At 52.7% G+C, this 115,343-nt stretch carries 112 protein-coding genes, 2 tRNA genes and 1 other annotated feature (1 of these 115 cut by a window edge); of the genes, 28 read left to right on the plus strand and 86 right to left on the minus strand.

Annotation, left to right across the window (positions count from 1 at the left end; all coding sequences use genetic code 11):
* Positions 1-256 precede the first annotated feature (256 nt).
* The 3 genes from ACTHPM_RS14730 to ACTHPM_RS14740 all read right to left on the minus strand — a co-directional run bounded on the left by ACTHPM_RS14730 (position 257) and on the right by ACTHPM_RS14740 (position 939).
* Positions 257-345, minus strand: a tRNA-Ser gene (locus tag ACTHPM_RS14730).
* 7 nt (positions 346-352) lie between these two features.
* Positions 353-428, minus strand: a tRNA-Asn gene (locus tag ACTHPM_RS14735).
* A gap of 31 nt (positions 429-459) precedes the next feature.
* Positions 460-939 (minus strand): SprT family protein, encoded by a 480-nt coding sequence (locus tag ACTHPM_RS14740; protein ID WP_440396234.1) that lies wholly within the window; start codon positions 937-939, stop codon positions 460-462.
* Positions 940-1,105: 166 nt separating this feature from the next.
* Between ACTHPM_RS14740 and ACTHPM_RS14745 the strand changes: the two genes are divergently transcribed.
* A complete protein-coding gene (locus tag ACTHPM_RS14745) occupies positions 1,106-1,456 on the plus strand; it encodes a hydrolase/acyltransferase (RefSeq protein WP_440395615.1) in 351 nt (116 codons plus the stop codon).
* A gap of 112 nt (positions 1,457-1,568) precedes the next feature.
* The gene (cmpA, locus tag ACTHPM_RS14750; protein WP_440395614.1) at positions 1,569-1,697 is read left to right on the plus strand and encodes a cortex morphogenetic protein CmpA; all 129 of its coding nucleotides are present in this window, start codon (positions 1,569-1,571) and stop codon (positions 1,695-1,697) included.
* A gap of 124 nt (positions 1,698-1,821) precedes the next feature.
* On the opposite strand, the gene ACTHPM_RS14755 is transcribed toward cmpA, so the two are convergent.
* The gene (locus ACTHPM_RS14755; protein ID WP_440395613.1) at positions 1,822-2,292 is read right to left on the minus strand and encodes a DinB family protein; all 471 of its coding nucleotides are present in this window, start codon (positions 2,290-2,292) and stop codon (positions 1,822-1,824) included.
* 222 nt (positions 2,293-2,514) lie between these two features.
* Here ACTHPM_RS14755 and ACTHPM_RS14760 point away from each other — a divergent pair, with 222 nt between their 5' ends.
* Positions 2,515-3,084: a CGNR zinc finger domain-containing protein gene (locus ACTHPM_RS14760; protein ID WP_440395612.1), complete on the plus strand. Its 570-nt coding sequence runs from the start codon at positions 2,515-2,517 to the stop codon at positions 3,082-3,084.
* Between the two features lie 94 nt (positions 3,085-3,178).
* Here the strand turns inward: ACTHPM_RS14760 and ACTHPM_RS14765 are convergent, their stop codons facing one another.
* The 6 genes from ACTHPM_RS14765 to ACTHPM_RS14790 all read right to left on the minus strand — a co-directional run bounded on the left by ACTHPM_RS14765 (position 3,179) and on the right by ACTHPM_RS14790 (position 11,550).
* Positions 3,179-5,389 (minus strand): Tex family protein, encoded by a 2,211-nt coding sequence (locus ACTHPM_RS14765; RefSeq protein WP_440395611.1) that lies wholly within the window; start codon positions 5,387-5,389, stop codon positions 3,179-3,181.
* Positions 5,390-5,808: 419 nt separating this feature from the next.
* Positions 5,809-8,001 carry an alpha-galactosidase gene (locus ACTHPM_RS14770; protein WP_440395610.1) on the minus strand — a complete coding sequence of 731 codons (2,193 nt, stop codon included), beginning with the start codon at positions 7,999-8,001 and terminating at the stop codon, positions 5,809-5,811.
* Positions 8,002-8,200: 199 nt separating this feature from the next.
* Positions 8,201-8,551, minus strand: coding sequence for a type II toxin-antitoxin system PemK/MazF family toxin (locus tag ACTHPM_RS14775; protein WP_127606057.1), 351 nt, complete (start codon positions 8,549-8,551; stop codon positions 8,201-8,203).
* A gap of 3 nt (positions 8,552-8,554) precedes the next feature.
* Positions 8,555-8,836, minus strand: coding sequence for a CopG family ribbon-helix-helix protein (locus ACTHPM_RS14780; RefSeq protein WP_127606059.1), 282 nt, complete (start codon positions 8,834-8,836; stop codon positions 8,555-8,557).
* 199 nt (positions 8,837-9,035) lie between these two features.
* Entirely contained in the window at positions 9,036-10,250 is a 1,215-nt protein-coding gene (gene alr / locus ACTHPM_RS14785) for an alanine racemase (protein ID WP_440395609.1), read from the minus strand.
* A 202-nt stretch (positions 10,251-10,452) separates the two neighbouring features.
* Complete coding sequence (locus ACTHPM_RS14790) at positions 10,453-11,550, minus strand: DUF4367 domain-containing protein (protein ID WP_440395608.1); 1,098 nt, start codon at positions 11,548-11,550, stop codon at positions 10,453-10,455.
* Positions 11,551-11,904: 354 nt separating this feature from the next.
* On the opposite strand from ACTHPM_RS14790, the gene ACTHPM_RS14795 reads away from it, so the two are divergent.
* Positions 11,905-12,285, plus strand: a complete 381-nt coding sequence (locus ACTHPM_RS14795) for a hypothetical protein (RefSeq protein WP_440395607.1) — start codon at positions 11,905-11,907, stop codon at positions 12,283-12,285.
* A gap of 51 nt (positions 12,286-12,336) precedes the next feature.
* On the opposite strand, the gene ACTHPM_RS14800 is transcribed toward ACTHPM_RS14795, so the two are convergent.
* The 5 genes from ACTHPM_RS14800 to ACTHPM_RS14820 form a co-directional block, all read right to left on the minus strand.
* The gene (locus ACTHPM_RS14800) at positions 12,337-13,659 is read right to left on the minus strand and encodes an MFS transporter (RefSeq protein ID WP_440395606.1); all 1,323 of its coding nucleotides are present in this window, start codon (positions 13,657-13,659) and stop codon (positions 12,337-12,339) included.
* A gap of 61 nt (positions 13,660-13,720) precedes the next feature.
* Positions 13,721-14,221 carry a helix-turn-helix domain-containing protein gene (locus ACTHPM_RS14805; RefSeq protein ID WP_440395605.1) on the minus strand — a complete coding sequence of 167 codons (501 nt, stop codon included), beginning with the start codon at positions 14,219-14,221 and terminating at the stop codon, positions 13,721-13,723.
* 164 nt (positions 14,222-14,385) lie between these two features.
* Positions 14,386-15,177 carry a polysaccharide deacetylase family protein gene (locus ACTHPM_RS14810; RefSeq protein ID WP_440395604.1) on the minus strand — a complete coding sequence of 264 codons (792 nt, stop codon included), beginning with the start codon at positions 15,175-15,177 and terminating at the stop codon, positions 14,386-14,388.
* Positions 15,174-15,764: a YkoP family protein gene (locus ACTHPM_RS14815; RefSeq protein WP_440396233.1), complete on the minus strand. Its 591-nt coding sequence runs from the start codon at positions 15,762-15,764 to the stop codon at positions 15,174-15,176. The genes ACTHPM_RS14810 and ACTHPM_RS14815 overlap by 4 nt, the downstream gene beginning before the upstream one ends.
* Before the next feature lie 237 nt (positions 15,765-16,001).
* Positions 16,002-17,513 carry a sulfatase family protein gene (locus tag ACTHPM_RS14820; protein WP_440395603.1) on the minus strand — a complete coding sequence of 504 codons (1,512 nt, stop codon included), beginning with the start codon at positions 17,511-17,513 and terminating at the stop codon, positions 16,002-16,004.
* 153 nt (positions 17,514-17,666) lie between these two features.
* On the opposite strand from ACTHPM_RS14820, the gene ACTHPM_RS14825 reads away from it, so the two are divergent.
* Genes ACTHPM_RS14825 through ACTHPM_RS14835 form a run of 3 tightly spaced genes read left to right on the plus strand, consistent with a single transcriptional unit; the run spans position 17,667 to position 20,741 of the window.
* The gene (locus ACTHPM_RS14825; RefSeq protein ID WP_440395602.1) at positions 17,667-18,506 is read left to right on the plus strand and encodes an AraC family transcriptional regulator; all 840 of its coding nucleotides are present in this window, start codon (positions 17,667-17,669) and stop codon (positions 18,504-18,506) included.
* Between the two features lie 32 nt (positions 18,507-18,538).
* A complete protein-coding gene (locus ACTHPM_RS14830) occupies positions 18,539-20,029 on the plus strand; it encodes a sensor histidine kinase (RefSeq protein WP_440395601.1) in 1,491 nt (496 codons plus the stop codon).
* Between the two features lie 13 nt (positions 20,030-20,042).
* Positions 20,043-20,741 carry a response regulator gene (locus tag ACTHPM_RS14835; RefSeq protein WP_440395600.1) on the plus strand — a complete coding sequence of 233 codons (699 nt, stop codon included), beginning with the start codon at positions 20,043-20,045 and terminating at the stop codon, positions 20,739-20,741.
* On the opposite strand, the gene ACTHPM_RS14840 is transcribed toward ACTHPM_RS14835, so the two are convergent.
* Genes ACTHPM_RS14840 through ACTHPM_RS14855 form a run of 4 tightly spaced genes read right to left on the minus strand, consistent with a single transcriptional unit; the run spans position 20,738 to position 24,954 of the window.
* On the minus strand, positions 20,738-21,844 hold the full coding sequence (locus tag ACTHPM_RS14840; RefSeq protein WP_440395599.1) for an aliphatic sulfonate ABC transporter substrate-binding protein: 1,107 nt from the start codon (positions 21,842-21,844) through the stop codon (positions 20,738-20,740). The genes ACTHPM_RS14835 and ACTHPM_RS14840 overlap by 4 nt on opposite strands.
* 23 nt (positions 21,845-21,867) lie before the next feature.
* Complete coding sequence (locus ACTHPM_RS14845) at positions 21,868-22,689, minus strand: ABC transporter ATP-binding protein (RefSeq protein WP_440395598.1); 822 nt, start codon at positions 22,687-22,689, stop codon at positions 21,868-21,870.
* Positions 22,665-23,432, minus strand: coding sequence for an ABC transporter permease (locus ACTHPM_RS14850; RefSeq protein ID WP_440395597.1), 768 nt, complete (start codon positions 23,430-23,432; stop codon positions 22,665-22,667). The genes ACTHPM_RS14845 and ACTHPM_RS14850 overlap by 25 nt, the downstream gene beginning before the upstream one ends.
* 28 nt (positions 23,433-23,460) lie before the next feature.
* On the minus strand, positions 23,461-24,954 hold the full coding sequence (locus ACTHPM_RS14855; RefSeq protein WP_440395596.1) for a sulfatase family protein: 1,494 nt from the start codon (positions 24,952-24,954) through the stop codon (positions 23,461-23,463).
* Positions 24,955-25,143: 189 nt separating this feature from the next.
* Here ACTHPM_RS14855 and ACTHPM_RS14860 point away from each other — a divergent pair, with 189 nt between their 5' ends.
* Entirely contained in the window at positions 25,144-25,776 is a 633-nt protein-coding gene (locus tag ACTHPM_RS14860; RefSeq protein ID WP_440395595.1) for a TetR/AcrR family transcriptional regulator, read from the plus strand.
* Between the two features lie 23 nt (positions 25,777-25,799).
* Positions 25,800-26,312: a DUF4188 domain-containing protein gene (locus tag ACTHPM_RS14865; RefSeq protein ID WP_440395594.1), complete on the plus strand. Its 513-nt coding sequence runs from the start codon at positions 25,800-25,802 to the stop codon at positions 26,310-26,312.
* Between the two features lie 172 nt (positions 26,313-26,484).
* Here the strand turns inward: ACTHPM_RS14865 and ACTHPM_RS14870 are convergent, their stop codons facing one another.
* From ACTHPM_RS14870 to ACTHPM_RS14895, 6 genes are all read right to left on the minus strand, one after another.
* Positions 26,485-27,174, minus strand: a complete 690-nt coding sequence (locus ACTHPM_RS14870) for an ABC transporter permease (RefSeq protein ID WP_440395593.1) — start codon at positions 27,172-27,174, stop codon at positions 26,485-26,487.
* The gene (locus tag ACTHPM_RS14875) at positions 27,167-28,090 is read right to left on the minus strand and encodes an ABC transporter ATP-binding protein (RefSeq protein WP_440395592.1); all 924 of its coding nucleotides are present in this window, start codon (positions 28,088-28,090) and stop codon (positions 27,167-27,169) included. Before ACTHPM_RS14875 ends, ACTHPM_RS14870 begins: the two co-directional genes overlap by 8 nt.
* A 164-nt stretch (positions 28,091-28,254) precedes the next feature.
* A complete protein-coding gene (locus ACTHPM_RS14880; RefSeq protein ID WP_440396232.1) occupies positions 28,255-29,187 on the minus strand; it encodes a sensor histidine kinase in 933 nt (310 codons plus the stop codon).
* A gap of 1 nt (position 29,188) precedes the next feature.
* Positions 29,189-29,887: a response regulator transcription factor gene (locus tag ACTHPM_RS14885; RefSeq protein ID WP_440395591.1), complete on the minus strand. Its 699-nt coding sequence runs from the start codon at positions 29,885-29,887 to the stop codon at positions 29,189-29,191.
* Positions 29,888-30,040: 153 nt separating this feature from the next.
* A complete protein-coding gene (locus ACTHPM_RS14890; protein WP_440395590.1) occupies positions 30,041-30,883 on the minus strand; it encodes a DUF4362 domain-containing protein in 843 nt (280 codons plus the stop codon).
* A gap of 130 nt (positions 30,884-31,013) precedes the next feature.
* Positions 31,014-31,580, minus strand: coding sequence for a GbsR/MarR family transcriptional regulator (locus ACTHPM_RS14895; RefSeq protein ID WP_440395589.1), 567 nt, complete (start codon positions 31,578-31,580; stop codon positions 31,014-31,016).
* A 359-nt stretch (positions 31,581-31,939) separates the two neighbouring features.
* Here ACTHPM_RS14895 and ACTHPM_RS14900 point away from each other — a divergent pair, with 359 nt between their 5' ends.
* From ACTHPM_RS14900 to ACTHPM_RS14910, 3 genes are all read left to right on the plus strand, one after another.
* On the plus strand, positions 31,940-33,157 hold the full coding sequence (locus ACTHPM_RS14900) for a quaternary amine ABC transporter ATP-binding protein (RefSeq protein WP_440395588.1): 1,218 nt from the start codon (positions 31,940-31,942) through the stop codon (positions 33,155-33,157).
* Positions 33,135-34,001: an ABC transporter permease gene (locus ACTHPM_RS14905; RefSeq protein ID WP_440395587.1), complete on the plus strand. Its 867-nt coding sequence runs from the start codon at positions 33,135-33,137 to the stop codon at positions 33,999-34,001. The genes ACTHPM_RS14900 and ACTHPM_RS14905 overlap by 23 nt, the downstream gene beginning before the upstream one ends.
* 85 nt (positions 34,002-34,086) lie before the next feature.
* On the plus strand, positions 34,087-35,004 hold the full coding sequence (locus ACTHPM_RS14910; RefSeq protein ID WP_440395586.1) for a glycine betaine ABC transporter substrate-binding protein: 918 nt from the start codon (positions 34,087-34,089) through the stop codon (positions 35,002-35,004).
* Positions 35,005-35,080: 76 nt separating this feature from the next.
* On the opposite strand, the gene ACTHPM_RS14915 is transcribed toward ACTHPM_RS14910, so the two are convergent.
* From ACTHPM_RS14915 to ACTHPM_RS14930, 4 genes are all read right to left on the minus strand, one after another.
* Positions 35,081-35,845 carry a DUF6081 family protein gene (locus ACTHPM_RS14915; protein ID WP_440395585.1) on the minus strand — a complete coding sequence of 255 codons (765 nt, stop codon included), beginning with the start codon at positions 35,843-35,845 and terminating at the stop codon, positions 35,081-35,083.
* A 54-nt stretch (positions 35,846-35,899) separates the two neighbouring features.
* Positions 35,900-36,811, minus strand: coding sequence for a prenyltransferase (locus tag ACTHPM_RS14920; protein ID WP_440395584.1), 912 nt, complete (start codon positions 36,809-36,811; stop codon positions 35,900-35,902).
* A 388-nt stretch (positions 36,812-37,199) separates the two neighbouring features.
* Positions 37,200-38,057, minus strand: a complete 858-nt coding sequence (ant(6), locus tag ACTHPM_RS14925) for an aminoglycoside 6-adenylyltransferase (RefSeq protein WP_440395583.1) — start codon at positions 38,055-38,057, stop codon at positions 37,200-37,202.
* 176 nt (positions 38,058-38,233) lie between these two features.
* Positions 38,234-40,861: a discoidin domain-containing protein gene (locus tag ACTHPM_RS14930; protein ID WP_440421589.1), complete on the minus strand. Its 2,628-nt coding sequence runs from the start codon at positions 40,859-40,861 to the stop codon at positions 38,234-38,236.
* A gap of 255 nt (positions 40,862-41,116) precedes the next feature.
* Between ACTHPM_RS14930 and ACTHPM_RS14935 the strand changes: the two genes are divergently transcribed.
* Both ACTHPM_RS14935 and ACTHPM_RS14940 read left to right on the plus strand, forming a co-directional pair.
* Positions 41,117-43,345 (plus strand): MMPL family transporter, encoded by a 2,229-nt coding sequence (locus tag ACTHPM_RS14935; RefSeq protein ID WP_440395581.1) that lies wholly within the window; start codon positions 41,117-41,119, stop codon positions 43,343-43,345.
* A 22-nt stretch (positions 43,346-43,367) separates the two neighbouring features.
* On the plus strand, positions 43,368-43,808 hold the full coding sequence (locus ACTHPM_RS14940) for a hypothetical protein (RefSeq protein ID WP_440395580.1): 441 nt from the start codon (positions 43,368-43,370) through the stop codon (positions 43,806-43,808).
* Between the two features lie 81 nt (positions 43,809-43,889).
* Here the strand turns inward: ACTHPM_RS14940 and ACTHPM_RS14945 are convergent, their stop codons facing one another.
* Positions 43,890-44,792, minus strand: coding sequence for a phosphatidylinositol-specific phospholipase C/glycerophosphodiester phosphodiesterase family protein (locus ACTHPM_RS14945; protein ID WP_440395579.1), 903 nt, complete (start codon positions 44,790-44,792; stop codon positions 43,890-43,892).
* A gap of 72 nt (positions 44,793-44,864) precedes the next feature.
* Positions 44,865-45,149, minus strand: coding sequence for a hypothetical protein (locus ACTHPM_RS14950; protein ID WP_440395578.1), 285 nt, complete (start codon positions 45,147-45,149; stop codon positions 44,865-44,867).
* A 137-nt stretch (positions 45,150-45,286) separates the two neighbouring features.
* Between ACTHPM_RS14950 and ACTHPM_RS14955 the strand changes: the two genes are divergently transcribed.
* Positions 45,287-45,754 carry a hypothetical protein gene (locus ACTHPM_RS14955; protein ID WP_440395577.1) on the plus strand — a complete coding sequence of 156 codons (468 nt, stop codon included), beginning with the start codon at positions 45,287-45,289 and terminating at the stop codon, positions 45,752-45,754.
* Between the two features lie 62 nt (positions 45,755-45,816).
* Here the strand turns inward: ACTHPM_RS14955 and ACTHPM_RS14960 are convergent, their stop codons facing one another.
* The 10 genes from ACTHPM_RS14960 to ACTHPM_RS15005 form a co-directional block, all read right to left on the minus strand.
* Positions 45,817-46,245, minus strand: a complete 429-nt coding sequence (locus ACTHPM_RS14960) for a VOC family protein (RefSeq protein ID WP_440395576.1) — start codon at positions 46,243-46,245, stop codon at positions 45,817-45,819.
* A 135-nt stretch (positions 46,246-46,380) separates the two neighbouring features.
* Positions 46,381-47,502: a glycosyltransferase family 61 protein gene (locus tag ACTHPM_RS14965; protein WP_440395575.1), complete on the minus strand. Its 1,122-nt coding sequence runs from the start codon at positions 47,500-47,502 to the stop codon at positions 46,381-46,383.
* A 102-nt stretch (positions 47,503-47,604) separates the two neighbouring features.
* Positions 47,605-48,216, minus strand: a complete 612-nt coding sequence (locus tag ACTHPM_RS14970) for a flavin reductase family protein (RefSeq protein WP_440396231.1) — start codon at positions 48,214-48,216, stop codon at positions 47,605-47,607.
* Entirely contained in the window at positions 48,216-49,160 is a 945-nt protein-coding gene (locus ACTHPM_RS14975) for a ring-cleaving dioxygenase (protein ID WP_440396230.1), read from the minus strand. Before ACTHPM_RS14975 ends, ACTHPM_RS14970 begins: the two co-directional genes overlap by 1 nt.
* Before the next feature lie 221 nt (positions 49,161-49,381).
* Positions 49,382-52,420: a family 10 glycosylhydrolase gene (locus ACTHPM_RS14980; protein WP_440395574.1), complete on the minus strand. Its 3,039-nt coding sequence runs from the start codon at positions 52,418-52,420 to the stop codon at positions 49,382-49,384.
* A 357-nt stretch (positions 52,421-52,777) separates the two neighbouring features.
* Positions 52,778-53,080, minus strand: a complete 303-nt coding sequence (locus tag ACTHPM_RS14985; protein WP_440395573.1) for a hypothetical protein — start codon at positions 53,078-53,080, stop codon at positions 52,778-52,780.
* A 13-nt stretch (positions 53,081-53,093) separates the two neighbouring features.
* Positions 53,094-53,285, minus strand: coding sequence for a WYL domain-containing protein (locus tag ACTHPM_RS14990; protein ID WP_440395572.1), 192 nt, complete (start codon positions 53,283-53,285; stop codon positions 53,094-53,096).
* Positions 53,286-53,480: 195 nt separating this feature from the next.
* Positions 53,481-54,935 carry a PH domain-containing protein gene (locus ACTHPM_RS14995; RefSeq protein ID WP_440421591.1) on the minus strand — a complete coding sequence of 485 codons (1,455 nt, stop codon included), beginning with the start codon at positions 54,933-54,935 and terminating at the stop codon, positions 53,481-53,483.
* 7 nt (positions 54,936-54,942) lie between these two features.
* Positions 54,943-55,440, minus strand: coding sequence for a PH domain-containing protein (locus ACTHPM_RS15000; RefSeq protein ID WP_440395570.1), 498 nt, complete (start codon positions 55,438-55,440; stop codon positions 54,943-54,945).
* Between the two features lie 138 nt (positions 55,441-55,578).
* Positions 55,579-55,761, minus strand: coding sequence for a YwbE family protein (locus ACTHPM_RS15005; protein WP_440395569.1), 183 nt, complete (start codon positions 55,759-55,761; stop codon positions 55,579-55,581).
* A gap of 111 nt (positions 55,762-55,872) precedes the next feature.
* Between ACTHPM_RS15005 and ACTHPM_RS15010 the strand changes: the two genes are divergently transcribed.
* Entirely contained in the window at positions 55,873-56,106 is a 234-nt protein-coding gene (locus ACTHPM_RS15010) for a hypothetical protein (RefSeq protein ID WP_440395568.1), read from the plus strand.
* Positions 56,107-56,200: 94 nt separating this feature from the next.
* On the opposite strand, the gene ACTHPM_RS15015 is transcribed toward ACTHPM_RS15010, so the two are convergent.
* The 5 genes from ACTHPM_RS15015 to ACTHPM_RS15035 form a co-directional block, all read right to left on the minus strand.
* Complete coding sequence (locus tag ACTHPM_RS15015; RefSeq protein WP_440395567.1) at positions 56,201-57,181, minus strand: N-acetyltransferase family protein; 981 nt, start codon at positions 57,179-57,181, stop codon at positions 56,201-56,203.
* Positions 57,182-57,353: 172 nt separating this feature from the next.
* Positions 57,354-57,953, minus strand: a complete 600-nt coding sequence (locus tag ACTHPM_RS15020) for a response regulator (RefSeq protein WP_440395566.1) — start codon at positions 57,951-57,953, stop codon at positions 57,354-57,356.
* On the minus strand, positions 57,950-59,092 hold the full coding sequence (locus ACTHPM_RS15025; protein WP_440395565.1) for a sensor histidine kinase: 1,143 nt from the start codon (positions 59,090-59,092) through the stop codon (positions 57,950-57,952). Before ACTHPM_RS15025 ends, ACTHPM_RS15020 begins: the two co-directional genes overlap by 4 nt.
* Before the next feature lie 63 nt (positions 59,093-59,155).
* Complete coding sequence (locus tag ACTHPM_RS15030) at positions 59,156-60,223, minus strand: fatty acid desaturase (RefSeq protein WP_440395564.1); 1,068 nt, start codon at positions 60,221-60,223, stop codon at positions 59,156-59,158.
* A gap of 128 nt (positions 60,224-60,351) precedes the next feature.
* Positions 60,352-62,193: an ABC transporter ATP-binding protein gene (locus tag ACTHPM_RS15035; RefSeq protein ID WP_440395563.1), complete on the minus strand. Its 1,842-nt coding sequence runs from the start codon at positions 62,191-62,193 to the stop codon at positions 60,352-60,354.
* Between the two features lie 119 nt (positions 62,194-62,312).
* On the opposite strand from ACTHPM_RS15035, the gene ACTHPM_RS15040 reads away from it, so the two are divergent.
* A complete protein-coding gene (locus tag ACTHPM_RS15040; protein ID WP_440395562.1) occupies positions 62,313-62,951 on the plus strand; it encodes a MarR family winged helix-turn-helix transcriptional regulator in 639 nt (212 codons plus the stop codon).
* A gap of 77 nt (positions 62,952-63,028) precedes the next feature.
* Here ACTHPM_RS15040 and ACTHPM_RS15045 read toward each other — a convergent pair whose 3' ends face one another.
* A complete protein-coding gene (locus ACTHPM_RS15045; protein ID WP_440395561.1) occupies positions 63,029-63,613 on the minus strand; it encodes a hypothetical protein in 585 nt (194 codons plus the stop codon).
* A 398-nt stretch (positions 63,614-64,011) separates the two neighbouring features.
* Between ACTHPM_RS15045 and ACTHPM_RS15050 the strand changes: the two genes are divergently transcribed.
* Entirely contained in the window at positions 64,012-64,446 is a 435-nt protein-coding gene (locus ACTHPM_RS15050; protein ID WP_440395560.1) for a hypothetical protein, read from the plus strand.
* 287 nt (positions 64,447-64,733) lie between these two features.
* Here ACTHPM_RS15050 and ACTHPM_RS15055 read toward each other — a convergent pair whose 3' ends face one another.
* From ACTHPM_RS15055 to ACTHPM_RS15090, 8 genes are all read right to left on the minus strand, one after another.
* Positions 64,734-69,551, minus strand: coding sequence for a beta-N-acetylglucosaminidase domain-containing protein (locus ACTHPM_RS15055; RefSeq protein ID WP_440395559.1), 4,818 nt, complete (start codon positions 69,549-69,551; stop codon positions 64,734-64,736).
* 398 nt (positions 69,552-69,949) lie between these two features.
* Positions 69,950-71,578, minus strand: coding sequence for a chaperonin GroEL (groL, locus tag ACTHPM_RS15060; protein WP_440395558.1), 1,629 nt, complete (start codon positions 71,576-71,578; stop codon positions 69,950-69,952).
* A gap of 59 nt (positions 71,579-71,637) precedes the next feature.
* On the minus strand, positions 71,638-71,919 hold the full coding sequence (gene groES, locus ACTHPM_RS15065; protein ID WP_136603737.1) for a co-chaperone GroES: 282 nt from the start codon (positions 71,917-71,919) through the stop codon (positions 71,638-71,640).
* A gap of 419 nt (positions 71,920-72,338) precedes the next feature.
* Entirely contained in the window at positions 72,339-73,112 is a 774-nt protein-coding gene (tatC, locus tag ACTHPM_RS15070) for a twin-arginine translocase subunit TatC (protein WP_440395557.1), read from the minus strand.
* 90 nt (positions 73,113-73,202) lie between these two features.
* Entirely contained in the window at positions 73,203-73,472 is a 270-nt protein-coding gene (tatA, locus tag ACTHPM_RS15075) for a twin-arginine translocase TatA/TatE family subunit (protein ID WP_440396229.1), read from the minus strand.
* A 267-nt stretch (positions 73,473-73,739) separates the two neighbouring features.
* Positions 73,740-74,225, minus strand: a complete 486-nt coding sequence (locus ACTHPM_RS15080) for a MogA/MoaB family molybdenum cofactor biosynthesis protein (RefSeq protein ID WP_440395556.1) — start codon at positions 74,223-74,225, stop codon at positions 73,740-73,742.
* A gap of 42 nt (positions 74,226-74,267) precedes the next feature.
* Positions 74,268-74,741 carry a cyclic pyranopterin monophosphate synthase MoaC gene (gene moaC / locus ACTHPM_RS15085; RefSeq protein WP_440395555.1) on the minus strand — a complete coding sequence of 158 codons (474 nt, stop codon included), beginning with the start codon at positions 74,739-74,741 and terminating at the stop codon, positions 74,268-74,270.
* Complete coding sequence (locus ACTHPM_RS15090) at positions 74,722-75,375, minus strand: 5-formyltetrahydrofolate cyclo-ligase (RefSeq protein WP_440395554.1); 654 nt, start codon at positions 75,373-75,375, stop codon at positions 74,722-74,724. Before ACTHPM_RS15090 ends, moaC begins: the two co-directional genes overlap by 20 nt.
* Positions 75,376-75,788: 413 nt before the next feature.
* Between ACTHPM_RS15090 and ACTHPM_RS15095 the strand changes: the two genes are divergently transcribed.
* Positions 75,789-77,738, plus strand: coding sequence for an ABC-F family ATP-binding cassette domain-containing protein (locus tag ACTHPM_RS15095; protein ID WP_440395553.1), 1,950 nt, complete (start codon positions 75,789-75,791; stop codon positions 77,736-77,738).
* A 456-nt stretch (positions 77,739-78,194) separates the two neighbouring features.
* Here the strand turns inward: ACTHPM_RS15095 and ACTHPM_RS15100 are convergent, their stop codons facing one another.
* The 19 genes from ACTHPM_RS15100 to ACTHPM_RS15190 form a co-directional block, all read right to left on the minus strand.
* The gene (locus tag ACTHPM_RS15100; protein ID WP_440395552.1) at positions 78,195-79,745 is read right to left on the minus strand and encodes a 2-isopropylmalate synthase; all 1,551 of its coding nucleotides are present in this window, start codon (positions 79,743-79,745) and stop codon (positions 78,195-78,197) included.
* 230 nt (positions 79,746-79,975) lie between these two features.
* Positions 79,976-80,252 (minus strand) — a binding site (T-box leader).
* A gap of 419 nt (positions 80,253-80,671) precedes the next feature.
* Positions 80,672-81,718 carry a tRNA (adenosine(37)-N6)-threonylcarbamoyltransferase complex transferase subunit TsaD gene (gene tsaD, locus ACTHPM_RS15105; protein WP_440395550.1) on the minus strand — a complete coding sequence of 349 codons (1,047 nt, stop codon included), beginning with the start codon at positions 81,716-81,718 and terminating at the stop codon, positions 80,672-80,674.
* Positions 81,718-82,236: a ribosomal protein S18-alanine N-acetyltransferase gene (gene rimI / locus ACTHPM_RS15110; protein ID WP_440395549.1), complete on the minus strand. Its 519-nt coding sequence runs from the start codon at positions 82,234-82,236 to the stop codon at positions 81,718-81,720. Before rimI ends, tsaD begins: the two co-directional genes overlap by 1 nt.
* A 20-nt stretch (positions 82,237-82,256) precedes the next feature.
* Positions 82,257-83,027 carry a tRNA (adenosine(37)-N6)-threonylcarbamoyltransferase complex dimerization subunit type 1 TsaB gene (gene tsaB / locus ACTHPM_RS15115; protein WP_440395548.1) on the minus strand — a complete coding sequence of 257 codons (771 nt, stop codon included), beginning with the start codon at positions 83,025-83,027 and terminating at the stop codon, positions 82,257-82,259.
* Positions 83,024-83,518, minus strand: coding sequence for a tRNA (adenosine(37)-N6)-threonylcarbamoyltransferase complex ATPase subunit type 1 TsaE (gene tsaE, locus ACTHPM_RS15120; protein ID WP_440395547.1), 495 nt, complete (start codon positions 83,516-83,518; stop codon positions 83,024-83,026). Before tsaE ends, tsaB begins: the two co-directional genes overlap by 4 nt.
* On the minus strand, positions 83,503-83,721 hold the full coding sequence (locus ACTHPM_RS15125; RefSeq protein WP_440395546.1) for a hypothetical protein: 219 nt from the start codon (positions 83,719-83,721) through the stop codon (positions 83,503-83,505). Before ACTHPM_RS15125 ends, tsaE begins: the two co-directional genes overlap by 16 nt.
* A gap of 49 nt (positions 83,722-83,770) precedes the next feature.
* The gene (locus tag ACTHPM_RS15130) at positions 83,771-83,914 is read right to left on the minus strand and encodes a hypothetical protein (protein WP_440395545.1); all 144 of its coding nucleotides are present in this window, start codon (positions 83,912-83,914) and stop codon (positions 83,771-83,773) included.
* Positions 83,914-84,546 carry a hypothetical protein gene (locus tag ACTHPM_RS15135; RefSeq protein WP_440395544.1) on the minus strand — a complete coding sequence of 211 codons (633 nt, stop codon included), beginning with the start codon at positions 84,544-84,546 and terminating at the stop codon, positions 83,914-83,916. Before ACTHPM_RS15135 ends, ACTHPM_RS15130 begins: the two co-directional genes overlap by 1 nt.
* A 332-nt stretch (positions 84,547-84,878) precedes the next feature.
* Entirely contained in the window at positions 84,879-85,469 is a 591-nt protein-coding gene (gene ssuE / locus ACTHPM_RS15140; protein ID WP_440395543.1) for an NADPH-dependent FMN reductase, read from the minus strand.
* An 80-nt stretch (positions 85,470-85,549) separates the two neighbouring features.
* Positions 85,550-86,887, minus strand: a complete 1,338-nt coding sequence (locus ACTHPM_RS15145; protein ID WP_440395542.1) for an LLM class flavin-dependent oxidoreductase — start codon at positions 86,885-86,887, stop codon at positions 85,550-85,552.
* Between the two features lie 51 nt (positions 86,888-86,938).
* On the minus strand, positions 86,939-87,406 hold the full coding sequence (locus ACTHPM_RS15150; protein ID WP_440395541.1) for a DinB family protein: 468 nt from the start codon (positions 87,404-87,406) through the stop codon (positions 86,939-86,941).
* Complete coding sequence (gene solA, locus ACTHPM_RS15155) at positions 87,403-88,575, minus strand: N-methyl-L-tryptophan oxidase (RefSeq protein ID WP_440395540.1); 1,173 nt, start codon at positions 88,573-88,575, stop codon at positions 87,403-87,405. The genes ACTHPM_RS15150 and solA overlap by 4 nt, the downstream gene beginning before the upstream one ends.
* Positions 88,572-89,762 carry an amidohydrolase gene (locus ACTHPM_RS15160; RefSeq protein ID WP_440395539.1) on the minus strand — a complete coding sequence of 397 codons (1,191 nt, stop codon included), beginning with the start codon at positions 89,760-89,762 and terminating at the stop codon, positions 88,572-88,574. Before ACTHPM_RS15160 ends, solA begins: the two co-directional genes overlap by 4 nt.
* A gap of 121 nt (positions 89,763-89,883) precedes the next feature.
* Positions 89,884-90,900, minus strand: a complete 1,017-nt coding sequence (locus ACTHPM_RS15165; RefSeq protein WP_440395538.1) for an LLM class flavin-dependent oxidoreductase — start codon at positions 90,898-90,900, stop codon at positions 89,884-89,886.
* Positions 90,901-90,911: 11 nt separating this feature from the next.
* Positions 90,912-91,664 (minus strand): amino acid ABC transporter ATP-binding protein, encoded by a 753-nt coding sequence (locus tag ACTHPM_RS15170; protein ID WP_440395537.1) that lies wholly within the window; start codon positions 91,662-91,664, stop codon positions 90,912-90,914.
* Positions 91,661-92,371, minus strand: coding sequence for an amino acid ABC transporter permease (locus ACTHPM_RS15175; protein WP_440395536.1), 711 nt, complete (start codon positions 92,369-92,371; stop codon positions 91,661-91,663). Before ACTHPM_RS15175 ends, ACTHPM_RS15170 begins: the two co-directional genes overlap by 4 nt.
* On the minus strand, positions 92,368-93,153 hold the full coding sequence (locus ACTHPM_RS15180; protein ID WP_440395535.1) for an amino acid ABC transporter permease: 786 nt from the start codon (positions 93,151-93,153) through the stop codon (positions 92,368-92,370). Before ACTHPM_RS15180 ends, ACTHPM_RS15175 begins: the two co-directional genes overlap by 4 nt.
* Before the next feature lie 42 nt (positions 93,154-93,195).
* Complete coding sequence (locus ACTHPM_RS15185; protein WP_440395534.1) at positions 93,196-94,038, minus strand: transporter substrate-binding domain-containing protein; 843 nt, start codon at positions 94,036-94,038, stop codon at positions 93,196-93,198.
* 125 nt (positions 94,039-94,163) lie between these two features.
* Positions 94,164-95,042 (minus strand): LysR family transcriptional regulator, encoded by an 879-nt coding sequence (locus ACTHPM_RS15190; protein ID WP_440395533.1) that lies wholly within the window; start codon positions 95,040-95,042, stop codon positions 94,164-94,166.
* Between the two features lie 240 nt (positions 95,043-95,282).
* On the opposite strand from ACTHPM_RS15190, the gene ACTHPM_RS15195 reads away from it, so the two are divergent.
* The gene (locus ACTHPM_RS15195; protein ID WP_440395532.1) at positions 95,283-95,825 is read left to right on the plus strand and encodes a GNAT family N-acetyltransferase; all 543 of its coding nucleotides are present in this window, start codon (positions 95,283-95,285) and stop codon (positions 95,823-95,825) included.
* A gap of 186 nt (positions 95,826-96,011) precedes the next feature.
* Here the strand turns inward: ACTHPM_RS15195 and ACTHPM_RS15200 are convergent, their stop codons facing one another.
* Positions 96,012-96,797, minus strand: coding sequence for a class I SAM-dependent methyltransferase (locus ACTHPM_RS15200; RefSeq protein WP_440395531.1), 786 nt, complete (start codon positions 96,795-96,797; stop codon positions 96,012-96,014).
* A 371-nt stretch (positions 96,798-97,168) separates the two neighbouring features.
* Here ACTHPM_RS15200 and ACTHPM_RS15205 point away from each other — a divergent pair, with 371 nt between their 5' ends.
* A complete protein-coding gene (locus ACTHPM_RS15205; RefSeq protein ID WP_440395530.1) occupies positions 97,169-97,501 on the plus strand; it encodes a hypothetical protein in 333 nt (110 codons plus the stop codon).
* An 83-nt stretch (positions 97,502-97,584) separates the two neighbouring features.
* Here ACTHPM_RS15205 and ACTHPM_RS15210 read toward each other — a convergent pair whose 3' ends face one another.
* The 3 genes from ACTHPM_RS15210 to ACTHPM_RS15220 all read right to left on the minus strand — a co-directional run bounded on the left by ACTHPM_RS15210 (position 97,585) and on the right by ACTHPM_RS15220 (position 99,078).
* Positions 97,585-98,385 carry a phosphotransferase family protein gene (locus ACTHPM_RS15210; RefSeq protein WP_440395529.1) on the minus strand — a complete coding sequence of 267 codons (801 nt, stop codon included), beginning with the start codon at positions 98,383-98,385 and terminating at the stop codon, positions 97,585-97,587.
* A 153-nt stretch (positions 98,386-98,538) separates the two neighbouring features.
* Positions 98,539-98,721: an H-type small acid-soluble spore protein gene (locus tag ACTHPM_RS15215; protein ID WP_440395528.1), complete on the minus strand. Its 183-nt coding sequence runs from the start codon at positions 98,719-98,721 to the stop codon at positions 98,539-98,541.
* A 51-nt stretch (positions 98,722-98,772) separates the two neighbouring features.
* The gene (locus ACTHPM_RS15220; protein WP_440395527.1) at positions 98,773-99,078 is read right to left on the minus strand and encodes a hypothetical protein; all 306 of its coding nucleotides are present in this window, start codon (positions 99,076-99,078) and stop codon (positions 98,773-98,775) included.
* Positions 99,079-99,261: 183 nt separating this feature from the next.
* Between ACTHPM_RS15220 and ku the strand changes: the two genes are divergently transcribed.
* The 3 genes from ku (at position 99,262) to ligD (ending at position 102,115) form a co-directional block, all read left to right on the plus strand.
* Positions 99,262-100,176: a non-homologous end joining protein Ku gene (gene ku, locus ACTHPM_RS15225; protein WP_440395526.1), complete on the plus strand. Its 915-nt coding sequence runs from the start codon at positions 99,262-99,264 to the stop codon at positions 100,174-100,176.
* Positions 100,177-100,205: 29 nt separating this feature from the next.
* Complete coding sequence (locus ACTHPM_RS15230) at positions 100,206-101,150, plus strand: ATP-dependent DNA ligase (RefSeq protein WP_440395525.1); 945 nt, start codon at positions 100,206-100,208, stop codon at positions 101,148-101,150.
* 74 nt (positions 101,151-101,224) lie between these two features.
* A complete protein-coding gene (gene ligD, locus ACTHPM_RS15235) occupies positions 101,225-102,115 on the plus strand; it encodes a non-homologous end-joining DNA ligase (protein ID WP_440395524.1) in 891 nt (296 codons plus the stop codon).
* 348 nt (positions 102,116-102,463) lie between these two features.
* On the opposite strand, the gene ACTHPM_RS15240 is transcribed toward ligD, so the two are convergent.
* Positions 102,464-103,387 (minus strand): YitT family protein, encoded by a 924-nt coding sequence (locus ACTHPM_RS15240; protein WP_440395523.1) that lies wholly within the window; start codon positions 103,385-103,387, stop codon positions 102,464-102,466.
* Between the two features lie 183 nt (positions 103,388-103,570).
* On the opposite strand from ACTHPM_RS15240, the gene ACTHPM_RS15245 reads away from it, so the two are divergent.
* Positions 103,571-103,894 carry a YnfA family protein gene (locus ACTHPM_RS15245; protein ID WP_440395522.1) on the plus strand — a complete coding sequence of 108 codons (324 nt, stop codon included), beginning with the start codon at positions 103,571-103,573 and terminating at the stop codon, positions 103,892-103,894.
* 17 nt (positions 103,895-103,911) lie between these two features.
* Here ACTHPM_RS15245 and cls read toward each other — a convergent pair whose 3' ends face one another.
* The gene (cls, locus tag ACTHPM_RS15250) at positions 103,912-105,342 is read right to left on the minus strand and encodes a cardiolipin synthase (protein WP_440395521.1); all 1,431 of its coding nucleotides are present in this window, start codon (positions 105,340-105,342) and stop codon (positions 103,912-103,914) included.
* A gap of 185 nt (positions 105,343-105,527) precedes the next feature.
* Between cls and ACTHPM_RS15255 the strand changes: the two genes are divergently transcribed.
* On the plus strand, positions 105,528-106,538 hold the full coding sequence (locus ACTHPM_RS15255) for a peptidoglycan DD-metalloendopeptidase family protein (RefSeq protein ID WP_440395520.1): 1,011 nt from the start codon (positions 105,528-105,530) through the stop codon (positions 106,536-106,538).
* A gap of 9 nt (positions 106,539-106,547) precedes the next feature.
* Positions 106,548-106,970 (plus strand): bactofilin family protein, encoded by a 423-nt coding sequence (locus ACTHPM_RS15260; protein ID WP_440421594.1) that lies wholly within the window; start codon positions 106,548-106,550, stop codon positions 106,968-106,970.
* 122 nt (positions 106,971-107,092) lie between these two features.
* Here ACTHPM_RS15260 and ACTHPM_RS15265 read toward each other — a convergent pair whose 3' ends face one another.
* The 5 genes from ACTHPM_RS15265 to ACTHPM_RS15285 form a co-directional block, all read right to left on the minus strand.
* Positions 107,093-107,875 carry an ABC transporter permease gene (locus ACTHPM_RS15265; RefSeq protein ID WP_440395518.1) on the minus strand — a complete coding sequence of 261 codons (783 nt, stop codon included), beginning with the start codon at positions 107,873-107,875 and terminating at the stop codon, positions 107,093-107,095.
* Positions 107,868-108,782: an ABC transporter ATP-binding protein gene (locus ACTHPM_RS15270; protein WP_440395517.1), complete on the minus strand. Its 915-nt coding sequence runs from the start codon at positions 108,780-108,782 to the stop codon at positions 107,868-107,870. The genes ACTHPM_RS15265 and ACTHPM_RS15270 overlap by 8 nt, the downstream gene beginning before the upstream one ends.
* A gap of 411 nt (positions 108,783-109,193) precedes the next feature.
* Positions 109,194-110,183, minus strand: coding sequence for an LCP family glycopolymer transferase (locus tag ACTHPM_RS15275; protein WP_440395516.1), 990 nt, complete (start codon positions 110,181-110,183; stop codon positions 109,194-109,196).
* Between the two features lie 60 nt (positions 110,184-110,243).
* On the minus strand, positions 110,244-110,903 hold the full coding sequence (locus tag ACTHPM_RS15280) for a sugar transferase (RefSeq protein WP_440395515.1): 660 nt from the start codon (positions 110,901-110,903) through the stop codon (positions 110,244-110,246).
* Positions 110,904-111,176: 273 nt separating this feature from the next.
* Positions 111,177-111,605 (minus strand): hypothetical protein, encoded by a 429-nt coding sequence (locus ACTHPM_RS15285; protein WP_440395514.1) that lies wholly within the window; start codon positions 111,603-111,605, stop codon positions 111,177-111,179.
* 220 nt (positions 111,606-111,825) lie between these two features.
* Between ACTHPM_RS15285 and ACTHPM_RS15290 the strand changes: the two genes are divergently transcribed.
* Entirely contained in the window at positions 111,826-112,194 is a 369-nt protein-coding gene (locus tag ACTHPM_RS15290) for a helix-turn-helix domain-containing protein (protein WP_440395513.1), read from the plus strand.
* Between the two features lie 498 nt (positions 112,195-112,692).
* Here ACTHPM_RS15290 and gltB read toward each other — a convergent pair whose 3' ends face one another.
* Positions 112,693-115,343, minus strand: partial view of a glutamate synthase large subunit gene (gltB, locus tag ACTHPM_RS15295; protein ID WP_440395512.1) — the 3' portion only. The gene runs 1,948 nt beyond the window's last position; 2,651 of the gene's 4,599 nt are visible here — the last part of the coding sequence; the start codon falls outside the window, past its right edge; the stop codon is at positions 112,693-112,695.

Consider the following 115,343-nt stretch of genomic DNA (forward strand, 5'->3'; position numbering starts at 1 on the left):
GCTCCGACGAACCCTCTTTCGAGGGTCCTCATCCCTTTGCACAAAAAAGCTCCCGGCCGCTTTCGCGGTGGGAGCTTCTTCTTGATGTAACTCGAACGGAGAGAGTCGGGGTACCCTCCCTTCGGTCGGGACTGCGATGCTGTTCCTACCGATGCTTATGCTCCGACGAACCCTCTTTCGAGGGTCCTCATCCCTTTGCACAAAAAAGCTCCCGGCCGCTTTCGCGGTGGGAGCTTTTACGTTGTGATTCCTTAAACGGAGAGAGAGGGATTCGAACCCTCGCACCGCTTACGCAGTCTAACCCCTTAGCAGAGGGTCCCCTTATAGCCACTTGGGTATCTCTCCAAAGAAATGGCTCCCCGAACAGGACTCGAACCTGTGACAACTCGATTAACAGTCGAGTGCTCTACCAACTGAGCTATCAGGGAACGTTTACAAATGGTAACAATCAATAATTTATCATGATTCCTGTGGGGAGTCAAGAGTCTGCTGGCGAAGCTTTCCCCTGCATTTTCCGCACCGGAAACGACGTGTATCCACCTTCCGTTTGCGCATATACTTCATCCCGCAATCCTTACATACCAGCACATAACGGTACGGCTGCACCTTTCTGCTGCCGCGGCTCTGCAGCGTGCTGCAAAACCGGCTCCCGCCGACATGCTGCAGCAGCTGCCTGAAATCCTGGTCGCGATGCTTGTACCCTCTTCCGGCCAGATGCAGGTGATAGTGGCAGAGCTCGTGCTTAATGATCTTTTCTACCTCTTCCCTGCCGTTCTCCCTCAGCTGATGAGGATTGATTTCGATATCATGACTTTTCGTGAAATACCGGCCTCCCGTCGAGGAAAGCCTCCCATTAAAGGTTGCCTGATGCCGGAATGGAACGCCGAAGCTATTCAGCGATATGTTCTCAACCCAAGCCTGCAGCTCATCATTGCTCATGTCTGGCATAACCGTTTCCCCTACTTCCTTTCCTCTTTCCTGCTTCCTTACGGCTGAATCCGCTGTAATGCTACTTGAATTTTAACTTCTTACTAAGCTACACTGTCAAGTAAAGGATTATTTGCACCGATATCAAGCAGTAAGTATGGAGGGGGAACCGAACATCATGCCAAATATGCGTTACGTTATTTTGCAGCTCCAAAATCAGCTTCAATACGTGGAAATGCCTGCCGATTATGCCTATCAGCTCAGCGCGCTGAACCTTAGACTCCACAAGGAGGTCAGTAAGCTGACGGCTGCGGGAACACCGGATCTGCCGCTCGCGGTCGCCGAATGCGACGCTCTCGAGCTTCTTCAAGAGGACCACGCAATCATGGGTGGTCTCGATTATATTAACGAATTGGAACGGTCCTTCGCTTCCTTGAACGAGACGAATTATCCTCTGATCTCCCTGCTCACGGAAATCCGGGCCCTGCAGGCGCAGCTGGAGCAGTGGTACGAAGAAGAAGCGGTCTAACCTTCATGAATGCCTTTTTCTTCTCACGCAGCACCATGTAGACCTGCACGCTCCGGGCCTCTTTCCCATATGCTATCCCATACAGACGGTTTAGCTAGAGGAGGAGATACCCTTGCCGCAATGGCTCTGCAATCAACTGACACGCGCCTTTCGCAAAAAGGACAGACGCCAGATCAAGCTGCTGAACGATTGCTGGTTCTTTTACCGGCATTCGGCGGGCGAAGGCTCGGATCATTCATAAGCGAGATGTTCAAGTCCATAGAATAATGTTTGAATAAGTAAAGCCGGACCCGAGGTCCGGCTTCTTTTTGCCTATATGGTCATCCGTCTAATGTTATCGGTCGGTTTCTCGCGAGGCACTTCCCTTATAAAAAACTTCTCTTCGCCGGCCATGAGCCCTGCAGCTTGCTCAAAAGAACGATTTGACCAGTATGGTAGGCGTCATGGGTGATCAGGCTCATGAAGCGCTGCGGCTTCTCGTCCACCTCGTCCTCCGGCAGCTGTTCAAGCTTCTCATGGAGCGATGCGTGCATCTCTGCAAGCCTGTCCTTGACCTCTCTCCATGCCCACTCGCTAGCTTCAGGAATACGGAATGTGTCATCGTTGCCGATCTCTTCCGGCTGGTAAGACGGGTCTGTGAGCCGCCGTAGAAGACGCTCCTTGAAATACAGCAGGTGCTGAACATTTTCCCAAATGCTGTTAGCCGCACCCTTCTCCGGCTTCCATAGCGCCTGCTCGAGCGTAACCTCCTTTAAAACATCAGCAAGCGGCGGATACCAATCCTCTTGATCCATGCTAAAATCCCAATATTGCAGCAAAAGATTCCGGACTTTCATGCCTGTCGCCTCCCATTAGAAATGTAACCACCATAATTGCCCAATGATCGTTACAAACAAATTAACACACCCAATTTCCAAATACAAGAAAATTAATGAGCAATTGTACCTCGTTTTTTTCACCTGCAAGAGATCAAGAGATCCTCCTCCCGAAGGCCGGCAAATCATGGGAAATACGATTCAGGATTTGCTACAATGCTCTTATAGAAAGGATGACCTGCAATGCTATGGGATGATTTTATAAATAGTGATTGGCATGATTGGCGGGGCAGCGGACGCTCCGAGGACCGTCTGGATCAGGAGCAATGGCTCCGCTGGTTCATGGAACAGGACGGAGTGACAGCGGCGGAGCTTCCCGGCGAGCAAGAGGTAAGCGAGCTCAAACAGCTTCGTTCCTTCCTGCATGATCTGGTGCTGCATATCACTTCCGGCAGGGAACTGATGACGAATCAGATCGAGCAGCTCAACGCGTGGATGGGAAAAGCTCCGGTCAATCGCCAGCTCTCTCTGTCCCACGCCCCTGGGATACAGCTTCAATATTCTCCGGCCCACGCCAATTGGACGCAAGTGATGGCCGAAATTTCAGCCTCCTTTGCGTCTGCGATCGTGCATGGCGAGCCATCCAGATTCCGCATTTGCGACAATCCGGACTGCCTGTGGGTATATTATGACGACACGCGCAACCGCTCAAAGCGGTATTGCGATGATAAAATGTGCGGAAATCTGATGAAGGTCCGGCGTTTCCGGGCCAAAAAGAAGCAGTCTGTCTCCTCTCCCAGCGATCCCGAATAAACAGCGCTAGACCATTAAATGCATAGAACCGCACATGCTTGAACAAGCCCCCCTCGATTCGTTTTTTGAAAGGGGCTTGTTTATTTTTGCTTATTTACATCTGCTGATCTTTCGGTTGACGCATCGTCAGGCCGACGCGTCCCTTTTTCAAGTCTACATTCAGGACCCATACCGTCACATTGTCCCCGACGGATACGACGTCCATCGGATGCTTCACATAACCTTCGCTTAGCTGGGATATGTGGACCAGTCCGTCGCTCTTGATGCCGATATCCACGAATGCGCCGAAATCGATTACGTTGCGAACCGTTCCTTGAAGCTCCATGCCTGGCATCAGATCCTCAATCTTGAGGACATCCGTCCGGAAAATAGGCAATGGAAGCTCTTCGCGCGGGTCACGGCCCGGGCGCTGAAGGCTTTCCAGAATGTCGCGCAGCGTCGGCACCCCGACCTCAAGCGCTTCGGCCAGCTGCTCCACGGACTGCTGTGCCAGCAGATCCGACAGCTCCTGCGAGCCCAGCTTGTCCATGCCGATACCGAGTTCCTTGAACAGACGGTCAACGACAGCGTAGGATTCCGGGTGAATCGGCGTGCGGTCCAGCGGATTATCCCCTTCGGAAATACGCATAAAGCCGATGCACTGCTCGTATGTTTTGGCGCCAAGGCGCGGTACGCTTTGCAGCTGCTTGCGGCTGCTGAATTTTCCGTTCGAATCGCGGTATTTCACGATATTTTTGGCAAGGGTCGCGTTTATACCCGCCACATAGGACAGCAGCGAAGGCGATGCCGTATTCACATCTACGCCGACGTGGTTAACAGCCGACTCCACGACCGCCTTGAGGCTCTCATCCAGATGCTTTTGCGAGACGTCATGCTGGTATTGCCCGACGCCAATCGCCTTCGGCTCGATCTTAACCAGCTCCGCCAACGGATCCTGCACCCGGCGGGCAATCGAAACCGCGCTGCGCTCCGCAACGTCCAGCTCGGGGAATTCTTCCTGTGCAAGCTTGGAAGCCGAGTACACACTCGCTCCGGCTTCGTTGACGATCAGGTAGGCAAGATGAAGGTCGCTCATATCGCCAATCACTTCCGCCACGAACTGCTCGGTCTCGCGGGAAGCCGTACCGTTGCCGATAACGATCAGCTGAATGCCGTACTTCGTGATCAGCTCGCGGAACTTCTCGGCCGCTTCTCTTCGTTTGTTGTTCGGCGGCGTCGGATACGTGACGGCCACCTCCAGCAGCTTGCCGGTATCGTCCACGACGGCCAGCTTACAGCCCGTACGGTAAGCGGGGTCAACGCCCAGCACGCATCTTCCTTTGACCGGCGGCTGCAGCAGCAGGCTGCGCAGGTTGCCCGAGAAGATGGAAATGGCCTGATTTTCGCCCTTTTCCGTCAGCTCCGCGCGTATTTCCCGTTCAATGGACGGCGCGATCAGGCGCTTGTACGCATCTTCAATAACGGCGGTTAGCACGGCCTGCACGGTGGAGGTCCCTTTTACCACTTGGCGTGCCATGAAATTGTGAATCGGATCGGAGGTCACTTCGAGACCGACCTTCAGGATGTTTTCACGCTCACCCCGGTTAATGGCCAAAATCCGGTGAGGCGGCATTTTTTTGGCAAGTTCCCTGTAGTTGTAATAGTTCTCGTACACCGATTCCTGCTCCGCATCCTTCGCTTCTGAAGTCAGCATCGCGTGATCCATCGTGTAACGCCGCACCCATGAACGAATCGTCGCGTCATCCGCCATGTTCTCCGCCAAAATGTCCATTGCTCCGGCAATAGCGTCCTCCGTGCTTTCGACGCCCTTTTCGGCATCGATATACCGGGCTGCCTCCTGCTTGAGGTCTCCCTGCTTCGGCTGCTCCATAATCCAGTTTGCGAGCGGCTCTAACCCCTTTTCCTTGGCGACGCTGGCGCGGGTTTTCCGCTTTTGGCGGTAAGGGCGGTACAAATCCTCCACTTCCTGCAGCTTGACCGCTTTCTCGATGGAAGACTTCAGCTCTCCCGTCAGCTTGCCCTGCTCATCGATGATGCGGATGACTTCACGTTTGCGTTCCTCCAGGTTCCGCAGGTAGCCTACACGTTCCTCAATGTCACGCAGCTGATTTTCATCCAGTTCCCCGGTCATTTCCTTGCGGTAACGCGCGATAAAAGGAATCGTGTTGCCTTCATCCAGCAGTTCCACCGTCGTGCGGATCTGCTTCAGCGAAAGCTGCAGTTCCTTCGCCGTTTGCTGTATAATGCGTTCCTGCTCCTTGGCCTTCTGCTCTTCCGAATTCATTTCCATAACCTTTTCTGTCATCTTAAGTCCCTCTTTTCCCCGTATCAGTCGCTTGTTATGCGTGAAAATTGCAAAGTCAGGTATATAACGTTCGATTATTAGCGCAGTCCATTCAATTCATATTCGTCATGTAAAAATCCTATCTCCGCTTTAGGTTTGTCCGAGTTTGCGGAGTTCAAGTTGAAGACCAAGCAAATTTTAGATATTATTCTAAAAAGCGAAGCTCGGTTCTTGTATATTATCACAAACTTTTGCCTACATTTCCAGCGGGCATCTTTGGAAGAGGCAAACAATGATGGCAGAAGCTTCTTCCATGTGCGATTTTACCCTGACGAGGGCCAGGCAAAATCAGCGATCGCGCCAAAAAAAGCCCTGCACCGGAATATCCGGGGCAAGGCTTGTATTTTACTATCGTTTACATGTCTGTTCAAGAAGTTTTCTCACTTCGCTTTCTTGAGCCGGATCAGCTCGCCGTGAAAATCCCCTCTGTCTTCCCCTACAGAAACACCTGCGTACATCAAGGCATCTCCGCTGTATAACCCCTCCTGGCCCAGAATCTCGTAGTCCGCGTCCGGATCCAGCCCCTTCAGCTTCAATCGGCTTAGCGGCGCGTTGGATTCCGACAGTACGCGGAAATAGAACACCACTGCCTCCTCTCCGTCCTCTGCCACGAACATCCATGCGGTCTCGTTTCCTTCAAACGGGCTCAGGAGCCGGTAGTGAAGACCAAACTGCACCAGTCCGCGAATTTCCTTATACAAAGCAACCTGCGCCTTGACCTGCTCCTTCTCCTCGTCGTTAAAGCGAGTCAAGTCGAGTTCATATCCGAAGTTGCCCGACATGGCTACCAGTCCGCGCATATCCAGCGACGTCACGCGCTGAACCTGATGGTTCGGAACCGCAGATACGTGCGAGCCCATGGAGCTAACGGGATAGACAAGGCTTGTGCCATACTGGATTCGGAGGCGGGCAACTGCATCCGTGTTATCGCTCGTCCACGTTTGAGGCATGTAATACAGCATTCCCGGATCGAAGCGTCCTCCGCCTCCGGAGCAGCTTTCGAACAAAATATGCGGAAAGGACGACGTGATCCGCTCCATGACTTCGTATAACCCGAGCATGTAACGGTGCGCCGTTTCCCGCTGCCGCTGCGGCGGCAGCAAGGCTGAGCCGATCTCCGTCATGTTTCGGTTCATGTCCCACTTCACATACGTAATCGGCGCGCTGCCGAGTACGTCGCTGATCATGCGGACGATCTCGTCCCTGACATCCTGCCGCGAATAATCCAGAATCAGCTGCTGCCTGCCTTCGGTGCGGCGGCGGCCGGGAACATGCAGGCACCAGTCCGGATGCTTCCGGTACAGATCGCTGTCCGGCGATACCATCTCGGGTTCAAACCACAACCCGAACTGCATGCCCATGCGATTCACGCGCTGCACAAGGTCGTCCAAGCCGTCAGGCAGCTTGTTCATGTCTACCTTCCAGTCGCCGAGCGAAGAATCGTCACGGTCCCGGTGCCCGAACCAGCCGTCGTCCAGCACGAACAGCTCGATACCGAGCTCCTGCCCCGCCTTCGCGATATGTTCGATTTTGTCTGCGTTAAAGTTGAAATACGTCGCTTCCCAGTTATTCACGAGGACCGGACGCTCCTTGTCGCGGAACTGTCCCCGCGCGAGCCGCTCGCGGTAGAGCTTATGATAAATGCGGGACATCCCGCCAAGCCCTTCCGCCGAATATACCATCACCGTTTCCGGCGTTTGAAAGCTCTGGCCGCTCTCAAGCAGCCAGGTAAAATCAAACGGATTGATGCCGATCGACAGCCGCGTCGTCCGGAATTGATCCACCTCGGCCTGCGCGAGGAAGCTGCCGCTGTATACGAGGCTGAAGCCGTAGACGTCACCGTGATCCTCGTCCGCTCCAGGTGACAATAACGCGGCGAACGGATTTTGCTGATGGCTGCTGGAGCCGCGGCGGCTCTCTACGGCCTGCATGCCATAGGCGAGCGGTCTGCGCACGACCTCCCTTTCCCGGGTCCAGGCTCCGGACAGCTGCAGCCATTCGTAATCCATATGCGGAAAATCGACGCTGGCGCTCAGTGCTCTCAGCAGCTCCACATTGGCGTCGCTATCATTCACGATGCGCATCGAGCGCGTGATAGCGTCATAATCCTCCAGTACACTATAGATCAACTCCACTTGAAGCCCGGCTGCAGAATCCTGCATAGTCAGCACGAGGGTTTCGGCTTCGCTTTCCCGCTCAGCATAAACTGCCGGAAGGCCCGCCAGAGAAGGTTTGCCCTGTTCCGTCCGGTGCGAAACGTACTTGAATTCCGTTATGGTCGTGCCGTCGACTAGCTTTGCCTGCAGCAAGGGCGTGCGGTAATCACTTGTTCCGTAAACCGGCAGCTCCTGTGGAAGCGTATCCAGAGATATGCTGCGATCCTCCGGAATAGGGTTCGGACTGAACGAGCAGCGCTCCTTCGTGACGAACAGCCAGCTGAGATCACTGGCACGCAGCCGTTTGCCATAGTACAAATGAGCTGCATAGCCGGAAGGAAGAATCTGAAATACATAGCTTGTCCCTTTGGTTTGCAGATGAAACAACTGCTGCTGCGAATCGAAATGAATACCCATAGATCCCTCCGTGTGCTCGAGCGGAATGCTTGCTTGGCTTGATCTTGCGGCCTTGTCCGCTCTTTATTTGAATACTCTAAAAGTACATGGAACAAGCACCGGATACAATGGATTTATGTGACCTGTTCGACGCAGTGGTTATTAAGGATATAAAAAAGGCGCGCCCCTTGGGCACGCCTTTCCTTATGGCACGTCATGGTTAAAAGTCGATCAAGCTAAGACTGATCTGCAGGGAATCATCCACCTTTTTCATCGTTTCTTCGTCAAGGTGGGTAATTTTGTCGGTCAGCCTCTGCTTATCAATGGTGCGGATTTGCTCCAGCAATATTACAGAGTCCCTGTCAAAACCATGCGAAGCCGCATCAATTTCCACATGCGTCGGCAGTTTCGCTTTTTGAATCTGGGCCGTAATAGCCGCTACGATCACCGTAGGGCTAAAGCGGTTGCCGATATCATTCTGAATGATCAGCACCGGTCTCACTCCACCTTGTTCAGAACCGACAACGGGTGAAAGATCCGCAAAAAAAACGTCGCCGCGTTTTACGATCAATGTTTACACCCCGCTCACTAAGCGGCCTAGAGTGCTGTCTGCATCTTCCTCCGCATGAAACGCTTCAGACGCCATGGTCAAATTGATTTTGGCCATTTCCATATAACCCCGCTGCATCGATTCCCGGATATAGCGTTTCTTCCGTTCAAGCAAATACAGCTTCATGGCCTGCCTGATGAGTTCACTGCGGTTGGAATTCTCCATAGCAACGATGCCATCCACTTCCTGCAAAAGATGATCCGGCAAGCTGATCATAATTCTCTTGGTATTCTGCATATTAGCCACCTTTTCTTCCACCCCCACAACCTTCACACCCTTGTGCACCAGTATAACTTTATTCAAGGAAATTTATACAAAGGAATATATATGCCGAAGGTATATCAGGTATGCTGCATTTCATTATAAACTACACTCGGCATTTCCGTACAGACCATCTCGTCACAATTGTATATTCGAGATGCATGCAAGTTATTCCTTCTTCCTCTTATAAAAGGTGTCGTCCCGTATAGTCCACAGGATCGAGCAAGGGATTAATCAAGGTATAGGGAGCCCCGTTCCGTATGTAGAAACGCGGGATCCGGCTTGCTATCATGCAGATTACTTCATAGTGAATGGTACCCAGCCAGGAAGCCAGCTCATCTGCCGAAATGCTAGCGCCAGACTGCTGTCCGATGAGTACAACCTCTTCGCCGGCTTGAATTTCTTCCGCTTCTTCAGCAAAAGATTGCAGCGTAACCATACACTGGTCCATGCATATCGTTCCGACGACAGGGACGCGGCGGCCGCGGATCAATACCTCCGCCTTGCCGCTCAGCATCCGGGAATACCCATCCGCATAACCGATCGGGAGCGTGGCAATGATTTCCTCCGTATCCGTCACATACCTGGCGCCATAACTGACGCCCCAATGAGGCGGTAGCGTTTTAACATATGCAACCTTTGTCTTCAGCGTCAATACCGGGGTCAGCGCCACCTTTTGCCGGTTGACTTCATCCGAAGGGTAGAGTCCGTATAAACTGATTCCGATGCGAACCATGTTGAAGGACAGCTCCGGAGTATCAATCGCGGCGGCACTGTTTCCCGTATGTATAATCGGGAGGCTTGTGCCTCTTTCTTTCAGAGCGACCACTACGCTTGTAAAACGCCGGTATTGCTCCAGTGTATAGCTTTTATCCTCTTCATCCGCTTTGGAAAAATGGGTAAACATGCCTTCGACCTCAGCCTGAGGCAATGCCATAGCCTTCTCAATGAACGAAACGGCGGCTTCGCCTGGGAGAAGCCCCAATCTGCCCATCCCGCTGTCGATCTTGATGTGCACCTTCAAAGGGCGATTCAAGCTCTCTTCCGGAAGCGCACGGATGGCTTCAAGCACCTCCGGACTGAACAGCGTCACGGTAACCTGATGCTCCCAAGCTGCCTGTATCCCTTCGGGCGGCGTATATCCAAGCACGAGCACGGGCGTTTGAATGCCCGCCTGGCGAAGCTGAATGGCTTCATCCAGAAAAGCCACGCTTAAATAGTCAGCGCCCGCCTTCTCCAGCTCGCGCGCCACTTCGACGGCACCATGCCCGTAAGCATCCGCTTTGACGCAGGCGAGCAGCCGCATCTCTACCGGAAGCGCACGCCGGAACGCGTCATAATTGGCACGCAAATGATCCAGATTTATTTCCGCTTGTGTAGCTCTATATTGAACTTGCATCTGTGCAGTCACCTTCTCTTACGTTATAACACCACGCTTGCTTGCTCATTAATCGTAATGTTCGAGAAGGCCACTGTCAATGAACCACGGCTGGCCGGATTGAGGCCCGTTTACCGTACCACAGCGTCAGATGGACAAATAGGCGGAGGCCTTCATTGTAGAGGAATCAGCTCTAACAACTCGGGAATCCGCCTACTTCGTATTATTTACCCGTTTGTTCCTGTAAAGACACGGCAATTTTCGTCATTTCGTCAAGAGGCAGGTTGGCGCTTGTAATCCGGAACTCGATGCCGTCTTCGTTCATCCAGGTCAGCGTTCTTTGACCATCCTCAGTCAGGAGGGCCGACGTGAATCCGAGATCCACGACCTGCCCGGATACCAGCGCGGATACCGCCATATCCTGCGAGCGCGATTCCATGATGGTGTATTGATAGGTGCCGTCATAACGGAGGATCGCCGTGTGGTTGGCACTATCCTCCATTTTATTCGTATCTTTGGCCTCCACGCCTTCCGGCATATAGGTCGGCGTGATCATGCCGAAGTCGCCGAGCTCTTTCTGGGCAGCGGCTGTGCTGCCTTCCGCTTGCGGCTCATCTGCGGAAATCGGATTTCCGTTCTCATCCACCTGCATGACCGTCCCCAGGGTCGGATCATCCAGCGCGGTCATGTTGCGCTTCATATCGAAGGAGTCCTTATCGAACTTGGCATCGAACTTAAACTCGGTGAATTTCACTTCGACCATCACATGCGCCTCGCCATCTGATACCTGCACCTGTTTAGGCGCGTAATTGTCCTTGTTCAGCCAAATTTTTTGCCGTACCAGGGATTGGCTGTGATAGTTGGCCGCGACATCAAACACATAGCTGTCCTTATCCGTGGCAAACTGGCGGGTGTTGTCGCTCAGGATTCCTTGCACCAGCGTTTGGTACAGATAAACCTGTCCCTGATTTTCGGGCCAATCGCTTTTAAAGCGGAAGCTCTTGTTCAGGCTTGGCGTAAGCACGAACACGCCGTCGTCGTTCTTGAGTACGATTTGCGTGACATCCTTCTGGGCATTCGTGAGGCTGATCCGGTAATAGGCGGGGTTTTGGTACCAGACTTCAACGTTGTATTCCTGCGGCTTCTCACCCGTATAGAGCGTCATCTTCCCCGTCCCTTTATAGGACCCTTCCTTGCTTTGCAGTGTGTCGGCAACATTATTCAAACCTTTGACTACGGAAGCAGCGTCCTTTTTGCCGCACCCGGCAAATACGACGGTGACGCACAAGATCATGGCGAGAACCCATGACATCCGGCGCATGACATCATCCCCTTTAGCACATGTTTTAACTGATTGATACATGTCTATGAGGGACTTGTTCACATTATGCAGACTAGCCTGACAAGCCGGAGCCGGCTATACAAGCACAGTATCGTGCTTCAAAGCCAACCGTATTCAAAAAAACAGCCGAAACAGCTTTCTTAACAGTCTTATTGTCGACCAGATGTTCTGTAAAGCGGATTCTATAAAGTCAGCGCTTAGGGTGTTACGATTGGATTATCGTCAGGTAAATTCCCTGGTTTGCAGCCGTAACGAATTGCAGCTTCCGGACGTTATTGGTTCAGACAATTATGGATGCCATCTAGAAATTATAAATAGATAGGGGTTGAATTCGTGAAAAGTAAACAAATAAAGTTTTTACTCATAACAACTCTACTCTTGATCACTGCAGCTTGTTCAAAAGATAATAAATCCGAGCCGAATGAGATAACAATGGATTTAAAAAGATCCATTTCTTTAGACGAATATGAAGTTTTTCAATCTCTGTTTTCAAACCATCTTAAGGAAGAAGCTACAAAAGAGTTGTTTGATAAACTTAAGGAGATTAATGATTTTAGAGCGGATTTCAAATCCTATTCTCTGATCACTTTAGGGAATGGACAAATGCTATTAGTCCATCATGTCCCTGAGGATCATTTTAAAATCCAAGACATAATCATTGTATCCAATGATTTAAAACAGTTAATTGATCAAGAAGTAATAAATCAGGAATAACTCGGATCTTCTTCGGTTACTGAGCTAGGCTTGAATGTGTCATTCGCGGAATCAGAAACTAACTTTATTTTGAACTCCCCCATCGGATTCCTTTCGCTTCGCCGGTGCAAACCAGGATTCATCTATTTCATTGGTTGGCGGCAGCTTCCGCGTGACGGGATCCAGCAACCAATACACGCCTACGCCAAGAACTGCCACGCCGGCGCACGCGATAACGGCTGAGCTGCTGACGATCAGGCCCAGAGAGCCGCCGAGCAGGCTCCCAAGCGGCATTGCAATGCTGCTGATGCTTGATGCGGCCGCGAATACGGTGCCCATATTCCGCTGCGGTACCCCTTTCTGGATCACCGTATTGATCAAGACATTGGTGACGCCGCCGGGGAACCAGGCCAATCCGTACACCAGGATGACCAGCCAGGTCCAATGGCCGAAAATGCTCAGGCACCAGGCCGTACCCGACAAACTGAACGCTGCGGCGAAAATAGTTCCGAGTCGGACCCGTTCCAGTTTCATATAAGGTGCGAGCACCGCACCCAGCAGGCTTCCAGAGGCTTGGGCCATCAGCAAAATCCCGTACACGCCCGCGCCTCCAAGGCTGTTCGCAAAGGCAGGCATCACCGTGAAGGTAGCCCCTCCTGCCGCATTGACCACGATAATGCCCAATTGAATGCGGGATAGCGGCGTGGCAAAGATCAGCCTCAGGCCCTCCTTTATATCCATGACATAACTTGTAAAAGAGCTTTGGCGTTTGGATTTAAGGTTCTCTTTCTTCGATGTTGTTGTATCGTTGTTATGAGAACTATGGGATGACTTTATCCGGAGCTGCATAAATAAAATAGCGCCGATAAAAAATCCGAGCGAGTTCCATAAGTAAAGCGAGACCGCGCCGAGCAGAACGATTAGCGCGCCTGATATCGCGTTGCAAGCAACGTCGATGCCTTGATAGGCAATGGAAAACAGGGAGTTGCCCTGCGTCAGCTGATTCTTGTCGAGAATTTTGGGAAGCGCGGACATTTGGGCGGGATAAAACCACATATTCAATGTCGTTAAGATCGGAGTGATCGCCAGCACGAGTCCGACCGTTAGAAAATGAAAGTAGTGTGCGACAGGAATGACCAGCAGGAGCAAGGCCTGAAACAACTGGGTGTAAACCAAAAGTCCACGCAGCGGAATCCTGTCGATCATGGGGCCTGAGAACAACTGAATAATCCGGGGCAGGATCGAGAGAAAACCGGCTATGCCGGTATATAACGTCGAGCCGCCCAAGCTGTAGACCAGCCACATCGCCGCAACGGCATACAGGCTGTCGCCGATATTCGTCAGGATCCGTCCGATAAAGAGCAGCGTGAAATTACGATTCTTAAAAATCTCCATCTCTTCACACGTCCATTCTGATGTGATGGTGATGCTCGTTTGAACAGGAACCGGGGTTCCGTTATGATTTTGACGTTTTCGTTGAAACCAGGTTGATGCCGACGGCATATTCCTGACTGTTCTTCGCTTTGGACCCGGATGAGATCGCTACCCATTTCTCCAGCAGCGCCTTGAATTCGCTTGTCATCTGCTCCCGCTCCTCTGGGGAAAGCTGCAATCTCAAGCTGATTCTCGTACTGGAAGCCGATTTGTAATCATCCGCGAGAACCGGATCGATCAGATGCTTCCCGTGCGTATCAAACCACTTCGCCTTGGCCTTATAGTATTTCTCCACGATGCCGCCGACGGTCCGCGTCTCCACCAAATCGATCAAGCCTCCGTCGTACAGCTTCTGAATATGATAGTGAGTACTGCCCGGCGATTCTCCCAGCTCCACGGCCACCTGCTTGGAGGTTTTGGCATTATCTGCCAAAGCCCCGATAATCTTGATGCGCTGGGCGCTGCCCAGAAGTTTAGCCTGTTCCACCGAAATTTCAATCGATTGGCTTGGTTCGTTTCCCACTCGAAATCTCCCCCTATTCTTTGAGTCATCCCGTTCTATAATCATTGTTCATTCTATTTTTATTAATCGATCTAATAATTTAGATCGATGAACTGGCCTTATCATAACCCGTATTTTACCAATTGTAAATAGGCAAAATAAAAAGGTACAACCTGAATCATTCATCAGATTGTACCTTGGTACGTCGCATTAGCTTCCTGATCCTGTTCATATGGGCATGGACTTTTCCTCAAGCTTCGCGGTTGCCTTCTTCTGTACAGCAGATCGTCCACCCTCATGCATTCATAGCCTTGCAGACGCGCATCATCCAGAATTCCTTCGAGGTTTTCTAGCATCAGCTCCGGCGCATCCCGCTCCGCTCCCATGGTATCGCCGCTGTCATGCAGCAGGATAATAGCTCCGGGCTCCAGCTGGTTCAGTATGCGTTCCTTTAGGGGCTCCAAACCTGGGTCCTTTACCCAATCATGGCCCATAACCGACCACAGCACAATGCGGAAATTCTTCCGAAGCAAGAACAGGTCACCGAGGTTCAGCATGCCCCACGGCGGCCGGTAGAAGACCGGGCGCTCGTTCGTAATCCGCTCGATGATATCCGCAGTCCGGTTCACATGCCGGCTCCGGATACGCCGGGGGCTCATCAGCCAGTTGGGAAGATGCTTATAGTTATGAATGCCGATCAGATGACCCTCTTCATGCATCCGCTTAATGATTTCGGGATGCCTTTCCGCCTTGCTGCCCAGAACAAAGAAGGTCGCTTTAATTCCTTTGCGCTTCAACAGGTCCAGCAGACGTGGCGTATACACCGGGTCGGGACCGTCGTCGAACGTAAACGCGACCTTCCGCCCGGTTCGGCCGCGCAGCGTCACGCCGATTCCGCCGATCCGCGTGATAGCCAAGGGAATGAGCATGTAGACGAGAACGAACAGCAGCAGCAGCTTGTTGATGAGCAGGATCATGCCGTATTTTCCTTATCGGAATACCGCTCCATCAAGGACTCCCGTGTCATCAAGAGCATCCTCGGAACCAGCTTAGCCGTATTTTGCTTCGTGCGCTCCCGGCCGACCGGATGCAGAACTCTCATCAGCAGCCGCAGGTAATACGTGGAGAACACCCGAAATCCTTTGGATTCCAGCGGATGCAGCTCAAAGCCGAGCCCATGGATGATTCCCCGGTGGAGAAGCGTGATGCCTGTCAGTGCCTTGACTTCCATCAGCTGAGCCTCCGTTTGAAGAGCCAGACTGATCTGTTTCATGGAACGCCGCAGCATGCGGGCGGTCATGAGCGCAGCCCGGTCGGGACCAATCTCCTTGGAGAGCTTAAGCACCTGACGGTTATCCAGATGCAGCTCCCCGATCCAGTCGCCATCGTGGATCGAATGTCCGTCTTGACACTCCAGGCTTTTTCCATGATGGCGCCGGAGCACCAGTTTACAAATGCCGTATTTCCGGACCGAGGCGCTCCGCAGTTTCGTAATCTGGTCAAATACGGACTCCCAGGCCATCCATACCGACTGTGCACTTGCTTTTGAAACGGAAGATATCATATTCAATGTTGGTCACATCTTTCTATTCGAATTTGGTCTTCAGCAGAAGACCTATGCTTAACAGGACTTCTGTCTATTAGTTAGACGCTCGAGAACCGCTCTTCCATGCCAACATTGTAAGAAATGAACCTATCGTTTCCCTTTCTTCTTTCTTACGAATTTCTTAATTCCCTTTTCCGCACGAAAATGCCGCCCTCCCGAAATCGGAAGGCGGCATTTTAACTGTGATTTAGTCGGTTATGCATGGGAGACGCGCGGCATGGGCATGGACTCTTTCCCGAGCTCTGCCCAAATGTATTTCATCAGCAGCTCCATTTTCAAAGATTGGTAGGCCTCATCGTTCCATAAGTTATGAATTTCCTGCGGGTCTTCTTCCAGATCAAAGAGCTCGCCGTAAGTCTGGTTGTAATAGACCGTTATTTTGTATCGCTGGCCGACGTAGGTTTTCTGATGGATGGTGGTAGGTTCATGACGGAATTCGCATATCGCGTGATCGCGGACGGCCTTTTCCGGATCGAGCCAGACGGCGGACTGATCCATCCCCGTCATGGCATGCGGCACAGCCCCGCCCGCGAAATGCAAAAAGGTCGGCGCCAAATCGACGAGGGACTGGATCGATCCACTCACCGCGCCCGCAGGAGTATGCCCCGGATATCTCACGATAAAAGGAAGCCGCAGCAAATCCTCGTAATGGAATCCACCCTTATGCATCATGCCGTGCTGTCCGAATAAATGACCGTGGTCCGTTGTGAACACGACGATCGTATGGTCTGCGATGCCAAGCGCATCCAGCTTGTTCAGGATGCTGCCGATGGCGTCATCCATATAGCTGACCATGCCGTAGTAGGTTGCCACTGCCTTCCGGTGCTCCTCTTCCGTCATTCCGAGATGGGTATGATAGCCATGAATGCCGTAACCGGTCTCCTTATAGGACGAAAAATCGGGAGCAGCCTCTTGCGTCATCTGAAAATGCGGCGGATTATGCTCATGCTCGCCCGGCACGGCCCGCGGCAACGTCAGCTGCTCCGGGTCGTACATGCTTGCCCATGGCTCGGGAACCAGGTAAGGCGGATGCGGATCCGGGAAGCTGGCCCACAGCATGAACGGCTCATCCTTGCCGCTGTATTCCTCCATCAGTTCATTGGAACGCTCGGCAATCCATGTGTTGTAATGGAACTTCTCGGGAATCGGCCAGGAAAATGGTACAGATTCATCCATCGTGCCGGTCGGAGCGGAGTAATAGTCGCGCCAATTCGCACAGCCCTTCTCTTCCATCCACAGCGCGTAATGCTGGCCGACCAAATATTCATTGGTATGGTTGCGCAGCAGTTCGATATGTTCAAAGCCATAAAAGGGGCCGTTAAATTCCCGCCAAAACGCGAAGTCGTGAAGTTTATCCCGCCCCTCCAGCGATGTATAGGGCTCCTGCGTAAATACAGGCTGAAAATGCGCTTTACCCACCAGCGCCGTCCGGTAGCCTTCCTTCTGGAGCAATTCCCCCACCGTCGTTTCTTCTTCAGGAAGCTTGGTGCCAAGGGTCCATGCCCCATGCTGGCTCGGGTACTTGCCGGTAATGATGGAGGAGCGCGATGGCGTACAGGTCGGGTTCGGACAGTAAGCTCTGCTGAACGTCGTACCTTCCCTCACCATCCGGTCCAGATGCGGCGTCGATATTTCCGGATTGAAAGCACCGATTGTATTCCAATGCTGTTGGTCGCTTGTAATCAGCAAAATGTTGGGCTTGGCCATCTCATGATCATCCTTTGCTAAGTTCTTTTATCCTAATCTTAGCGGCCATAAGGTTCCAACCACAATGACAGCCAGTCGCAAAACCTTAACATTTTGTCAGTATTTATGATACAATTCAGGGAAATTCATGTACAATGAAAGGGGATACAATCCTTGCTGGAACGGGCCTCGGAGTATTACCACGTTACCCAATTCAATCCGGATGAGTTTGAGAAATGCGGAGGAATTTGGCCTCTCCATGCGGGCATGAACGAGGCAAAGCCGGATTATCACGCCGGCCCGCGCATGGTTGCCTATTACAGTTTGCATTTTGTAAAGTCAGGAGCCATAAAGCTGCATGATGGGCATCAGACGGCCGTTCTCCAAAAAGGCGATGCATTCTGCCTGTTTCCCGAACGCACCTACACCTACCGCATCCATCCGTGTCCGGACAAGCTGCGCATGGGCTGGATCGCTTTTCAAGGCAAGCAGGCTGAGTTCATTCTCGGTTCCATCCCGCTTTGCGCCTCCCTGCCTTTTGCCCGCCAAAAAGTGACGAGGGAGTTCCTGCTCACCTTCGAGCAGCTGCTGCATTCCGGACCCGGCAATTCCGCTGCTGACAGGCTAAACCGCTCCATCCTGCTACACCGGCTTCTCAGCCAGCTGCTGCCCGCGGAGCCGGAGAAGGGCATCCCGACCAAACCGGACCAATGGATCGAGGACAGCAAGAATTTCATGGATACCCACTATACCGAAGATATTACCGTTCAGGATGCTGCGGCATACGTGGGGGTGCACCGCTCCTATTTTTCCAAAATGTTCACGGAACGCGTCGGCTCGACGCCAACCCTCTACTTGAAGAGACTCAAAATGGATAAAGCACTGCTCATGCTAAGACAGGGACATTCCGTGCTTGAGACAGCACTCAGCCTGGGGTATTCGGATACCCCGTCGTTCTCACGGGCGTTTCACCGCTACTTCGGAACCGCACCGACCCGCTACTACAAACCCTAGCTTGAATAAACCCCTCCAAAGGAGCGCTGCAGATGACCATTCTACTGATCCTCCTGATGTCGGCCATGATCATCATGTTTATCGCCAAGGCCCGTAACCCGTCCGTCTACTGGATGCTGATCATCCTGCTCGGCTGGTTTCTCAGCATGTCCGGGCTCGTGCTGTTCATTGCCAAATACGGCGGATTCTATTACCGCGTCAATATCGTTCTTTTCTTCAATGATACGATCCGCAACATGCTGCTTCATTCTCCGATCAGCATCGACGGCGTCAGCCGGATGATCACGATCGGCAGATCGCTGTTTATCTTCGGTTTTATCGGCCTTTCCCTATCGCTCTTCTACAACAACCAAATGAAGCACCGCATTCTCGTGCTGGCGTTACATGCCGTTTTACCTCTGATCAACATTATTTTTTACGATCCCGTGATCTATAAGCCGATGCTGAGCCTGCTCAGTCCGAAAAGCACATATGTCATCAGCTTCATCACGCGCGGCTGGCTTGTCGTTTCGGCACTCTATGCGACTTCGCTCATCCTTTACTACTATTCCCATATCACGATTCCGTGGCTGAAGAAGCAGATCAAGCATATTCTCTACGGCGTCTTTGCGCTCGTGCTGTTTTATTTTTATCTCGGGTTTATGGGGCCGATGCAGGTCACGGACGTGCGTACCTACTATGTGCTGTACTCGGACTTCTCCAACTTCAATCCGCCGCTGACCTTGTTCGAATGGTATCTCGGCATCGGCATTACGGGCGTACTATCCGGCATCAGCCTCTTCTCGATCTGGCGCTATACCGATATTGAGAAGAAAATGGGCGAGGAAACGCTGCTGCTGGAGCGCAAGCTGAAAACGGCGGATATGGGCATCAAGGTGTTCACGCATGGCATCAAAAACCAGCTGTTGATCATCCAGGTGCTTCTGAATCAGGCGAAGCAGAATGCGCCGTCCCCGCAAGGGAGCGGAAAAGAGCCCCTGGATAGGGCCGAGACGGTCGTACACGAGACGCTTGAGCGATTGGATCAGCTGTACCGTTCCATCAAAACCACCCATCTGCTGCTGCGTTCCGTACCCGTGCACGAGCTGATGGACGACGTGCTGAGCCGGTTCGATCCCGGATCAAGACCGCTTGAGGTCCATATCCGGTTCGAGAATGAAGGAATCACCGTGCTTGCTGACAAGGCCCATTTGTCCGAGGCGATTTACAATATTCTGACCAATGCGGCAGAGGCCATACCACAGGAAAAGCACGGCACGATTGAGATCCATTCGTATCCGGAGGGCAATTTCAACATTATCAGCGTAACGGACAACGGCTGCGGCATGGAAAAGGAGCAGGTGAAGGCGATCTTCGACCCGTTTGTCACAAGCAAAAATACGACGCGCAACTGGGGCGTCGGTCTATCCTACGCCAAGCAGATCGTGCATGGCCATGACGGAAGAATCCACGTCGAGAGCAAGCCGGGCTTCGGAAGCACCTTCCAGATTGTCCTGCCGATCTATCGAAAACAAACCGCCTGAGGAGGAATGAACGATGAAAAACACTCCCATCCGTGTCCTGGTTGCTGAGGATCTGGACGTACTTCGCGAGCATTTCTGCTCCGTCCTGAGCAAGCATGAGGATATCTCCATCGTCGGCCAGGCCGCAAGCGGCAAAATGGCGCTGCAGCTGATGCGCTCCATCCTCGCGGATGTCGTGCTGATGGACATCGAAATGGACGTCCGGCATGACGGGATCATTCATGCACAGCGAATTTTGGAGGAATTCCCGCAGACCCGGATCGTCTTCCTGACGGTTCATGAGGACGACGAGACCATCTTCAGCGCCTTCGAGACTGGAGCGGTCGATTACGTCCTCAAGACGCGGCCGGATCAGGAAATCGTCCAACGCGTACGCAGTGCATACGAGGGCGTGTCACACATGCATCCGGAAATTACGAACAAGATCAAAAGCGAATTCACCCGCATCCGCAAAAATCAGGAGAACCTGTTTCAGGCGACCCTGATCCTGTCCCAATTAACGCCAAGCGAGCTGGAGATCATTCAACTGCTGTATGATGACTATAAGATTTCCGAAATCGCCAGGCAGCGTCAGGTCGAGATTTCAACCATCAAATCGCAGATCAACGTCATCCTGAAAAAATTCAACAAAAAACGGAGCAAGGAGGTGATCTCCCTGCTCCGCGAGCTGAATATCATTCACTTGATCCACCAGGTGCGCGGCGAACCTTAATTTCCGCCGGCAGCTTCCTGCGCTTTCACGAATGGTTCCGTGGCGATGAATTTGTCGCCCGGCACGACTTCTGCCATCTTGCCGTTCGCCACGAACATTTTCTCCAAATTCTCGAACCATTTCACCGTAGTGCCGTCCTTCATGTAGCCTGCAATTTTGGCGGAATCGATCCATTCCATCGTTTCAAACTGTTCCTTCAGCGAATCCTCCGGAACTTGCGTATATTTGGAGGTCAGGGTAATCGTCTCGTCCACGTTTTTGATTTTGTAGTCGTTGGCTTTGACCCATGCTTCCAGGAACTGCTGCACAACCTCCGGCTTCTCCTCCAGGAACTTCGGATTCACGACCCAGCTTGCCGGGAAAACGTAGTCGGGATAGAACGTCCGGTTGTCACCCAGCTTCACGATGTTGTCCTTGCCCAGCTGTTTCTCGATTTCCTTCGTGTACGGCGACCAGATCGCCACCGCGTCCACCTTGTTCGCGACGAAAGCGGAAACCGCACCGGCCACGTCAATATTGACGATATTGACGTCGGAAGGCTTGAGGCCGCCCTTTTCGAGTCCCAGGTTCAAGATCATCTCGCCGGAGGTGCCTTTAGGGACGCCGACGGTTTTGCCTTTCAGATCCTTCCATTCCTGTATGCCGGACTTTTTGGTCGCATATACCATGTCGCCGAAGCCCAGGCTCGCCAGTGCGATAATTTTCCCTTGGCCTTGGGCTGCCAGGAAGGTCGCTCCCGGTCCGATATAGGCGATATCCAGGTCCCCGGAAGCCATCGCCTGGAATTCAGGCGGGCCGCTCAGGAATTTAACGGCATTAACGTTCAAACCTGCGTCTTTAAAGAAGCCTTTCTCCTCCGCGACCACGATCGGCGCCGCGCCGTTCAGATCGGGAATATAGCCGACGTTGATCTTTACGGGCGATTTCGGAGCCTCAGCCTGCGTTTCTTTCGGCTCCTCCTGTTTGGTCGTTGGGGCAGCGGGTTCCTCTGCCGTCGTTTTGCTGCCGGAGCCTGCGCCGCAGGCGCTTACCATCAGCGTTAAACACATCAGTACGGATAACAGAAGCGAAGCACGAAAGCCCTTCTTGGCATTAGTTTTCATATTCTTCCCCCTTATATTTTTCCTTATTTTTGTACTTCCAGATACTCCTTGTACACCTTCGCCCAAATTTCGTTCTTGATCTCGATGAATTTCGGATCCATCTTGGTCGTTTGATCCCGCGGATACGGAATATCCACGTCGATAATTTCTTTGATTCGTCCCGGCCTTGCGCTCATAATCACGACGCGCTGCCCGAGAATGACCGCCTCCTCAACGTCATGGGTAATGAAGAAGCAGGTTTTCTTCTCCGTCTGCCATGTCTTGAGCAGATCCTCCTGCAGCTGGGCCCGCGTCTGGGCGTCCAGCGCCCCGAAAGGCTCATCCATCAGCAGCACCTCCGGCTGGACCGCATAGGCCCGCGCAATCGCGACCCGCTGCTTCATCCCCCCGGACAGCTCCTTCGGATAGGCATGGGCGAAGTCCTTCAGGTTTACGTACTCCAGGTACTGCTCCGCCTTTTCGCGCCGTTCGGCTTTGCTGTAACCCCGCAGCTTGAGGCCGAATTCGATGTTTTTGAGGACCGTTTTCCATGGGAACAACGCATACTGCTGAAACACAACGCCCCTGTCCTTTCCCGGTCCCGTCACGATTTGCCCGTCCACCTCCACTTTGCCCGAGGTCGCCTGCTCCAGACCGGCAATGATGTTCAGGAGGGTTGTCTTGCCGCAGCCGCTCGGACCGACCACGCTGATGAATTCGTTCGGCATGATGTCGAGATTCGCATCATTCAGCGCAATGACCTCGCCGCTTCGAACCGGATACGTTTTGCGCAAATTCTCGATTTTGATCTTGGGCTGCTCCAGTTTGGGCTGTGCCGGTGTTAAGATTGTCGCAGTTCCTGCCATCCTGTCAGTCTCCTTTCGAGATAAAGTACGCCTTTGTCCATGGCAAGGCCGATCACGCCGATGACGAATATCCCCATAATGACCAGATCCATCCGGAAGTACAGACTGGCTTCCATGACCATGTTGCCGAGTCCCTTGTTCGCTCCCGTCATCTCAGCTGCGACCAAGGTGGTCCAGGCGCTGGCCAGACCCAGGCGCACGCCGACCAGGATGTAAGGAAACGAAGCCGGTACAACCACTTCGAAGAAGATGTGGCGGTCGCTCGCACCCAGTACCCTCGCCGCCTTGATCAGCGTCGGATCGACATTGCGCACCCCTTGGAAGATGGAAATGACCATCACCAGAAACGTCGCGATGAAAATGACGGCAATCTTGGCCGACTCCCCGATGCCTTGCGAAACGATGACCAGTGGTATCAGCGCAATCGGCGGAATGGTCCGGAAAAACTGAATCCAAGGCTCAATGATCGCCCGGATGTTTTTATACCAGCCCATCACGAAGGCAACGGGAATGGCGACCACGAGTCCAAGCGCGAAGCCGCCAAGCACTCGTAGCATGCTGGCCGATATGTTCGTCCAGAGATTGCCTGCTTTGGCTTCGGCCCACAACGTTTTGGCGATACGGATCGGATCTGTGATGATGGCGCCGACGCTCGGTATTTTGGATAAAGCATACCATATCAATATCCCGCAAATGACCGAGATTGGCGTAATGAGTTTTGCAGATACGCGACTTGCATTCATGCTGTTACCCTCCTTTTTCCTGCTGCGTTTAGAATTCATATGCGGGTGTCATTCCCTCATCTGCGTGCCGGCCGAGAAGCTTCGCGGCTGCCTCGTCATGTCCTTTGCTGCGCAGCCGGTTCACCCAATCCTCTTCCGTTAAATATTTATAAGGCCCCGTCTCAATCACCTTTTGCATCGGATCTGCCTTATAACCCGGTTTGTTCATCTGCTCCTGCAGCCATTTCGCGATCCGGTGCTCCATCAGGCTCACGATTTCCGGGTGCTCCCCGGCCACGTTCCGCGTCTGATGGGGATCCTGCAACATATCGTACAGAATCACTTCTTCGAAATCGTAGAGCCCGGTGTGATAAGTCCTTAAAAAGAACCAACGGTCATCCCGGACCGAGCGCTGGCATGTATACAGGGCATGCTCCATAACCAGGTAATCCCGGCCTTCCACCGGCTCGCCCTTCAGCGCCTGCATATACGACTTTCCGTCCCATCCGCTTGGAACCGGCAGCCCGGCCATTTCCGTAATGGTCGCGATGGCATCCACGTTATAGAGGAATCCGTCATAAGTTCCGCCCGCCTTCGCAATGCCTGGAGCCTTGATGATCAGCGGAATGTGATGCACCGCCTCCGTCGCGCATGGATGCTCCACATAGATGCCCTGTTCGCCCATCGATTCCGCATGGTCCGCGCTGACGACGAAGCAGACCTCGTCTTCGATGCCGAGTTCCCGGAGCGTATCAAGCAGCTCCCCCACGAATGAATCCATGTACGACACCGCTCCGTCATAACCGTCGATCAAATGCTTGAAGTCGGCTCGGCTGCGAATCGCCCCTGGCATCGTTTCCGGATAGCGGTCGCCCCAATGCAGGAACGGCGCTGAACGCGGGAAGGTGTCCTGCTGCTGCGCGGCAATCTGTGCCTCATCCGGGAACGCCTGAACAGGAGAATCCTTCCACTGCTCCATGTACGATTTCGGATACGTGTAAAAACTGTGCGGGTCCCAGTACTGAATGTGCAGGAAGTAGTTATCCTCCTTGCCATGGGCCTTAAGCCAAGGGATAACGGCAGCGTTCACCTCGTCGGCATTCTCATTCCCTTCCTTGAGCGTATGGGTATGTACCTCATTCCACCCGGCAAAATACCACCAGGCGTGATGGCGGTCACCGAACGTCGAGAACGTGACCGTCTTGATGCCTGCCTTGCGCAGGTAACGCGTAAAGAAAGGAATGCGTTCGCTGTGCCCGTCCCCTTCAGGATACTGAAATTCGCAGCCGGGTCCCCAATGGGTCAGGGCGCCGTGATTGACGCCGAAGCGCCCGGACATAAAGCTTGCACGCGACGGAACGCACGGGGAAGATACGGTATAGCAGCTGTCGAACCGCATCCCTTCCGCCGCGATCCGGTCGAGATTCGGGGTTGTCTGACGGTGATACCCGTAGCAGCTCATATGATCCGGCCGCAGGGAATCGATGTCCAGGTAGATCATTCTCATGCTCATCAAATCCTTTGCTTCTAGTTTGTTTGACATGCTGTGTCAGCTTCTGTATCCGCTTTCATGAATTAAGTATAATTTTGAATTCTTGAATGCATAAGGTTGAACTTTTTTACAACTTTTTGAGGCGTTTGCCGCAGCTTCAGGTTCATTTACTTTATCTTGACAAAATAAATTAACTTAGGTTAATTTATTAACATAAGTTAACGAATGGAGCCGTAAACAATGAACATCAATGAAATTCCACTAAGAGAATTGAAAAAAGCCAAAACGAAAATCGCCTTGTACGAAGCCGGCCTCTCCTTCACCGCGGGCCGGATGTTCAAAGACGTACTGCTGGACGATATCTGCCGGACAGCCGGCATCTCCCGCGTAACCTTTTTTAAATTTTTCGGCAAGAAGGAGGATCTGCTCGTCTACTACATGCGGGTATGGCTGACCCGGCGCATCATCGAGATTGGGGAACAGGACTTGCGCGGCTTCGATGCGATGCGGCTTATTCTGCGGCAAATTGCTGATGACACGCGCACGAATGAAGGCGTCATGCCGAGTCTCATCGCCTTTTTGTCCGAGATGAACATGCACTGCGACATGCCGGTGCTGAGCGAAGCCGAGGTCATACTCTTGTTCCCCGATCATGAGGAGGCGGGGGCTCAGAGCCCCAACATGTTCGCCTTATTCACCCGATGTATGGAGGAAGCGCAGGAAGATGGCCGGTTAAAGGTCGGAATTACGGTCGACGCCGCCGTTCCGTTCCTGTTCAGTACGTTTTACGGCGGATTCCTCACCTCCCGCCTGTACGGATCCAAGGACGTCATGGCCTTTTACGAAACCCATCTGAAGCTGATTGAACAATGACTCTATTAAAAGGAGCTGTTTTTATGGAAAAGGTGGTACCCGGCCGTTATACGGCGCATACGGAGGACTCGTTTGTGGTATTCGTTATCGGAATGCGGATCAACCGCTTCTGGGCGGTCCACCGCTGGCTTCCTGTCTTCCTGTCCATGCCCGGCATGATCCGGGAGCTGTACATGAACCGCGAGCTGGGATTCAAAGACGGCCATATGCACTTCTCATTGCGGAGGACCTGCATTATTCAGTACTGGGATTCCTTCGAGCAGCTGGAGCACTACGCGCGGAAAGGCCAGAAGCACCTCAAAGCCTGGAGGGATTTCAACCGTAAAATCGGAACCGACGGGACGGTCGGCATCTTTCATGAAACCTACATCATTCCGAAAGGCAATTATGAGTCCGTGTACAATAACATGCCGGTATTCGGTCTCGCCAAAGCCACGAGCCATGTTCCGGCAACGGGACGCCGTGAAACGGCAAGCCGCAGGCTGGGGCGAGGCGGCGAGCCGGCTGTGCCGACGCCTCCGAATCCGGCGCAGTGAGTGTGTAAGAAATCCGGTGCTGTAAGCGAGTAAGAATCCGGCAATGGTCACATTCCCCTGCCGGATTCCTTTTGCATTCTGCGCGGGCAACGCTATAGCGGGCAAGACGACGCTGCGCCAAAAAAGCACCTTCTCCGGCATTCATGCCATGAAAGGTGCTTTTTGAATGGAATCAGACAATATCGGTTTTATCGATATTGCGTAATGATAGATAAGCAATCGCAAAACCGATCACACCAAAAATTAAAGGGATTATTACATTCGAGCTGAGCGAGAATCCCGGGCTGTTGGCGCTGAGCAGTACTATGATGATGACAGAGGATACAATGGTTGCCGACACCGACTTTTTGCGCATCCCGAAATATAAGGGGATTAAGCTGATCCCTGCCGCGGACAGCGTCTGGATGAAGAGCTGAATGCTCGTATGCAGAAGAACGGACCCGTCCGGCTTACCCGGAAGGAAGTGGAAATTGCTGTTTATGGCCAGAAATGCCAGGACGACAACAAACGTTCCGACGAACATCGTGATGAAAGTCAAGGAAAGAATCAGCAGCAATTTCGCCATAATCAGCTTTTTGCGCTCGACCGGGTACGTAAACATGACGCTTACGGTTTTGTTCCTATATTCATCGATGATGAATCTGCTGAGCAGCACCGAGGCAAACACAGTGAATACCGCCCGGACGATAAGCCCGGCCATCGATAAGGCCTCCGCATAGCTGGCAAATGCAATTTTACCTTCATCCTCAGCATAAGGCATAAGCCACATGAAGAAAGAGACGATGATGATCGCAATGATGGCTCCCCGGACGTACCATCCGAGCTTCTGTTTCTTGATCTCCAGTTGAATCAGCTTAAGCATGCTTCTCACCTCCGCCAATCTGCTGCAGGAAGAATTCCTCGAGCGACGTGTGCTTGTGGTTGAGCGCTTCAATCTCAACATCATTGAGCACCAGGGCTTTTGTCAACTCCTGCTGGGTCCAGCGCGACTCATAGATGCGGAGCACGGAATCGCCAATGATTTTGAAATTGCTGACGCCAAGCTCGTTTTCAAGGACAAAAGCAGCCTTTTTGCAGTGCCGCGTCACGATTTCGATATAATCGGTATGTTCGCTGCGCATATCATTCAACGACACCTCGCGGATGAATCTTCCTCCCTGCAGGATGCCGATCGTATCCGCCACCTGCTCGATCTCGCTCAGCAGATGGCTCGACACGAGCAGGGTCATCCGGTATTCCTTGCTCAGCATGCGCATCAGACTGCGGAATTCCTTAATGCCTACGGGGTCGAGGCCGTTAATCGGTTCATCCAGGATCAGCAGCTCGGGCCGCGTCATGATCGCGCGGGCCATGCCGAGCCGCTGCTTCATCCCGAGCGAAAACTCGCCAACCGCCTTGTTGTCGATGGAGGTCAGCTGCACCAGTTCCAGCGCCTCCCGTATCGCATGCTTATTGTAAAAACCCATATATTCGCCGTGCAGCTCCAGATTTTCCTTGGCGGTCATTTTCTCGTAAAAGATCGGATACTCGATGATGCTGCCGATGCGTTTGAACATTTCCACCGACCCGGGCATCAGCTTTTCCCCGAACATCTCAATTTCGCCGCTGGTCGGCTTAATCAGGTTCAGCATCATTTTCATCAAGGTCGTTTTGCCGGCGCCGTTCGGGCCCAGCAGTCCATAGATCTGCCCCTGCTCGATATTCAGGCTGACGTCCGAAACAACCTCTTTGCCTTTATATACTTTGCTAACGTGGCGGGTACTGACGATATAGCTCATACGTTCCCTTGCTCCTCTCGTTCTTGCTTAAACCCAGTATATCCGCCGACCATTTCGCATTTCTTGCGCAATTCTTACGAATTTCTTAAGAGATGGGAGCGATGAACAAGCGCGATTTCACATGCATCGCTCCTTCCTAGGTAACCGAAAGCTGCAGCCTGATGTCAGGACAGCCGCTTCAGCGCAATCGTGAACACGGTGAGCTCATGCGGCCTGCTCTCCACCCGGATCTCCCCGTCCATCAGCTCGACCAGCCGTTTCGTGATCGTCAAGCCGAGGCCGCTTCCCTGAAAGCTCTTGTTCCTCGAATCCTCCAGCGTATACATCCGTTCGAAAATAAGCGCCTGCTCCTGTTCATTGATGCCTTTGCCCTTGTCCCAAATGTCGATCCAAATCCATTCTTGGGCTTCACGCAGCCTCATGCCGATCACCCCGCCCCCTGCTCCGTAGCGGATGGCATTGCTCAGCACGTTGTTCAGGACCCTGTCGATAGCCTCTTCGTTGCCCCAGGCATACAGCGGCACATCCGGGATATCAATATCCGCGGTCAATCCTTCCGATTCAATCAAATCATAATAGGCCAGCATGTTTTTCCGGCAAATTTCGTTCATCGGTATGCGGGTAAGCGGCAGCTCTTTATCCCCCGATTCCAGCTTCGCGAGGTCGAAGAACCGGTTGATCAGCTCGACAATTTCGACGGCTTTGGCATGCACCCTGCCCATGAGGCGCTCCCTTTCGGCTTTTGGCAAATCCGGCTGCCGGTTCATCGTTTCGATGGTTCCAAGCACCACGGTCAGCGGCGTCTTCAAATCATGCGAGATATTCGCCAGCATCTTGCGCATCGCGAGCTCCGTGCGCGTGAAGCCCGTTTCGGACTGCCGGTTTTGCTCCAGCAGGCGGTTGATGACGATCAGCAGCCTGCGGTACTCCGCATCCTCCGTAAACAGCAGCAGCTGCTCCTGCGAGGAAGAGTCTATGATCGCATGCAGCTTGTTGATGATATAGCTCAGCTGCTTCGTCCTTTTGCGGCGGGTGACCCACTGCAGAACGTTCAGCAGCGCCAGCAGGACGATGATCGCGAGCAGGACGAACAGCACGTCAAAATTCCCCCAATCGGTAGCCAATACCCCACAACGTCTTGATGTACTGCGGCTCGGACGGATTATCCTCGATCTTCTCGCGCAGCCGGCTCATATGCACGTTAATGACGTTTTCGTCGCCGTAATACGCGTCGTTCCAGACCGAGTTAAAAATATGCTGCTTCGTGAACACCTTCTTCGGGTTCGTCATGAACAGCTGCAAAATTTGCAGCTCTTTGGCCGTCAGCTTGATTTCCTCGCCGTTCTTCGTTACAGACAGATGGTCCAGATCAAGCTCCAGCTCATGTACCTTGGCGATCCGGCTCTGCTGTGCGGGCTGCGATCCCACATAGGCCGTGGCGCGGCGAATGGCTGCCTTCACCCTCGCCGTCAGCTCAATCATCGAAAATGGCTTCGTGATATAATCGTCTGCCCCGAAGCCAAGTCCCAGCGCCTTGTCCACTTCACCGTCCTTCGCCGATACGATCAGCACCGGTACATGGCTCTTCTTCCGGATTTCCTTCAAGAAGTCCATGCCGCCAAGCTTCGGCAGCATCAGATCCAGCAGCACCAAATCGTATTCACGCTGCCCGAAGCGCTCCAGCGCTTCCTCGCCATCCTTCGCATGCACGACGTCAAAGCCTTCCATCGTCAAGTAGCTCTCTATCATTTCGCCGATCGCGTGGTCATCTTCCACCAGCAGTATGCTTGAAGCCATGCCAATCCCCGCCTATCCTGTTAGGTTATATAGCTCTACTATACCGGAAAGGTCCCTCCTTCGCCTATGAATAGACGAAAAATAAGAGCCCCCGAAGGCGCTCTCCCTGAGTATTTCAAACGGCTGCCGCTGCTGTTCCACCATTGTTTTTGGCTATAACCGATCCATCGAGCCGCTCTCGACGATTGCGATCACCTTCTCCACGACAGCCGTCATCTGCCGGCCATCCGCTCCCGTATCGCATGAGCTCCACTGAAAATGGCGCTCCCCGCCATTAATGAGTACCTTCAGGTCATAACGCTCCCCTTCCTGCTGCTTGCATACGGAAGAAAGCTTCTTTTCATTCAGGTATGCGGCAAGCACAAGCTCACGATATATGTTCTGACGGTCCTTTTCCGGTATGCCAAAATCGCTGACATGCATCATCCGGTCATTCCCGAGGTCTCTCTGCAGCTTATGATCTACCGTGTTGATTTCATTCGTCAGACCCGGCCCGTATTTGAGCACAAATTCAAAACGGTCCTGCTGGCTCACATCAAAAGGAACATGAATCAGCTCCATATTCTCCGAATGCCCTTCACAGCCCGTTAGCGCATACCGGATTTGCGTATCCGTTTCCTCGCGTATCAACGAATCGCATGAATACGTCCTGACTTCCCCTTTACCAAATTTGTCCTCCGTCGTGTCCACGCTCAGCTTGACCTTTCCGTTTGCGCGCGTCAAATCATAATAAATCGGATCGCCCTCGATCGTGTAACGAATTAGCCGCTGCGTCCCCTGAGGGTTATCCACGAAGGCGTCCAGCAGCTCGATATGGTCCACCATGCCGTGCTTATCGACCACATCCGCGCTTATACCGGGTTGAGCCGTTTCCATGGATTCTTCCATTGTCTGTGGCGTTTCCGGCTGTGCTTCATGAATCGCCGTTTCCTGCCCTGCGGAACATCCGGTAAGTAGGATCAACAGCAGCACGATCATCCATCCTGCAGATTTCATTCGAGTTCCCCCTTGCTTCTCGTCTCTTCTTCTTGACGTGCACCGAATCGCAAAGGTTTCAGTTGCAAGACCGCTTCCATCCTTGGATAGAAAAAGACCGGAATGCGGTATTTCGCATTCCGGTCTAACGTTAGATTTCGGCCGGCGGTTCCTTTGGCACCAGTTTGTAAATGTCGCCATTCTCAAAGGTGTCGATCAGCCGGTCGAGCCACTCATAATACGCATAGGCATCCCGAAGTTTAGCCTTGTCCTTCCGGAGCAGGTCCACCATGTCGGGATCTTCCGCATGTTCTTTTTCCAATTTATCGATCTCTTCCATGGATTTGCGTAAAACCATAATGTTCGTTTCCACGGATTTGCGCCATTTGATGTCAAAAAAGTCCGTGAAGGTCTGGTACCAGTCATACTCCACCTCGTACAAATCCTTGCGCGAGCCCTTTTCCCATACCTTGTTAACCATTTTCAGATCCAGCAGCGTGCGTACGCCCGTGCTCATGCTGGTCTTGCTCATCTTCATTTCGCTGCCCATCTCATCAAGTGTCATCGGCTTGTCTGCAAAATACAGCAGGCCATAGAGATGCCCCGTGGATAAGGAGATGCCGTATAAGTCCATGTTTCGCCCAATCGTTTCTATGACGCGCTTGCGCATTTTTTGGAGCGCAGCGTTCTGTTCTTCTTTACCCGGGTCCAAGCCCATGCTTGCAACCTCCTTATGTTCAGCCATTCTCTCGCAGGTCTTCCGCAACCCAAGTTCTTGTCTGGGAAGAATTCTGAGGCAACAACCTTCTTGGTCTATTGTAGAAAAACCACTTTTAAAAGTAAAGAAGCCGCAGAAGCAGGAATGTGGAGCATCATGCAGCAATCCAGAGAATTACTTTGTACAGTTTTTACTGTACGTTCTTTACATACTGTTAAAACGTTTGATACGATATTATTAGTTTGTTACACTGTTACACGTTGCTTATACGCCGGTTCATGATTCAACCAGAGTACGAAAGAACATAAGGGGTATGTCGGTAAGATTCATATTGAAAGGCTTTTAAGGGGGGATTGATCTTGTCCATCTTACAGCTTCAAAAGGTAAGCAAATTGTTCGGGCCTCATGCGGAAGAATGCGTGAAGCTGCTCGATCAAGGTTGGACCAAAGAAAAAGTAGCAAAGGAAAAATCCGTTACGGTCGGTGTGAACCGTGTCAGCCTCTCCATTGAGGAAGGCGAAATATTCGTCATCATGGGGCTGTCAGGCAGCGGCAAATCAACGCTTGTGCGGATGCTGAACCGGCTGATCGAGCCTACGTCCGGAGAAATCCTCGTTCATGGCAAGGATCTGATGAAAATGAATAAAGAGCAGCTGCGCACCGTGCGCCGCCAGACCATCAGCATGGTCTTCCAGAAATTCGCGCTGTTTCCGCACCGTACCGTGCTCGAAAACGTGGAATACGGCCTCGAAATACAGAAAAAAGAAAAGCGGATGCGCAAGGAGAAAGCAAAGCAATCGCTGGAGCTGGTCGGACTGAAGGGCTGGGAAGATAAACGCCCGGATGAGCTGAGCGGCGGAATGCAGCAGCGCGTCGGCCTCGCCCGGGCGCTGGCAAACGATCCCGAAATCCTGCTCATGGACGAAGCATTCAGCGCGCTGGATCCCCTGATCCGGCGGGATATGCAGGATGAGCTGCTCGATCTGCAGGAGAAGATGAAGAAAACAATCATCTTCATCACGCATGATCTGGACGAGGCGCTTCGGATCGGCGACCGCATCGCTTTAATGAAAGACGGCGCCGTTGTCCAGGTCGGAACGCCGGAGGAAATCCTGACGCAGCCGGCCAACGCTTACGTGGAGCGCTTCGTTGAAGACGTCGACCTGTCCAAGGTGCTGACCGCTTCCCACGTCATGCGCCGTCCCGAGACGATCATGGCCGACCGCGGTCCGCGCGTGGCGCTCGAGCTCATGCGTGAGCGCGCCATCTCCAATCTGTTCGTCGTAGACCGTACCAAGCGCCTGCTCGGCGTCATTACGGCCGAGGATGCCTCCGCTGCCATGCGCAGCGGCCAATCGCTTGGCGATATCCTCATTACGGACGGTCCGCGGGTGCATCCAGAGGTCGTCATCAATGAGCTGTTCGAAATGACCAGCCTGGCCAAAGTGCCGCTGGCTGTCGTGGATGACCAGAACCGTCTGCTCGGTGTCATCGTCCGCGGAGCCGTGCTAGGCGCTCTGGCGGGGGAGAACAACACGAAGGAGGTGATTCCGGATGCCGAAAATACCGCTGGATGAATGGGTTGAAACGCTCGTCGGCTGGATGGAAGATCATCTGACCTTATTGTTTGACTGGATCGGCGCGGCCATCGAAGGTATCGTCAAAGGCTTTACCTGGATCTTCATGCTGCCTCATCCGTTCGTATTTGTCGTCATTCTCGGCGTTCTGGCTTTCCTAGTCGGGCGCTGGTCATTGACCCTGTTCTCGGTCATCGGCTTCCTGGTCATTTACAACCTGGGCTACTGGTCCCAAACGATGGATACGCTCAGCCTTGTCATTACCTCAGCCTTGATTTCGGTCGTGCTTGGCATTCCGCTGGGCATCTGGTGCGCATACAGCAAGGGCGCTTCACGGATCATCACGCCGCTGCTTGACTTCATGCAGACGATGCCGGCGTTCGTCTACCTGCTGCCTGCCGTCACCTTCTTTAGTCTCGGCGTCGTGCCGGGCGTCATTGCGTCCGTGATTTTTGCAATTCCGCCGACAATCCGCCTGACCTTGCTGGGCATTCAGCAGGTATCCGGCGAGCTGACGGAAGCGGCGGATGCTTTCGGCTCCACATCAGGACAGAAGCTCTTTAAGGTTCAGCTGCCACTGGCGCTGCCTACCCTGATGGCCGGTGTGAACCAGACGATCATGCTCTCGCTGTCCATGGTCGTTATCGCATCGATGATCGGCGCGCAGGGCATCGGCGCGGAAGTATATCGCGCGGTGACCCAGCTCCAAATCGGCAAGGGTTTCGAGGCCGGACTGGTTGTAGTCATTCTGGCCATTGTACTTGACCGGTTTACGCAAGCATTCTTCAAATCCAATAAGAAAACCGCGAACCGACGCACTTCCAGGAAGACGGACCGCGAATAGCTCAAGTTTTTCGTACGTTATCGGGAGCCCAGGTCTTTGAAGCTTTATTCTTTCTTATATCTTTGAAAAAAAAGGGGTAGATCAAATGAAAAAGCAAGCGAAATGGATGTCGTTACTCGGACTCGCAGGTGTATTAATGCTCTCAGCCTGCAACTCAAGCAGCAGCGCGAGCGATGACCAAGCGCAGAACGGAAGCGGCAGCGCCGAATCCTTCGGCAAACAGGTAAAGCATGAAATCATCGGGATTGATCCCGGTGCCGGCATCATGAAAGCAACGAATAAAGCCATCGAGGAATACGGCCTTTCCGACTGGAAGCTGATCGAGGGCTCCGGCGCGGCCATGACGGCTACGCTGGCCAAAGACATCAAGAACAAGAAGCCGATCATCATCACGGGCTGGACGCCCCACTGGATGTTCTCCAAATATGACCTGAAGTATCTCGAAGATCCGAAGAAGGTATACGGCGAAGCGGAGGAAATCCACACCGTCGCCCGCAAAGGCCTGAAGAAAGCGGAGCCGACGGCTTATGAATTCCTGGACCGTTTCGAATGGTCCTCCGACGAAATGGGTGAGATCATGACTGCGATCGAGGAAGGCGCCAAGCCTGAAGAAGCGGCCAAGAAATGGGCCGACGAGCATGAGGACCGTGTGAACGAATGGATCAAGGATCTGAAGCCTGTCGACGGCAAAACGCTGAAACTCAGCTATGTGGCATGGGATTCGGAGATCGCCAGCACGAACCTGCTTCAGTATGTCCTGCAGGATAAGCTGGGCTACAAAGTAACCGCCCTGCAGGTCGAAGCCGGCCCGATGTGGACAGGCGTTGCGAACGGCGACGTCGATGCCACGGCTGCAGCATGGCTGCCGCTGACGCATGCGGACTACATGGACAAATTCAAGGACAAGGTCGACGATCTCGGCGCGAACATGACCGGCGTGAAGACCGGACTGGTCGTTCCTTCGTATGTGGACATCAAGTCGATCGAGGATTTGAAGAAGTAAACATAAACTTCGCCTGAAACAAAAAAGAACTCCGGGAACCATAAGGTCCTGGAGTTCTTTGTTTATTTCTAGATGACTACTCCTCGTTCTTTGCAGTCTTCTTGCCTTCCGCGCGATCATTGATCGTCACCGTTACCGGCGAATATTCGGCAGTCACGGTTTGTCCATGGACCGACACGCTGCCTTCCGGAGAGATATCCTTCTCGGTCATGATGCCGAGCGCGATCGTAAACTCGTTGAATTTGATCGGAATGTTTCTTTCGCGGCGGATTTCCACACCGTTCAGGTAGAATACCGCTTCGTCGTTACCGCGGTCATACGTAATTTTGTACGTATTGAACTCCCGCGCCTTAAAATTAGTATCTTCCTTGAAAATGCAGAAGTAACGCGTTTTGTCGGACGGAGGCACCTCCACTCCCGGGAAAGGAAGCACGGCGTACACGCTTGCGTACTTGTCGTTGCCCGCAAAGAAGTCGAGGGCCGCGCCGGTCGTAAAGTCCAGCAGGTTCAGCGATACATAGCCGTCGTACAGATCGTTCGGAGCGGTATTCTCGCTGCGGGCACGAATTTGAAGCTCGAAGCTGACCTCGCCCGACTCGGGTACCTTGATCGTTTCCACGGAATAGTACATATGCTTAGCGTTATCCAGAATTTGAATCTGATGATTCTCGCGGCTCAGCGGAGCGCGTACATACAGGATGCCGTTACGCACGATGACGACCGCGTTCGGTTCGCGGTATTCCCAGAAAGAACCGTCGGGAAGCGGAAATCCGCCTACCTTCCAAACTTCGCCTTCCGATAGAATCGTATGAAAATCACCGATGACTTTTTGTTGTTCCATGTTGCTTCGACTTCCTTTCTGTAATGGATCAGTACCTGTCCAGATGATATGTTATCAGATGAGTCCTTGAATGAATAAGCACACCATCATGATCAAGCCGCTCAGCTGCGCTGATTTGACGGAAGCGCCCATAAGCGGTAGATAAGCATGAGACGTGTTTTGCGGCTTCAGTTTGCCATATACCTGATACAGCGGCAGCATGGCCGGAAGTGCGATCAGACCATATACCGGAAGCGCTCCGGCGATTACGCTGGCGATCAGCGTCAATGCGGCAAGCAGCAGCAGAAAGCGTGAGAAATGAAGCGCTCTGCGTTCGCCCCACACGACGACCAGCGTGCGTTTGCCCGCCTGGCGGTCCGCCTGCCAATGCAGGAAGTGATGGTTGAACAAAATCAATGTCGTCAGAAGTCCGATCGGCAGGGAAAGCAGCAGCGCTCTTAGGTCGAGGTGCGAGGTCTGGACGTAATAAGCTCCCATTACCGGCAGCACCCCGAAGGACAGCAGGATGGCAATTTCGCTGTACCCTTTCCCCCGGTAACCGAACTTCAGCGGAGGAGCCACATAGAAGTATGCGATCAATCCGCCCAGTGCCCCGAACACAAATGCCCAGATGCCGGAGAAAATCGCCAGCACGATGCCGCAAACGGCAGCGAGAGCGAACAATCCCCAGGTGACGGCCGCAAATTTGCGGATGCTCCAGATCTGGTTGGTGAGAAATCCGGAGTTGGTGGATACCGCATCGACGGTTTCTTTGGCTGCCGTATCTGTTCCGCTCTTGTAGTCCCACAGATCGTTGATCATGTTGGAGAACAAATGGGCGGCAGCAGCCCCCACGAGCGTGACCAGAAACAGCCAGACGTTGAACACTCCGTTCCACACAAAAGCCCCGAGTGCGCCGAGCGCCACCGGAATGAGCATGACGGGCACCACACCGAACCGGGATGCCTTTCTGAATTGTTTGAGCATGTCTACACAATGCCCCTTTCTTGTTTAAAATACCCGTGCATGCCGGGAATATCACATTCGCACGGAATATGAATGAGAACAGCCAACGAAACAAATGATAAATTTCACAAACCTTCCCATTTGACATATAAATGGAACCAAAGAAGGAGAAAGCTTCTCCTGTGATCACCGAAATCGCAGAGAAGCATCTATTGAACTTCATTCAATTTATATGGAAGCAACATGAAGCGCAGCTGCATTATCAATAGGAAGAAAGTTGTGTTTCGTACTCTTCAAGGATAGCATACTTTAGCGGATTTTGTCATGAAGTTGTAGAATTTACATCGGTAAAGAATGTAAAAATGCATGGTGCTCCCCTTCTTCTTTCCCGGGAGTCACTGCCCTCGCCTCAGGGATTTAAAGAACGATATATATTTTCCGTATACCCTGTAATGGCCTCATCATAGTCCGGATACGCATAGTTCATGCTGTTCGCCACAGATTTCGCGTATTTTCGGAACAACGCTTGGCAGCCAAACAACGATTTCCACATATTCGGGTAGCTATTTTCCGAGTAAGAAGAAAGCAATAAATCCCAATCCTCTTCGGGAAGGTAGCGGTCAATAAATTTATAGTTTTTGCCCACGCTGAAGTCATAACCTCGCTCGGATCCGATGTGCCAGGACATCATTCTCAGGAGGTTCGGGCGGGCGATTTCGTTCAAATGGTCGATGGCGAACAGAATTTCCCGTCTTGCCAAGCCTTTTACGACATACGTCGAGACCATCCAAAATTCATTGCAGCAGTCATCAAATTTCCTGGGAGTCGGCTTGTGGATCCAATACTGCTTATCCTCCGCCACCACTTCTTGGGGAACACGGCCATCCTTATCAACCAGCAGTTCAACCAGTCCGTCGCCGTCTGCAAAATAAGCTTCCGTCTCCTCGACGGGAATAAGCGTCAGATCCAGTTTGTGACCGTCGGCAAACAGAATGATATATGAGAACCAATTCCCAAGCTCCGGTGGAAACAGCTCCATGTCCTCCGGCTTCTGCATCATGAGACGGTTCCCGAAACCATCGAGCCATGCGTCATCCGCCTTGAAGGAATCCATCTCCGTGACAAAATACGAAACATCGAAGTCCTGAAACGCATCCCGCGTAACACTGCTATTCGTGCGGGACCCTTCCAGCGTAACCATGCGGATTCGCTCGTTGTGCACGGCAAAATCCGTAAACTGCTTCATCATCTCTTCATCGCTTCTCACCTTGAGCCTCTGCCTCCATCCCATTTGATTTGCAGTCATTTTGCTTCCAAAAGGTTCTTCAATACGATTGTACAGAACCGAACGTAAGAAAGCTATGAACGCCGCCGCTTGGCGGCATTCATAGCTTCGGTTTCACCCGCGCTGGTTGGATTCAGCCGGATATATGGTTCATATTATTAACGCTTGATATTGTCCAGCGCCTTCTTGCCCAGCCGCTCCAGCAGCTGCTGTTTGTACAAGCTCTCCACTTTCACATGTTTGCCAAGACTTTCCCAGTATCCGTCACTGCGCGGACGCGGGTCATAATCGCTTGGCACGAGACCCGGAACCTTTGGCCCGACATGGCCAATGGCATAGTTTTGCGCGGTTGGCGGCTGCTGCGAAGTCAGCTCATCCTCGGTGTTCCAGGAGACGTAGTTCGCTCCGGCCCAGCCGTGGCCGCTGCCCAGCCAGCCGCGGTCGCGGATGGAGATCGGCGCGTCGATGTTATCGAACAGGCCGCCAACGGACCAGCGGTGATGAGGCTCGCTCGTATTGAAGTTCTTGACGGCTTTGCCGTCCAGGAAGACGTTCGGGCCCTGCACGCGGCTGTCGACGACGAAGGCATGCCTAGCCGTCTCGGTGTAAATCCGCTGCGCCAGGTTCAGCTGGCCCATTTGGTGAATGACGTAGCGGCGGCCGCCGGTAATGATGCTCACCATATCATACATGCTGCTGTCCTGCACCGTAATCCACTTCGAGTTACGGCTCATTTGCACCAGCGAATACGATAGATGGTATCCCGTTACTCCGCGCACCCAGCCATTTTTCACGCTGTTGAACACGACGAACCGCTCGGCATGCTTCTCGTCCGCATAATACGGATCGGTCTGGCCATTGTCCATGGTCGTGTCCATAATGCTTGGATCGAATTCGGAATCCGCGCGCATATTTTCCACGCCGACTTTCTCGATCCGGGCACTGTCGGTGTATTTGAAGATTTGGCCGCCTCCCCATTTGCGCTCGATGGCATTCGAAATCGGCGCGTCCACGGTAATCGTATTACCGTTTACGGCGGTGATGACGCGGTCGAAATCCAGGTTAAACGGTGACCACTGGGTTACCGTGCCGCCCGGGCGGTTGTACATGTAATCCATGCCGATTTCATGAATCCAGTTTTTGTCGCCGATCCGGCGTACGACAATCGTATCTCCGACCTGATAGCCGCTCGCGTCATCCACATGGAATGTGCGGGAACCGGAAGGCACGTACAGATCGGTGACCGTCTTCATGGTGCTGTTGTCGATGCTGAGACCGGTGTTCTGCCCGATTTCGATCAGGTTGCGCGGGTTCGCTCCCGTGCCATAGATGAGGGTGCCTTTTTCATCCTGCCCCTCGCCCCGCAGCACGATACCGCTGGCATTGATTTTTATGGTGCCCCCTACCTCGTATTTCCCTTTTTTCAGCAGCACCGCGCCGCGGAAGCCGTCTTTGCCGACAGGGAGCTTCGAAACCTCATCAATAGCCGCCTGGATGCGTGCAGTGTCGTCGCCGTCCCCCGGTTTGACGGTTGCTTTGACTTTAACATCCGGAATTTTCACACCGCCGCCCATGTAGCCGACGTTCGAGAAATCCAGAATCTGATTGCCTCTGAAGTCGCTGATGTAGACCATGTTTCCGTTCTTGCCCAGGAAAGCGATTTGGCTCTGATCCTTAGGGATTTTATTATGGTCCCATGCGGTAAAATAGAACGAATCGTAGACCGGCTGTTTCCCATCCTGTTCCATGGTGAGGCGGATTTCATAGCGGCCTTCCTTTTCAGCTTTGCCTGTAGGGGTCCACTGCTTCGACTCGCCCTTGCTCACAGCCACAGGATCGAGCTTGGCAATGGCCTTTCCACCGAAAATCAGCTCGCCGCTGAGCGTGCCATTCACGTTGGACACAGTGGACACGGTAGGATATGTATCCTTGGGCTCCAGCATGGCCGGCTGCCCGATTTCCGCCTTCATATGCGGGTGGGTCAGCGCGGAATTCATGACATAGCTTTCATCCAGGAACGCATCCGGATCGTCAACCACGATCCAGAAATCAGCCGTCTTCAGCTCCTGGGACGACTGTACCACGCCGTGCACAAGCGCCGCCCCGACCTGGTTCGCTTTAAACGCTCCCGACGGATCGATGCTCACATCCTGTGTCGTTGCAATGAACGTTTTCGCGTAGGAGGTAAGGTCCACTTCCTGCCCGGAATCCAGCTCTCCCTTCAGCACCAGCGTTCCCGTCCCGCCCTTGTTCAGCCGGACCTCGGCGTTGTTCGGGTATTCCTTCCCGCTTGCATCCGCAAAATAAATGCGCTTCAGTCCGGCAGGAGCCGGCGTTTCCGTACTGTTGTACACACCGAGCTCCGACAGCTGGACGTTCAAATCCTTGCTCAGATTCAAATTCAGTTTGATATATCTTGCCGAAGTACTGTCAAACATCGCTGCCTCCGTTGCCGTAAGATCTTTATTTTTGTTGAAAACCTGATTCCAACTGCTGCCGTCTTCCGAATACAGGATTTGATAATCCTTCAGGTTATCCGCGCGATTGAGATGAATCATGACTTTGTTGAAGGTTTCCTGCGCTCCCAGATCCACCGAGATCCAGACGTTCATGTCGTCCTGCCGGTCGATCGCCAGCGGCTGCCATACCGTTGCCGCATCGCCATCCACGGCGTTGCCTGCTTTCCCGGAGCTTGCTGCTGCTGTCTTGCCGAGCGCCAAGTTGGCGCTTGAAGCATCGCTGGCCGCCGACGCTTTGCCGCTTCCGCCTGATAATACAGGAAACATCAGCAGAAGTGCCATCAATCCGAGGCCCAGCCTTTTCATCGAACCTGTCAATAAAATCCCACCTCTCCAAAATTGAAATCGCTTACATTTTAACGTGCGCCGCAGCGCAATGAACATGTCGTTTTTAGTGATGGGACTGTGTTTTGTTAAGAAAATGCGCCTCCCCCGTCCCCCCATTTGTAATCTGTTGTTCATTCTCCGTTCATACAACTTCACTACAATGGCCTTGAACCTAAAAACAGGAGGCTTCAGGCCATGTTGAAACAGTTTGCGAAAACATTCACTCAATTCGTCAGCAGCCGTAAAGGTGCTTGGACCATACTGATCGGCTGGATTGTCATCATACTTGTACTTAGTCTGGCTGCCCCGGGTTCCAAACCCTATGCCGTCAACAGCGGCGAAGGCAGCGTGCATAACGACACGCCTTCCGCGGTTGCGCAGCAAATCATGGATGAGCAGTTCCCTTCCAAGGATGGACTCACCGCCCTGCTCGTCTTCCATGACCCCAATACAATCTCGGAAGCAGACCGAAATGCCGTTACCGAAGTCAGCAAGTGGCTCTCGTCCAAGGAGAAGCCGCCGTATGTATCGGCTTCGCTCCCCTTTCATCAGCTGCCGAGAAACGTGCAGGACCAGATGTTCTCCGAGGATCAAACCACGCTGCTCCTGAACGTCAGTCTGCAAAAGGATCTCGAATCCGATCAAACGTACGATACGCTGCAGCAAATCCGCGACCATGTGAACAACATGCAAAACGGCAGCCTGCAGATTGAAATTACCGGCCCGGCCGGCATCGCTTCGGACACGACCACGCTGTTCAAAAATGCCGACTTTGTGCTGATGCTGGCTACCGTCGTGCTGATTCTCATCATTCTGATCGTGATTTACCGTTCGCCGCTGCTGGCCATCATGCCCTTACTCATCTCCGGCATGGTTTATCTGGTCGTTGACCGGATTCTCGGACTCGGCGGGAAGCTCGGCTGGTTCGTGGTCGAAAAGCAGTCCTTGTCGATCATGATGATCCTGCTCTTTGCGGTGCTGACCGACTACTGCCTGTTCGTCATCGCCCGCTTCCGCGAGGAGCTGCGCCGGGCCGAATCCAAGCATGATGCGATGCAGCAGGCGCTTACGCATGTCGCCGAGCCGATCCTGTTCAGCGGCGGCACCGTGCTGATGGCGATGGTGATTCTGTTCACGGCGATCTTTAAGCCTTATAACCATTTCGCACCCGTCTTTTCCATTGCTCTGGTCGTCATTCTCATCGGCGGGGTCACGCTCATCCCGGCCCTCTTTACCCTTGTTGGCCGCAAAGCGTTCTGGCCTTTCGTTCCGAAGGCAGGCACCGAAGCCGCACAGGCCAAGAAGGAAAGCATATGGAACCGTATCGGCTCCTTCGTCACCCGGAAGCCGGCCTTCACCGCAGGCGTTCTGCTGGTCCTGCTGCTGGCCTCATCCGCCAACCTGTTCGGCATGAAATATTCCTTCAACATCATGAAGTCGTTCCCGGCTGATATTTCATCCAGACAGGGCTTCGATATTCTGGAGGAACGTTTCCCGCCGGGACAGCTGGCTCCGGTTAGCGTCGTGCTGCAATCCGGGCACAAGCTGGACGTAAATGCGGATTTCATCAAGAAGTTGACGTTGCTTGGCGAAAATCTGAAATCCGAAGGCCGAATCAGCGCCGTATCGCCACAGCTAACACCGCAGCAGGTAAGCAGCGGCCAGCTTCCGGACAAGATGCTGTCCGGCTCCGGGAAGGCCATCAAGCTTCAGCTCACGCTGGAGGACAATCCGTATGATCCTGCGGCTCTGGATAAACTCGCCCAGCTTCGCAAGGACAGCGGCAGACTGCTGAAGGAAAGCGGATTTGCACCGGAGCAGGTTTCCCTGCACTTTGCCGGACAAACGGCTGAGCAGCTCGACGTTCGGATCATGAACCAGCGGGACACGACCGTACTATTCACGCTGATTACGCTGTCCATTGCCGTGATGCTGGCCTTCCAGGCCCGCTCCGTCAAGATGGCCGCCACCATGATTATGACCATGCTCCTGTCCTATGCAGGCACCATGGGACTTGGCTGGCTCATCTTTCACGGGTTCCTGGGTTACGATTCCGTCAGCTACCGCCTGCCGGTATACACCTTTGTCTTCCTGATCGCGCTTGGCGTGGATTACAACATTATGCTCGTATCCCGCATCCGGGAGGAAGCCCAAAAATATGAGTGGAAGCAAGCCGTTCAACGGGGCGTCTCGCTGACGGGCGGCGTCATCTCTTCCGCTGGCATCATTCTCGCAGCCACCTTCTGCGTACTCATTACGCAGCCGCTGCAGGAACTGTTCCTGTTCGGCATTCTGATGGCGATGGGGATTCTGATCGATACCTTCCTGGTACGCGGCATGCTGCTGCCCGCCATATTGGCGCTCATCGGTGGCAGTAAGCGAAATGCCGTTCACCAAAACAATCTTCCGGTGCGTCCGGAATAAACGACATGAAGGAGGAAATACCATGTTTGGATTTATGCTATTTCTGCATTTGGGAGGCTTGCTCGCCTGGGTGGGGGGATTGATCGTCGTTATTGCGATGATCGGCCTGCTCCGCACACAGCTCGGCGCATCCGCCGACTCCAACCTGCTCGCACGCAAAAGCCTCAGCATCTTCAGCTATCTGGCCCATCCGGGTGCCGTGCTTGTGCTCGGCAGCGGCGTGTATCTGATCCTGAAAATGGGCTCCGGTACCAAGCCGCTCTGGCTGGACATTATGGAAAAGGGCGGCGGCACGATCGCACTCTTGTCCTTGATCGTTACCGGCATCCTCGGCAGCAAGGTAAAGAAAAAGCTGAAACATGCCGGAGGTCAGCCCGTGAAAGTCACGGGATACCTGACGACGATGACCGCTCTGATGGTGCTTATTCTCGGCGTCGTGCTTGTGGTGAGCTTGAAAATATAATCGAAACGCCAAAAGCCGCTTCCCAGCTTGCATGCTGGGAAGCGGCTTTTTCTTATTCACCTATCCGGCCCGAGGCTTTCCCTAAGCCTTATTCCCCGACTTGGACGCTGACGCTTTGGCCGTCTTGGCCGCGGTCTCCTGCGCTTTTTTCGCGTAATAGACCTTGAGGTCTTCCGGGGTGACGAAATCGGTGTAAAACCCATGCACGCCTCTTGCCTTATACTTGGCCATGACGTCCGGATCGTTGATCGTATGGACGAAGGCGAGCTTATTGCTTTTTTTCAAGCTGCTGACGAAGCTGACATTGGCTCTCCATTCGGGCATCGTGACGGCGGTAATTTTTTTATGATTTTTTACGAACTGGAGCACCTTTTGGTTAGAATCGTAGGTCTGATACAACGTATAAATATAGGATTCAAAAGGGAACACCTTCTCGATCATCCCATACATGCTTTCGTTATAAATTTGCGGAATAATGCGCTCCAGCATATAGGGGTCCTCGTTCGCAAGCTCCACGATTTCCCTGAACTGCGCCGTTACCGTCGCCTGATCCGTGCTTTTCGTATCGGTAACGAAGTATACGTCCGGGTACTCATGCATCAAGTCTATAATCTCGCTGAATTCCAGCGCATTATATTTATCGAACATCTTCATTTCTTTCATATCGGCCAGCGGCAGCGGTCCCCCGGTGAAATTCGGGGTCAAAGCTTGTCCCAGCGACTGAAAGGCGTATGCAGACCAGTCGTGGCGACCGACGAGATACCCGTCTGACGTAAACTGCAGATCGACTTCAAAGATGCGCTGCCCCTTTTCGTAGTTGGCTTCAAAGGCTTCATAAGAATTGGTATACGCCTTTTGATCGATTCCCCCGAGCGCATGGGCGACCAGATTGTAGTCCGTCCATTTGGCGGCAAAAGCGGGAGTGCCCAATGACAGCAGGCAAATCACCAGCAGCGGCGGCAGTGCAGTAATCAGTTTTTTCATTCCAACCTCCTGTTGTTTTCGTAAACATGGTTTCGGTTTTGCGGTAGCACTCAAGCATGAATGATGTCGAAACTACTTGCTCACCTTCTCGATGCTGATCGTCGTCGTTTTATCGGGTACATAGACATCGTTATCCGGGTAAGGACTGCTCAAAGCCGCCTTGATATGATCGCCTTTCCGGTAATACTCCACATTCTTCGTCCGTACTTCAAACCCGTCGATATAAAGGATTTTCCGCTCGTGATCAATGCGTTTAATCTCACCTTCGACCTCAAAACGCGTTCCCTGATCAGCACAGCCAGATATGATCTGTTGGAGCACCAGCAGCATTACAAGAAGCTTCGTCATCTTGGCCATTGTAGAGAGCCCCCAGCATTCGACTTCCTCTAATCTTACCCTATATATGGAAAAAAGTTGCGCTTATTTGCGCATTTTCTACACACCGGATATGATCAAGCTTATGAGTCCATATGGAAAAGTTAGGAGGATGAAGCGTGGAGCTATGGAAGGATAACCTGCTCCGAAATGAGCAGCTTCTCGACCAGATCTGGGAAATGAGCGCCGAATATATCGAAAATCCGAAACATAAGGACCTGTTCCTGCAGACCTTCATCCGGGTTTGCGCCGTGAAGGGGGATGACGCGTTCTTCGATGACTTGGAGGTGTTCGACAGCGATCCGCCGGAGTTCATTTCGATGACGCTCTCTGCCGCCGGTACGCCGGAAATTGCCGTGGAAATGGGCTACGGCCTTGCCGTCTGGAGCGGAGGAACCCAGCTGGGTAAAGTGACGGCTGCGGCCCGGGGCATTTTCACCTGCGTGCTGACGGAACGGGTCTCCGGTCAAAACCTGCTGTTAACGGAGGATGCTGATCTTTCCCGCATCAGCTATGATATCAGCTGCCTTGAGCTGAAGGAAATGTACAATTCCGAGGAATATTACGATGATTATACGGCCATTTAAGGAAAGGCTTCGGCACAAGAAAAGGACCGGCTGCACCGGTCCTTCTGTATGTTCGGCTCCGACTATCCTGCTGCCCCTTCGCCGCTCAGCTGCCACGTGATGCCGAACCGGTCGCGAACCATGCCGAAGGATGGACTCCAGAACGTTTCCTGCAGCTCCATTTGGACTTGTCCGCCATCGGAAAGAGCAAGAAAAATCGACTTCAGACGTTCCAGATCCGTCGTCATCAAGGCAATGCTGAGTTGATCACCCAGTTGAAACGGGTTGCCCGGGAAGGTATCCGAGAACAGCAGCAATTGGCCATCAAATTCCAGTGCGGCATGCAGCACGCGGTTCTTCGCTTCCTCAGGCAGCGGACGGCCGCCATCCCCCGGCATATCGCCAAACCGCTGAACCCCTAAATTAGTTGCTCCAAGCACCTTCTCGTAAAATGCCACCGCCTCGGCGCAGTTTCCGTCGAGTACAATATACGGCGCGATTTTCAAACTCATGTCGGTATCCTCCCTTTTCATCTTGAGTACAAGCTTTTCGTTTTCATTATAGCCTGCAACGCTGTTGAAGATAAGGCAGACAGCGAAGTCGCAAGAAAATTCATTTCCATTGCCGGCGAACAGCGGGAGGTCCCGCTATCCGACTCCGGCCAACTGAAGCGTCTTTCGTAGCGTACCGATATCGATTCGAATATCCTCCAGCCCGGCAAAACCAGCGCCCTCCACTGACGCCTCCCGGCCATACATCATGTAGTAATCCAGCTGATTATGATTGCTGATCATCCAGTACACGGGCATGACATGACCGGGATGGAACATTTCGATCACCTTTGTTCCGGGGTGACAAAAGGCCAGATTGGTCAGACCCGCTCCATGCGCCCCTACGATGACCCGAGCGGAAGCAAACAGGCCGATTTGCTCGGCGGTGCTCATATCTTCAAGCAGAAGAGAATGGAAGCCGAGCTCCCTTAAAAACTCGATGATTTCCGGTTCATTAATAACGCGCCGGACCGATGCCCTTTGGCGGCATACATAAATCCGTTCATGCGGCGGACCATTTGTTTCCTGATTCGGCAGGAACAGCTTGCGCAGCATGCCTGTAGCCCACTGCGGATAATGGGAGGACATGATCAAAGAAGGCACGACCAGGCGCTCAGATTGCAGATACAAGCCGGGATGCGTACGGACGAGCTTATCCTCGGCCACGCCGAGCATCGCCAGCGTCTCCCCGACGAACGCCCGGTACGGATTGGCATTCACGACCACTTGGTCGTAAGCGATGCCGCTTTCGATCAGCATGCCCCACCTGGCTATGACGTCGTACATCCAATGAAAATAATTGTAGCCGCCGCAGTATGCGAGCGCAGCCGTCGTTCCGCCGATCTTCTGGAGGCCGGGAAGATTCCGCTGCCGGAAAATCGGATGCCGCTCCGTTGCCAGCATGGCATTCAGGACTTCGTCGTATTCCGGGGATACGTCGCCCAGCAGCTTGCCGTCCGGCGTCAACACGGCTCCGGATTGGCCCCATATCCTTCCCTCCGGAATGCTTGCCACAAAGCCGTCTTCCGGCTTCATGCGGTAGGCGGTCAAATAAGGATGGATCCATGGCTCTACACTGCGAGGTGCATGAAAATCCGCTTCACCCCCAAAATCAAAAAGCTGGAAGGCAACCCGGGAGTCTTCTCGGCGCTGAACATCACGTATCCAATCCTTTGTATATTCAAAATAACCGCAAGGCATCGTCTCTGATGGGTCCATAACGGTATGCTCACCTTTTTCCTGAGTCTACGCGCGATGCAGGCGCTACGGTATTGTATGTGGCATGCCTTTGTCCGAGCACCCAAGCCGGTGAAAAAGGGCTTATTGCGGCCGGTCCAGGGAGAACGTCTCGCCAAGCTTGGCATAGCTGTTCCCCGCCAAACGGCTGACAGGCTGCAGAACATCGGCGAGCACGCGTCCATGGTCTAGCACGGCCTCTTCCACATGAAATCGCACGACGCGTCCGATGAGCAAATCCGTCCCTGGCAGCTCCTCCGATCCGCCGAGCGGAATGGAGCGTTCCAGTATACATTCTAAACGTATTTTGGCTTCGGCAATGCCTGGTACGCGAACCGCTTCGCTTGGGACCTGCGTCAGACCGGCAAGCTCCACTTCGCTTTGATCCGGCGGCAGGCTGGCTGCAGTCAGGTTCAGTTTACCGATCGAAGACTCGTCTCCGATATGCACGACGAAGGCACCCTCCCGCATTGCATTCCTTGCCGTATCCTTCGAAATCCCCTGCTTACGCTGCACGGAAACCGAGATCATGGGCGGGTCTGCGGTCACAAGATTGAAATAGCTGAATGGCGCCGCATTCACCTTTCCGTTCTCGGTAAGCGTGCTTACCCAGGCGACGGGCCTGGGGATGATGCTCCCGGTAAGCAGCTTGTAATTGTCGCGTTCACTTTGCTTCTGTGGATCGATTGAAATCATCATTTGGCAGTCCCCTCCAATTCGCGAACCTCAAACGGCGTCAGCTTCGCTTCGATCTCCGTCCGCCGCTCCTCATACCATGCAGGCAGCATTAGCTTCTCGCCTAGCTGGTCCGGATCCTCGTCCCGCGCGAATCCCGGAGGGTCCGTCGCGATTTCGAACTGGATGCCGCCCGTCTCCCGGAAGTACAGCGCGTTAAAATATTGGCGGTCCACGATCGGCGTCACCTGCAAGCCGTGCCCCTGCACATGCTCTCTCCACTGCTCATGCTGGAGATCGTCTGCGGCGCGCCATGCGATATGGTGAACGGTCCCTGCTCCACCCGTACCGCGCTCCATCGGGGTGACATTGACATCGATGATATTTCCCAGATCGCCGAACGATTTGAAACGTACATACGCCCCTTCCTGTCCGACTCTATCAAGACCCATCACCTGCTGAAGCAGTTGAGCTGTCTGTTCTGGAGCCATACTGTACAGAATTGCCCCGCCAAAGCCTTTAATGGCCTTGTCCGTAGGAATCCCCCCAAAAGACCAGGAGCTCAGCTTGCCTTCCTCGCGCTCCACGATTTCGAGCTGAAGCCCGTCTTCATCGCGGAAGGCCAGATACTCCTCGGAGAATCGGGTTGTTTTCTCATAAGAAACGTGATAATCCGCCAACCGTTGTTCCCAGAAAGAGAGCGTTCCGGTTGGAACGGCAAACGTCGTGACGCCCACCTGTCCGCCTCCCACGCGTCCTTGCCGGGATCTAGGCCAAGGGAAGAACGTGATAATCGTACCGGGACTCCCCTCACCATTTCCCAAATACAGATGGTACACCTCCGGCGCATCAAAGTTAACGGTTTGTTTGACGAGGCGCAATCCGAGAATGCCTGCGTAGAAATCGACCGTTTGCTGCGGATCTCTGACAAAAGCGGTAATGTGGTGAATGCCTGCGGTTTTCATGTTCATGTTCGTTCAGCTCCTAAGGAATCATTTTATCTTAAAATAAAGGTATATAAGTCATAGCGATCCAGACTTATAGCTTACATATTTCTGCGATTTGTTTATCTTAATATTAAGATATTATATTTGGAGTCAATTGTCAACATCCTTTTTCGTTTCCATATTAAACGGGTCCTTGGCTTCAATGAATATGAAGCCAAGGACTCGTTCCATGGCTGCGCTTACTTCTCCTTATGCTCCCGGACCCGCCGGTGGTCATCGGCGCGGCCTGTCAGGGCATTGCTGACCCCGCTTTCCTGATGCAGCCTGCTCAGCGCCGTCACGGCATAAGTATATTCCTTGTTCGGCTCAGGGCTGACCAGCTTGTATACCTGCTCCTTCGTTTCGGTTCTTCTGACCGTAGCCACGAGCTGGAAGGAGTCGTCCGGATTGATTGCCGTTTTGCCCTTCACGCGGTAAATCGCGTAGTAGGCAGGTTTGGCGGCGTTTTCCGTATCTTTCCACGTAATTTCCATGGTGGATTTGCCGTCACCCTTCAGTCCTGTCAGCTTCGGCGCAGCCGGGGTCATATCCGGCAGCCAAGGCATGACGGGAACCAAGGCCTGATTGGAATACATCGAGGCAACGGCATCCCTGACCCCAAGGGGATTGGCCAGAAAATCCTTGCTGCTGAACAGGATGTTGCCGGACACATCCTCCCCATGATCATTGTTGAACCTCAGCTGTGCCGGCAGCTGGTCGGGATTCGTCCAATTGTCTTGACCCACACGGTAAGGGGCCATTCCGATGTAGAGCTGCACGTTATGCTTGCCGGATTGATCGTTTTCCCCGTTGATCTCTTTCGTCCACCAATCGATCAGCTTTTCATAGGCTGCTGCCGAGTATCCGAAATGCCAGTAGATCTGCGGCGCCAAGTAATCGACCCAGCCCTGCTTCATCCAGGTTCTCGTATCGGCGTACAGGCCGTCATAATTCTGCTGGCCGTTCGTTTCGGATCCCGTCGGGTCGGTGCCCTTGTTGCGCCAAATGCCGAACGGGCTGATGCCGAATTTCACGTAAGGCTTGATTCTCTTAATCTCCGTATTCAGGCCTTTCACGATCGTATTGACGTTGTCCCGTCGCCAGTCGCCCAGCTCCAAGGTTCCCCCGCCGTTTTTATAGGCGTCATACTCTTTGGCATCGTTAAACGCTTCATTCCCCGGATACGGATAGAAGTAATCATCCATATGAATGCCGTCGACGTCATAGTTCCGAACGATTTCCTTCACGCCGCCGATAATGTAATCCTGGGCTTCGGGGATGGCCGGGTTAAAGTACAATTTGCCGCCGTTCTTGACCACCCAGTCCGGATGAAGCCGTGCCGGGTGATTCGCCGCAAGCAGCTCCGGGTTATCATGCATGCTGATGCGGTACGGGTTGATCCAGGCGTGGAATTCGAGATTCCGTTTATGCGCTTCGTCGACCATGAATTTCAATGGATCGTAGCCGTCGCTCGGCGCCTTCCCCTGTTCCCCCGTCAGCCAATGGGACCATGGAAAATACTCCGATGGAAAGAAAGAATCGCTCGTCGGCCTGACCTGCACGAAAACCGCATTGATGCCTGTTTGCTTCAGATCATCCAGCAGCTCCACGAAATCCTGACGCTGCTGCTTGGGATCAAATACGTTTTTCGTTGGCCAATCGATGTTCTCCACTGTGGAGATCCAGGCGCCCCGAAGCTCGCGTTTCGGATGCGCTGCCGGATTCGTCACCACGAGGAGCTGCTGCGCTTTTTTGCCGGATGCCTCCGCCGTAATCATCGTCGTTCCTGGCGCTACGGCCGTTATGGCTCCCGTAACCGGGTCAATGACAGCGGCTTGGCTGTTCGTACTGCCGAACGTAATGCCCGTCGTGATTTCCTTTTTGCCTTCGACTTTGTAATCCCCGATCACTTTAGCCGCAGGCGTGTCCTCGCCCACGATGGCGGAGAACACGTTCGAGATTTCAATGCTCTTCAATTCTCCGGCCTTTACCTGCACCGTATAGCCTGCTTCATGGCCTTCATATTTGGCTGTCACAGCTGTCTCTCCTACCTGCAGGGCTCTGATCTGCCGCCCCGTTATTTCGGCAACGCCGTTGCCGTCCGGAACTTCGAATGAAGCTTCCGTCGTGATCTCCACTGGCTCGCCGCTTCCATAAAAAGCAAATGCCTTCAGATCGGCCGTCTCGGTCAATACCAAAGAGGTCGGCCCCTCGATCAGAATCCGTTCCGGCACGGCCGGGCTTGGCGTTACCGTCAGCCGGTACACGGTCGAATACTTATTCTGATACGTCGCGGTCAGCAGCGATTCCCCGGCGGCAAGAGCCGTAACGGTCCCCTCTGCGTCCACGGTCGCCACGGACTCGTTGCTGCTCGAAAAGGCAATGCTTTCGTTCTCGGCAGACTGCGGGGAAGCATCCCCCTTGCGGGTCACAAGCACGCTTGCCTGCACGGACTCACCGATGCCCAGCGGTTTAACCCCGGACCATTCCACAGCGAAGACGTCGGTGTCCTCATAGAGCATGCTTACCTGGTCTACGTAGAGGGAACCCGACGTCTTGGTTCCGGTCTCGACCAGATAAATATAATTGAATTTCATAGGATACGAGACCGCCGGTATGTTGGCTGTCACATAGCGCCAGCCGTTCAGCACCTCGCTGCTCCCGGTAAAATCGAGCGTGTACAGTGCTCCTTTACCATCCTGAATTTGTCCGCGGATCCAGTGCTTTTGATCCTCGCCAAAGACCCAGAATCCGATTTTCTTCGGGGTGCCCGGCATTTCACGGCCGTCTTTTCCGTCGGGTGCCTTAAAGCGTATGTAAGCCGCCGAGGTGCCGTCGTTATTCGTAAAATCATAATTCAGCCTGCCGGCCTTCAGGCCATACTTAACCGGACCGGGACGCTCCGATGGCACAAGTACAGCCGCGTTCGCCTTCACCGAGGTCACCCTGAGATCGGATATGTCTTCGAAATCTTCAAAGACTTTCGTCCATGCGCTGTCCGCAGCAGCCTGCTGGTCCGGTGCGGTCACAGGGCCGGCCGCTTCCGTGCTGCCCACCGCTTCCTCACTTTCTTCGTTCACAGGCACAGCTTCTTCTGTGGGGCTCACCGGCGCTTCGCCTGGTTCCGTCCCCTCCGATTCGCTGTCGCTATAAGCCGAATCCGTTCCGGCGGGATCACCTGTCCCCTCCGTTCTCCCTGGTTCGGTTACCGCTGCGCCTTCCTGCTGAGGGATCCCCACTTGCTCTCCACTAACTTCCTCCTCTGCGGCCATCCCGTTAACATTGCTCGGGACGCAGTATATGAATGCGCTTACAATTAAACTTATGATGAGCATTACCCGAAGAGGCCTGACAAACCATGATGCCTGGTTGATCATACATGCACTTCCTTTCCCATTCGTTAAGTTGTCCTTGCCGGTTTCAAGCGCGTTGAAATATGACGAAGTCCAAACCACCCACTTTCTTGAAAATATGTTTTAATTATATAATGCATATTAAAATTTTACTACAAAGAATTAAATCATTTTTCTGCCATTATCAGACCTATTTCGAGTTTTTGAAAGGCCGCATGCTTATGCGGCCTGGTTCCATTGGCCTTAGTATTGGGTCCAGTAATCGGTATTCCCTTCCCTGATGACCGGCTGGCTCCGCTTCTTCTGCTCTATTGCCTGCGCCGGCTCTTTCCGCTCCCACTTCTCAATGATCACGATGCTCTGCATATCGGCTTTGTTCTGCCATTCGATGTACTGCAGCCGTTCCAGCTCGCGCAGCGATTGCAGGATGACCTCCTTGCGTTTCCCCGTTTTGATCTCCAGTTCGTGAATCGTCGGCAGCCTGCGCCGTCCGCTCAAATAATTGAAAAGAATGCGAAGAATTTTCCGTTCGATATCCGCCAGCATCGGCTGTCACTCCTTACGCAATTTTGGCGGGCTGCCATGCCAGAATGCGGTCCAGGCGAAAGGTCCGCGGCGCTCCCGTTTGCAAACATGTGGCGCGCACAAGCCCGCTGCGGATTCCTTTGACCTCAATCTTGCGCTGTGTGATCTTACCTTCACGGTCCAGATATACGATTTCAACACGTTGACCAATGTATTTTTCCGGCATGACAGCCCCTCCAATCAGAACTCTTGTTCTTATATTTTAACCGAACATTTGTTCTTTAATCAATGGTAACTTGCTTCCAAAAAAATAAAAAGGCCCTGCAACCGTTATTAAACGGAAGCAGGCCTTTTATCGAGGGGATCAACTGCTGGTGCCAAGCGCATCCTATTCGAAACAGAATGTTGAAAATTCTCTTTCTTACGTAGGTTTCTTGCTTTGGGTCCATACCATTGCTTTGGACGCCTCATTCGCCGGCACATGTCTCAATGACACCTTCATCGCATCTTTTCCCGATGCCATGGCCGCCTTGAAGGAAGCAAGCCCTCTTCTCCTTTGCAGTACAGTTTGCGTCGTCCGGGACCACTGGATCCGATTCCTGTGCATAATCACCATTCTCCGCGACAATGTACCGTAACGGATGCTCATTTGATCCTCTTCGATCCACCAGCCCACATGCTTGAATTCCATCCATCCAAGGATGAAAGCGAGGATGGGTATAAGCAGTCCCAGTCCACCATAAGGCCTCGGTACCCACAGAACGATGGGAACACAGACCAGCAGGCCGACGAAGAACGGAAGGACGACGTAATGCCGCCAAGACTTCTTATCCAAATGCCGGTACGAGTCTGTCAGCCGGTACTCCGTATACATTCTTAAAAAAACGGGCACTTCCTTCGCTTTCAGGATCGGCATCAGCACGGACGTTTTCCTGCTCTCTTCCTTCTCGCCTCCCCGGATCACGACAGCCTGAATAGATACGAGTCCGAGGAGACGCTGAAGCGGCCGCTGGACGATCAGAATGCTTTGAATGCGTTTCTGTCGGATCGTCGTTTTTTTCTTCTCGAGAAGGCCGCGTTCGATGCACAATTCGTCTTCCTCCCGGCGCAGCGTGAACCGATAATCGCCCACCAGCGTTATCGACAAGGAGATGATCCAGGATACGGCGGCCAGCAGGAGCAAACTGTATAGGATCCAGTACGGACCGAGCCAGAGCGGGAGCTTCGCGAACAAGGCTTCGGCGTCCCGCCTCGATCCGTCCCAAATCTTCATCAGCCCGGAAAATAGCAGCACGAACGTAATGCCAAACTTCGGCGACAGCGTGCTATGCAGCATCAGATCCCTCAAGGGGATGCCGATCTGCTCGCTTAAATCCACAGCCGTTATCCGGGCCTCCTCGGACGGCACCTGCCCGGCTGCATCTGCACCCGGAGATGGCTTTTGCAGAAGCACCCCGCGAATGCGCTCCTCTTCCTCTTGCGAGATGCAGCTCAGCACCATGCCCGACTTTTCGCCCCCCGCTGCCTCCAGCGTGAGCGTGATCGTGTGGAACAAACGGTCGTAGACGCGGACCGTGGAGTCTACTGATTGCACGCGTTCCGGCGTGATCCAGCGTTCCTTCTTGACCCAGATGCCGCTTTTGACATAGATGGAGCCGGGGTTCACCTGATATACGAAGCTTTTCCAGCGAAGCCAGCCCACGGATAAAATGACCAGCAACAGCAAAAGAACCGCGGCGGCGATAAACCAGGGCGATTGGCTGCTTTTGCTTTTAAATAGTACGAATAAGAGCGGAATCACCCAGGTGTAGGATAGGGATTCTTTAAGGGATGAAACGGCAAAATACAGCATGGAGACCGGATGCAGACGGTTCATGGCTGCCTCAGACATCCTCATCACCGATCCTTGCCAGCTCGGCTATTTTTCGGCGTACGGCCTCGGCCGTTTCCTCGGTCAATGCCGGAATTTCGTGACTCCCCGCGGCCGTCGAAAAGGTGACCGTAAACAAGCCGTACCGCCTCAAAATAGGTCCTTGCTTGGCATCCACATGCTGAATGCGCACCATCGGAATCAGCGTCCTTTTTCTGCGGATCACACCATGCCAAAGCTCTACCTCATACTCGTTGATGCTGTATTTCCATGTCGAATATTTAAGCCTCGGCAGCCATATCAATTCAAACGGAATGGAAACGAGGGTCCACAGCATCGCGGCCCCCACGAACCAAAAATACCATTCGTAGCGCAGGGTCAACCACCACAACACGATGACGATAACCGTATAAATGCCGAGTGTAACCCATCCCTCGGTTCTTCGGGCGGCCATGACCTTCATGTCGATATTCGTAAAAATTGTCCTGTCCCCTGAATTCCATTCAGCCACATCCATCACTCCGGATCCATTATCATTTGCGGGCGACTCGTTCATACATTCCGCCAAAACGCCGCTTCTCCCCTGCTCATCTAAAAAAAAGACTATCTAACGATAGTCTTCGGATGTTAAGAAACTTCCGCGTTTGTTCTATAAAATCGCCTGCACCCGCCCCACAGTGCCGTCGGTCAGCCTCACTTTAATGCCTCGGGTATGGTTCGGCGAATTGGTCAGCAGCTTTTGGACGATGCCCTGCGTGCGCTTGCCCGTGCGTTGGTCTTCTTTCTTGACGACCTCTACGGTCATTCCCGGCTTGATATTTGCCCGGATCATATGCGGTTCCATGCGGATCACTACCCTTTCTGATTCCTTATATCATATCATAAATGCAAATGCTTTTCCGTTCGGGTACAATAAGGACAAAACGGATTTGGAGGCTGCATCATGAACATGGAAGAAGAACCAAAGCAACAAGCCATACCGGCCGAAGATGAACAGGGCAATTTCAAGCTGCTCGACGTCGAGCGCATCCTGTCGATCTCGTCCGAAATCGAGGGCGACGAGGACAGCGCCGCGATTTTCCATTATGAGGACGGCAAAACGTATAAATACGTGCATAGCGAGAAAGCCATGAAGCAGTTCGGCGAATGGATTCAAAAAGGTGAAAACGGGATGTAATCGACAAACAAAAAAAGCTGCCTTGTGGCAGCTTTTGTCGTGTAAGAGAACGGTCTTACAAGTCTGAGACTGCGACTGAGGCTGAGGAAGTGTATCAAAGCGTACGAACCATTTTGTAATTCCCCGGCACCGCGATGAATCCAAGCAGGTCGCGGTTGATGCGAAGCATCGGAGCGTTCATCGAATCGTTATGCGTTCTCAGGGAGGCTGCCCCGGCGGCACGTGCTGTCCGTATGCCCATAAGCTTCAGCGCCAGACCAAGCCTCCGTCCCCGGTATTCCGGCAGAACGCCGGTATATTGGTGGTACATCGCATCGTTTTGCTCATTCTGCTGCAGCGTCACTACCCCCACATAACGTTCGTCGTCTTTGGCGATATGTACGTATTCCGGCCGCACGCCCGGTATTTCCAGGTTCCATTTTCTCCACTCTTCGAACCAGGGAAAATCCTCATTGAACCCCGGGATATCCTGGTGGGTTATGCGGTACAGCTCATGAAGCTTTCGTTCGCTCTCCTCGCCGGGCTCATCCGCCAGTGTCACGAACTGAATGCCGGACTGCTCGGCCGTGCCGATGCACGGAAATAAGGCTTCACTGGCAAAGGAAGAAAGATCCAGCACGGATTCGAAGGTATGCCGCTCCCGGATGTAACTGCGCCGCTGCGCAAACCCTAATGAAGCTTCATCATCCTCCTTCATAAAGCAGACCATGCTGGAGGCCTTGACCTGCCGAGCCCATAGGCTTGCTTCTTCGTACAAGGCCCTGCCGGCTCCGCGGCCGCGTTCCTCCGGATGAACGATCAGGGTGAGATGCAGATTCCCGGGCTCACTCCATGGGGCGCGCCAAATGATCGTATATCCGATGACCTCCCCCTGCTCATTCTCCGCCACCCACTTGGGGCGGTCCCAGCCCATCAGCTGGCCGTCGTCGTTATAATGCAGCTGGCCCGGCGGAATGCTCTCCTCTTCGGCCTGCAGCTGCCGGGCCGTCGTAGGCACCGACCAGATCAGATTGAGCAGCGAGGCGGCTGCAGGGTAATCTTCGCTGCGTAACGGGCGAATCGTAAAATTAGACAAGGGTTGTTCCCCTCCATCATTTAAAAGTAACCTTCTGCATCATTATCTCATTCCTGCTCTACCCTTTCAGTGTAAATTTTAGTTATACCAAAATAATCTTTCGCTTCCTCGGCAGCAAAAAACCGTCAAGTACATGAAGCATCGTACCTGACGGTTTATTCTAGTTTCACGGTCATTTAAACCAGCCCTTCTCTTTAAACCGCGTAATGGCTTCCACCCGGTTCGTGACCTGGAGTTTATCGAGAATGACGGAAATATAGTTTCTCACGGTTCCTTGCGTGATATACAATTGACTCGCGATTTCCTTCGTGTTTCTCCCGTCCGCGATCAGCCCGATGACGTCCTTCTCCCGCTGGGTCAGCGGATTCTCCTCTCCAGAAGCCTCATCTACCAGCTCCGAGGCGTAGATTCGCTTCCCTGCCATGATACTCCGTATGGACTCTGCCAATTCCTCGCTGGGGCTGTCTTTCAGCAGATATCCGTTCGCTCCGGCTTTAATGGCCCGTTCAAAATATCCGAACCGCGCAAAAGTCGTCAGGATCATCACTTTGCAGCCGCTGCCCTTCAGCTCCTCGGCGGCTTCAAGCCCGCTTTTCCCCGGCATCTCGATATCCATGATGCAAATATCCGGCTTCAATTCGTGTACCAGCCTCACGGCATCCTCTCCATTGCTTGCCTGGCCCACGACCTGCATATCTTCTTCCAGATTGACCAGCGAAGCAAGCGCGCCAAGCACCATCCGCTGATCTTCGGCAATAACGATTCGAATCACAGTACCACCTCCTTATTCGGATGTTTCACGATGTTCGGCACTTTTACGGTAATTCTCGTTCCTGCCTCCTGATCCCGCGCCACCTCCAAACAGCCGTTCACGAATTCCAGCCGTTCTTTCATGCCGCGCAGCCCACTGCCTTTGGCCGATAGGCACTCACCGCTCATACCAATTCCATTGTCCATAATGTGAATCGTCAGCTCCGTTGTTGACGAATCGATGATGATCGAGCAGACCGTAGCATTGCTATGCTTAACCACATTCGTTACCGCTTCCTTTAAACACATGCTGAGCACATTTTCGACCAGAAGCGATGTGTTGTTCAGGATCGGATCTCCTGTCAGCATGAATTCAATCTCGGCTGCCTTAAGGATCTGCTTGATGCGGAACATCTCATCCTCCAGGCGCGTGCCGCGCATTTTGGTCACCATTTCCCGCACCTCGTTCAGGGCGTTTCGGGCCGTTTGACGCACATCATTGATCTCGGCCTCCGCCTGTGCCGGGTCCGTTCTCATTAATCTGCCGGCCAAATCGCTCTTCAGCCCGATAAGGGAAAGCTTCTGTCCCAGCGTATCGTGCAGATCCCGGGCGATTCTCTGACGTTCCTCCAGCTTCACCAGCTCGGAAATCCGTTTGTTGGCGTCCTCCAGCTGTATCTCAAGTTTTCCCCGCTTGTTCCGGTAGTATGTGGTAACGGGCAGCAGGATCACGGCAACAAGACTGATCAGCACAAACGGGATTTGCGTAATCATAACGGGATCCTTCGTTACATAACCATAGTTAATCGTCGCCATCGTCGTGACCAGATGAAGGATATACAGGACCACGAATCCGACCCGATGGTGGAGGTTGCCGATAAAGAAGGCGACGAAGAGCGCGAAATATACATAACCGAAAAGCAGCGTCATCGCGATCGAAATCAGCATCTGGATGGATGTCCAAAAGTATACCAGCCAGCCCCTTGAAACAAAGGACAGCACATAACATCCAAAAAAGGCCAGTATCATCAAAACGCCGAATACCACATGAACCATCGACGAAGACCGGAAAATGAAATAGAACGGGAGAATATAGAAGACGACCCAGACATAAGGGCTAAGTCCTGTGCTCCTGTGGAAAATTTGATACCATTTCTGCAAGGCGGTTCCTCCATGGCATGCGCGATAGTTACGTTTATTGTATCATACTGAGGTAACGGGAGGTTATTCCCCCTGTATGCTTGCCCTCGGGCTGGGAACGGGTTTCGTCTCACGTTTGGCTTTTGGCATGGAACTGTTGAACTTTTTAAATTGCTTGAAGCTAATAAAAGTCTTATTCTGCTCATCCCACAGACGGAATCGCAGAGAAGCCAAGCTGGTAAGCAGCGTAATCGTCGTGGCCTTCTGCAGCGGCGGCGTCGAATTATGGGCCTTCTCCAGGTTGTAATTGGGAACCTTCGGGCTCAGATGATGCACATGGTGGAAGCCGATGTTTCCCGTTAACCATTGCAGCAATTTGGGCAGCTTATAGTACGAGCTTCCTTCCACCGCCGCCTTCACGTAGCTCCACTCGTCTTCATGTTCGAAATAAGAATCCTCAAACTGATGCTGAACATAGAACAACCATATGCCGAGCATGCCGGATACGAAAATGACGGGAAGCTGAATCATCACGAATGCCTGCCATCCAACGGCCCAGCAGAGCAATGCATACAGGATCGCAATCAAAGCATTCATGACATATGTGTTCAGCCGCTCCTTCCGCTTCGCTCCTTTGCGGTTAAAACGGTAGGACAGAACAAACACGAAAATCGGTCCAAGACCAAGCATGACCACCGGATGGCGATAAAAGCGGTAAGCGACGCGGCAAATCCAAGAAGCGGCGGCATATTCATCCACCGTCATCACCCACATATCGCCGATCCCCCGCTTATCCAGGTTGCTGCTGGTGGCATGATGAATGGCATGCGAGTTTTTCCACTGCTGGTACGGAACCAGCGTGAGAACACCCGTTATGGTGCCGAGAATTTCGTTCGCCCGCCGGTTCTGAAAGAACGAATAATGACAACAGTCATGGAATATGATGAACGTCCGGATCACGAACCCCGATGCGATGATCAGAATGGGAAGGGTGATCCAATACGATACGGACAAGCTTAAATAGGCGAAGTACCAGAGCAATAACACGGGCCCGATCGTCGATACGATCTGCCAGATGCTCGACTTCGCATTGCTATTTTCAAAGGGAGCCATCTCTTTTCTTAAATTCCTAACTTTCGATTCGGTCGTCATATGTCTTCCTCCCTGAGTGGATGCATGAAGGCCGCCACGGCGTACCCATGATCGTCTTCTATCCTCAGTATAGGTAACAACCTTCGGACCCGGTAGTCATGAACATCAGGTAGGGAGTATGACAAATGTCATATAGTCGAGTGCAAATCGGTGCTGAATCGTTCAAACTGCTTGCTGTGCAGATCCGTATACACCCCGTTGTTCAGCAAAAGTTCCTCATGGTTTCCTTCTTCAATAATAGCCCCATCCTTCACCACAAGAATCTTATCGGCAGCCATGATCGTGGAGAGACGGTGGGCGATCACGATGCTGGTTTTGTCCTGCAGAAGGAGATGCATCGCTTTTTGAATGTAATATTCCGATGCCGTGTCCAGCGATGACGTAGCTTCATCCATAATAATGATGGACGGGTTCTTCAAGAGAACTCTCGCAATGGATATTCTCTGCTTCTCGCCTCCCGACAATTTGATCCCCCGGTTCCCGACGACCGCGTCGTAACCATCCGGAAGCTCCATGATGAAGTCATGAATATATGCTGCTTGGCAGGCTTGAATCATCTCTTCCTCGCTTGCTTCGCTGCAGGCGTACAGCAAATTCTCCCGGATCGTCCCGTTGAACAGGTAGCTGTCCTGGGTGACGAGACCGATCTGCGACCGCAAAGATTCCAGCGTCATGTCGCGGATATCCGTTCCGCCGATCCGGATGCTTCCGGCATCGATCTCGTAAAGCCGCGGAATCAGATTGGTGATGGTCGTTTTCCCGGCTCCGCTTGGACCGACGAGGGCCGTCATCGTACCCGGCGCCGCGGTGAACGAAATGTTCTGCAGCGCCTGTTTATCCTTCTGATAAGCAAAACAGACGTCTTCAAAAACGATATCCTGCTTGGTCAAATCCACTGCACGGGCATCAGGATGATTAACAATGCCGGGCTTCATATCAAAATAATCAAAAATCCGTTCAAAGAGCGCCACCGACCGTTTAATCTCCACGTACAGATTCGTCATCTGGCCGAAAGGACCGTAAATCCGGCCCAGCAGCGCCACGAAGCTGATAATCGCTCCGACCGTGATTTCCCCCTGAATAAACAGATACCCTCCGTAGAGATAAATCAGCATCGGTCCCAGGCTCGTAAACGTAGTCAGAATCATCATGAACCAGCGTCCGGCCATGGATTCGCGGATCTGGAGCCGCGTCGACTCCCGGTTAACGGTTCTGAAGCTGTCATACTCCTTCTCTTCACGCGTAAACAGCTTCATCAATAGATAACCGCTGATGCTCAGCGTTTCCTGAATGATATGGTTTTGTTCGGACATTTTTTCCTGCGTCTGCTTGGCCAGCTTCCATCGCACGTTGCCCATTTTTCTGGTCGGTATAATAAACAACGGCACGATCAATATACCAATGATGGCAAGCTTCCAGTTCATGATGAACAGCGTAGCGACCGTGGTGGACAGCACGAACAGATTGCTGGCAAAATTAATCACCGTGCTGTTGAAAACACCTTGAATGCCCGAAATATCGCTCGTCATCCGGGTAATCACTTCACCCTGCTTCACGGCGGAGAAAAATCCCAGCGGCATCCGCTGCAAATGGGCGTACATCTGATTTTTCATATCGTACACGATGCTCTGGGAGATAAATGAATTTAAATAGCTCTGCAACACGCCGAGCAGCCCAGCTGCGACCGTGGTTCCGAGCGAAATCAGTACTAGCTCCACCAGAAGCCTCATATTCTTGTCCGGAAGCGCGTGATCGACGATCCGCTGGATCAGAATGGGCGGCAGGAGCCCCAATATAGACGAAACCAACAATATCGATAGTACCAGCATCGTCTGCTTCCAATACGGTTTGAAATAGTTGAAAATGCGCAGAAGCATGGCCTTCGAAATATTGGGCTTCTGCTGGCTGTCATCGAATTTCATCCGGCCAAAGCCCGCACCCGGCATGCCTCCCCCATACATTTTAGACATGGCTCATCCCCCTATGATTATAAAATATTGATCTCCTATTGACTCGATAATAAGGTACCTGTATGATTATGTCAAGGTACCTGATTTTCAGGTGCCTGCATAACAAGGAGGAACGAGCCATGAACGAAAACAACGCAAGCTTAATGGAACAAATATTCCAGTTTATGATGATGCTGCGCAGATATCAGTTTCATGTCCGCGGGGATCAGGAGCATTTCGGAGATCCCCACCGGGGACAAGGACGGGTGCTCGCGCTTCTGAAAATAAAACCCGAAATTACGCAGAAGGAGCTGACGTACCTGCTCAATATGCGGAATCAATCTCTAGGCGAGCTCCTCGCCAAACTGGAGCGGAATGGCTTAATCACGAGAGCCCCGTCAGAGGACGACCGCAGGGTCATGAACGTGAAGCTGACCGAAGCCGGAGCGGAAGCCGCCAACCAGCTCGAACAGCGGCAGCAGGATGAGAACAAGCTTTTCGATTGCCTGAACGAAGATGAGCAAGCCAAGCTCAGCGAATACCTGAATCGCTTAATCGGTCAGATGGAACAGCAGCTCGGGAATGGAGCCTCCTCTGAGCATGGCCGCGGGGATTTCTGGGGCGGACACGGACATCATCGGCCGCACGGCAAAGGGCCTCACGGCTTCCGGTTTCACCGAACGAAGGGCTTTCCGGCTTTTGGATGGGGACCAGACAGAGCTCCGGGTGACGAACGCTTCGGTGGTCCGCGCTCCGGGAAGGATCATGGGCACAATTAAGGTTTTAAGGCTCTCTGAGAATGTAAAAAGGCCTCTCAGTCGAACGTCTGAGAGGCTTCTTCAATAATATATAGCGATTACTCCATGAAAATGGCAAACAAACAATCGAGTAACAGGATACGTTGAAGCTTTCCATTTTCATCAAACGTGGAGGAAATCGTATAAAAACTTTCCGCATCTTTGGCTTTTATTGTGTTGTACCCATTTAAAAATGTGTTCGTGTTCGTATCATATACATAGTCCAAATTCATTTCAGACGGACTTGGGACATACTTCTCACCATAAGCTTTGACGACTTCTTGTTTCAGCATTCCGATTTCAACATCGTGGGTTGTTGTATATTTCTCCTTGGATTCTTCATCCAAAAATATGGCCGCGACGCTGTCGTTTCTATAAAAAACGGAAACTCCGGATTCGTATTTATACTTCCCCATATCCGACTTTTCGCCGGTACCCAATATCTTCTCAGACTCTTCCCGACTCATTCCGTAAACGATTCTTTTGCCGCTATCCATTTGAATAATGCCTAAATCTTCTTTGGAGATGCTTTCCGCTTTCTTACCACTGCTGCACCCTGCCAATATGATGAAAATTACGATCGTAATAAGTATTGATTTTTTCATGGAAGCCCCCTGGCTTTCAATTTTTCCTAAGTTTACCATGTGGCCGAAAGCACGCCAACACCCCTCCTCTTCTGGAAGCGGAGCCTGTATGGGATAACCAGGACACACCTCTATCAGGATATTTATGGTTAAACAACCAATTCTCGTGATATATTCTATTTGGAGGTGTATCCGTGAGTGGTAAAAAGCTAGTGATTCTAATCGTGCTTATTTGTATATTGGGACTCTTAGGCATCTATGGTCTAATATATTCAATCGTATGGTTTGCATTTAACTCATAGAAATCGCCCCTTTTAAAATCCTGTATCATTTTGTGGGATGGATCGGCCACACTTAGTTGGACAATAAAAATAAGGGCTTGTAGAATTAACATTGCGTTCTTCGTTCTACATATGGTTCTCTCCGCATAAAATGGCTTCAGAAAGGAGGGTTATCCATTGCCAAACAGATTAATAGATAGTCAGATTTCCATGAATTCTTCGGTGACAGATTCCATTTCGATACCTGTGACAAGTACACCAACTCTCTTCGCTACGTTAGGGCTTAACGCAACTACTGCAGGACCAAACTTGGAGGTGCAGTTCACTGTTACTTCTATGGTCTCTCTAATCGTATCACCCGAAAGTACCCCGGTTACTATAACAGTACATCGTGTTGTTGATGGTGTTCCTACAACAATCTACAGTGCAACGACAAGCTTGCCCTTCCAACCTGCTATTGCCAATACAGTTATCACATTAAATGGATCAGACTCCCACCCGCCTGCTGGTTTCCTTATATATCAAGCATTCATCAGTACCGCGGCTGAAATAGATATACTTCCGACTCGGATCGGCCCGGAAAGCATGATTGCCGCAGCCTACTCCGATTAATGAGTCAGGGATACAGAAGATTTAGATACTGAGCATACTAGAAATTCAAGGTGCTAGATAGAGTTGCCTGTTTGCGATTGGATTTCCTCCTACATGCAAAACAATATTTTTTTGATTAGGAAACGCCAAGAAGCGAGGGGCTGAACTGATCGAGGAAATCCCCATGCACTCTAACTAAAAACAAAGGGACATCCGAAAAACCGGAAGTCCCTTTGTTTTGTACTTGCTCCAATGAGGTCCTCAAATTTGCTCCAGGACCTCCTTCAATCATCGGCAGATCGTCCTAATCACATTTGGATTCCCCCTACTTTCCGGGTGCCTGTTACGACGAATTCCTCCAATCCAATCGCATGACCTGCCGCAGCCACATTCATTTGGGTGAAATATAACCTCATGTAACGTTTACCCGCAATGGGCTTATTGAAAGTCATTTCATCCGTAGGATTCGCGGCACCCCCATGTGGTTTGCTAATGGTGTGAATGGTCTCCCAGTTCGCATCACTTTCCTTGCTGTCCGATAACTGCACGACATACTCTGTCCCATAAACAAGATTGTAATATTTTGCAGAAACAGAGCTGATTTGATATACATCATCGCCCAAGTCTACAACAATCCAAGCCGGATTTTGTGCTTGAGTTTCAGGCTGATTCTTCCTTGCTTTCATCAGATTACTGCTCCAACGTGTATTCGTCCCATCTACTGCGTTAGAGCCCGGGAAATCCTTCGTCTCTGTACCCGATACATACGTTGCATGCTGCAAGGCAAGGTTTTGCGGCTCAGAAGCGGTAACAAAAGTCTTCTTGCCATTGACCTGGACTTCTTTGATGCTGATACCCGTAGCGGCTGTTGCATTAATATTCATTTCTGTATAGTAGATGCGTACATATCTGCCTTCCCCATTTGAACTCACGGGTATCGTGTGCCGTTCATTTTGAACTTCATTAGGCTCCTTCGTTACGTCTGCAACCTTCATCCACGTACTCTTGTCATCCGAAACTTGTATTTCATATTTAGTACCACTGGCTTTAGCATGATAATAGATGTCTACGCTTTCTATAGTATTGTTACCTTCCCCTAAATCAATCACAACCCAGTTCGCTCCGGATATTTGATTGGCGGGATTGAGATCATTTTTCTCTTTCATCTTATTGGCACTCCAACGGGTATTGATATTGCCATCCACCATGTTCTCACCTGGCCAAGAACCCGTGATCTCTAAACCTGAGACTTCTACAGGCTGCTTCAGAGCAAGATTTCCTTCTTTGGTTTCCCCCATTGCAGCTTTAACGGTTACTTTGGCAGTAAGCGCTATCTGAGCCGGATTGATAATATCGGAAGGAAGCACCAACTCCCCGATCGCTGTATACTCTCCTTGAGTTAAAGAATCGTAATTAGCAGCCGTCCAGTTTACAGGCAACTGGGCTGTCTTCTGATTGCTAAGTGTCACAGTCACCTGTTCCGGCAGCCCTACCCGTTCCCAAGGGGTGCCATTATTCACAGTTACATCTTGAATTGACGGTACGCTTAAGATACTCGGATGAACGATTTCCGGTTCTGTTGTAGTAGAAAAGAAAATCTCTGCAATGGCAGGTCGCGTATTCCTAACCCATTCCAAACGCAGCTTTTGTACACCTTGTAAAGCGCTGGTATCGAATACGGTAGCACTTTGATCAAGTATCCCAAGTTGGGTCCAGCTGCCGTCCAGGGACTGCGCTTTCACAACCGCTCCAGAAATGCTCGTCGGATCTTGTAACATGTTAATGCGTTTTACGTTTACAGAATCCGAGAGAATATATTCAAAATATCCGTCTTCCGTATCGATAAGGCCAGGAGTAAACATAGTAGATAAATTTCCATCTACCATAGTCTTAAATTGCCCTTTCGGATTACCGGAAAAAGCACTAATCTCGTCTGCTGCTTCTACCGTATTGTTTACTTTCAATTCATGCAGCTTTAAGAAATAGCCACTATTTTTGGAAATAGCTAATTTAATGTATCGGGCACTCATTCCATTGCCATTCCCCTCAACATAGCGATACGGAGGGTCTAAACGACTGTTACCTCCACCATCCGTGACCGTGGCAATTGTCGTCCAGTCCGTTTTATTTGCTGATATAGACAGACTACCATTATAAACTTGCGGATTCCCATCAGAGGTTAGAAGGGTTACATCATATACTTTAGTTAATGCACCAAGGTCTACAAGGATATATTGTCCGATTGCTTGAGCCTCATTTGTCCAGGCAAATGTGTCTTCCTTTCCATCAAAAAGATTGTCCCAACTGCCTTCCTTTAAAGCATTCTTTAAGTTGGTTTCAATAACCTTGGGATTCATCGTTACATTGACCAAGGAAACCGATAAACGGGTAAAATCAAAGGTTACGGGCTGACCGCCGCTATTATATACCCTTACATAGCGCAGGGCTGTGTTCTCGGATAACGCAGCATCTTTCCACACGGCTTTATTCAAGGAATATTCCAGTTTCAACCCATTGGGTAATACTGGATTTACGGAAATTGCTTTAGCTCCCGCTATCTCTGGCAGACGAATTCCCACATATCCTTTAGCAGGCAGGGTCATTTGAGGTGATGCCGCAGTAAGCGTATAATCTGTACCGTCTGCTGTAACCGCGCTGCCTCGTAATCCATCTACATTCGTATATACACCAAATGGGGAAACGCTTTCATTAATCTTGAATTCACGGACGAAGGTCCAGTAATCCGGTTTGCCCGCAGTCCCAGTCTCAACAAGTCGAACCCGAACATACCGAGCCTTAATGCTAAGTTCCTTCATTTCGATGCTTCGTGAATCCACAAGTGGTATTAATGTATTCCAATTTGCACCGTCAGCGGAGTATTCCAGTGTTGCCTTGTGGAAATAATCGTGGTCTGTATCATTCTTTCCCTGGGAAACCAAGATACTATTGACGGTTATAGCCCTTCCAAGATCTACTCCGAAATAATCATCTTTTTGCTGCACTGTCTGGAAACTGGCATACGTGCTTAAGTTGTCATCAAACATTTTGGCGGTATTACCAGAGTTGCTTACTTGTGCCCCACCGATTACCCCATAAAAAGAAGGGATGAACTCCGTGCTATCAGGATTTAGCAGGGGAGTCAGCTTATTGGTTACAACGGGAATCAACCCTGCAGCAAAAGGCTGCAGCCTTTTCGTACCTGCTTTAGCACGTGTCTCATTCGGAAAGGTCGTATAACTATCCCAAGTTGAAAGAGCTCTGCTGGCAGCCGATAATCTTTGCCAAGCATTGTCCACTTCGTTCTGTTCCAGTGCTATAACGGCTCGGAGGGCTTCCTTGGCAGCAGTCGCAACATCCTTTAAGGATCTGAGCCACGGGTCCAGCTCCTCAACCAGGACCTGGTTGGTGCAATTCGCCCGAAAATCTTCCACAGCGAATAGGATGTGATCAAATTCCCTTAATAACCCCAAGGCTTGTTCATCCTGCGCAATCGGCTTACCGGAAGCTGCATTGGCTAACACTTTCTCTAAGCTGTCTTTGATATATTCACTCTCCGGAAAACCTGCTACCCGAGTAGAATTAGGAGCGTTAGCCACATTTCTTCCTATCGTTAAATAAGACTCATAGACCTCTGGTTGAAGGTATTTAAAGCTGTCTTCCCAAAGCGTTACGGCATACTCGCTATAGTTTTGGTTATTCCAAAACAAACTGGCCAGCTGAAATAGACCTACTTTATTCGTTTCCGTAAATTGAGACGGATTAGATACCGCGCCACCAAGTCCAACGACGCCATTGCGAACATAGTGGCTAATCTCTCCCAGGTAAATGCCTGATTTGGCATGCTCATTGACCGGGTAGTTAATCCAAAACATAGGTTTCAGGCCTGTTCGATTTATAAGATAATCAATGCTGCTCTGGGTAATCGGACTATTCACATCCTGCCCCGTCCAGTAAATCATAATCCGTTTATCCAATTTGCTTAAAGCCGCAAGTTCATTTCCATTCCCTGACCAGCTGACGTTATATCCCTTTGGGCAATAAACAATAGGTTCTAAACCTGCTCTTTTATCCACATAATCTGTCATGAGGCGATTCAGCAGCGCGACAACATCTTCGTTACTGCCAGATCCAAAGTCATCATTTAGAACATCAATACGCCGAACGCCGGCATTATAGAGTTGATCAAACTTTTTCGTTAATAAATGATAACGTTCCTCGTACTGGGCTGGATTTGTCGCGATCGTTATTCCTTTAAAAAAGGACTCTAAATGTACCGACCAAACAAATTTAACCTTTGTTTCTTTCCCTATTTCTACAAGCTCCTTGATCTGGTTTATTTGAACCTCAGGGTATAACTCTGCCCATTTGGATCTATGGTACTCATCCTTTTTTGCGGCATAGACAAAACTATTCATTTTTACATCCCGGGAGCTGCGCATTAAGCTGGCACGCCCTTCATGTTCCCAAGCGCCATAAAAGCCTTCTACAATGCCACGGTACTTCATTTCAGCCCAATCTTCGATATGAACGGGCAGAAAATACTGTCCTGCGAATGAGGAAAACATCATCTGCAGCGTGGCAATACCATAGAAGGCGCTATCGGTGTCTTTTCCTAAAATCGTAATCACGCCTTGCCGGGCATCTAACATATAGGAGTCCGTTTTATTAAACAAACCAGAAGTATTATTCATTGGCACAGTACTCTTCGCATGACGATCAACCGTGCCGCCTGATCCTGATATTCCAACTAAAATATTTGTTTTATTAGGGTCAACCTGGTTACTTTCCGTATAAGTGAGGTGATACTTACCCAGAATCTCTTTCAGGAAGTCTTTGGTATACGTATCAATACCATTGGCTCCGCCTTCAAAGACCAGATTCACTCCACTGCCGACAGTAAAACGCTCCCCCCCTGGATATACAATCGAATGTGGCACAGGATAAATTTCATACTTGTTTTGATCGTCAGAAAAACCTTGTTTTAACGTTGTCGGAATACGAGGATCTGTTGGCGGCACAAATGCATTTACCGGCGTAATGTTTGCAAATAAAGACGTTACACATAACATTACACTTAATACCGCCAAATTTATTATCCTGTTCTTGGAATGAATCTTTTTCCCCACATAAATACCTCCTTTTATTATTGTTGCATGTCGATTTTGATTCCTCATCAAAGCAGACTCTCTATCTGGCAACTCCCAGATGAAAGCGCTTTAAAATCTACGCAAAAAAATAACCTCACATTCACAGATCATCGATCACCCCTTCATCATAAGTTTAAAAACGAGTCCCTTGATCTCTTTATGGTAGGTAAACGAATCATAACATAGGTCAAATTTGGAGAATAGGTTGAAAATTCATACAACCTTTTCTGCTATCCTTGTCTCCATTTTATAAGTTCAAAACAAAAAGACGCCTTAGAGATTTGATCTCTAAGGCGTCTTACTTTCTCTTGAAGGATAGGGTCAAATGATGTCATTAGAAGAGGAAACCCTTGCTGCGCAAGGGCTATACCCTCTTATTACATCATGCCGCCCATTCCACCCATGCCGCCCATGTCAGGCATTGCTGCCTTTTCCGGTTCTGGCTTGTCGGCGATAACGGCTTCGGTCGTCAGGAACATAGCCGCTACGGAAGCTGCGTTTTGCAGGGCAGAACGCGTTACTTTCGCAGGGTCAACGATTCCGGCTTCGAACATGTTTACCCACTCGTCAGTCGCAGCGTTGTAGCCTACGCCAACTTCTTCTTTTTTCAGACGTTCCACGATGACGGAACCTTCTTGGCCAGCGTTTGCTGCGATTGTACGGATTGGCTCTTCCAGAGCGCGGAGAACGATGTTCACGCCTGTTTTTTCGTCGCCAGTCACGTCTACAGCAGCAACAGCTTTATATACGTTCACGAGGGCCGTACCGCCACCGGACACGATACCTTCTTCAACCGCAGCACGGGTTGCGTTCAGGGCGTCTTCGATGCGCAGTTTGCGCTCTTTCAGTTCGGTTTCAGTAGCAGCGCCGACTTTGATAACCGCTACGCCGCCGGACAGTTTAGCCAGACGCTCTTGCAGTTTTTCTTTGTCGAACTCGGAAGTGGTTTCTTCCAGCTGCGCACGGATTTGGTTCACGCGAGCCGTGATGTCGGATTTGTCGCCGCTTCCGTCCACGATCGTCGTGTTTTCTTTCGTTACGCGCACTTGACGTGCATTACCCAGCTGCTCGATCGAAGCGCTCTTCAGGTCGAGACCGAGCTTCTCGGTGATCACTTGGCCGCCAGTCAGGGCAGCGATATCCTGCAGCATAGCTTCACGACGGTCGCCAAAGCCAGGAGCTTTCACGGCAACAGCGTTGAAGGTTCCGCGCAGTTTGTTCACAACCAGCATCGCTTGAGCTTCGCCTTCGATGTCTTCAGCGATGATCACAAGCGGTCTGCCTTGCTGCACGATTTTTTCGAGCAATGGCAGGATTTCTTGGGTTGTGGAGATTTTTTTGTCGGTGATCAGGATGTATGGATTGTCGAGAACGGCTTCCATTTTGTCCGTATCGGTGATCATGTAAGGAGATACATAACCGCGGTCGAACTGCATGCCTTCCACGACTTCCAGCTCCGTATTGAATCCGCGGGATTCTTCAACGGTAATGACGCCGTCTTTACCCACTTTTTCCATGGCTTCCGCGATCAATTGGCCAACTTCGTCGTCAGCAGCGGAGATGGCAGCAACTTGAGCGATTTTTTGGTTTTCATTCACTGGAATGGCGATGTTTTTCAGTTCAGTTACAGCTGCTTTAACCGCTTTGTCGATCCCTTTGCGGATGACCATCGGGTTAGCGCCAGCTGTTACGTTCTTCAGGCCTTCGCGGATCATGGCTTGAGCCAGAACCGTTGCCGTCGTAGTACCGTCACCGGCTACATCGTTCGTTTTGGTTGCTACTTCTTTCACAAGCTGAGCGCCCATGTTTTCAAAAGCGTCTTCCAGTTCGATTTCTTTTGCGATCGTCACACCGTCATTGGTAATGAGCGGGCTGCCGAATTTTTTCTCGAGAACGACGTTACGGCCTTTAGGTCCGAGCGTCACTTTTACAGCGTTAGCCAAAGCGTCTACACCACGCAGCATGGAGCGGCGTGCGTCTTCACTGAAACGGATATCTTTTGCCATGTTGATAAAAACCTCCCATAAAATAGTGTTGGTATTCCCTATGTTCCTATGTTCAGGCCTTAGCCTACGATTGCGTGAATGTCGCTTTCTTTCATAATCAGATATTCTTTACCTTCATACTTGATTTCTGTTCCGGCATATTTGGAGAACAGAACACGGTCGCCTTCTTTGACTTCCAAAGGAACGCGAACTCCGTCTTTAACGGCTCCGCCGCCTACAGCGATAATTTTGCCTTCTTGCGGCTTCTCTTTCGCGGAGTCCGGCAGGACAATCCCGAATGAAGTCGTTTCCTCTTGTTCGATCGGTTCTACCAATACGCGGTCACCTAAAGGTTTGATCATGAAAAATAGCCTCCTTGTTAATATGTTGTGTTCCTGTAACGGCGATGTTGTCGTTATGTATTAGCACTCGACAACCTCTAGTGCTAACAACCACTTTTATGATACTCAACTTGCGCACAGATTTCAAGTCCTCTTCATGCTTTTTTCAAAGAAAACCGCAGTTTTGTTTCCTGGAACCTTCGAGCTTGTCCTTTCCAGGGAAAGGAAGCTTTGCGATAAGCATACTCCATCATTCTATCCACCGATTTTCAAAATATGCCGGGTGAAGCGGATAAAATTTACTAGCCGATCCCCCGTTCGAGCCGCCTGCTCCCCCTTGCCGGAAGCCTTGATTCCAACCCTAAATGCCCCTGTCCCCAATCAAAAAAAGCCCTCTTCCCACTGGAGGGAAGAACGCTCTTTAAGATATTTCTATGCGGTTATTCCATGTTCGCCGGGAACTTGTAACGCTCTTCGGCCGCCTCATCCGCAGCCAGCTGCTTCCGGTACACCACCGAGGACAGGTACACGCTGAACTCATACAGCAGGAGCAGTGGAATCGTCACCAGAAAATCCGATATGAAATCCGGCGGGGTGATAACCACCGCGATGAACACAAGGGCAAAATACGATAGCTTCCGCATTTTGCGCAATCTCAGCGGATTCAATATTCTCAGTTTGGTCAGGAACATAACGATTAGCGGCAGCTCGAACAGCAGCGCGATCGGCACGACCAGGGTGAACATGAAATTGAAGTATTGGGAAATGCCGTACGTTTCCGTCAGTCCCATATTTCTCGTAATCGTCGTCGTGAAGCCCAGTGCCATCGGGAATACCACGTAATAGCCAAACGCGATGCCGACCAGGAACAACAGGAACACGTAAGGCACATAACGGAGCGCCGCTTTGCGCTCGATATCGCGGAGTCCCGGACTTACGAACGCCCATACCTGATATGCCGTAAAGGGAATCGTCAACACCAGCGCCACGACCATGGCGATTTTCATATACATGCCGATGCCGTCCCAGAATGCGAACGCATGAAGCTTGAAGTCCTTCGCCGAGTCCACGCTGATCAGATACTGGTATATGGGATTCGCGCAGACCAGCCCGATGATCAGGCCCAGCAGCAGAACGATCAGAATGAAAATGATGCGCTTACGCAATTCACCCAGGTGGTCGACAATCGACATTTCTTCCTGTTTATCAGACATGCTGTCACCATCCTATCTCTTCTGCCTGCGGACAAAACAAAATCCCTCCCCGCACGGAAGGGATTTCAAGGTCTTCCTGTCGGAACGGAATTATTCCGGAAGACGTTTATTGTCAGCAGTGCTTGACGAAGCTGCCGGAGCAGCGGCTTGTACTTCACTTGGAGCGGCAGCCAGCGGCTTAGCCGTGTCATTCTTGCGGGAAGGCTGGTCGTCTTCACCAATAATTTCACGGGCTCCGTCTTTAAATTCGCGGAAAGTACGTCCTACCGCACGTCCGAGCTCTGGAAGCTTATTCGGTCCGAACAACAATAGGGCCAAAATCACAAGCAAAATAATTCCCGGTACGCCAATACCGTTCAGCATATCGAATTCTCCTCTCTGTACTTTACTCTTTAACCAAAGCGCATTCTGGACCTTGGATTAATAGAGGAAAGAGAATCATAAGTTGTTGTTAAGAAGACTTTACGGACTCATCTACATAAAAAGAACTAAAGTTTATGTACCATCTCTTCCTTTAGTTCAAATTATTTTGGACAAAGTTTTGCCACAAAGACATCATACCATAACTCAAATCACAACAATATCAAATAAGTGTGACAATTTTGGAAATAAGGCGGAATTTTTTGGTTATTGGCGGAATTGCCCCGTGACCATCAGCAGCGCTTCGGGCAGTTGATCCATAATGGCTGCCAAATTCTCGTGCACGCCTTTAGGTGTCCCCGGCAAATTCACGATCAGGGTCCGTCCCCGGATGCCCACAATGCCCCGGAACAGCATCGCTCCCCGGTTCTTCTGCATGACTGTCGCTCTCATCGCCTCGGCCATGCCGGGCACCTCCCGCTCGATCACCCGCCTTGTCGCTTCCGGCGTGACATCGCGGATGGCCAGCTCCGTCCCGCCCGTGGTCAGCACCAGATCCGCCTGAAAATAATCCGTGAGTTCAATGAGCGATGCGATAATATCATCCTGTTCGTCGGGAACGATCCGGTATTCCACAATCTCCCCGCCGAGTTCCTCCTCCACCAGCTCGCGGATGACCTGGGCGCTTGTATCTTCACGCTCACCTCTTGCGCCTTTATCGCTTGCCGTCAAGATCGCTGTTTTCCACACCATGAGATCACCCCTCCTCCTACGCATCCTTTTTTGAAATACAGTTTAAGACTTCCGCTGATAATCGCCGCTTTTCCCGCCGGTTTTGGACTTCAGCATTGTCGGTCCGATGATCATGTCCTTTTGCAGCGCTTTGCACATATCGTAAACGGTCAATGCAGCCGCGGATACGGCCGTCAACGCCTCCATTTCCACTCCGGTCTTGCCGGTCGTCTTTACGGTTCCTTCTATATATAGCTCATCATTTCCGTTATCCGCAAAATGGATATCGATTCCCGTCAGCGGCAGCGGATGACACATCGGAATCCAGTCGGACGTTTTTTTGGCCGCCATCACCCCGGCTACCGAAGCTACCGCGAGCACATCACCCTTGCCAATTTTGCCTTCCTTAATTCGGGCCAGCGTCTCCGGGGCCATCTTGACCATCGTTTGCGCCACCGCCGTCCGCGAAGTGACCTCCTTGTCCGAAACGTCCACCATCTTCGCTCTGCCCTGTTCATTAAAATGCGTCAGTTCCATCTTCGGCCTCCTCGTTCATTCGGTATACATCCTGCTCCGTAATCAGAACCTGAAGCCGTGCATCCGTTGTTTCCATGGGCACCTGTTTGACCACTTGAACGCCAAAGCCAATGCCTGCCCATACAGGAGGCTTAATGCCATGCTTGGAGACCCGGGCCACAAGTCGTTCATGCAGACGATCATAGTAACCGCCCCCATATCCCAGCCTGCCCCCTGCCAGGTCGAAAGCAAGGCCCGGCACAAAAACGGCCTCAGGCACATCGCTTTCAGACGCTGCAGGAGAGATCGACGGATCGGGTTCCCGAATGCCGTAAGCTCCGTTGCTCAGCTCGTCCCAGCGGTTAAGGCGATGAAGCGTCATTGAACCGTCTTCTTGCCTGCACCGGGGCGCGTATACCTCAATGCCAGCCTGCCAAGCCGCTTCAATCAGCGGAGTCGTGTCCAGTTCACTGCGAAAGGAAACATACACCAGCATGCTGCGCAAATTCTGCTCGGCAAGCCAAGCTGCCGCATGAGCGCATGCCATCCGGGACAGTCTCACGCGCTGCTCATCAGGCAACTCGCCGCGTATTCGCGACATTCGTTGACGCAGCACTGCCTTGCTTTCCTGTATTATGGCATTTGGGCCGTTCATCGCTTCAAACAGCTGCCTTCCTTCATAAAGTCTTTTTTTATTATGCTGCAACTTACATTTTTTTCATTATGAAGCCATATACAGACTCTTCACACCGTTTGAAGGTCTATATGGCATTGGTTCAGCCGCTACATGCTACGGTCGTTCACCGCAAGTCATTTTGCTCTTAGTTTACCACTGTTGCTCCCTTTTCGCCAAGATTGATCGGAAGTCCTGCTCCTCAAGTCGCGAATTCCTTAACTTTCATGTAAACTGTGATTAATAAAAGCATATGTTGATCCAATTTCATCATGGATTTTTAGGCTGTATTGAAATGAAATCTATTTTTACATTTATTCATTAATATAGGGATGGACGCGCCCAGGGTGTTGTAGCCTGCTCGCCCACCCGCGTAGACGGAGGTTATACAGTTCATGCTGCTTCAAGCAAGTGGAATTCGAAAATTATACGGAATAGAGCCCATACTCGAGGGAATCAACCTGCAGATTCAGGAAAGGGAACGCGTAGGACTGGTCGGCGTCAACGGGGCCGGCAAATCCACCCTCCTTCAGATTCTGGCGGGGGAAATCTCGTATGACGGCGGACAGATTTACAAATCCAAGGAAACGACGGTTGGCTACCTCGCCCAGAACAGCGGTCTGCAGTCCAGCCGCACCATTTGGGAAGAAATGATGGACGTCTTTTCTCCTCTAATCGAAACGGAAAAAGAACTGCGCATGCTCGAACAGCAAATTGCGGATCCGACCGAAATGGACAACGAGAAAAAATATCAGGAGCTGCTCGACCGCTATGCCGTACGCTCCGACTGGTTCAAGGACCATGGCGGCTACGAGATGGATACACGCATTCGCAGCGTGCTGCACGGCATGGGCTTCGGCGGCTTCGCGCCGGATACATCGATCTCGACGCTGAGCGGCGGTCAGAAGACGCGGCTGGCGCTGGCGCGCATCCTGCTGCAGGCTCCCGATCTGCTCATGCTTGACGAACCGACCAACCACCTCGATATCGCGACTTTAACGTGGTTGGAGGATTATTTGCGTTCCTATTCCGGCGCCCTGCTCGTCGTATCTCATGACCGCTACTTCCTGGACCGGCTCGTCACGACAATCGTGGAAATCGAACGTCACCAGTCGAAGCGCTACACCGGCAACTACAGCCGCTATATCGATCTCAAAGAAGCCGAATACGAATCGGCCATGAAACAATACGAGAAGCAGCAGGACGAAATCGCCCGGATGGAGGATTTCATTCAGAAGAACATCGTGAGAGCCTCCACGACCAAACGGGCCCAAAGCCGCCGCAAGGCGCTGGATAAACTGGACCGTCTGGACAAGCCGATGGGCGATTTAAAAAAAGCCAGCTTCTCCTTCGGCGTCGAGTACATGTCCGGCAAGGACGTGCTTCAGGTCAGGGAGCTTGCCGTATCCTTCACCCCGCCGCAAACGCTGTTTTCGAATGTTTCGTTCGATCTTCACCGCGGGGAGACCGTCGCGCTCATCGGTCCAAACGGTATCGGCAAATCCACACTCCTCAAATGCCTGCTGGGAACCCATCGCCAGCAATCCGGAGCGATCCAATGGGGGACCAAAGTCAAGCTCGGCTACTATGATCAGGAGCAGACCAACCTCAATCCGGCCAATACCGTGCTGGAGGAGCTGTGGAGCGAGTATCCGCATATGGAGGAAGCAAGGATCCGTACCGTACTCGGCAACTTCCTGTTCAGCGGCGAAGACGTCCTGAAGAAAATCGCGGCGCTGAGCGGGGGCGAAAAGGCGCGCGTCGCGCTCGCCAAGCTCATGCTGCTGGAAGCCAACATGCTGATTCTCGACGAACCAACCAACCATTTGGACTTGTACAGCAAAGAGGTGCTCGAATCGGCGTTAATCGATTATGAAGGAACACTTCTATTCATATCCCATGACCGTTACTTCCTGAATAAAATGGCCGAGCGAATCGTCGAGCTCCATCCGCAGGGCGTGGAACATTTCCTGGGGAATTATGACGATTATACGGCCAAAAAGCAGGAACTTGAGGAATTGTCCAAAGAAGCACTCGAAGCTGCCGGGGAGAAGGCGTCGAAGCAGGATACCGCGACCGAAGCCGCAGACAAAACCAGCGTCAATTCGTTTGAAGCCGACAAGCAGGCCAAACGCGAGGAACGAAACCGCCAGCGCCGCATCGCGGCTCTGGAGGAGCAAATCCAGCAGCTGGAATCGGATATCGCCGAACTGGATGGCGAAATGGCCAAACCCGAGGTATACCAGGATTATATGGCTCTGCAAAAGCATCAGCAGGATCAGGAGGCCAAGAAACAACAGCTCGAAGAGGTCTTTACCGAGTGGGAGGCCCTTGCCGGCGAATAATGGTGCTTCCCGCCTGCTTTTTAAGTCCATTGAGAACAGGAATTTGAATTTTGTCAAATTCACAAAAATAATTTATTTTGGATCACCGATGGTTTGTACACAGGCTTATCCACATAAACCGTGCATAACCCAGTCCAAAAAATGGCCCTTGCGGCCATTTTTTTATGATTAAATTAAGATTTCATCACACCATCCACTTTTATCCACGAAACTATCCACATTATCCACAGAAACGCCATTGTGAAAATGAAAACAATATCCCCGTTTTCAAAACCCTTATAAACCAACGGTTTCCGCTTTAAACACTCATTTGTACACAAATTTTCTCGGATATGTGGATAACCTTGTCCACAACTTGACAAAAATATTGTCGAATGCTGCAAAAAAAGCCCGTGACTTGAGTTCAAGTGACGGGCATGCCGAGGCTGCCGTTGTAACGGCAGCCAGCTCTTGTATTCAGTTTACCTGCAGTTCCTGCGCTTCATCTTCTGCCGATAAAATCGCGCTGTTGCAGGCTGCTACATATGCAAGCCCCGCAGCCATGACAATATCATGGTGGACGGCGGTTCCCCTGTAGGTTCTCCCCTTGCGTTCGACGCTGACCGCCGCCTCCGCGTGAGCATCCTCGCCGCCGCTTAAAGAGTGAAGCTCCAGATCGCCGAACGTAATCTCGGCGTCAATCCCCTGGCTGATGGCCGCGATCACGGCCTCAAGCGGTCCATTGCCCATGCTCGAATGGGACGTTTCCCGGTTCTCGTGAAGATGACGCAGCGTAACGGCGGCGACCCGGTTCGAGGCGCTGCCGGCGACAACCTGCACATCTCCCAGTTCGTATACCTGGGCCGGTTTGCCGAGCGACTTGCTGACCATTTGCAGCAGTTGATTGTCGCTGACCACTTTCATATGATCGGCGGCTTCTTTGAATATGTTGTAGAATTCATTCAGCTCATCGCCTTGAATCTCGATGCCGTAGCGGGCCAAACGGTCACGAAGCGCATGGCGCCCGGAATGTTTGCCGAGAATGATCATGCTTCGCGGGATGCCCATGTTCTCCGGATTCATGATCTCGTATGTGCTGCGGTCTTTCAGCAGTCCATCCTGATGAATGCCGGATTCGTGCTGGAAGGCGTTGCGTCCGACGATCGGCTTGTTGTATGCCATCGGAAAATGCATCGCGCCGCTGATCATACGCGAGGTCTCATACAGCTTATCGATTCGGATCCCCGTCGAATATCCGAGAGAGTCGCCTCTTGTTTCAAGCGCCATCACCAGTTCCTCCAGCGCTGCATTTCCCGTTCTTTCGCCGATTCCGTTCACCGTTACCTCGACCTGGGAAGCCCCGTTCTGGATAGCGGCCAGGCTGTTTGCTACGGCCAGGCCCAAATCATTGTGGCAGTGGGCGCTGTACTGAACGGACTTGCCGCCCCTGGCTTCTTCACGGACGCGGCGGAACATCTCGCCATATTCCTGAGGCAGCGCGTATCCGACCGTATCCGGCAGGTTGATGATGGAGGCTCCCTCTTCAATCGCGACCTCCACCATTTCGATCAAATCCTCGATCCGGGTACGTGTCGCATCCATGGCCGTGAACTCGACCACATCCGAGAATTGTCTGGCATAAGCAGTCATCTCCCGGGCCAATGCCACCGCTTCCTTCCTCGTCTTTCGCATCTGATGCTGCAGATGAATGTCCGAGGAGGATATGAACAGATGGATCCGGCGCCTTGCGGCATCCTGGGTCGCTTTGACGGCTGCCTCGATGTCGCCCTTCACGGCGCGGGCAAAGCCGCAGATTTCCACCTGCTGAAACCGCCGGGAAATTTCCTGCACGGCGGCAAACTCGCCCGGGCTTGAAATCGGAAATCCCGGCTCGATGACGTCCACGCCCAGCTCAATCAATTGGGCGGCCAACGCGATTTTCTGCTCGGGCTTGATGCTCGCGCCAGGAGCCTGCTCCCCGTCACGGAGCGTCGTATCAAAAATGTGGATTCTCTTCTTATTGGTCATGGGTTGATCCTCCTTAAACACTATATATATTGGTTTACCTTAGCATCATGCTTGGAAGTCAGACAAAATAAAGGGTCATGTACGATGGTAATGCTCCATCAAAGCTGATTTCCTTCAGAAAACCGCACGTCGACTTACGGTTTCCAGTACTCCCGCCCACTGCTGCCGGCAGCAAGGCTGTATGCCGAGTTTACGGGCATACAAACCAAAAAGCCCGCCATCTCTTGTATTCAAGAGACGACGGGCTTTACACCCTCCGCGGTACCACTCTTCTTGGCATGTTCAGCTCCCTCCGCGAAACTGAAAATGCCCTCCTCGTGCTCCACGCCGCTTACGCGTTCGTGAAGCGCCCTGTAACGGGGGCAAGCCGTCATGCGGTGTACGTACTTCAGGTTCCACCGCTCCGCTTCCGGGCGAGATTCAAAGGATTCCGCCGCTGCGTCGCACCACCCCGCAGCTCTCTGCCGTGCCGGAATTCCGTTTACTGCTCCCGTTCATCGCGTTTTTCGTTTATGCATGTTACATTTTATATCCAGATACAAAAAAGCCTGCCATCTCTTATATTCAAGAGACGACAGGCTGTTCACCTTCGCGGTACCACTCTTGTTGCTCCTCTTCTTCCAAAACCCCGGAATCCGAGAAACCCCTCAATAGCCGTTTACGGTGGCTGACCGTAGCAGTATACTCACCGGTGTGCACGTACCGGCCCGGACTCGGCATCCGGCATTTCCACTGCTCCGCTTCCAGGCGAGCTGCAGGTTCCTTCGGCTGCGTTGCACCATCCCGCAGCTCTCTACTATCCCGGACGCCTACTGTTCCTGTTCATTGCGTTTCACATATCCATTTGTAATTTGAACTGATTATAAAGTTTGATCCAAATGCTGTCAATAGACATTAACAAAAATGCTTCCCGAATCCAACCTTTTTTATTCCTGCACAGACCATTCCTCAAGGGAGAACTGCGGCAGTGCCTTCATGTCCAGCTGCGTGAACCGTTGTTCCTTCCATTTCAAATACGCAGCAGCACCGATCATGGCCGCATTATCCGTACAATACTCGAATGGAGGGATGATCAGCTCTATTCCCTGCTCCCGGCACTGACGCTCCAGCTCCCTGCGCAGACCGCGGTTGGCGGCTACGCCGCCGCACAGCAGCAGCTGCTTCGCGTCATATGCGCGGACGGCCCGAATCGCCTTGGTCACAAGCACTTCTACGACCGATTCCTGGAAGCCTCGTGCAATGGCGCCTTCATTGGGCGCTTCTCCGCGCATCTTGCGCTGGTTGACGACATTAAGTACCGCCGATTTCAAACCGCTGAAGCTGAAATCGTAAGACTCCGGTTCCAGCCATGCGCGCGGAAGATCCACGGCTTCCTCCGCTTCCAAGGCGAGGCGGTCCACATGCGGGCCGCCCGGGTAAGGAAAGCCGATCGCCCGCGCGACCTTGTCGTATGCCTCGCCCACGGCATCGTCGCGCGTACGGCCAATGACCTCGAAGCTGCCTTCGGACTTCATGTATACGAGCTCGGTGTGCCCACCGGAGACGACAAGGGCCATGCATGGATATTCAAGCTCGGCTACCAAACGGTTCGCATAAATATGCCCCGCGATATGGTGGGTGCCGATCAGCGGCTTATTCAGTGCCATGGCCAGGCTCGTAGCGGCAACCACTCCGACCAGCAGGGCTCCGACCAGACCCGGTCCTTGCGTGACGGCTACGGCCGTAATGTCGCTTAAGCCGATGCCTGCCTTATTCACCGCTTCTTCCAGCATCAGCGTAATGTGCTCGACATGCTTGCGCGAGGCTACCTCCGGCACCACGCCGCCAAAGGCTTTATGGGTTTCAATCTGGCTCGCGATCAGGTTGCTGAGCACCTCCTTGCCGTCCTTTACGACGGCAACGGAAGTCTCGTCGCAGCTTGTTTCCACGGCCAGGATATAACAGGGTTCATGTTCCTTCTGCAATTGATTCATCAGTATGCTTCGCTTCCTTCCTCACCGCCATACGCGACTTCTCGCTCCGGCAGATCCGCCCACATGATCATGGCATCCTCCTGGTTATCCGAATAGTAACCTTTACGGAGCCCGGCGGGCTTAAATCCCAATTTGCGGTACAAATTTTGCGCTACTTCATTCGACACTCTCACCTCTAGCGTCATCCGCTGCATGCCCGACTGCGCAGCGGTTTTCATCAGCTCGCGCAGGAGGCGTTCTCCCCACTTGCGTCCCCGGTATGCTTGCAGGACGGCAATATTCGTCACATGAGCTTCATCGATAACCGTCCACATGCCCGCGTAACCGACAGGCTGCCCCAAATACTGCATGATCATATACCTCGCAAAGTGATTCTGGGTAAGCTCGTTGCGGAATGCGTCTTCCGTCCACGGAAGTGTAAAGGCTTCATGCTCGATTACCATGACATCCGGGATGTCTTCCAGCGCCATTTGCCGGAAGGTCAGGCCTTCATTATTAGGGTATATCTCCTGCTCCATGACTCTATGACAGACTCCCTTCACGGCTTCCGCAGAAGCTTCTCGGCCTCTGCCAGCTGCGTATAATTCGGCACCAGGCGGTGCGCGTCATCTTCTTCTCCCCTCATCAGGCGATCCGATCCAAGCCGGCCTACCGGCTCCCCCGCCATATCGCCCGATATCGTATGAAGGCGGCTGCCAAGCAGCGGACGCAGGCGTTCAACCACCTCATCGTGATTGCCGTTATCGCCTACGAACCAAACATGAACCGGCTGCCGCTCCTCAGGCGTTTCCTGCAGCAGCCGGTTCAGCTCATCCACCCATGCGTCCATCAAGCGGATGGCATCCTCTTTGGCGCGAACAGGCATGCTTTTCCCATTGGCCTGGAATAATGCCGTATACGCCTGACCCCGTCTGGCGTCAATCATGGGAATGACCCAATTCTTTCCCTCGCAGGAGTCCATAGCGCTCAGCAAGCCGCTCCATCCAAAAGCATGAAGGCTTGAAATCCCGACAACGGGGATGCGCCAGGCCCAAGCCAGCGTCTTGGCTGCCGTAACGGCAATCCGCGTCCCCGTATAGGAGCCGGGACCGATACCTACGGCAATGCCGTCGACTTCGCTTGATGCCAGCCCGGCTTCGGCAAGTCCCTTTTGAATGAGCGGAAGCAGGTGAACCGAGTGATTGCGCTCCCCCGCGGCTTGAATCGTGTGGAGCACCGTATCATTCTCCATGACGGCCAGCGCCAGACATGCGGTGGACGTATCCAACGCCAAAAACCGCTTAAGCGGCTGTGATTGTGGTTGATTCATTCTGTAAAGACTCCATTCTGTATCAGACTTCTGCACCATTCTTCATAAGGTTCTCCGCGGCCCTGCACGGTGATTCTCCGCTCGGTCTCGCCGGTAGTCTCAATGTACAGATGCAAATGAGGCTTCGGCAGCAGCTCCTCCACGATTTGCGACCATTCCACGAGGCTGACCCCGCCGCCGTAAAAATATTCGTCGAGCCCGAGATCCTCCGCCTCTTCCAGCGACACCCGGTACACATCCATATGATAAAAAGGCAAGCGCCCCTCATATTCTTTAATAATGGTAAACGTAGGGCTGTTTACGATCCCTTTCACGCCAAGGTGCTTGGCAAATGACTGCGAAAATGCCGTTTTCCCTGCCCCCAGATCGCCATCCAGACCGATGACCGTTCCGGGCACGGCCGCATTCGCAAGCCAGGCCGCCAGGACTTCGGTATCCTTCGGACTACGGGAGATATACACAAACGGTTCCCCGTTCAGATTTTGTTCCAATCCCTTGACCCACCTTCGATATCAATTCCATGCCATAACTTGTCCTTAATTATATCGGTCTGCTCCCGGTCCCGCAAGGATGGAGCCAGGGATTTCCTCTTTCTACAGACAGGTGCTTTTTTTCGCTCAAGAGCCGGGGAAGAGCGCTCTTCCCTTGTTTCAGCATCCACAAATATGGCTAGCATGTTATCCGCCTTGGACATTCTGGGATCCCCTCATGACATTCAGCACCGTATTTCTTCCTTCAGGCGTTCAAAAATAAAATGCGGCCGGTTCCAGCCCCTCCTGCTCCTGCAGCAGCGCAAAATACAAGCTGCGCAGGAAATGCTCTTCGTTTGGACCTGCATCGGCTTGCAATCGCAAAAGTTCCTGCTTCACTTTCATTTCAGCGCTCATTACAGTCCCTCCTCTCGCATCCTCATCTTCGCGTGAACAGGCTTTCCGTCCCACTGCTGGGTGCTCAGCACCTGACCTCCTGCGGACAGCGCCTCCAAGGTAAATTCCTCCCCAAGCGATTCATCCACATACAGGTACCATATCCTCATCCCCGTTCCGGTACGAACCATCTCCGCGGGCATGGAGCTTGCCGTCTTGGTGCTCGTGACCTTTACCATAGTTATTTCCGGATTCACGACAGCACCGAAGAACATCGGAAAAGGACTGCCTTCCTCCGCGGGGATCCGCTGCACCGACCATTCGGCATCCAGCTTCTCCTGCGCTTTCATCCCGTCGGCGGTTTCCATCAGCGTGTGTCCGCCGCCCGTGACCCATTTCCACCCCGCCAACGTTTTGGTCACGTAATCGACGGATATGACGGGCTTCGGGTCGCTCTTGCGTATATAACGCAGGTAAAAGACGACCTTACCCTGATCCGTCTCTTGTTCCCGCACGACCTCGATCGGCTCGTCCAGGTTTCTCGCCTGCTCGATCGCCTGAACTGGCGTCCGGTATGTGCCATCGACGAAAAAAATGTACAAAATCGCGAGGCACAGAGCGGCGAATATGATGGTTGCGATAATCCTTTTCATCCCCAACATCCTATCACAAGAAGAATAATATCCTTTATTTACTAGATATTGTAACGGAATAAGTTCTGGAGTCATAGGTGCGGATATGGTATTTTCCACGGCAAAAAGCCCCCGCGCTCAGCATTGCAACATCTATGCAGACATCGCGATAGCCGATATGGAGGCCTTCGGTTTTCAATTTTTATCATTCCATGTATGCATTTCTGACCAGTCAGAACACGGTGATCAGGATCTGACCGTCATTCGGGCCGAAGTTTATCGCAAGCGGCCGATAAGCTATTTCCCCCTGCCCAGGCGGATGGGGGAATATTCGGATCAGATTCATGCTGCCTTCATACCGCCTCCGCCGCCTGCACAGTTGCTTGTTCCACAAGGGATTCTTTCAGGATTTCCCGTTTGGACAGCTCCGTTGAAAGCTCGGATAGGGCGCCGTCCAATCGTTCCGTCAGCGGTTCGGAGAGCTCGAATCCCCCGCTGTCCAGCCGGCTCACCCAATGATCCACCGCGAAAACGCCGCCCAATATATGCGTCCCGCCAAGCGCGGCTACGACCGGCTTCAGCGCATAATCCACGGAAAGGAGATGGGCGATGCTGCCTCCGATAAATAGCGGAAACACGATTTTGTCCCTCAGCCCTTTTTGCGGAATCAGATCCAGGATCGTTTTCAGCGCTCCCGAATAGGCTGCCTTGAAGACCGGGCTCGCGATAATGATCGCATCCGCCTGCTCCACGGCTTCAAGCGCCCCGATAATGGCCGGGCTGCCGAAGTCCGCGGAGAGCAGCTCCGCTGCCGGAAGGTCCGCGGCCGAGATGACCTGAGTGTGATGTCCCGCCTGTGCAAGACGATCTTCTGCATACCCGGTCAACCCGAACAATCTGGAGCCGCGTTTCGGGCTACCTGCAATAAGCGTTATCCGTGACATGCTAAATCCTCCCCTCATCTAATGGAAGCATTGAAATAATGAAAGCAATGAAAAATTTTCGCCAGCCATTCCGGATGCAATTAATGCTGCGCCGTTCCTGCCTTGGCTCTGGCGTACCGGTTCTCCGGCACCGGTATGCCGAGGTTGCCGCGAAGCGTATCGCTCTCGTACTCCGTCCTGAAAATCCCGCGTGCCTGCAAAATCGGCACCACGTGGTCCACAAAGTCCTCCAGTCCGCGCGGAACGGCGGCCGTAATCATGAAGCCGTCGGCTGCACCCGCTTCGAACCATTCCTGCACACGGTCCGCGACCTGCTCGGCGGTCCCGATGAAGTTCCCGCGCGGCGTCGCCGATTGAATCGCCACTTGTCTCAGCGTCAAGCCCTTCTCCCTTGCATCCTTCTTGATCTTGTCCGTACCGCTCTGAAAGCTGTTTTTGCCCAGATCCCCAAGCTCCGGAAACGGTTCATCCAACGGATATTGCGAAAAGTCATGGTGCTCGAAGAATCGTCCGAGATAATGAAGCGCATTTTCGACTGTAACGAGGCTGGCAACCTCCTGATATTTGCGCTCCGCCTCTTCCTCGGTGTCCCCGATAATCGGTCCGATGCCGGGGAAAATCAGCACATCGTCCGGATTCCGGCCGAACGAGGCTGCCCGGGCTTTCACGTCCTGTGCAAAACGCAGCGCCTCTTCGAGATTCTCGGCACCCGCGAAGATGGCATCCGCTTCCTTCGAGGCATAGTTTCTGCCGACCTCCGATGCTCCGGCCTGAAAAATTACCGGCCCTCCCTGTTTCGAGCGGGCAATGTTCAGCGGACCTTTTACGGAGAAAAACTCCCCTTCGTGGTTCAGCTCATGCATTTTCTCACGGTCAAAAAACACTCCCGCCTCCTTGTCGCGGACAAAAGCGTCATCTTCCCAGGAATCCCACAGACCGCGCGCCACCTCCAGGTATTCCGCCGCGATCCGGTAGCGTTTGTCATGCTCGGGATGTTCCTTTTTGCCGTAATTCAGTGCAGAGCCTTCGAGTGGGGAAGTCACCACGTTCCAACCCGCACGACCGCCGCTGATGACATCGAGAGAGCCAAACTGGCGCGACACCGTAAACGGTTCGCTGTAGGACGTGGATAAAGTGCCGACGAGCCCGATATGGGTACTGACGGCGGCCAGCGCACTCAGGATGGTGAGCGGCTCGAAGCGGTTCAGAAAGTGGGGGATCGATTTGTCGTTAATGTACAATCCGTCCGCGATGAAGATCAGGTCAAGCTTGCCCTCCTCCGCCTTTTGGACCCAGCTCTTATAGAGCCCGAAATTAACGCTCGCCCCCGGATCCATCTCCGGATGCCTCCACAGGGAAGTACCCCCGCCGACGCCATGCAATAAAGCCCCGAGCTTTAACTGTCTTTGCTTTGCCATGTTTTCGTCCTCCTTATCGCAAATGGTCCTTCCTTAAATCCATTTTCGTTTTTACCCCGAAGCGGCGGCCTGCTTTACCCGTTCGATCTGTCTTAGATGCCCCTGAACATGGCGGGTGAAACCGTCAATAATCGCCTTCACGCTGACTTCTTCGCCCTTAAAGTTAACCCCCGTCTTCTCCAGCTCTTCCTCGCTTAAACGCAAGATGAGCAGGCTGTTGTATTCCAAAATGGCATGAAAAGCATTCAGAACGTCGGACAGCCGGCCGCGGTTGGCATGCTGTCCGTCAACCCAGGCATCCTGATTGAAAGCCGGAAGCCGTGCCGCGGTTCCGGCGAGAATATCCCGAATCCGAAACGAGATCACGAAGCTGTGATCGACCAGATGCGAAACCACCTCCAGCACGCTCCACCCCCCGCCGGGCGGCTTCTGTTTCACCTGCTCCTCGCTCAGTCCCTGAACCGCAATCAGCAGCTGCCCATGCGTATTCAAAAAAGCTTCCAAATCGACCTTGCTCATTGAATCCCCTCCTCCTGCAAAGTTGGATGCGGGCTGCCCGGGTGTGCAAACCGCGTAAGAGCGAACGGACGGAGATCATGCTGCGGCTCTTCGTCCATGAGCAGCCGCGAGCAAATTTCGCCGACGGCGCTCGAAAATTTGAATCCGTGTCCCGAAAAGCCGCCTGCCGCAATGACGTGCGGATAGTGGGGATGCCGGTCGATAATGAAATCCTCGTCCGGCGTCAGCTCGTATTTGCAAACGGCCCCTCGCATCAGCCGGCTGGCGGCACCAGGCATATACCTGCCAAGGATACCGCGCAGGTCTTCCTCATCTTCGGCAAGGCTGCCGAAAGGAAGAACGGGCTCCCCCGGCCTCCATTCGAGTCCGGTATCATGGCGCCCGATCTTCAGGCCGGCCCCGCCAATGTCCGGAAAGCCATAATATCCGCCTTCCGCCGTATTCAGCGTAAATCCCGGGAAGCTTCCAGCCTGAAAGTCGGCAGCGCTGGTTTCGAACCATCCGACCGTCTTGCGGACCGCCCGCACCGGCAGCGAGATCAAAGGAGCAAGGGTTCCGAACCACGCCCCCGCGCTCAACAGCAATTTCGCCCCATGGTACTTGGCATGCCGGGTATGGACAACGACGCTTCCCCGGCGGGCCGTGATGCCGCAAACGGCCGTGTGCGTCAGCAGCTCGGCTCCGTGAGCCAGCGCCAGCTTTTTATAGGCATCGATGCAAGCCTCGCTCCGCAGGTAACCTGCGGCAGGCTCATACATCGCTTCAAAGTGATCGGGAAGACGCAGCCCCCTCCATCGCCTGCCGATCTCGGCCGCATCCAGTTTTTCCGTATGAATGCCCTGTCTGGCGGCCTCGTTCATTCGAGTCTGAAAGGAATAAAGGCTTGGGTCCGTTATATTCAAGACGCCGGACTGCACGAGCAGCTGCGTTTCAAGCTCTTCCTCCAGTTCGTTCCACAGCTCGTGGGCACGGATCGCCATGCCCGTATAGACCGGGTCGCCGCTGTAAGCATGACGAATGAGCCGCGGCTCCCCATGATGGCTGCCTTCCCGGTGCGGCGGGTCAAATGCGTCGATCAGCAGCGTGCGCATGCCGCGTCTGGCCAGATAATAACCGGCGCTCATGCCCATGGAGCCCGCTCCGACAATGATGGCGTCGTAGCTCTTCATCGATGTGATGACTGCTCACCTCCACCGGTCTGAAGCTGCTTCAATGCCAGTACCGCCAGCTCGGTGAAGAAACGGATGCTGACCGGAATCGCCGCCTCATCGAGCGTAAAAGCCGGGTGATGCCACTCCTGCGCACCTGCCGTGCCCATGAATACGAACAGGCCGGGAATTTCCCGCTGGTATACGGCGAAATCCTCTCCAGCCGGCGAAGGGACAGGCATCACCGCTTGGAGACCGGCTGCGGCTGCCGCCTCAAGCCCAAGCAATGCAAGGCTCTCATCGTTGTTCACGGGCGGCGGTCCTTCGATCCAGCGTACGCCGCCGCTGGTGCCCAGTGCCGACGTCACACCTTCGACCACTTGGCTGAAACGCTCCAGTACCTGTAGCCGTACCTGCTCGTCAAAGGTCCGGATTGTTCCTTCCAGCACCGCCTTATCGGGAATGACGTTCCAGGCCGTGCCGCTGTGGAGCTGGGTGACGCTGATGACCGCGCTCTGCAGGGCGCTGACGTTCCGGCTCACGATCGACTGAAGCGCGGTAATGACATGGGCGGCGGTGACGATCGGATCAAGCCCTGCTTCCGGAACAGCGGCGTGGGAGCCCTTGCCGCCGATCTCCACGGTAAAGCCATCGGCGGCGGCCATCAGCGGGCCGCCTTTGATGCCGATCGTTCCTACCGGCAGGTCCGGCTTGTTATGCATGCCGAATATCGCCTGCACGCCTGCCAGCGCACCGCTGTCGACAACCTGCTTGGCGCCCTTGGCCTTCTCTTCGGCAGGCTGGAAAATCAGTCTCACCGTTCCCGGTAGCTCGCCTTCCCGCTCCTTCAAGGCATAAGCCGTCCCCAGCAGGGAAGCGGTATGGAAATCATGTCCGCAGGCATGCATTCTGCCAGGGATTGCGGATGCGAAGGGCAGTCCGGTCTCTTCCTGGACCGGCAGCGCGTCAATATCCGCCCGCAGCGCGATCACGGGGCCGGGAAGGCGGCCTCCGACCTCGGCAATGACGCCCGTACGAAGGGGATAATCAAGGATCCTTATCCCCGCCTCTCCCAGCCATCTGCGGATGGCTTTCGTCGTTTCGAACTCCTCGCCGGACAGCTCCGGATATTGATGCAGATACCGGCGGATTTGAATGAATTTATCAAATTCGGTATCGGATATGGACTCCAGTGGATAGCCAGTCATCTCATCATCCTCCTCTTCTTATTCGCCGCTTGCAGCCCATATAACGACTGCTGCGGTAACCGGTAAGCCAGTATAAGACTTGCTGTGACTTACATCTTACGCAAAAGCCGGCTATCATACGCTATACTTCAGCAACCGCACTGTTCAGCGCCTCGCTTAACAGCTCGAAGGAGCGCAGCCGTTGTTCGAACGGAGCGATATTGCTCGTCACGATAAACTCTTCCACACCGGAGGCCTGATGCAGCGCCTCAAGCTTCGCTCGGACGGATTCCTTGGTTCCTTTGGTAATAAACGGCTCCTGCTCCTCGACCGAGTACGCTTCGCCTGCCTGCCTGCCGAATTCCTCCGCCTGCTCGCGGGTGCCGAGTGTCAGCGTTTTCCCGCTCTCCAAGTGAATCTTCACCAGCTTCTGCGCCCCGACGAGTGCCGCAGCCTCCTCTTCGGTATCCGCGACGGCAGTGGCAAGAGCGATGATCGCCTTCGGCGCCGTTCCCTTCTCCGTGTTAAAAGCTTCACGATAGCTGCGGATCGCTTCCAGAGCCACGCTCTCATCCCCGTTGATGAATAGGGAGAATACATACGGCAGGCCCAGGCTCGCGGCAATTTCCGCACTGCCGACGCTGGCCCCCAGCACGTAAATTTCTGGCGGCTGCTCTGTGACCGGAGCTGCCTTGAGTCCCGTCAGCGGATGATCGTCAGCAAGACGGTTATGGATGTAGCCGTCCAGCTCGACGATTTTGTCCGTCAGCGAAGCCGGGTCCGCAGCTCCGCGCTGCAGCGCTTGCGTACTGCGGGGCAGGCCGCCGGGTGCGCGTCCAATGCCGAGGTCGACGCGTCCCGGGGCCAATGCGGCGAGCACGTTGAAGTTCTCAGCCACCTTGTAGGGGCTGTAATGCTGCAGCATCACGCCCCCTGAGCCGATGCGGATCGTATCGGTCTTGGCGAGCAGGTACGAGATCAGCACCTCGGGGGAGGACCCTGCCAGCTGCTCCGAATCATGGTGCTCCGATACCCAGAAGCGCCGGTATCCGAGACGCTCCGCCGCTTGCGCCAGCTGAACCGTATACGCGAGCGCCTCTGCGGCGGTTCCCCCCGGATAAATCGGACTCTGGTCAAGAATGCTTAATGTTATCGACATGCCTATGCCTCCTAAATGCTATAGTTCAGTTCCGGTGTAATCCGCTTGAGGAACTGCCTGGTCCTCTCTTCCCGCGGGTGGTGGAACAGCTCTGCGGGCGTCCCCTCTTCCACGATGACGCCGCCGTCCATGAATACCACGTGATTCGCCACATCCCTTGCAAACCCCATTTCATGCGTGACGACGATCATCGTAATGCCTTCTTTCGCGATGTTCCGGATAACCTCCAGCACCTCGCCGACCAGCTCCGGATCCAGGGCCGAGGTCGGTTCGTCGAACAAGATGACCTCCGGCTCCAGGGCGAGCGCCCGGGCGATGCCCACGCGCTGCTGCTGCCCCCCGGAGAGCTCGCTTGGATAAGCGTCCAGCTTGCCGCCGAGCCCGACCTTGTCGAGCAGCGCGGCGCTCCGCTTCTTCGCTTCCTCCTTCGGCAGCTTTTTCACAACGACGAGGCCTTCCATCACGTTCTCGAGCGCGGTCTTATGCCTGAACAAATTGTACTGCTGGAATACCATCGCCGATTTCTGCCGGAGCTGGTGAATGTCTTTTTTGCCGGCATGCCTGCAGTTCAAGCGGTATTCGCCGATGGCGATCTCGCCGCCGCTTGGCTTCTCCAAATAATTCACGCAGCGCAGAAGCGTCGTTTTGCCCGAGCCGCTCGGACCCAGGATGACGACCACTTCGCCCTTTTGCACGGTCAGATCGATTCCTTTCAGCACTTGGTTTCGGCCGAAGGACTTGCTGATATTATTCAGTTGGATCATGCGACTCCCCCCCGATTGTACACGTTGATTCGTTTCTCGATCCCTGCGGTGATCCGCTCGATCAGAAGCGTGAGTCCCCAGAAAATAACGGCAGCCGCCAAATAAGCCTCAAAGAACTTCCAGTTGGTCGACGCCACGATCTGCGCCTTCGCGTTAATATCCACGACGGATACGGTAAAAGCGAGCGTCGATCCGTGGAGCATGCCGATAACCGAGTTGGACAGGTTCGGCAGGCTGACCGCCAGGGCCTGGGGAAAAACGATCCGTCTCAAGGCTTGGGGCGTCGTCATGCCCACCGAACAAGCCGCCTCCAGCTGGCCCCGGTTCACCGCAAGCAGCCCGGAGCGGATCACTTCCGCCATATAGGCGCCTGCCGTGATCGAGAACGAAATGAACGCGAATCCGATCATCGGAATGGAAGAAGACTTAAAGCCCCAGCCCAGCTGCGCGGACAAAGCGTCCAGCAGCATCGGAAGGCCGAAATAAATGAGCAGCAGATGGGTAAGCATCGGCGTGCCGCGGATAAAGGTTACATAGCCCGTCGCGAGCTGCCCCAATACGGGCACCTTATAGATTCGAAGCAGGGCAGCAATTAGCCCGATCAAGAAGCCGGCGGTAACGGAAACCGCCGTAATGGCCAATGTCGTCGGAATTGCCGACAGCAGCCGGATCAAAGCCGTCCAGATGAAAACGGGATCGATTTTCATAACTCTGCCCCTCCTTTGCCGGAATCGATGCCGGCGACTAGTCTCCGGAATCCGCGTTTTCGCTGCAGACGGAACCGCCGTTCCCCCGTGCGGACCGGCTGCTCATGCCTCAATAGCCGGCGCTCCGCGAGCAATAGCAGCTTTTCAAGCGTAAAGCTGACGACGAGGTAGATCAGCGCGAGCGAAATATACGCTTCGACGAAATGCTGCGTGAGTGCTCCAAGCGTCTCCGCTTTGCCCGTCATCTCCATCACGCCCAGCGTGAACGCGAGCGACGTGTCCTTCAGCAGGGCGATCACGAGGTTGGAGAACACCGGCACCGCGATGGCCAGCGCCTGCGGCAGCACGATCCGCGAGAATGCCTGGTGTCCCTTCATGCCCATGGCGTACGCCGCCTCCACCTGTCCCCGGTCCACGGCCGTTACCGACGCGCGGATCGTCTCGGACATAAAGGCACCGGTATGGAGGCCGTAGGTCAGAATGACGAACATGAGCACCGGGGCCCTGGAAATATCGATATGCGCCAGCTTGAGCATCTCCGGCAGGCCGTAGTAGAAAAGAAACAGCTGGATCAATATCGGCGTCCCCCGGAAAAAAGAGACGTATATCCTGGCCAGTGTATTCAGCACCGGTATCCGGTATAAACGGGGAAGGGCAACGAGAAATCCCATGATGATCCCTACCAGGAGCGAACCTGCCACAATCGTCAGGGTGATCCCCAGCGTCGACAGCAGTTTAGGAAAATAACTGAAGATATACGTGTAATCAAACGGTGCGCCCATGAGTTTTCTCCTCCCTACCCAGGAATCAGGCCTGCTGCCGGCTTATTTAGCGGAATCGGCTGTAAAGTCGGATCCCAGCCACTCCTTGCTGAGCTCGCCCAGCGTGCCGTCCGCCTTCAGTTCCTTAATGGCGCCGTCGATGTCGTCCGCCAGTTTCTGCCCTTCGGGATCGTTCTTGCGGAAGACGAACAAAATGTCCGCTTCGGACAAATCCTCCCCGGTCGTTTTGAGCTTGCCCTGCGGGTCGATCAGCGGGAGCGAGAAATCGGCTCCGACGGTTGCCTCGACGCGCCCGCTCGTGATCTGGCTTACCGAGTCCTTGGCCGCTCCGCTTTGATAGACAATGTGGATCGCATTGTTGTTTGCCTTGTTATAGTTCTCGAGGATCTGCGCTTCGGCGCTCGTGGCGCTGGACAGCACCTTTTTGCCTTTCAGGTCGTCCAGCGATTGGATGGAATCATTGTCCTTCGCCACGATGATCTTGTTTCTCCAATGCGCGTATGGCTCTTTGTTAAACAGATATTTTTGCTCCCGCTCCGGATTCTTTTCCATTTCGTGAGCCACGAAATCTATTTTCTTCGTTTCCAGGCTGAGCAGGAGATTCGTAAATTCCTGGGTCTGCAGCTCGAACTCATACTGTGGGAGACGCTTGTCGATTTCCCGGACCAGTTCCACGTCAAAGCCGGTCAGCTTGCCGTTCTCGTCGATGAAGCAGATTTTCGGGAAAGCCGTTCCCGTGCCCACGACGATTTTTTTCACATTACCGGATGCCGCATTGGCAGTCCCCGCCTTGGCCTCGCCTGCTCCCTTCCCGCTATCCGAACCGCATCCTGCAAGTACCCCCGTGAGCAGCAGCAGTGCGGCTAATGTCCATGATTTACGCATGATCTCATCCCCTTTTTTCTAAAATTAATAATTCCTATAAGTTTAGTATGAATTTGTTGAGACTAACTTTACCGCGATTTGGATCGCGCGTCTAATAGAGTTTTTCTATTCATCAATCCAAATCCTTAATTCGGAGCGTCGACGCGCCATTCCAGCATCGCTTCCGCGATGTCCGCATGCTCGCCGTTCAAGGTGATCAAATGGGTTTGCAGAGCGATGCCCGCGGTTTCGGTAATATCGACCGGGATAAGCAGGCCCGCCTCCACCTCCTGCTGCGCGCAGAGTCCGGGGAGAAAGCAAATACCCGCACGGCCCAGCACAAGCTTCTTCGCGGTTTCCGCGTTATCGACCTGATAGTTGATGTTCGGAGGCTGCTCCAGGCTCTCGAATACCCGATGGATTCGCATCCAGTCCAGAGAGCCGCATTCGAAAAAGACCAGCTTCTCGTGCCGCAAGTCCCGGATCGATGCTCTGCCTGCAGAGGCGAGCGGATGTCCTTGATACACATACAAGCGGATCGGGTCTTCATAAAAAGAATAGGACTGGAAGGCGGGATTCATCAGCTTCCGCACGAATGCCAGATCCAGCTCCCCGGATGACAGCCTGGAGGCGAGTTCGTCCGTTGGTGCCGTCGTCACTTTAACCTTAAGCTCCGTAAAACGTTCATTCAAGCGCATGAGCAGACGAGGCATCACATAATTGGACACCGATACCGTGCAGCCGATCCGCAGTTCGCCCGGCGCCGTCCGTTTGGAATGAAGCAGATGCTTGCCTTTTTGATAGGTCTGGAGGATTTGCTGCGCGTAGGGAAGGAACTGCCTGCCTTTGTCCGTCAGGTGAATCTGCTTGCCAAAACGGTCAAAAAGCCTGCAATCCAGCTCCCGTTCCAGCGACTGAATGCGGGCGGTAACCGTCGGCTGCGTCAGAAACAGGACATCCGCAGCCTTGTTAAAGCTCCCATAGTGATTGATGTACACAAAGGCTTCGATGTTCTCGATATTCAATTCCGTGCACCTCCATTTACATACTATTCTCATTGAAATAGATGGTTTAATTTGTTTTTTCCAATTTATACAGTTGGAATTTTAATGTCAATCATTATTTGTCAGCTTGGGCTCGATCCTTTATAATTGAAATTCTCAATAAGGATATTGATGTTTGTTAATTCATATATGTTTACTAGGTTTAAGGCGTTATACTGAATAAACAAATTTCATCCAAACCTATACAAGGGAGTGAACGCGATGAACGCAGCACAAGAAATCACAATCCGCGACGCCGAGGAATTCGAGCAGGAAGCCATTGCGCATGTCATGCTGGAAGCCTATCAGCAGTATGCGTCGGATATGCCGGAGCCACGCTGGGTGGAATACAGGAATTCGATCCGTCATTCCGTCTACGGCAATGGTCCGTATGCCCGGATTGTGGCCGAAATGAACGGAGAAATTGTCGGCAGCGTCCAGCTGTATCTTACCTCCGAAACCGCTTATGGCAACCCTCACATCAGCATCGATTCGCCGATTATCCGCCTGCTTGCCGTGTCGCCCTCCGCCCGCGGAAAGGGCATTGCCACGCTCCTGATCCGGGAAGCCGCGCGCAGATCGGTCCAGCTCGGAGCCACGGCACTGCATTTGCATACATCCGACATGATGGCCTCGGCCGTACAGCTTTACGAACGTCTCGGATTCCAGCGCGCCATGGATACGGATACCCATAACGGCGAAACCCATGTGAAAGGGTACTGGCTCGATTTAAGGACCACCCCCCTTCTTGAGCGCGTCGTATAACACAAATTCCGCTGATGGATATTCCAGAAATAAAAGAACATGTGCTGTCATATTACTCGACATAACTCGTTAGGCGCCTCTATTCCGGCATTGCTATCCGGATGCGTTTTTCTGAAATTCTAGCTTTAAGCGGACTAAAAAAGGAGGTGCCGGCTCTTCAGCCGGCACCTCCTTGACTTGATTCTTTTATTTTTCAGCCACAATGGTAAACGTTTTGGGAATGCCCTTGTCGAAAACCTCTGACGAAAGATTGGGCAGTTCCTCCAGCGTCTTGATGATCAGACCCGAGTCTGCCACGGAGGTGACGATTTCTCCTAGCGTCCATTTTCGCAAATAGACCGTATTCGAAGCGCTGCTCTCCGCGCCTTCCAGGTATTTCTGGAAAGAGATGTCACTCGGCTCCAGGGAGGTGCTGAAATAATCCCCCGTCACTTTATGCTTACGGATCTTGGCCGTCGTCCCCTTCGAGGTGATCAGCTTCGTGGAAACCGGATGAAAGTCCTGGACGACCAGTCTCCCTCCGGGCTTCAGCAGCCTTGCCGCACAATCAAAAAGGGGCTTCAAATCCTTGAAATAATGCAAAATGCCGTTTTCCATGAAGACTGTATCGTATGAATACCGGAACTCTTCCTCCGGCAGCTGCAGAACATCGGACAGCACATATCTCATTTCGACGCCCGCCGCACGGGCCAACGCCTCCGCATACTGCCGGTTTTCTTCCGAAAAATCAACCACGGTTACCTTCGCTCCAAGCAAGGCCAATGCTACACCCTTCATGCCGTTGGAGCCCATCAGGTTCATGATGCTTGTGTCCTCAACCTTCCCGCCAAAATGCCTGTATAAATGCTTGACGTTTCGAACCGGATCTTGCTTTAAACGTTCAGCAGCCTGTTCCGGCGTTCCGAAACGGTTCTCCCAGGCCTGGTATGCCCCGCCGTTCCATGCTTCTTTATTATGCTCGCTCGCTTCCATGTTTCCCCCGTTGGTATTAGAATGTAAGATTAATTCACGGTAAATACCAATGGTTTCGCCTCCTCCATCGTCCATCGGACTGCATATTTACCATCACTGCATTGGTGGATCACCCGGGGTTCAACCTTAAGCGTTTAGATTTGCCTCAGTTCTAAGCAACCGGTGTTCCTATATTTTATATCTCTTGCAAAAACAACAAAAAGTATTGTACCGCAACAATGCCTTCGCGTAAAAGATATTTTTAAAAGGCCTTGAAGCCGAGGCCCGCTCGCCGTATGTTGTGTAGAATTCAGCCTTTTTACCAGCCTAAGAAAAAGGTATAATGAACAATGATCCACATGATGACAAATCATTTACTTTCGAGGTGAAACATGGGTAAACGGGTTGTACTCACGGGCATGCTCCTGTTGGGAGTTATGGGAGTCATGTTGCTCATTCTGGGAGGCTGTAACTCGATGTCCGACCAGGACAAGGAAAGGGTCCGTGTTACGGAGGATGTCGGCACCCGGTACTTCGCCGATAAATACGGCATTAAAGTCGAATTCACGTATTATAAAGTCACTCCAAAAGGTCTCGCGCATACCGTTGGTCATACGGGACATATCCAGGGAAAAGAAGACCAGGAAGTTTTCATTCTCGTGAACTACGACAATTTGGCTGTCGAAGCTGCGACCGTTCCCGAAGGTGTACAGGCGATCAAATAAACCACATGTTGACAGGCCGACCGGCGACATCCGGGACCGGCCTTTTTGCTTCGCTCGGTATGTCATGAAGCATGTGAAGCATGTTAACCCAGCTGATGCCGGATGAGTTCCAGCAGCTTCTCCTTCTCCGCTGCCGGTATCCATTCCACCAGGCGCGCGGCAGCGACCGGAACCATCCACCTTTCAATTTCGCTAATGGTCATGCCCGAAAGCTTCATGTATTCCTGCAAATAACCTGTCGTCAGCTGCTCTCGTGTTCGGTTAAACAGCTCCTGAATATCCGGAGGGAGCTCTTCCGGCAGCGTTCCGCTCCTTAGCAGCAGGAGCGTACGCGCTACATCGGCCGCCGGGCTCCCGGCCGTTGCCGTCATCCAGTCGATGATCCACTCCTTCGTCCCGATCATGATATTGTCAGGATGATAGTCCCCGTGACATATCGAATGCCCTTCCTCCAGTTGATCCAGCTGCATGCTGATTTGGCGCTTCTCCTTCTCCGTCAACTGCGACGTCTCCGCGATCTTCCCGGCCAGGACGGATTTCTGCCGCTGCAGTCCGTCCAGGCGGTGCTCATGCATCGCCACATGCAGCCGGGCCATACGCCGCGCTTCCGCATCCACGATCCATGGATTGCGTGAAATGGCAGCCAGCATGGTCATGCCGTCCACTTGCTCGTAAACGATGCCGGCACGCCCGTTTCTCTCCAGCATTTCATACGGCTGTGGCACGCTGAGTCCGGAACGGTGAGTCTCCTGGCTGTTCCGGTATTCATCCTCTACAATGCCGAAAGGAATGCCCTCGCGGAACAGCTTAAGCACCCGCCGCGGCCCAAAGGCCAAAAGCTCGGCCGTCCGTCCGGCCCCGATAACTTCTTCATTCTTTCCCATGCTCTCTCTCCTCCGCCCATGAAGACCTCTGACTTACTCTGCATTCATCGTAAACGATAATGAGGCAGTGTTCTATCCTGTTTTTCATGCTTTGTAACGAAAGTTAAAAAAGCCCGCAGCCTTTGGCAGGCTGCGGGCTTGGTCAAATATTCATCAGCCTTCTTGCAGGCGTTCCACATTCACCGTTTGGGTATTGGTCGGGCGCGAACCCACCTGCACCGTTGCCATCCCGTTGGCCTCATCGACGTTTTCGATCCAGACCGGCTGGCCCTCCAGCTTTACGTCCACATTGCGGCTCTTATCCTGATAAATCTCTTGCGCGCGTTTTACGTCCATGCTCATTGAATCTCCTTTTTTATTTATGATAGATTGCAGATTGCTGCCGGGTTACTCGGGGTCCGTTTTGCCTTGAGGCTCCGCCTCGGGAACCATGGCATCCGTCGTGCTGTCACCGATATATCCGTTATCGGCCGTGATCTCGCCACCGCCCAATCCTTCGTTCACCATCCGGTCGATATCGAACATATGGCTTTCATGGGTTACCGCCTGATCCGGCGAGGTCATGCTTTCCCAGTCCACGTCATTGCCGTTAATAAAGCTTGCTTCTTCCATATGCCGCGATACGTTCTCATACCGTTCCAAGGCCAACGCATTAAAATCCTTCTCCTGCTTTTCCCCTTGATCTTTACGCATTACTCAACCTCCTAAACCCGCAGATATGGACTGCCCTGCCATCAGTATGCCCTTTTCGAAAAAAAAGCATGTAAAACAGGCGCATTCCCCCTCATTTCTTCCATTTCAATGTCATAGATTGGGCCAAAAATAGCCATACTAAAAGGAATGAGCAATATGAAAATGCAAAGGAGCGGATAATACATGCATACGGTATGGAAGGGCGCGATCAGCTTCGGACTGGTTCACGTGCCTGTCAAAATGTTTTCGGCGACGGAAGACAAGGATATCTCGATGCGATATGTGCATAAAGAGTGCGGCAGCCCTCTCGCTTATGTCCGCAAATGCCCGGTCTGCGAAAAAGAGGTGGAGTGGGAGGAAATTTCCAAGGGCTACGAATATGAGAAGGGCAAGTTCGTCCTTTTTGAAAAGGAGGAGCTGGAGCAGATCACCGAGCAGGCGAACAAAAGCATCGCCATTTTGGATTTCGTGGATTTATCGGAGATCGATCCGATTTATTTTCAAAAAACGTACTATCTCGCTCCGGACCAGGCGGGCGGAAACGCTTATCAGCTGTTGAAGGAAGCCATGCACCAGAGCGGTAAAATCGGCATCGCCAAAATTTCCATCCGCTCCAAGAGCAGTCTGGCGGCCATCCGCGTGCTGGAGAACTGTCTCGCCATCGAGACCATGTTCTATCCCGATGAAATCCGTCCCGTGGCACAGGTACCCAATCTGCCGGAGAATATTACCGTTAACGAAAAAGAGCTCGGCATGGCCCAAATGCTGATCGAACAGCTGTCCACGCCCTTTGATCCGGAAAAATATACGGACGATTACCGTGAACGCCTGCTCGATCTGATCCAGCACAAGGTGACGGGCGAGGAAATCAAAGTCGCGCCTGCAGCGCCGCAAACCAACGTTATCGATCTCATGGCTGCCCTGCAGGCCAGCATCGAAGCATCGAAGCCGACGCTGGCGACCGATCCCGGCAAGCCCAAGAAGACGGCCAAGACGAAAGCCAAGACCTCGGCCGGGGAAGACAAGCAGGCTGCCGGTGCCGAAGGTCCCAAGCCAAAGCGGCGCAAAACAACCAAGAAGAACGAGACGGTCTCCTAACCCTAACCCGTTCCTGAGGAGAGAATGCCATGAAGCTTAATCCCGTAAAGCCCTTCGAGCCGATCATGACGGAACTCCTGCCCTCCGGGGACAAATGGATCGCCCAGATCAAATGGGACGGCGTGCGCATGCTCGCGTATCATGATGGCACCGATACAGAGCTGGTCAACCGCAAAGGCAACAACCGTACGCACCAATATCCGGAACTCTGGAATACGGCCGATTACTGCACGGCGGATTCGTTCATTCTGGACGGGGAAATCATTGCTTTGGTGGATGGCGTCCCTTCTTTTCATCAGGTCATGCGAAGGGACAGCCTCCGCCAGGAGCGGCAGATCCGGGCACGCGTCTCGCAGGTGCCGATCGTTTATATGGTCTTTGATATTTTGTATTGCAACGGCGAATGGGTGACCGGGAAGCCGCTCCAAGAGCGGCAGGCGCTGTTAGGTCAGGTACTGATCCCGAATCCGCATGTCCAGCCCGTGCCGAGCTACACGGATATCCCTCTGCTCTATGAAGTATCGAAGCAGCATCAGCTGGAGGGGATCGTGGTCAAAGATCTCAGCAGCGTGTACGCCTTGGGCGGAAAGGACAAGCGCTGGCAGAAACGGAAGAACATCCAGGACGTGAACGCCGTCGTCGGCGGCGTTACTTACCGAGACGGAACCGTCAACGCCCTTCTGCTTGGCTTGTACGACGAACAGGGCCGCCTTATCTATATCGGGCATGCGGGAACCGGTAAGCTGGGCGTTGCCGACTGGCGCAGAATCACGAAGGAAGCGGCTGAATTGATGCAGAAGGATAAGCCCTTCGCCAATCAGACGGAACGGCAAAAAGGGGCGTTATGGATCCGCCCCGAGTGGGTGGTGAAGGTTAATTTCCTGGAGTGGACGCCTGGCGGAACCCTGCGCCAGCCGAGCATCCAGGCTTTTGTGGACATGGACCCGCAGGAATGCACCTTTTCCCGGGGATAAGAGTGCATGATTGATGATCCCTCAAGAACAATCCATTGGAGTTTATACCTCCACCTTATTCGAGGAGGCACATTATGCCAAGAACCGTCAAAGGCACCATTACCATCGAAGGCCAAGATATTCCGATCACAAATCCCGACAAACCGCTGTGGCCGGACATGGGCGTAACCAAAGCGATGTACTTGCAAAAGCTGGCCGCGCTCGCACCCTATCTGCTGCGATACTGCCAAAACCGGCTGCTCACGACGATCCGGTATCCGCACGGCGTGCCGGGCGAGTTTTTCTATCAGAAAAACGCCCCGGAGCCGCTGCCTCCCTATGTGAAGACGGCCGAGCAGGAAGGGATCCATTATGTGGTGCTGAACGGCCTCCCGGAGCTGCTGTGGCTCGGCAATCTCGCCGCGCTGGAGTTCCACCCTTCCCTTCATTACGCAGGCAGCACGCTTCCGTGCGAGTGGATGATCGATTTGGACCCTTCGCTGGAAGAGGAGCCGCGGATCATGGAGGCTGCTTCGATCGTCGGCAAGGTGCTGCAATCCCTTGGGCTTACCTCCGTGCCCAAAACATCGGGAGCGACCGGCGTCCAGATCATCGTTCCAATAAACGAAGGCATAACATTCGATGAGCTGCGGGTGATCGGGCATTTCGTCGGCCGATTCGTGACGGAGAAGCACCCGGAGCTGTTCACGCTCGAGCGTCTGAAGAAGAACCGCGGCGACAAAATCTATTTCGACTACCTTCAGCACTACCAGGGAAAAACCCTCGCGGCTCCTTACACGCCCCGGGCCCGGCCCGGCGCTACCGTGTCGACCCCGCTGTACTGGGAAGAGGTCGAGCGCAACGTATCGCCGCTGGACTATCACCTTCTGAACATCGAGGAGCGGCTCAAGAAGACCGGCGATCTGATCGCCGCCGTGCCGCCGCAGCCGGTGGAGCAGGTTATCCGCCATTTGAACGCCAAATAACCCCATAACGCTAACGCTTACGCCTATAGCTTTAATGCATAGTCCCTACAACTTCGCAGGGACCTAAAACACTTTTAAACATCAAAAAGCCCGGAAGATATTTCATCTTCCGGGCTTTTGTTGCTACACCCCCCTGCTCAATAAGGTGTTAGCCTTTGATTGACGCTTACGGAGCGGAGGAGCGGAATCGTTCTGAAGAAGCGCAGCGGTCGCCTTTGTCCCCGGATTTCTACAGTTGTGATATCTTCATTCAAGAAATCCGGGGACAACAGCGATCGGAGGAACGATCCGCACCGTAGCGGTCTCACAAGCGTCGGTCAGCAGCTAACCTTTAGATGAGCACCCCATCTAATGGATATCCTTCTTCTTAAATCTCCCGCCCTTAACGTCATGGATATTACCAACCGCGAGAAAAGCATCCGGGTCCCAGTCCCCGACAATGGACTTCAGTTTGGCTTCTTCCAGACGGGTGATGACAACGAAAATGACCTTCTTGCTGTCCCCGGAGTATGCGCCCTCGCCTTCGAGGTATGTGACGCCCCGTCCCAGACGCGAGGTCAGCGCATCGCCAATTTCCTTATATTTGTCGCTGATGATCCATACGGATTTGGATTGGTCGATGCCTTCGTTAGTGATATCAATCACTTTAAAAGCGATGAAATAAGCGATGAGCGAGTACATGGCATTGTTCCAGCCGAATACGAAGCCTGCGCTCGTGAGGATGAACACGTTGATGAACATGATGATTTCGCCAACGGAGAACGGCGTCTTCTTATTGATCAGAATAGCTACGATCTCGCTTCCGTCCGTCGAGCCCCCTGCACGGATGACAAGGCCTACGCCCGCGCCGAGAATAACACCGCCGAATATGGCAGCAAGCAGCGGATCGAAAGTAATGGGTTTGACGGGCTCAAGCAGCGCCGTGCCGACAGACATGACAAGAACGGCTGCAAGCGTCGAGAACGCAAAGGTTTTGCCAATTTGTTTATAACCGAGAAACAGAAAAGGAATATTGAGTAATGTGAGAAATATACCAAGCGGCAAATGAAAGAGGTGGGCAAGCATAATGGAGATACCGGTGATTCCGCCGTCAATGATGTTGTTGTTCACCAGAAAAATTTCCAGCGCGACGGCAACCATGCCTGCTCCGATCAACATGACAATGATACGCGATAAAACTCTGAGCTTGGAAGTCGGTGCGTTTAGCGGCTTTTGTTCGCCATGCGGCAGTTTAGCCCTGTCCGCTGTGTGGGCATTAGAAGATCCAGCCATCGAATTCCCCCGATTCTTATCAATTTGGTGTGAATATGAACACGAAAGCTCCATCCGAGGGGATGATCTTTTGGAAGCATTTCACGTCAAACGATCCCTCGAATGCGTTTTTCCGTGATTATTCTTCTTATATATTATATCATAGTTTTGCCTGAGTATTAACGCGATGGGAGATTTTCTATCATGAGATCATTATTTTTATTTATTGCTGCCGGTTTGGCAGAGATCGCCGGAGGATATTTGGTATGGCTGTGGATAAAAGAATCACGACCCTGGTGGTATGGTCTGATTGGTGCCCTGGTACTTGTTCTGTACGGCATTATCCCTACGCTTCAGCATTACCCTTCCTTCGGCCGCGTCTACGCCGCATACGGCGGAATATTCATCGTGCTTGCCCTGCTGTGGGGCTGGGGAATCGACAAGAATACTCCGGACCTCTACGACTGGATCGGAGCTGCGCTCTGCCTGGCCGGCGTCGCCGTGATTCTATGGGCTCCGCGTTCCTGAAATCCGAAGCACGGTACCTATAACAGCGGAGACAGCATGCGGCAGAGCATTTCCGCTTTTTTGTGCAGAAAAGGCCGTTCCTGGAATTCCTTCTTCGTCATTTCGCGGCTCACCCGCATATCCTCCTCGAAATCGGCCGTCAGCCGGTCGATCGACGTCTGCTCAAACAGCGCCGCCGTAAGCTCGAAATTGCAAAAGAAGCTGCGCATATCCATATTCGCGGTGCCCACCGATGCCAGCAGATCATCGACGATCATCACCTTGGCGTGAATGAAGCCCTTTTGATATTGAAAGAAGCGGACGCCGGCCAGCAGCAGTTCTTCCACGTAGGATAGCGAGGCCAGATGCACCAGTCTGGAATCCGATTTCCACGGGATAATAATGCGCACGTCCACGCCGCTGACCGCGGCTGTTTTCAGTCCCTCGTAAATTCCCGGATCCGGGATGAAATAAGGTGAGGTGATCCATATTCTTTTTTTGGCAACGGTAATTGCCGAGAAGCACAGCTCCTGAATCGCATTCCAGTCCTGATCCGGCCCGCTGCTGACGATTTGGATCTGCTCGTCGCACTCGCATTCATGCTCCGGATACAGAGCGGGCTCGACGATCTTTTCCCCTGACGCCAGCTGCCAGTCATTCAGGAACACGTTTTGCAGGAAATAAACGGCATCCCCCTCGATCTCAAGATGCGTATCCCTCCAGTACCCCATGTTCGGATATTGGCCCAGGTAGTCGTCCCCCACATTAATTCCGCCGACAAACCCCTTTACACCGTCTACCACGATAATTTTGCGATGATTGCGGTAATTGATGCGCCGGTCGATAAAGGCCAGCAGGGGCGGCAGAAAGAAGTGGAATTCCACGCCTGCTTCCTTCAGCTTGTCCACGAATTCGCGCTTCAGCTTGTAGCTGCCCAGCCCATCGCACATGAAACGGACCTTAACCCCTTCCTTCGCCTTGCGGATCATGATCTCCTGAAACCGGGTTCCGATCACGTCATGCCTGAAAATATAAAACTCGATATGTATATGCTCCTTCGCCGCTTCCATCGCCTTCAGCATCGCGCCAAAGGCCTCTTCGCCGTCCGTAAGCACCCGGCTTGCATTGCAGCCCGTGATCGGGCTTTCGGAAAGCCGCGACAGCAGATTGAAGAGACGTTCCTGGTGCCTGAATTCCGGATTATGCATGGCTTCCAGTTCTGTCACCGTCTCCACCTGATTCCACAGAAGAGAGCGCATCTGCCGGAACAGCCGGGAGCCCCGGGTACGGACCCGCCGACGGGATTTATAGTCCTGGGCCACAAAATAATAAACGACGAAGCCGATGATCGGGCAGCAGAAAAGAATGAACATCCAGGCGACCGTTTTGGATGGATTGCGGAACTCAAGCAGCAAAATTGTGGCGATCTGAAAAATAAAAACAATGAGTGCGAACACCAGCCACACCATAGGGCAGCCTCCTTGCTGATAGATAGTGCGGATCGGTTATGCAACAAACCGAGACTTCTTTATTCTTACCCTTCCGGACACCCCGCAGACGCAGGCGAACGGGTAACATTTTAGACATGTTCCGAGCTTAATTCGAATACATAGATTATAAGACAAGTATAATGACGCCAAAGAAAGGAGCTGCCATGAAAAGTGCAACCGCTAATCGACGAATGACGCTTCTGGTCATGCGGGATGCCCAGCATTCGGTCAAGCAGATTCATCTGTCCAAACCACTGATGTTGGCTGTGCCCGCAGCCGCCGTCCTCTCCCTGTCCGGTCTCGTTCTTGCCATGCAGGCCCATTCCTCGCAGGTCATTTCCAAATTGGAGCACAAGGTGACGCTCGAAAGCGCAAAGAACTTTCAACTGCAAAGCTCGGTCAATAGCCGCGAGCAATCCATCGAGCGCCTGCAGAACGAAATCATCAAGCTGTCTTCCCAGGCCAAGGACATGCAGCTGAAAATGGAGCAGGTGGATGAGCTGGAGCAGCAACTGCAGCAGTTTATCGACAAGCACGGCGCCGGCATATCCACGGACGGTTCCAAGAATAAAGTGTCTTCCCTGTCCTGGGATGCTTCAGAACATGTCGGGGGCGAATATGTAGCCGTGCATGAGAACGATATGCTGGATCTGGCCCAGGAGACGAAAGACGACTTTCAGGAAATGCAGGAGCTGCTGAAAACGATGGAAAGCCACATTCCTCATACGCTGAAACAAGCCCAGGAAACGCAAACGCAGATTTCCGGCAACCCGACGTTATGGCCGACCGTCTCCAAGGTGCTCACCTCCAGCTTCGGCTACCGGACCGATCCCTTTACCGGCAAAGCCACCTTCCACGCGGGCATTGATATTGCCGGCGAGAACGGCGGACCCGTCTATGCCGCGGGCACCGGCAAAGTCGTTGCGGCAGATGAAAGCGGCGCCCGCGGCCGCTATGTCATCGTCGAGCATCCGAACGGGCTCCAGACCTGGTACATGCATCTCAGCAAAATCCAGGTGGACGTAGGCGACGCCGTGGATAAAGGCGAACAGATCGCCCTGCTGGGCTCCACCGGCCGCAGCACCGGTCCGCATCTTCATTTCCAGGTCGTCAAGCAGGATAAGCCGGTGAATCCGCTCCCTTATATTCGTTCATCCTCATCCCAATTGAATTAAGGAGGTCCCATGTTGAGCAGATCCAAAGCATCCAAAAACAGCTTCCTGCCCACCGATTCCCTGATCGGTAGAGGCACCGAGGTGGAAGGCGCCCTCGCCTGCGAGGCGAATGTGCGCGTAGAAGGCAAATTCAACGGAGTTATCGAGAGCCGTGCCTGCGTCACGATCGGCGAGCATGCCGAAGCCCGCTCGGATATCAGCGCGAGGGAAGTCATCATTGCCGGAAAGGTGTACGGGGATGTTCAGGCGGAAGGCAAGCTGACGATCACTTCCACCGGCCAGATGTTCGGGGACGTGCTCGCCGCTGCCTCCCTCGTGATCGCCGAAGGCGGCATACTGCATGGCGCCAGCAGAATGGAGCCGAAAAAGAGTGAGCAGACGGACGCGCGGCCTGCGGTCGACGTGCATCTGGTGGAAACGGAGGCCGGCTGATGGGATAAGCATGTGATTCCTCGGATGCTTATACGTTCTTATCTCTTAAAAAGCCCGCCGCGGCGGAGTGTGCATCATCAACACACTCCTTCCCGCGGCGGGCTTTTGAGCCGGCATAAGCGTTATGCGGCGACGTCCCTTTTATTAAACACGTACCAGGATATAGCGAGGAAAACAATGTAATACACGGCAAGCACGGCAAGCGAGAATCCGAGCGTGATGCCTCCAGGCCCCACATCATTTTGCATGTAAGTCGTGAGGTCCATATGCGTAAAGATCAGATACTTGGCCCATACATAACGCTCAGGATTGAACAGCGTCGTAAAAATACCCTTGGTGAACATGATGAACAGGGCCAATCCGATCGCAAGTCCTCCTGCACGGAATACAGTCGACAGCATAAACGCGATCGCAACCGTGATAAATAAGTTTACATAGGCGCACAAAATGTATTCCAGCGTAAAAGCGAGACCGCTCTTGCCCGGAGGGAACATGCCGGTGCCCGAGTCGCCGGAGAACAGTATACCCGAGATCAGAATCGATACACCGGCAAGAAGCACCGTGCACAGCAAACTGAACAGAACGACCGAAACATATTTGGAAAGCAGAATTTTCGAGCGGCTCCACGGCCTGATGAGCAGCAGCTTAATCGTTCCCCAGGAAAACTCGCCCGCCACGGAATCCGCGGCAATAATGACCGAGAAGATCGTGCACAGGAAAAAAGTGAAGGTCGAGCTGAGCACCACGCTGTCCCACATCGATGTGTTTCCTCCGGAGTCCACCATAGAGAACAGCACCGGAATGAGTAAATTCACGGCAACGAGAATGCCCAGCATGACCCATGTCCGCACACGCCGGTATATTTTCATGTTCTCATTTTGCACCAGACTGAAAAAATTACCCAATCGGGTCACCCCCCGTCATTTCCAGGAACTGCTCTTCCAGCGAACGGGTGACGGTATGTATGCCATACACCTTGATGCCTGCCTGCACCAGCCTGGCGTTCATTTCCGCGATTTCGTCACGATGCAGCCTCAAAGTAATCAATCCGTCCTGACGGACACCGCCTTCGAGGACCAATAACGCTTTGTCGGGCTCATCCACCACAAAGCCGGTTTCCACCGCAGCGGACTGCCCTGCCTCGCCGATGTCTTTAAGCGACCTCACATCGATCAGACGTCCGTTCTGTATGATGGCCACACTATCGCACATGAGTTCCATTTCGGAGAGCAGGTGGCTGGAGACGAACACCGTCGTCCCTTCCTCATGGCACAGCAGCCGAAGGTAATCGCGAAGCTCCCTGATCCCTTGCGGGTCCAGACCGTTCGTCGGTTCATCCAGAATCAGCAGCTTCGGACGGTGCAGTATCGCCTGGGCCACGCCAAGCCGCTGCCGCATCCCGAGCGAGTAGGTTTTCACTTTGTCATGGATCCGGTTACTTAGACCTACGAGCTTGACGACCTCCTCGATCCGCGCGTCGGTAATACCGGTCATCATCCGGGCAAAGTGGCGTAAATTCTGGTATCCTGTCAAAAACTTGTACATTTCCGGATTTTCGACAATGGCCCCCACATTCGAAACGGCCTCCTCGAAATGATCCTTGATGCTGAAACCGCAAATTTTGATATCACCCTGACTGATTGAGGTTAAACCAACCATCATCCGGATCGTCGTGGTTTTCCCGGCGCCGTTGGGTCCGAGGAAACCGAATACCTGTCCGGACGGAATGTCGAGCGTAACGTTCTCCACCAAGGCTTTGGAGGAAACCCTTTTCGTCACGCCTTCCAGCCGAACCACCGGTTCATGCTGCATTCACTTCACTCCTTATCGTAGGTTATCGCCTCATTGTAGCATATCCCTTTTGCAAATGCCCCAAATACTGGTATTTTGTCTCTTTTTCCCCCTGGTTATAACAAGTTACGCAACACCCCAAAGGAACACTGGTACGATAGTACCCCGTCCGGAAAATGTACTTTGTGTCCGATACTGGCACCATTCTTTCACAGCACAGGCAATAAACGTACTGCTGATCGTTCATCGGAACCGACTTCCTCTCCTTTGGTATAAGGCAGGTAAAAATGTAGCAATAAAACCACAAAAGGCTACGAATCGTATCATTACCAGAAATCTACAACATTCTCCGTTTCATGTCAAGATATTCTGCATAAAAACAAAGAACCGCCACGGCTTCCGGCCCATGACGGTTCCTATTCAGCTTGTGGATTACTGCAGATGGTCTTTTATCAACTGATGAATCCGGTTTTGTTCCTTCTCGCTCACCCGGTAATACCATATTCCCTTGATCCGTTCACCTTGGCCGCTAATCTCCACCTGGTCAATCTGCTTCAGGTCGGAACGGTAATCCGTCAGAAAGGTCTTCATGTCTTCAAAGGTGATATCCGTCTTAACGCTGTCCCCTACTTCATCCAGCAGTGATTCGATCTTGACCACATTCGTGATTTTCAGCGAGTTTTTAATGACCTGCTGCAAAATTTGCCGCTGCCTCGTGTTTCGCCCCATATCCCCGCGCGGATCATCATAACGCATCCGGGAATACAGAAGCGCTTCCTCCCCGTTCAGTTGAAGCTCCCCCTGATCGAACTGATGCCCTTCATAGAAGAATGCAAAGGGGTTGTTCACCTCTACGCCTCCCATGGAATCGATCAAATGAGCGAAGCCTTCCATGTTCACTTTAATGTAGTAGTTCACCGGATAATCGAGAAAATGCTCCACCGTCTTGACCGACATGCCGACGCCGCCAAACGCGTAGGCATGATTGATTTTGTCCACCGTACCGTGTCCGATAATTTCTGTCCGCGTATCCCGGGGAATATTGAACATGAGAATGCTTCTCTTCGCCGGGTTCACGGTCAGGAAAATCATCGCATCCGAGCGGCCGCGGTCATTTTCCCGCTCATCCACCCCCAGGACGAGCACCGTAAACGGCTTCTTCTCCTTCAGGTTAAAGGGCTGCGCAGCTTCTTCTTTCGCGGGTTTGGGCTCTTGGGCAGCATTCCCGCCAACCGCCGCGGTAGTGGCTGATGGGGTGTTTCCTTTCGTGCTGACCGGCTTTGGCTGTGCCCCCTCATCCCTCGCTTCATAGATCTGGTGGGCTGTCGTTTTGACGGATTGATAAATGTATGCCGTAAATCCGGCCGCTCCCAGTACGGCAACGACAAAGATGGACGTTAGGATTACAACCCATTTTTTCATGAATCGTTGTTTCCACCTTTCATGTACATCCCATGCTCGGTAAGCATAGCTTTCGTGGGATCAGTAGGCGTTATCCGCTCCAAAGAGCACTTTGACGGTCTTGCACATAATAAGCATATCCATCAACAAGGATTGATTGCGTATGTATTCGAGATCAAGCTCCACCATTTCCCGGAACCCCACATGGTTTCTGCCGCTGATTTGCCATAGCCCCGTACAGCCGGGCACAACCAGAAGCCTCAGCATGTCATAGGAGGTATAGTCGCGGACTTCCCTTGGCAGCGGCGGTCTCGGTCCCACCAGACTCATATCGCCTTTGAGCACATTGACGAGCTGCGGAAGCTCATCCAGACTGGTCTTGCGGATAAAGCGTCCCACGCGGGTAATTCTCGGATCATTCTTCATTTTAAACATCGCTCCGCAGACCTCATTCTGGTCCATCAGCTTCCCGAGCATCTTCTCGGCATCGCTGACCATGGAGCGGAATTTGTACATTTTAAAAGCTTTCCCGTTCTTACCGATCCGCGTCTGGGCAAAAATAACGGCTCCTCTGGGATCCTCCAACTTGATCAGAAGGGCAACGAGAAGCAGTAAGGGCAGTAATATTACGAGCCCGGCAAGCGAAAAGCATACGTCCTGAATTCGTTTACTGATCCAAAAGAAGTTTCGGTTCTTTACTTCAAACCGCGGTATCGCTTCAAATTGACGGCCGGCATCCATCGTATTTTTTAACGGATTCATGCTCATCGGGGGCCTATAGGGTAGAGGAAATATAAAGAAGAATTGTTAAGGGGAGCGCTGTATTGTTCAGAACGGCTTGTTTACGATCATCATTCATAAGGCTCAAGATCCATCCCTCGCTTAATAGATTGGGGTTCCCGATTCTGCGGCTTTTTGCAAAACACGCTGCAAAAGCACTATGCAGCCCTTTGATAAATATAGTAAAATGACTTTATCCCATTCATGCTAATCCCAGGATTTGTGAAAAAATCCTTACGTACACATATCGAGCCATTGCCCGCTGCCCTTCTCGTTCATGAGGTTCATGTAAAAATCATATTTTTGTATTCCGACTCTGCCGCCCATTACGGAACGGGTGATTTTTTTTGCCATGTTCACCTCTCCGTGCTCTTCGGGCTCCAGAAGGACTCCATACTGTATGGCATCGGTCAGGCTATCTTCTTTCCAGAGCAGCTTGCCGTACGTACGGCAAAGGAGCTTCCCCTCGCACACGATATCGAAGCAGAGCCGTATTTCAGGTACGAGCGGGAAATTCAAATCGCTGATAAATATGAGCATCCGGGACTCGACTTCCCATAGAACGACCGGACGGGAACGGTTCAGTACGACCGAAGTTGCACCGATTTGATGAATGGATATGTACATTTGGAGCTGTACGCCATATGCCGTCAACATATTCATGGTTTCGACCCTGCCTTATGGTATAAAAATAAGAACTTGGAACTACACTGGTTATTGATACATATTGTTTTGACTAGATACAAATAGTATCAATTACATGTTTTACTTTACGATACAATTTGTAACAAGTCAATCCCTTTTTACTCTTATTAGATCGTTTATGATACAATTCGTTACTTTGATTTAAGCAACCATGAAGGCTATCGGAGGAGGTTAATTCATGAACCAAGATAATCGCATCGCAGAACTGCGGGACCAACGAGGATGGACTCAGGAGGAATTAGCCCAATCGATCGGCATCACGAGAGCCGCACTCTCCCATTATGAAAAAAACCGCCGTAAACCTGATTTTGAAATCCTGACCAAACTTGCCGATAAATTCGAAGTGTCCATTGACTATCTGATTGGCCGCACGAATCAGGCCAAAGTGGTCATGGATCAAGGGGTCCGCGATTTCGTGGATCAATTGGAGCTTTCTGATGAAGATCTGCTGGAGCGATTCAACCTGACGGTTGACGGCCGCAGCCTGACAGAGGAAGAGGCGAGGCGGTTTATCGCTTTTGTGCGCATGGAGCGTTCCATGAAATGAGAAAAACACCCCGGCGACCCTATCGGCTGCCGGGGTGTTTTTTTGAAAACGACGTAATTCATATGCTTTTGGTTCATTTTATTGATCTTGTTGGTTGATGTAGTTATGCCAGCTCTCGGGGTGTATCCCGCATTGCTCAAGCACTTTCAGGATATCCAGTTGTGTCTGTGCCGAATGCTTATCATTGGACCGGACTTCGGTACCAAATTCCTTCTCATCGCTCATTGAAGACACCCTCGCTCCACTCATCAATTTAACAATATAATCTCAGATTACTGCTTGAATACCCAAAAACAGGTCATATAGAACCTGATCGGATAGGACTTTTTAATTATAATCGATGTGTTTCTATGATGCTGTCGTCTGATGGAGTGTTTGTCTTACGATTCCAGTTCTATTTTTGTCGAAAAAAATGGGCCTGTGATTTAAGTCTCCATTCGGAGCCAAAATCACAAACCCGTATTGAATCAAGCCTGCATGTTCATGTAAAACTTATGACTAATGACTGCCGGTTCTGGCCAGCTCCCGCATGTTGGCTTCAAAAGCAGCCAGCAGCGCCGCTTCGCCGGTCAATCCTTTCTCTTGAACCTTGCGGATATGCTGCGTCATCCGTTTGTAATCCTTCGGAATGACTCGGACGAAGCTCTCCAGGTTTTGCCCCCAGTTCTCCAGAACCTTGAGTCCCAGATCGCTTCCGGTATAAGACACGTGCTTCTGAATCAGCTGCTTCAGCTCTTCCGCTTCTTCAGCTTCCTCTACCCGCTCCAGCAGCACCATTTCCAGGTTGCAGCGCTGAATGAAGGTATTCTCCGGATCATAGACGTAGGCGATGCCGCCGGACATGCCTGCCGCAAAGTTGCGGCCTGTTCCGCCAAGCACGACGACGCGTCCGCCCGTCATGTATTCGCAGCCGTGGTCGCCGACGCCTTCGACAACGACGGCAGCGCCGGAGTTGCGGACAGCAAAGCGTTCGCCGGCAATACCGTTAATGTAGGCTTCACCGCTCGTCGCTCCGTAAAAAGCGGTGTTGCCGATGATGATATTCTCCTCGGCTTTGAAGGTCGATTTGTCCGAAGGCTTCACGATCAGCTTGCCGCCGGACAGGCCTTTGCCCGTATAGTCGTTGGCATCGCCGATAACGGTCAGGGTCATGCCCTTCGGCACGAATGCCCCGAAGCTCTGGCCGGCCGTGCCCGTGAACGTGAAGGAAATCGTATCCTCCGGAAGCCCGGCTGCACCGTATTTCCGCGTGACCTCGCTGCCCAGGATGGTGCCGACCGCGCGGTCCACGTTCGTAATCGGCAGCGTTCCCTGCACGGCAGCGCCGCTTTCAAGGGCAGGCGCGCCCATGTTCAGCAGGTAGCGCATATCCAGCGTTTCTTCCAAGCCGTGATTCTGCGTCTGGCTGTTGAAGCGTGTGCTGCCTTCCGGCATTTCCGGAACGTGCAGCAGCGCGGACAGGTCGATGCCCTGCTTCTTCCAGTGCTCGTTCACGACTTCCGCATCCAGGCAGTCGGTACGGCCGATCATGTCCTGAATCGTACGGAAACCAAGCTCCGCCATCAGCTCGCGCAGATCCTCGGCCACGAATCTCATGAAGTTCACGACATGCGCCGGATCCCCCATGAAATGCTTGCGCAGTTCCGGATTCTGCGTTGCCACGCCGACCGGACAAGTATCCATTTGACATACGCGCATCATGATGCAGCCAAGCGCAATGAGTGGTGCCGTGGAGAAGCCGTATTCTTCGGCTCCCAGCAGCGCCGCTACCGCGAGGTCGCGGCCGTTCAGCATTTTGCCGTCCGTTTCGAGCACGACGCGGTCGCGCAGATTGTTCAGGATCAGCGTCTGATGCGTTTCAGCAAGTCCCAGCTCCCACGGCATGCCTGCATGGCGAATCGAGCTTTGCGGCGACGCGCCGGTACCTCCGTCATAACCGCTCACCAGAATGATGTCGGCTCTGCCTTTGGCGACGCCTGCGGCAATCGTGCCGACGCCCACTTCGGACACCAGCTTCACGTTAATATTGGCACGAGGGTTCGCGTTCTTCAGATCATAGATCAGCTCCGCCAAATCCTCGATGGAGTAGATATCATGATGCGGAGGCGGAGAGATCAACCCGACTCCCGGCGTTGAGCCCCGGACCTCGGCAACCCACGGGTACACCTTGCGTCCAGGCAGCTGTCCGCCTTCGCCAGGCTTGGCGCCCTGAGCCATCTTGATCTGAATCTCATCGGCATTGACCAGATAGTTCGACGTCACGCCGAACCGGCCCGATGCAACCTGCTTGATCGCGCTGCGGCGGGAGTCCCCGTTCGCATCCGGGATGTAGCGGGCAGGGTCTTCGCCGCCTTCGCCCGTGTTGCTTTTGCCTCCGATACGGTTCATGGCGATCGCCAGGCTTTCATGCGCTTCCTTGCTGATTGAACCGAAGGACATGGCCCCCGTCTTGAAGCGGCGCATGATCGACTCAATCGGCTCGACTTCATCAAGCGGCACCGCAGGACCCGCAGGTTTCAATCTCAGCAGGGAACGGATCGTCATCTTCTGCTCGTTCTCGCCCTGTACCAGCTTGGCGTATTTCTTGTATACTTTGTAATCGCCGGTGCGAACCGCCTGCTGCAGCAAATGGATCGTTTGCGGGTTGAACAGATGCTCTTCCCCGTCTTTGCGCCACTGGTAGTCGCCGCCGGAATCCAGCACCTTATCGTTTCCGTCCTTATCCGTAAAGGCCCGGTTATGATGCGCGAGCGCTTCGGCCGTCACTTCCTCGAGGCCGATGCCTCCAATGCGGGACGGCGTGCGCGTAAAGTATTGCTCAACGAATTCCTCTTTCAGGCCGACCGCTTCGAAAATTTGCGCTCCGCGGTAGGACTGGATCGTGGAAATGCCCATTTTGGACAGTATTTTAACGACGCTCTTGGTCGAAGCTTTAATGTAGTTTTTGACCGCTTTCTCATGAGTCACGCCGCGCAGCAGCCCCTGCCGGATCATGTCGTCCAGCGTTTCGAACGCCAGATACGGGTTGACCGCGCTGACGCCGTAGCCGAGCAGGAGCGCATAGTGATGCACTTCGCGCGGTTCGCCGGATTCCAGCAGGATGCTTACCTTCGTGCGCGTCCCCTGGCGAATCAGGTGATGATGCAGGC

The organism is Paenibacillus sp. SAFN-054 (assembly GCF_051966755.1).
Lineage (GTDB): Bacteria > Bacillota > Bacilli > Paenibacillales > Paenibacillaceae > Paenibacillus_AQ.

Bases quoted from the DNA above. Each gene is read 5' to 3' on its own strand.
- ACTHPM_RS14740 (WP_440396234.1), bottom strand. From the start codon at position 939: ATGAGCAATGATGAGCTGCAGGCTTGGGTTGAGAACATATCGCTGAAT.
- ACTHPM_RS14745 (WP_440395615.1), top strand. From the start codon at position 1,106: ATGCCAAATATGCGTTACGTTATTTTGCAGCTCCAAAATCAGCTTCAA.
- ACTHPM_RS14755 (WP_440395613.1), bottom strand. From the start codon at position 2,292: ATGAAAGTCCGGAATCTTTTGCTGCAATATTGGGATTTTAGCATGGAT.
- ACTHPM_RS14760 (WP_440395612.1), top strand. From the start codon at position 2,515: ATGCTATGGGATGATTTTATAAATAGTGATTGGCATGATTGGCGGGGC.
- ACTHPM_RS14765 (WP_440395611.1), bottom strand. From the start codon at position 5,389: ATGACAGAAAAGGTTATGGAAATGAATTCGGAAGAGCAGAAGGCCAAG.
- ACTHPM_RS14770 (WP_440395610.1), bottom strand. From the start codon at position 8,001: ATGGGTATTCATTTCGATTCGCAGCAGCAGTTGTTTCATCTGCAAACC.
- alr (WP_440395609.1), bottom strand. From the start codon at position 10,250: ATGCAAGTTCAATATAGAGCTACACAAGCGGAAATAAATCTGGATCAT.
- ACTHPM_RS14790 (WP_440395608.1), bottom strand. From the start codon at position 11,550: ATGCGCCGGATGTCATGGGTTCTCGCCATGATCTTGTGCGTCACCGTC.
- ACTHPM_RS14800 (WP_440395606.1), bottom strand. From the start codon at position 13,659: ATGGAGATTTTTAAGAATCGTAATTTCACGCTGCTCTTTATCGGACGG.
- ACTHPM_RS14810 (WP_440395604.1), bottom strand. From the start codon at position 15,177: ATGATCCTGCTCATCAACAAGCTGCTGCTGCTGTTCGTTCTCGTCTAC.
- ACTHPM_RS14815 (WP_440396233.1), bottom strand. From the start codon at position 15,764: ATGATATCTTCCGTTTCAAAAGCAAGTGCACAGTCGGTATGGATGGCC.
- ACTHPM_RS14820 (WP_440395603.1), bottom strand. From the start codon at position 17,513: ATGGCCAAGCCCAACATTTTGCTGATTACAAGCGACCAACAGCATTGG.
- ACTHPM_RS14830 (WP_440395601.1), top strand. From the start codon at position 18,539: ATGACCATTCTACTGATCCTCCTGATGTCGGCCATGATCATCATGTTT.
- ACTHPM_RS14835 (WP_440395600.1), top strand. From the start codon at position 20,043: ATGAAAAACACTCCCATCCGTGTCCTGGTTGCTGAGGATCTGGACGTA.
- ACTHPM_RS14840 (WP_440395599.1), bottom strand. From the start codon at position 21,844: ATGAAAACTAATGCCAAGAAGGGCTTTCGTGCTTCGCTTCTGTTATCC.
- ACTHPM_RS14845 (WP_440395598.1), bottom strand. From the start codon at position 22,689: ATGGCAGGAACTGCGACAATCTTAACACCGGCACAGCCCAAACTGGAG.
- ACTHPM_RS14850 (WP_440395597.1), bottom strand. From the start codon at position 23,432: ATGAATGCAAGTCGCGTATCTGCAAAACTCATTACGCCAATCTCGGTC.
- ACTHPM_RS14855 (WP_440395596.1), bottom strand. From the start codon at position 24,954: ATGTCAAACAAACTAGAAGCAAAGGATTTGATGAGCATGAGAATGATC.
- ACTHPM_RS14860 (WP_440395595.1), top strand. From the start codon at position 25,144: ATGAACATCAATGAAATTCCACTAAGAGAATTGAAAAAAGCCAAAACG.
- ACTHPM_RS14865 (WP_440395594.1), top strand. From the start codon at position 25,800: ATGGAAAAGGTGGTACCCGGCCGTTATACGGCGCATACGGAGGACTCG.
- ACTHPM_RS14870 (WP_440395593.1), bottom strand. From the start codon at position 27,174: ATGCTTAAGCTGATTCAACTGGAGATCAAGAAACAGAAGCTCGGATGG.
- ACTHPM_RS14875 (WP_440395592.1), bottom strand. From the start codon at position 28,090: ATGAGCTATATCGTCAGTACCCGCCACGTTAGCAAAGTATATAAAGGC.
- ACTHPM_RS14885 (WP_440395591.1), bottom strand. From the start codon at position 29,887: ATGGCTTCAAGCATACTGCTGGTGGAAGATGACCACGCGATCGGCGAA.
- ACTHPM_RS14890 (WP_440395590.1), bottom strand. From the start codon at position 30,883: ATGAAATCTGCAGGATGGATGATCGTGCTGCTGTTGATCCTACTTACC.
- ACTHPM_RS14895 (WP_440395589.1), bottom strand. From the start codon at position 31,580: ATGGGCTTGGACCCGGGTAAAGAAGAACAGAACGCTGCGCTCCAAAAA.
- ACTHPM_RS14905 (WP_440395587.1), top strand. From the start codon at position 33,135: ATGCCGAAAATACCGCTGGATGAATGGGTTGAAACGCTCGTCGGCTGG.
- ACTHPM_RS14910 (WP_440395586.1), top strand. From the start codon at position 34,087: ATGAAAAAGCAAGCGAAATGGATGTCGTTACTCGGACTCGCAGGTGTA.
- ACTHPM_RS14915 (WP_440395585.1), bottom strand. From the start codon at position 35,845: ATGGAACAACAAAAAGTCATCGGTGATTTTCATACGATTCTATCGGAA.
- ACTHPM_RS14920 (WP_440395584.1), bottom strand. From the start codon at position 36,811: ATGCTCAAACAATTCAGAAAGGCATCCCGGTTCGGTGTGGTGCCCGTC.
- ACTHPM_RS14930 (WP_440421589.1), bottom strand. From the start codon at position 40,861: ATGTTTCCTGTATTATCAGGCGGAAGCGGCAAAGCGTCGGCGGCCAGC.
- ACTHPM_RS14935 (WP_440395581.1), top strand. From the start codon at position 41,117: ATGTTGAAACAGTTTGCGAAAACATTCACTCAATTCGTCAGCAGCCGT.
- ACTHPM_RS14940 (WP_440395580.1), top strand. From the start codon at position 43,368: ATGTTTGGATTTATGCTATTTCTGCATTTGGGAGGCTTGCTCGCCTGG.
- ACTHPM_RS14945 (WP_440395579.1), bottom strand. From the start codon at position 44,792: ATGAAAAAACTGATTACTGCACTGCCGCCGCTGCTGGTGATTTGCCTG.
- ACTHPM_RS14950 (WP_440395578.1), bottom strand. From the start codon at position 45,149: ATGGCCAAGATGACGAAGCTTCTTGTAATGCTGCTGGTGCTCCAACAG.
- ACTHPM_RS14960 (WP_440395576.1), bottom strand. From the start codon at position 46,245: ATGAGTTTGAAAATCGCGCCGTATATTGTACTCGACGGAAACTGCGCC.
- ACTHPM_RS14965 (WP_440395575.1), bottom strand. From the start codon at position 47,502: ATGGACCCATCAGAGACGATGCCTTGCGGTTATTTTGAATATACAAAG.
- ACTHPM_RS14970 (WP_440396231.1), bottom strand. From the start codon at position 48,216: ATGATTTCAATCGATCCACAGAAGCAAAGTGAACGCGACAATTACAAG.
- ACTHPM_RS14975 (WP_440396230.1), bottom strand. From the start codon at position 49,160: ATGAAAACCGCAGGCATTCACCACATTACCGCTTTTGTCAGAGATCCG.
- ACTHPM_RS14985 (WP_440395573.1), bottom strand. From the start codon at position 53,080: ATGCTGGCGGATATCGAACGGAAAATTCTTCGCATTCTTTTCAATTAT.
- ACTHPM_RS14990 (WP_440395572.1), bottom strand. From the start codon at position 53,285: ATGCCGGAAAAATACATTGGTCAACGTGTTGAAATCGTATATCTGGAC.
- ACTHPM_RS14995 (WP_440421591.1), bottom strand. From the start codon at position 54,935: ATGAACCGTCTGCATCCGGTCTCCATGCTGTATTTTGCCGTTTCATCC.
- ACTHPM_RS15005 (WP_440395569.1), bottom strand. From the start codon at position 55,761: ATGATCCGGGCAAATATCAAGCCGGGAATGACCGTAGAGGTCGTCAAG.
- ACTHPM_RS15010 (WP_440395568.1), top strand. From the start codon at position 55,873: ATGAACATGGAAGAAGAACCAAAGCAACAAGCCATACCGGCCGAAGAT.
- ACTHPM_RS15030 (WP_440395564.1), bottom strand. From the start codon at position 60,223: ATGACGACCGAATCGAAAGTTAGGAATTTAAGAAAAGAGATGGCTCCC.
- ACTHPM_RS15035 (WP_440395563.1), bottom strand. From the start codon at position 62,193: ATGTCTAAAATGTATGGGGGAGGCATGCCGGGTGCGGGCTTTGGCCGG.
- ACTHPM_RS15040 (WP_440395562.1), top strand. From the start codon at position 62,313: ATGAACGAAAACAACGCAAGCTTAATGGAACAAATATTCCAGTTTATG.
- ACTHPM_RS15045 (WP_440395561.1), bottom strand. From the start codon at position 63,613: ATGGTAAACTTAGGAAAAATTGAAAGCCAGGGGGCTTCCATGAAAAAA.
- groL (WP_440395558.1), bottom strand. From the start codon at position 71,578: ATGGCAAAAGATATCCGTTTCAGTGAAGACGCACGCCGCTCCATGCTG.
- groES (WP_136603737.1), bottom strand. From the start codon at position 71,919: ATGATCAAACCTTTAGGTGACCGCGTATTGGTAGAACCGATCGAACAA.
- tatC (WP_440395557.1), bottom strand. From the start codon at position 73,112: ATGTCTGATAAACAGGAAGAAATGTCGATTGTCGACCACCTGGGTGAA.
- ACTHPM_RS15080 (WP_440395556.1), bottom strand. From the start codon at position 74,225: ATGGTGTGGAAAACAGCGATCTTGACGGCAAGCGATAAAGGCGCAAGA.
- moaC (WP_440395555.1), bottom strand. From the start codon at position 74,741: ATGGAACTGACGCATTTTAATGAACAGGGCAGAGCGAAGATGGTGGAC.
- ACTHPM_RS15090 (WP_440395554.1), bottom strand. From the start codon at position 75,375: ATGAACGGCCCAAATGCCATAATACAGGAAAGCAAGGCAGTGCTGCGT.
- ACTHPM_RS15095 (WP_440395553.1), top strand. From the start codon at position 75,789: ATGCTGCTTCAAGCAAGTGGAATTCGAAAATTATACGGAATAGAGCCC.
- ACTHPM_RS15100 (WP_440395552.1), bottom strand. From the start codon at position 79,745: ATGACCAATAAGAAGAGAATCCACATTTTTGATACGACGCTCCGTGAC.
- tsaD (WP_440395550.1), bottom strand. From the start codon at position 81,718: ATGAATCAATTGCAGAAGGAACATGAACCCTGTTATATCCTGGCCGTG.
- rimI (WP_440395549.1), bottom strand. From the start codon at position 82,236: ATGGAGCAGGAGATATACCCTAATAATGAAGGCCTGACCTTCCGGCAA.
- tsaB (WP_440395548.1), bottom strand. From the start codon at position 83,027: ATGAATCAACCACAATCACAGCCGCTTAAGCGGTTTTTGGCGTTGGAT.
- ACTHPM_RS15125 (WP_440395546.1), bottom strand. From the start codon at position 83,721: ATGTCCAAGGCGGATAACATGCTAGCCATATTTGTGGATGCTGAAACA.
- ACTHPM_RS15130 (WP_440395545.1), bottom strand. From the start codon at position 83,914: ATGAGCGCTGAAATGAAAGTGAAGCAGGAACTTTTGCGATTGCAAGCC.
- ACTHPM_RS15135 (WP_440395544.1), bottom strand. From the start codon at position 84,546: ATGAAAAGGATTATCGCAACCATCATATTCGCCGCTCTGTGCCTCGCG.
- ssuE (WP_440395543.1), bottom strand. From the start codon at position 85,469: ATGTCACGGATAACGCTTATTGCAGGTAGCCCGAAACGCGGCTCCAGA.
- ACTHPM_RS15145 (WP_440395542.1), bottom strand. From the start codon at position 86,887: ATGGCAAAGCAAAGACAGTTAAAGCTCGGGGCTTTATTGCATGGCGTC.
- ACTHPM_RS15150 (WP_440395541.1), bottom strand. From the start codon at position 87,406: ATGAGCAAGGTCGATTTGGAAGCTTTTTTGAATACGCATGGGCAGCTG.
- solA (WP_440395540.1), bottom strand. From the start codon at position 88,575: ATGAAGAGCTACGACGCCATCATTGTCGGAGCGGGCTCCATGGGCATG.
- ACTHPM_RS15160 (WP_440395539.1), bottom strand. From the start codon at position 89,762: ATGACTGGCTATCCACTGGAGTCCATATCCGATACCGAATTTGATAAA.
- ACTHPM_RS15165 (WP_440395538.1), bottom strand. From the start codon at position 90,900: ATGTCGATAACATTAAGCATTCTTGACCAGAGTCCGATTTATCCGGGG.
- ACTHPM_RS15170 (WP_440395537.1), bottom strand. From the start codon at position 91,664: ATGATCCAACTGAATAATATCAGCAAGTCCTTCGGCCGAAACCAAGTG.
- ACTHPM_RS15175 (WP_440395536.1), bottom strand. From the start codon at position 92,371: ATGAAAATCGATCCCGTTTTCATCTGGACGGCTTTGATCCGGCTGCTG.
- ACTHPM_RS15180 (WP_440395535.1), bottom strand. From the start codon at position 93,153: ATGGGCGCACCGTTTGATTACACGTATATCTTCAGTTATTTTCCTAAA.
- ACTHPM_RS15185 (WP_440395534.1), bottom strand. From the start codon at position 94,038: ATGCGTAAATCATGGACATTAGCCGCACTGCTGCTGCTCACGGGGGTA.
- ACTHPM_RS15195 (WP_440395532.1), top strand. From the start codon at position 95,283: ATGAACGCAGCACAAGAAATCACAATCCGCGACGCCGAGGAATTCGAG.
- ACTHPM_RS15200 (WP_440395531.1), bottom strand. From the start codon at position 96,797: ATGGAAGCGAGCGAGCATAATAAAGAAGCATGGAACGGCGGGGCATAC.
- ACTHPM_RS15205 (WP_440395530.1), top strand. From the start codon at position 97,169: ATGGGTAAACGGGTTGTACTCACGGGCATGCTCCTGTTGGGAGTTATG.
- ACTHPM_RS15210 (WP_440395529.1), bottom strand. From the start codon at position 98,385: ATGGGAAAGAATGAAGAAGTTATCGGGGCCGGACGGACGGCCGAGCTT.
- ACTHPM_RS15215 (WP_440395528.1), bottom strand. From the start codon at position 98,721: ATGGACGTAAAACGCGCGCAAGAGATTTATCAGGATAAGAGCCGCAAT.
- ACTHPM_RS15220 (WP_440395527.1), bottom strand. From the start codon at position 99,078: ATGCGTAAAGATCAAGGGGAAAAGCAGGAGAAGGATTTTAATGCGTTG.
- ku (WP_440395526.1), top strand. From the start codon at position 99,262: ATGCATACGGTATGGAAGGGCGCGATCAGCTTCGGACTGGTTCACGTG.
- ACTHPM_RS15230 (WP_440395525.1), top strand. From the start codon at position 100,206: ATGAAGCTTAATCCCGTAAAGCCCTTCGAGCCGATCATGACGGAACTC.
- ligD (WP_440395524.1), top strand. From the start codon at position 101,225: ATGCCAAGAACCGTCAAAGGCACCATTACCATCGAAGGCCAAGATATT.
- ACTHPM_RS15240 (WP_440395523.1), bottom strand. From the start codon at position 103,387: ATGGCTGGATCTTCTAATGCCCACACAGCGGACAGGGCTAAACTGCCG.
- ACTHPM_RS15245 (WP_440395522.1), top strand. From the start codon at position 103,571: ATGAGATCATTATTTTTATTTATTGCTGCCGGTTTGGCAGAGATCGCC.
- cls (WP_440395521.1), bottom strand. From the start codon at position 105,342: ATGGTGTGGCTGGTGTTCGCACTCATTGTTTTTATTTTTCAGATCGCC.
- ACTHPM_RS15255 (WP_440395520.1), top strand. From the start codon at position 105,528: ATGAAAAGTGCAACCGCTAATCGACGAATGACGCTTCTGGTCATGCGG.
- ACTHPM_RS15260 (WP_440421594.1), top strand. From the start codon at position 106,548: ATGTTGAGCAGATCCAAAGCATCCAAAAACAGCTTCCTGCCCACCGAT.
- ACTHPM_RS15270 (WP_440395517.1), bottom strand. From the start codon at position 108,782: ATGCAGCATGAACCGGTGGTTCGGCTGGAAGGCGTGACGAAAAGGGTT.
- ACTHPM_RS15275 (WP_440395516.1), bottom strand. From the start codon at position 110,183: ATGAAAAAATGGGTTGTAATCCTAACGTCCATCTTTGTCGTTGCCGTA.
- ACTHPM_RS15280 (WP_440395515.1), bottom strand. From the start codon at position 110,903: ATGGATGCCGGCCGTCAATTTGAAGCGATACCGCGGTTTGAAGTAAAG.
- ACTHPM_RS15285 (WP_440395514.1), bottom strand. From the start codon at position 111,605: ATGAATATGTTGACGGCATATGGCGTACAGCTCCAAATGTACATATCC.
- ACTHPM_RS15290 (WP_440395513.1), top strand. From the start codon at position 111,826: ATGAACCAAGATAATCGCATCGCAGAACTGCGGGACCAACGAGGATGG.